This window comes from Bacteroides bouchesdurhonensis (genome assembly GCF_900155865.1).
GTDB classification, from domain to species: domain Bacteria; phylum Bacteroidota; class Bacteroidia; order Bacteroidales; family Bacteroidaceae; genus Bacteroides; species Bacteroides bouchesdurhonensis.
In genome coordinates, this window is sequence record NZ_LT707006.1 from 173,014 (window position 1) to 288,356 (window position 115,343).

Below are 115,343 nucleotides of genomic sequence, written 5' to 3' on the forward strand. Positions count from 1 at the left end.
GTGATACAGTGAAGTTTACCAGCAAGAATCCATATAAATTTATCATCACAGGACGAACTAAACATTTTATCAACGCTTTTGGAGAAGAATTGATCGTTGATAATGCTGAAAAAGGGTTAGCGAAGGCTTGTGCTGCAACAGGAGCGCAAGTAAGCGAATATTCAGCAGCACCGGTTTTTATGGATGAGAATGCTAAATGTCGTCATCAATGGTTGATTGAATTTGCTAAAATGCCCGATTCGGTAGAAAAATTCGCTGCTGTTTTGGATGCAACATTGAAAGAAGTAAACTCTGACTATGAGGCAAAACGCTGGAAAGATATTGCTTTGCAACCTTTAGAGGTAATCACGGCTCGTCCGGGACTGTTTCATGATTGGTTGGCACAAAAAGGGAAATTGGGTGGACAGCACAAAGTGCCCCGGTTAAGTAATACACGAGAATATATCGAGCAAATGTTACTTCTCAACAACGAATAGCAACTAATAACAAGATATATCATAAGAGTCACTGTGCTTATTAAGACAAACCACTACTAATATTCACAGTTAAAGTAAGTTCCAATAGATGATACTTTCAGTTTCAAGCCTTGAAACTAAAGGTTTCAACTATTGGAACTATTTGTTTCATGGCTTGAAACTAAGTGTTTCGCCTAATGAAACCAAAGGTTTCAAGCACTTGAAACTTTTAGTTTCATAGGCTGAAACAAAATGGTTACTATGAAGTGCAAGATAAAAGGTCTTACACACATCTGCAACAGTATCTTACACACCATCAATACATTGTATATCAACAACATATAAGCAAACTTGTGTAGGTTGCAGATAAATTTAATAAAAACAAACTTTATAGTGGTATCAACGAGAAGATACAATGATTCCTCCTCCCAATAACAATCCATCTTTATAGAATGCAGCAGCTTGTCCGGGCGCAACAGCCGTTAGCGGTTCGTGAAGACGTATATACAATAAGTTATCAGAAGTAATGGTTACCGTACAATGGTTTTCTTGTTTACGATATCGTATTTTCACAATAACGTCAGGGTTGTTCAACAAACGTTCCTCCTTTACGATATTCCAATCCTTTAAAAACATTTCTGTTTTTTCCAGAGACTGAAGAGAGGAAAGAACCACTTCATTCGTTGCCGGAAGAATCTCTTTCACAAAGACAGGACGGTTCAGATGAATTCCCAACCCCCTACGTTGTCCAATGGTATAAAAAGGATAACCTTCGTGCCATGCAATAAAATTCCCCTTTTCATCGATAAACTTTCCACGTTTTAAACTTTGAAACCGGGAATGATCCTTTCTAGCCTGCGATTGACTACCATCTCTTCTTAACCATTCTTTTAAGAAACTCCTATAATCCATCGGGCAAAAACAAACACCTATACTGTCCCTTTTCATCGCTACTTTCCGGAATCCATGTTCAGCTGCAAAAGCCCTTGCCTCCACCTTGGTAATATCTCCCATAGGCAACAACATTCTCTGAAGGATATCCTGTTTTAATCCCCATAAAAAGAAAGTCTGATCCTTATCCGAGTCGGCAGCATAGGTTATAAAATAGGTATCTTCCTTCTTAACCTTACGAACATAATGTCCGGTAGCAATATGAAAAATCCCCATTTCATCGGCAATTTTAGCAAGTAATGGCCATTTCAGCAGATTGTTACATAGTGTACAGGGGACAGGTGTATGCCCCGACATATATTCCTGAACAAAATATTCAATAATTTGCTGGTGGAATATCTCCCGCACGTCATAAGTGATATGTTGTATTCCCAAGCGTTCCGCTAAACTACGGGCATCCTCCAAATATTCGGTAGAATCATTGAGTTCATAAAAACGAAAGGTCACACCAGTCACCTCATATCCGGCTTCCAGCAGTCGCATTGCAGCGACAGAACTGTCTGTTCCGCCACTCATACCCAACAATACACGTTTGTTTTCCTCCATCATGCTGCAAAATTAAGTATTTTTCCATATCTTTGTTGATTCAAGCCTAAAGAGAATGAAACAGAAAACAACCATCGGACAAGTTATTATCGTCTTAGCAGAACATCCCGTACTCGGTGCTTTATTGATACCGTATATCGCAGAGAGGCAGGACGATGAAACAGTCTGCCTGATAGAACAAGCATTCCATGCTTCTCCTGAAGCAGTTTCCCGTATGTCCGATGCTGAACGTGAGGCTATTGACATCGCCTCACATTATACAGAAAAATACCTAATGGGGGTTTACTCACGAGAAGAAACAGTACCGCGTTTTCTTCAAAAGTTATCCGAAGATACGGATCGATTCAAGAACAATATCCGCCCATTCATCGAAAAGAAACTCCAGGAAATGCTGGAACTAATCAGAAAAGGCAGTCTTCCTTTTTATCAAAAGCCACCCGGAAGTAAGATATTATATGCCCACCATGCTTACCATGTTCACCCACATGATGTCGATAACCGTTTCACTTTCCATATTGACGAAAAGACTTTCCGATATGAATTGCAATGCTTTTACGAAGGACAATCCTTCTCTTTAACTGAGCAAAAACCTGTGATTGTGCTGACTTCCTCACCTTCGGCCTTACTATTAGGTATGGAACTATACTTTTTCCCTCATATGGAAAGCACAAGGATTTTACCTTTTACCAAAAAGAGATCAATTAGTGCAGATATATCGCAGATTGAAAAGTATATTGACAATATTGTAATACCAATAGCACGTTATCACGATATCGCCACATACGGTCTGGATATCATTGAAGAGAAGCGTAACTGTAAAGCAGTACTAACTTTGGAAGATACAGTTTACAATGAACAATTGCTAAAACTCGCTTTCCATTACGGCAATCAATCATTTACGCCTGATTTTGCCCATGAAATGAAGAAAATCGTTTACCGTAAAGAATCCGGTGAAATCGCTTTTTTTCAACGGCATGGTGCTTCTGAGAAGAGAGCAATACGGTTACTAACCCAAGCTGGTTTGCAACAAATCAGTGATGTCCATTTCAAGCTATCACCCGAAAGTCCCTCAAAAACAATCACCGAATGGATTCATCAAAACAGAGAGATGTTGAAACATTCTTTCCTACTAGCCAGTAATAAGAAGAATGCTCATTATTGTCTGGATGAAATCCAAATTGAACAAAATTGCGACGATGGCCCGGATTGGTTCGAATTAAATATCACTGTGGTCATCGGTTCAATGCGCATCCCTTTTTCACGTTTCCGTAAACACATTCTGGAAGAAAGAAAAGAATTCCTATTACCTAACGGACAGATGTTTCTTTTACCCGATGAATGGTTCAGCAAATATGGCAATCTGTTGGAAATGGGTGATCAAACAGAAAAAGGAATCCGGTTAAAGCATACATTCATCGGTGCTGTGCAGTCTGCCTTAGACGAAAATGGATTAAAAAGGTTTCCTAATAAGATTCAGGTCAAAGATATCCAAGTGCCGGAGGGACTCAAAGCACAACTACGCCCTTACCAGCAAAAAGGGTTTTCGTGGATGGTACTGCTCAACGAACAAGGATTCGGAGGATGCCTTGCAGATGATATGGGACTCGGCAAGACGCTCCAGACTCTAACCTTATTACAGTATATTTATAAGCCACTGGCTTCGGATACAATTCATCAGGAAATAGCCGCCATCTCATCCACATCGATTGAGAAACAGCAACCAACGAGTGATCCGACAGGACAGTTCTCGCTATTTGGCTTCGATAGCGAAGATGAATTGTTACCGGATGTACGCGAAATAAGAGAAAAGAATATAGTCGTGGCGGATCCCCGTCCGAAAAAGAAACAGGTGCCCCGAAAGCCTGCAACCCTCATTGTGGTACCAACCTCTTTACTCCACAACTGGCACAGGGAAGCGAAACGCTTCACTACGCTTTCAATGACTGAATACAACAGTACAACAGTCATTTCTAAAGAGCATCCGGAACGTTTTTTCGGGCGTTTTCACCTGATATTTACGACGTATGGAATGATGCGAAACAACATAGAAACACTCCGTTCCTACTGTTTTGAATATATTGTGCTTGATGAAAGCCAAAATATTAAAAACAGTGATTCGCTTACTTTCCGGGCGACCATACAGCTGCAAAGCAAACATCGGCTAGTACTTACGGGTACTCCTATCGAAAACTCACTCAAAGATTTATGGGCGCAATTCCGTTTCCTCCAACCGGATTTATTAGGAGAAGAAAACGTTTTCCAAAAACAATTCATTACTCCGATCCGTCAAGGAAATGCACGCTTAAAAGGACGATTACAACAATTAATTGCCCCCTTTATCCTAAGAAGGAGCAAAAAAGAAGTGGCTCCCGAACTGCCTCCTCTAACAGAAGAAATCATTTTCTGTGATATGACTGGAGAGCAACATAATTATTACGAACAAGAAAAGAATAGTTTGCGTAACATATTGTTGCAACAGCCTCAACATAAAGACAGATTCAACTCCTTTAGTATACTGAACGGAATCTTGCGTCTCCGCCAGTTATCTTGCCACCCTCAACTCGTTTTTCCCGATTTCACCGGAGTATCGGGGAAAGTGGAACAAATCATAGAAACCTTCGACACCTTGCAAATGGAAGGACATAAAGTACTGATTTTCTCTTCCTTTGTCAGACATCTGGAAATCATAGCCGAAGCTTTCCAAGAACGGAACTGGAAATACGCCCTATTGACAGGTTCCACCAACAACCGTCCTTCAGAAATTGCCCATTTCACCGACCAAAAGGACGTGCAAGCGTTTCTCATTTCATTGAAAGCCGGCGGAGTCGGACTTAATCTTACCCAAGCTGATTATGTATTCATCATTGACCCTTGGTGGAACCCGGCTGCCGAAGCGCAAGCCATTGCCCGCGCCCACCGCATTGGTCAGGACAAACAAGTAATTGCATACCGTTTCATCACTCAAGACAGCATCGAAGAAAAGATTCTCCACCTGCAAGATGAAAAACGAGAACTAGCAGAAACATTTATTGCAGATAGTGATACATTACCTGCATTTACTAATGAACAATGGGCAGATTTACTGGATTAATAATTTTGTGTCGGAACAGACAACTTCCTAAACACACCCTTGCAACAATGCTTTTTTACTTTATCTTTGCACCCCAAAAAACACTGCATGGAATACAAACTTATCGTACTCGACCTTGACGGAACGCTCACCAATTCCCAAAAAGAAATTACTCCCCGTAACCGGGAAACATTGATTCGCATCCAGCAACAAGGCATCCGGCTTGTCTTGGCTTCGGGACGGCCCACCTATGGCATTGTACCATTGGCAAATGAACTACGTATGGACGAATACGGAGGATTTATCTTATCCTACAACGGAGGAGAAATTATCAACTGGGAAACTAAAGAAATGATATACGAAAATGTATTGCCGAACGAGGTCGTTCCAGTGCTTTATGAATGTGCCCGCACTCATCATCTCAGTATATTGACGTATGATGGTGCAGAAATCGTAACCGAAAACTCCCAAGATACGTACGTACAAAAAGAAGCTTTCCTCAATAAAATGTCTATACGCGAAACCAATGATTTCCTTACGGACATCACCCTTCCCGTAGCCAAATGCCTGATTGTTGGAGATGCAGACCAGCTGATTCCTCTAGAGTCGGAGTTGTGTATCCGGCTGCAAGGCAAAATCAACGTTTTCCGTTCAGAACCCTATTTCCTCGAGTTAGTGCCACAAGGTATCGATAAAGCATTGTCCCTTGCCGTATTATTGGAGCAAACAGGTATTAAACGGGAGGAAATCATAGCAATAGGTGATGGATATAATGATCTTTCCATGATAAAGTTTGCAGGACTAGGCATTGCAATGGGTAATGCACAAGAACCGGTGAAAAAAGCAGCCAATTACATCACCCTGACCAATGAGGAAGACGGAGTAGCCGAAGCCATAGATCGCTTCATTCAATAAGAGAAAATAGTTTGTTTCAATAAAAGAAAAAACTACTTCTGATAAATAAACGATTAAAGAACGATAAACAATCATCTTTAAGATACGTTACATATCCAGATTTTATTCTAACTTTGCAAATCCAATTGAATAAATATCAAAATGTTATGGAACATCAATTAACCATTTACAACACGTTAGATAGAAAAAAAGAACTGTTTGTACCTCTTCATGCTCCACACGTTGGAATGTATGTATGCGGACCGACTGTTTACGGCGATGCCCATTTGGGACATGCACGCCCTGCTATTACATTCGACGTACTCTTCCGTTACTTGACTCATATAGGATATAAAGTTCGCTATGTACGCAATATTACTGACGTTGGTCACCTGGAACATGACGCCGATGAGGGAGAAGATAAAATCGCCAAGAAAGCGCGTCTGGAAGAATTGGAACCGATGGAAGTCGTTCAGTATTACCTGAACCGCTATCATAAAGCTATGGAAGAGCTTAACGTACTTTCTCCAAGCATTGAACCACACGCTTCGGGCCATATCATCGAACAGATTCAGCTTGTACAAAAGATCCTGGATGCTGGTTACGCTTATGAAAGTGAAGGTTCTGTTTACTTTGATGTAGCCAAATACAATAAAGATTACCATTACGGAAAATTATCCGGACGTAATCTGGATGACGTACTGAATACTACCCGTGACCTCGACGGACAAAGTGAAAAACGTAACCCTGCCGACTTCGCTCTTTGGAAGAAAGCGCAACCGGAACATATCATGCGCTGGCCTTCTCCATGGAGTGACGGTTTTCCCGGATGGCATGCCGAATGTACGGCTATGGGACGTAAGTATCTGGGCGAGCATTTCGATATCCACGGAGGAGGTATGGACCTGATCTTCCCACACCATGAATGTGAGATTGCACAGTCTGTAGCTTCGCAAGGGGATGACATGGTTCACTACTGGATGCATAACAATATGATTACCATCAACGGAACGAAGATGGGCAAATCCCTTGGTAACTTTATCACGCTAGATGAATTCTTCAACGGTACTCATAAGTTATTGACACAGGCTTATACGCCAATGACCATCCGTTTCTTCATTCTGCAAGCTCACTATCGTAGTACGGTCGATTTCAGCAACGAAGCATTACAAGCTTCGGAAAAAGGTTTATTACGTTTGATGGAAGCAATCGAAGGATTGGAAAAAATAACTCCTGCTGCAAATACTTCAGAAAGTATTAATGTAAAAGACATCCGTGAGAAATGTTATGAAGCCATGAATGATGACTTAAATACTCCTATCGTTATCGCACAACTATTTGAAGGGGCACGCATCATCAATAACATTATCGCCGGAAATGCAACAATCTCCGCCGAAGACCTGAAAGAGCTAAAAGATACTTTCCATCTATTCTGCTTCGACATTATGGGATTGAAAGAAGAGAAAGGTTCTTCTGACGGCCGTGAAGCTGCTTATGGAAAAGTAGTGGATATGTTACTGGAACAACGCATGAAAGCAAAAGCAAATAAAGACTGGGCTACTTCTGACGAAATCCGTAATACCTTAACCGCACTTGGTTTTGAAGTGAAAGATACAAAGGATGGCTTCGAATGGAGACTGAATAAATAAGAGACTTACTATTTATAACAACATAAAAATCCCCTTCATTTCACTTCTGATAGCAGAGTAGAATGAAGGGAATTTTACATCAAATTGAGATGAAAAGCAATTACCTCTTTAAGTATGGTTTACCTTTCTTCCAGAATACCTCTTCATTGGTGATATACCATGTCTTGCCATTATCATTGTTACCTTGATAAAACAAATAAGTCCGTCCGTCCAAGTCATGAAATATATGAGGATGACCGGATTCACTTGAGTTCCACTCCCCAGGCTTTCCGTTAGCAACGAAAGGTTCAGTAAACACTCGTTTCCAATGAATTCCATCTTTACTTTCGGCAACGCCGATCTGTTGAGGTGCATTATTATAAGCTCCGGCATAAAACATAAATAGCTTCTTTCCTTTTTTTACAATAGAAGCACCTTCGATACAATCCTTTTCCCAACCCAACTCCGGATAAAGGATGGGAGCATCACACGCCTGTTTCCAATCCTCACGATTAAAATTTGAATTTCTGGGAGCTACAGCAACTCCTTGAAACTGTACCTTAAAATCTTTATCACGTGACGCAAAATATAGATAATATTTCCCTTTGAATTCACATACTTCAGCATCAATTGCACGACCACAGTTCCAATCACCAGTTGGATGAAAAATAGGATTGGTCGGATTCCTCTTGAAATTAATACCATCTTCGGAAGTAGCGTGGCAAATTGCATCCTTTTCTCTATTGCCATAGGTCTGATAAAACAAATGCACTACTCCATCTCTAACCAATGCGCCAGGAGCACACAGTCCTTTCTTTTCATATTCGGCACCGGCAGCCGGAGTAATCTCTCCTACTTTTGTCCAATTTATAAGATCATGACTCTCAGCAATACCGATATTCCAACCGGATTGCGGATCGTTCTTGAAAGGTGGAATTGAATAATACATCAAGTACCTTCCTTTAAAATTTACTACATGAGGATCTTTAGAATGAGGAATGCCAATTCGCGAAGTATCACCGTACATCATACGACCGACCTGTGCCTGTACCATCATTGTCATTCCCAAAAGCAGCATAACCACGAGTTTTCTTTTCATATTCGATATATTTAAAACAGGTGGAAAGATATAACAAAAATATAGGACTAGCAAATCAGGGAACGGAAAGATAGATAAAAAAGAATTGAGAGACTTCCAATTTTCTAAGAACTAACGAATTATGCAATACTTTTCTTAATTTATTATCAGTATATCAACTCCTTTTTCAGCACATTTTTTATGCTTAACCATTCGTTTTGACAACATTTCAATGACCTATTGAATACTTTTGAACCAGCTGAGCCGGTTCTATTGTTTAACTTTTAAAATCTCGGTGAAAGTTTACCGAAGTATTGACAGATATTAAACTAATTAAAATACATTTCCTTCATTTTATTTATATAACATTTATTCAATTCTTGAAAATCATCATCAGGAAAAAAAATATTAGAAATTACACCCTTAGAGCATACACAGAAATAAGGAGTTCTAATTTCACCATCAATCATTTCTTCACAATTATAAACATGATTATTAATTCCATTCGAACGCTTAAAAAATCCAAGATTCCTTTTATTTGAATAGTCAGCTATGATCATATATTTTATCTGGCTTTCATTAAAAATCTCTTTTAGGAGCCTTATTTGACTTATCACACAATCAGAACAATCAACCTTAGAGAATCGAAAAATTAAAATAGGTTTTTCAAACTCAAAAAAGAATGGACGTAGTTTCTGACCATCTTCATCAGATATACGATCTATATTCAATGTTTTTCTTTCAAAACTCCAACTATCAATAATATTATATTTCAACGTTTCTATATTGTTAGATAATTTATCGTTTTTATTATTTATCAAATCAACAGTTATAGATTGTTTCTTAATTAAAATCGTAATATAACCCCCAATCAACAACATCAATAATAGTAAGCAGATTAATAAAATCTTATTCATATAAAGCCTTAGTTATAATTATTGAAGTAAAATTTTAACAATAACAATATTATCACTTATATTGATATTTTTTAGATTAAAAGCAGAATCAAAACATGTGTTTAATTCGCTTTCATTAAATTTATTCTCTATCAATGTGTATGGTTCATAATATCCATATAAAAAGATACCATCTGTAAAGAAAAAGCGCGGACTCCTATTATAATCCCAAAGACCAAATTTTATTTCTTCAGTCTTTTTATTAATAAGCCCTTCGTACGTTCTAGTATCAGGGCCAATACATTTGAAGTATATATGATCTTTTGTTTCCAGAACATTTGAAATCGATTTATAATAATTACTTTTTAAAAAAGCATTTCGTTCTTTACTTTTGCGAAGTTCATCTATCTTCTCCGACGATATTGCATATTCTCCAAAATCAATAGCAAAAGAAGCAAAAATGGAATCTTTCGTTAGTTTATAAATTATATCTTCTCCATCAATTGGTTTTATGTAACAATAAGCTCCATTAAAATAGAAGCGAGGGTCGTCAGATGTGCGATACTCATATTTAAAATACTCCTTATCAATACTTCTTCCTTTTATTTTTCTTAAACGATAATATTCTCCTTTGGCCTTATTCCAAGTATCCGGATTGCTACACCATAAAAAATAATCATTTTTATCGAACACGAACAATTGTGACGGATTAAAAGCATTGTTACCATCTATACTCCACGACTCTACAAACTCTCTTGTACTCCTATTAAAACAATGTATCTTTTTATAATCCAATAGGTAAATATAATCTCCAGCAACACAGAAATCTCTTAATTCCACATATTCCCCCGGACCGTTTCCTCTCGTACCAACTAATCCTTTGTATTTTCCTGTTGCGCTAAAATTAACAACTTTTCCTAATCTCAGATCAAATATATAGATATTTTCTTCATCTATTATCCCTTGAGTAGAACTAGCGATTAATGCGTCATCAACGCTTTCTAATTGAATAGGGAATACATCGCTAACTAATCCATTCCATTGAAAAAAATCACTATTATATTCTATCTTATATTTTTTTAAGCTATCTGAATTGATTGTTCCTTTTCTATTACAACTTATTAAAAGTACAATCATGGTTATTATACAAATATATATTCTTGACATAATTATGAGATTGAAAATTAATATATTTTAAGCTATCTGAACCCTAAAATAATAAAAGATAGAGTTCAGATAACTCTAAAATCACTCACTTACAACAAGGGCAAGAAGGAGAGCAATCCACAGAGCCCCGCATACACATTACACATTCACAAGTCTTTCCTTCACCACAATCTTGAATAAAGCATTGATCTTTTTCATCATCATCTTTACCATCCTCACCTGAGGAGGCAAGAGCTTCGACTTCATACAAATTTAATAATGAATGACTACCATTAGTAGAACTAAGATATACATTATAAATACTAATAGAAACGACAAGGGCGACAAACCCATACAAAATTTTTGATCTCATAATATAAAAATTAATTAGTAATGTGAATCACCAGTTGATAATCATCTGCCTTTTCGCTTGTTAAAATATTATTATTCAGCCAATTATCTCATTTACCAATTTTCTAATCTCATATTTATATCGAAATAACTTCCTCTCTGTTTATTCAATCATACAAAACATTATAATCGGTTGGTCATTAATTTACATCCGTTGCTACAATTGTTTTAGTAGTCTCATCTACCCAAATACCAGACACAAAATGATCAAATCTATATTTAGATAACGGTTTTCCTTTCAGTTCTATCTCTTGCAGAAAACTCGAATACGGAAACACATTGTCTGCATATTCCTTATATTTATTATCACAAGAGATAAAAAATAAAAAGAACAGAAAGGTAATATTACTCTTCAAGGCTGTATCCAGAAAAAACATATTTCACTTTAACCTTTGTAACCGGACAGTCCACAGAACCACTACCAACACAATTAGTAGGTGTATCGTGTTCATCATCTGCTAACGCTTCAATATTATCTAATAATAATGAATTTACCTGGGATTCTTTTAATGAGTACTTTACAAAAAGAACTGCTACTATTAAAATAGAAAAGAATAATTGTTTTTTCATCTATATTATTTTATTGATTAATTAATGGGAGTAAAAGTAAACAGTTGGATTACAACCTCCAACAAATCAATCTATCCATTTCTATCTAACCAAATCTATCCACACGATATACTATCCCAGATATAAGGCATTCATTCAAAAAATCACCCATTTCATCGAAGATTATGACCTTTTATAGTTCATTTCTTCTGATTTGTAACTGGTAACCATTATTTTCAAGCCTTAAAACCTCAATAGACGAAACAGTCTTAAAAACTCTTCGCAGACGACTTATTGCATTATGAAGTCTCGGTTCATTATTTGATTTGTCCGACCAAAAGATTTTTTTGATTTCTTCATCTTTCAATATGTAATCTGGAGCATTCAAAAAATATCTTAACAAAATAGTTGTTTGTGGCAACATCGAAATTTTATTTTTATAAACCACAAGCATTCTTTGGTCTGCATCAAATATAATATCCTGATCCAGTTGATAGGTATGAACAGTCGTTTGAGCAATAATATCTTTATATTCTTTCTTTCTGAAAAACAGCGCAATATCAACAATGATTACAATAAGCCAATAAAATAAGCCATACATTAAGCTATTACCTATAACATTGAAAAACGAAAGATTAAAAAATCCCTTAATTTCAAGCTCGCAACGATAACCTGCCGTAATATCAAACTCCGGCATACAATCTTTGAGTGAAAAAGTATCTGGATATATGCAACTCGTGATATTCTCGTTTTTATCGGATACCCAAAGCTGCAATGCAAAAGTGGCAGACAGATTTTGCTGTTTCAAATGCTGCTGATACTTTTCATACAAAGAATCCAACGACAAAGGGTGTTCATACAAATAAGTGGAATGTAAAAAACGTAACCGTATATCAGAAGTTATATTTTTACGACTTTTTTCCTTATCCAAACGATATCCATGTTTCCCATTTTCATCTGTTATATAAACCGTATCAGGATATTCCACCATTTGCTGCTTCTTTTCACTAGAGTAAATGTAACCTTCAAAAGAATCTTCTTGCAATTGTTGCAACAAAACTTCTTTGAAAACGCTTTCCGCTCTTTGACTGAACGCTTCTTTTCTATCTTCATAATATAATTTCCCTAAAATGAAAAATAATAGTATCTCCCCCAAAAGCACTATTAATAAAAGATGTATTTTTTGTTTGGCTATAAATACAATTATACCTCTTTGTTTCGTTATTATATTTTTCAATTTCATAAATCTTAGTCAATTTTAAGAGCCTATTAAACATGTCTATTTTTTTCCAACAAAGTTTCCGTATCAGTCTGATAGTTGCTTTCTTTGAAGTGACCAAACTTAAAAAAAGATTTATCAAACTGATTTAACGGGAACAAAGTGGCAATGTATAGCAAAAGTTTTGAATCCGCAAGCAAGAAAGCGAAAATATGATTTACGAATGATTTGGAATGCCATATTTTATTTAGTGAAGACCGGTTGTCAATGGTGTATGCTTCCTCTTGACTTTCCTAAATGGCAACAGGTTTATTACTACTATCGTAAATGGACATCCTTGCTGATGGAGGATATAGGGGAGAACTGATTGATAACATAAAAAAGAAGTTCGGATATGTTATTCAATTAGTAATAAGCGCATATAAGGAACAAGGATTTAGGTCCATTCAAAAAAGATGGATTGTGGAAAGGTCATTCTCGTGGATGGATTACAATAGAAGACTCTGCCGAAATTATGAACTAACATTCGATTCGGCAGAGGAAATGATCAAATTGGCAACTATAAGATTATTATTGAGGAAAATTTAAACAGGCTCTAAAAAACGAACCTTTAATTAAGGAATATCTATTATATAATTTCTCCCTTTCTTTTCTAAAAGAACATATTTTAAAACGTGGCATTCAGCGCAGGAAACGGAGTAAATCGCAAAAAAGTAGATAAAATAGCATTTTTTTGATTATAAACAATCTACATTTTTTAGCCATTTATTTTCATTATAATGCTGATTATAAGATATTTATATAATTATATCATCTACATAATCTCATTCACAAAAAATAAAGTGTCTATGTTTCCATTATTTTTGTAATGCAAACCTATAAAAGTTATCACGGCTTTTGGAGCAATTATAATAAGGAACTTAAAATCATATCATAGAAAAATATCAAAATTATGGGAACTACACGGATTAGAGTTGGGCTTATAGGCTTTGGCAGAATGGGAGGCTTCTACCTGCAGGAAATGCAGAAGAGTGGAAGATGGGATGTAGCTTACATCTGTGACGTAGATCCAGAAGCAAGGAAACTTGCAAAGAAACTTTCTCCTGAATCACAAGTAGTAGCCGACGAGTTATTAGTATTTAAAGATGAGAGCGTACAAGCAGTAGCACTTTGCACGTTGGCAAACTTTCGAAAAGAACAAATAGAAAAAGCTATTCAATATGGGAAACATATCATATCTGAAAAGCCGATTGCTGATACTGTAGAAAGAGAGTGGGACGTCGTAAGAATGACTGAACAGTCCAACGTGCTTTCTACCGTTAATTTATATCTTCATAATTCATGGTATCACCACCAGATGAAACAGTTTATTGAAGAAGGTGAACTGGGTGAATTGGCTATTATCAGAATCTGCCACATGACTCCAGGACTTGCCCCGGGAGAAGGACATGAATATGAAGGTCCTTCATTCCATGATTGTGGAATGCATTATGTTGATATAGCACATTGGTATGCCGGCAGTAACTACAAAACCTGGCATGCACAGGCCATTGATATGTGGAGCTACAAAGAGCCATGGTGGGTACAATGCCACGGAACCTTTGAGAATGGCATCGTTTTCGATATTACACAAGGATTCGTATATGGCCAGCTCTCAAAAGATCAGACACATAATTCTTATGTCGATCTTATCGGAACGAAAGGTATCGTTCGAATGACTCATGATTTTAAAACTGCCGTCGTTGATTTACATGGAGTTAATAAAACACTCCGCATAGAAAAGCCATTCGGTGGAAAAAACATAGATGTGATGTGTGACTTGTTTGCCGACAGTATCGAACAAGGTAAACTATCACCTCAACTTCCTACTTTACGCGATTCTGCTATCGCATCCGAATATGCATGGAAATTCTTACGGGATGCTAAATCACATGAATTACCTGCGATCGGTACTCTAGATACACTCGAACAGATCCGCGAAAGAAGACGCACAATGAAAAACGGTTATGGACTACTAAGAAACAATCGCTAATTTATATTTTATAAACAACTTTAAATGTAGAAAATCATGTCAAACATTTCAAGAAGAGACTTTCTGAAGACAGGAGCTGCTGCACTTGCAGGTATAACAATTGCTCCAAGTACTATTTTGGGTAAGAGTCATGGATACACTTCCCCATCCGACAAAATGAATCTTGTTGCCGTTGGTATCGGTGGTATGGGACACGCTAACATCAATGCAGTAAAAGGCACAGAAAACATTATCGGACTCTGTGACGTAGACTGGAAATATGCTAAAGGCGTATTTGATGAGTTCCCAAAAGCTAAAAAATACTATGACTATCGTAAGATGTACGATGAAATGGGCAAATCTATCGATGGTGTTATCATCGCTACTGCTGACCATACTCATGCTATCATTACAGCTGACGCAATGACAATGGGCAAACACGTATATTGCCAAAAGCCATTGACACACTCTGTATATGAATCTCGTTTGCTTACTAAGTTGGCTGCTTCTACAGGAGTAGTTACTCAGATGGGTAACCAAGGTTCATCTTCTAAAGACACTGACCTTGTGTGCGAATGGATCTGGAATGGTGAAATTGGTGACGTTACAAAAGTAGAATGTGCTACTGACCGTCCTATTTGGCCTCAAGGATTAAATGCTCCTGAAAAAGAAGACAAAATTCCTAGCACATTGAACTGGGATCTGTTTACCGGACCTGCTAAACTGAACCCGTATAATGCAGTTTATCACCCATGGAACTGGCGTGGATGGTGGGATTATGGAACAGGTGCATTAGGTGATATGGCTTGTCACATTTTACACCAACCATTCAAAGCTTTGAAACTTAATTATCCGACTCGTGTTGAAGGTTCATCTACTTTATTGTTGAATGCATGTGCACCACAAGCACAACACGTAAAAATGATTTTCCCTGCACGCGACAACATGGCTAAAGTAGCAATGCCGGAAGTAGAAGTTCATTGGTATGATGGTGGTATGATGCCTGATCGTCCGAAAGGTTTCCCTCAAGGAAAAGAATTGATGGGTCCTGGCGGTGGCTTAACGATCTTCCACGGAACTAAAGATACATTAATTTGCGGTTGCTATGGTCAAAAACCATTCTTACTTTCAGGTCGTGTACCTAAAGCTCCGGAAGTTTGCCGTCGTGTTACGACTTCTCACGAAATGGACTGGGTACGTGCTTGTAAAGAAAGTCCGGCTAACCGTGTGATGACTAAATCAGACTTCTCTGAAGCTGGTCCATTCAACGAAATGATTGCTATGGGTGTATTGGCTATCCGTTTGCAAGCCCTGAACAAAACATTGGAATGGGACGGAGAAAATATGCGTTTCACTAACATCGGTGAAAATGAAACAATCAAGACTTGTACGAAAGACGGTTTCACTATTCATGACGGTCATCCTTCATTTAACAAGAGCTGGACTGAACCAATGAACGCACAACAGCTTGCTGCTGAACTGATCAAGCATACATATCGTGATGGCTGGAAATTGCCTGATATGCCTAAAATTTAATCAATAACTATTAAAGTTTAACGAAACAATGTAACTACTCAGGTAAACGATTGACATTCTGTCTATCTGAGTAGTTATGAAATAATATCACAAGATATAATTATATTATGAAAAAGTATTTTTATACAGTAGCTTGCCTGGCACTTGCAGGAACATTCGCAGCATGTGGAGGCGGTAATAAAAAGACAGCTGAAACTGCACAAACTGAAGAACCTGCAACATCTGTACCTGTTTCTTATTCAAAAGCTTTACAGGCTGCTGAAACAGATACATTGACTCTTCCTATCGACAAAGACGGTTACATAACGATCTTTGATGGAAAGACATTCAATGGATGGCGTGGATATGGCAAAGATAAAGTTCCAGGAAAATGGGTGATTGAAGACGGATGCATCAAATTCAATGGTACTGGTGGCGGTGAAGCCCAAGATACTGACGGTGGTGACTTAATGTTTGCTCATAAGTTTAAAAACTTTGAATTGGAACTTGAATGGAAGATTTCTAAAGGAGGAAATTCCGGTATCCTTTATATGGCACAGGAAATTACTTCAAAAGATGAAAACGGTAACGATGTACTTGAACCGATTTACATTTCAGCTCCTGAATATCAGGTATTAGACAATGCCAACCATCCGGACGCAAAATTGGGAAAAGACAACAATCGTCAATCAGCATCTTTGTACGATATGATTCCGGCAGTTCCTCAGAACTCTAAACCTTACGGAGAATGGAACACTGCTAAAATCATGGTTTATAAAGGTACTGTTATTCATGGACAGAATGGTGAAAATGTAGTGGAATACCACTTATGGACTCCACAATGGACTGAAATGCTTCAGAACAGTAAATTCAGCAAAGAAAAATGGCCTTTGGCATTCGATCTGTTGAACAATTGCGGTGGTCAGAACAGAGAAGGCTTTATTGCTCTTCAAGATCATGGAGACGACGTTTGGTATCGTAACATCCGCGTGAAAGTTCTGGACTAAGAGACCAATTTTACTAAACAAAAATTCGTTATGAAAAATAAAATTGTTGCTATAATTGGTTTAGCAGTACTTGGATGTAACTATGCTTCTGCTCAAGAAAGAATGAAACCGGGAATGTCTGAGTTTTACTCACCAGTTCCTCCGGTTGTCACTCCGGGAGAAGAAATGCGCGGAGGTGGTTTCACTGCACCATCAGATGCTATTATATTATTTGATGGTAAAGACCTTTCTGCTTGGGAAAACTCAAAAGGAGAACCTGCAGGATGGAAAGTGAAAGACGGAGTTATCACTGTAGATAAAAGCAAAGGGGATATTCGGACTAAAGAAAAGTTTGGAAGTTTCCAGTTGCATTTGGAATGGAGAGTTCCTAAAACAATCCAAGGAGAAAGCCAAGGACGTGGAAATAGTGGCGTTTTTCTTCAGGGAATGTATGAAGTACAGATACTGGACAACTACAACAATCCGACATACGTAAACGGACAAGCTGGGAGTATTTATAAACAGACTGCTCCGTTGGCAAATGCAATGCGTAAACCGGGTGAATGGAATGTATATGATATCATTTATACTGCTCCTGTATTTAAGGAAGATGGTTCGTACAGAGTACGTCCTCAGGTTACTGTTATACAGAATGGTGTAGTATTGCAAAATAATACAACCATTTTGGGTACAACAGAATACATTGGATTTCCGAAAGTTGTGAAACATGGAGATGGTCCGATCTTGTTGCAGAGTCATGGTGATCCTAGCGAGCCTATCAGTTTCCGCAATATTTGGATTCGTAAAATGTAAAATGTTACAATAAAAGATCTATAATCTAGTTCTTAAGAGGAGTTTTCCTTTTAAGAACTAGATTAAGATTTAAAGGTTAAGATGGCATATAAGCTTCAGATCCTATTTTCAAGATTTCGTTTTCAAAGTCTTCTTTATCACCCATCGCTTTATTCCTCATTTTAGTACGGTAGTTATAAACTGTACTTGTTGAACAACGCAAAAAGTTAGATATTTTTGCCCCGTCGTTAATACCGATACGAATTAAAGCATAAATACGCAGTTCTTTATTTAACAATGTTCCGGCTTTGGGTACTATTCGTTCATCTTCCTTCAACAAAGCATTAAAATCTGTAACAAACGTAGGATATAGATTTAGGAAAATGCTATCAAAATGACTGTATAAAGCATTCAATTCTTCATCAATATTTGTGGTTGACTTCAGTTTTTTGATCAGCATCTCATAATTTCGGTTAATTGCCAATTTATATAATGAATTCTGGTATCCTTCCATTCTAGTAATATAATTAGAACATAGATCAAAGAATTGAGCGATAAACTGTTCTTTCACATTGTTTGTTTCCAGCAGTTCATGGTTCTTACAATAAAGTTGATCATTCACTTTGTTCAAAGTATTATTAAGTTCCTTCAATTTTGTATTACTGATAGAAAGTGCTTCTTTTATTTGTTTCATCTTTTTAATCTGACGATATGTATAAATAACCAATGCAACTAAAAAGACAAAAAGAGCGGTAATTAGCGTAAGAAATATTATAAGGTTTGACTTAGCCTTGGCTTCTTTTTCCTGATAGGCCGCACTGATAACAGAATAGAATTCGTTAATTTGTGTAGCACGGAACTGTATACCGGAAGCTCTAGCCTGGTCAATAGCAGCTTGTGTATATTTGAAAGCTTTTGCAAAATCATTGTCATTATAATAAATGACAGCTAAATGCTGCAATGAGAAATTCTCACGAGTAACATTCATTATATCAGCTATAGCAGATTGCATATAATACTTCTTTTCCAAATCCGGACGGTTATTTTGCCCACTCAAGGTAGCAAGCGCGCAAGTAATGATAGCATAATCAGGACTGCCCTCCTCTTCCGCTGCCATGAGTTCCAGCAACCGTTTTTCCGCTTCTTTCGGATCTTTGACAGAGCGATTGATAACCCCAACCTTATAATTGATAGAAGACTGATCTGCATTACTCAAGAACAAGTTACGGTACATTTCCCTCTGATAACGATACTGGTTACTACGTGTTGTCGAAATAGCATAGTACTCCCAAAAACGATAATAAGCGTCATAATAGGCAGATAACAATTCTTTGGACAATTGCGTAGGATCGATATCTTTCAAAAGGAGTTCTGCTTCCCGATACATACCGCCCATAGAATATAACAAAGACAATTTCAAACTGGAATCAATTCCCCACTCTTTTTCTCCCAATGTGATAGCGATACTAATGTTACGTTTGATATAATGGACAGCAGAATCAATATTAAATTTCCTGTATTCATCGTGCAATTGCAAGTTGACTTTATATTCTTCCAATAGACTGACATCTTTCAGTTTCCGTTTAATCTTTTTAATTTTTTCTTCTTTCCGATTTATAAATTCTTGCTCATGATCAATTAGATTATTCAGTGAATCAGATAATATTTTTAATTCATTTTCGCTATAACCCAATAAACTAAAACTGCAAAATAATAATAGCAAGAGACCTTTCAGGATGTTTATATTTGTATTCATATCTATTTAGTTTTGACCGAAAAACAAAGCCATAGTAGCAAATAATCTGCCGAATATACATATTATTTCTTTTATTTGCGTCATTTTATTAGGTATTTATTGTAAGTTAGGTTATCTTTGCTATTCGTCAAAAACAATATTTATTGGATAATTTAAATATCCATAACTCAAAATCAACACATCAAATTATTAAATTAATCATGACACCACAAGAATTCTTCAGGAATGATTTATTCGCAAAAAATGCGGGCGTAGTATTGCTTGAAGTCCGCGAAGGATATAGTAAAACAAAAATGGAAATAAAAGCAGAACACCTCAATGCAGGTGCGCGTACACAAGGAGGTGCCATTTTTACCTTGGCAGATCTGGCACTTGCAGCAGCAGCCAACTCACACGGAACACTTGCTTTCTCCCTCTCGTCGAACATAACATTCCTACGTGCCAGCGGTCCGGGTGATACCCTTTATGCCGAAGCACGCGAACGTTATATCGGTCGAAGTACGGGGTGCTATCAAGTAGATGTCACTAACCAACATGGAGAGCTGATAGCAACTTTTGAATCAAGCGTATTCCGAAAAGATCAAAAGGTTCCTTTCGAAGTCTGAGCCCGGCTTATTTAACGATTGAAGTCATCGGATAACGATTACCGGTAACATCATTCAAGAATGCTTTTGCTGAGCCAAAATTCAAGAACAAGTCTAAACGGACAGGAAGGTGGTTCTTATCATCTGATACAAAGAAAGTAATCACCTCCTTCTCTTTTCCCTTCTTATCATATTCCACCAATGAAAAGATCAGACAGCGATATTTAATACCATTCTCTGCTTTCACATTTTCTTTTCCACGATAGATAAGTGTTTGTTCCTCCACCTTACGTCCTGTAGCCATCGGAAATTTAATCTTATCACCGACTTTATAATCAGCAGGATCATAGGAACGAGCCTGAGCCAAAATAGTCAGCATATCATAAATACAACGGCTATCACTAGTTTCGTCTTCATAAACTTCTCCTGTACGTGGGAAAGAACGTTTCTGATTAGCAAAACAAAGTCCGTCTTTATAAGAAAACCAAGCTTCATCAACGGTATAACGTTTACCTTCTTCAGCCCCTTTGCGGAAATAACGGGGTTCCAGTTTCTCTCCCATCACACAAGTCAATGTGTCACGCATCTTAAAAAAGAAGTCGGCACGTTTACTGCCTAAGGCTAACAAGTTAATACGAAATGCAGGTTTCGAATGATAAGTAGTTGCATAGGTTGTCAAACTGGCAATTCCAGCCTTTACCCAAACAAATTTCCAATTAAAATACAAGTCATACATCACATGTTCTCCTGACTGGAACGCATCATTCTTCGCTTCACATTGAGCCTTAGCAGGAAGTGCTATACTTCCTAACAATAACAGAATAAATCCGGCGGTGAAAACACGTCGCAAATTATCGGCGACGCCGCTCATCATTATTATTATTTTTCTTTTTGTCTTCATCTGGTTTTTGTTTTTTAAGTTCGTCGAGTTTTTGTTTATCAAGAGGAGTAGCATGGATATCCCACGACTGCTTGTTCAGGTCCCAGTTTGCTTTTGGTTCCAGAATCATATTATAATAATAGACCTCCTCAGGTTGCAATCCCTTTTCAAAATTTCCTGTATCCCATTCGCCATTTCCATTCCTATCGTTAATCAAACGAGCGGAGTATTTCCCCGGATTCAAGAAATAGAAATCAGCAATACCATTCACTACTCTCCGCCGACGTACCACTTTATCTTGTGCGTCTAATAGTTCGACAAAAGCCGAAGGATCTGCCCCTGTTATATTGAATGTAATGCTGGCATATTCATCTTCACTACGTACCTTAAATCCTTGTTTTATTTTATCGGTAAACAAGCCATATATCCCATGAAATGCTGTAGAATCTACCGTAAATTCATATTCGGACGTCGGTTCCCAATCATAGTACAGATTAAATTTCTTTATATCAATCGAATCATGTTCAAATTCAAAAGGCACGTCTTTCCAAAGAGTATCAACTTTCTGTCGAAGGTGAATAGCTGCACTGTCAAAATAGGCAATTGGCTCTTCAAAAACCAAAGAAATAGAACCATATACGTCCATTGATGAAGGAGCATCTACTTTTACAGATAAGAACTTTGTCGGTTCTACTTCTTCCTCATCGTCTTTCTTTTTCTTCTTTTTCTTCTTTTCAGGTTCTTCTTTCACTAGTTTCTGTTTCGACACAAGTCTCAACGTATCTGTACGAGGAACTAACTGATTCAATGTATCCGTATAAAGATAAGTCAGGCTAAGAGCAAGCGTATCTTGTTTATACAAAACAGAATCTTTCACCCAATAATGAATGGTATCATTACGCTGAGTCTTTTCTATAACAAAAGCCTCCTTTTCATCGAAATTTAATCCTTTCAACACAGGTAACGTATCCGCCTTATTTGCAAAGTAAAAAGTAAATTTCTTCGGAACAAGACGCTCCGATTTTACCAGGTACTGAGAGTTATTGAGCTCCTTAAAAGCACGAAGTATGAGATTATCCGGCAAATAATGAGTATACTTCTTTTCAATGATTGTGTCATAAGTCAATGAATCCACCCATGCTGTATCCATGCGCACACGCTCTTCCATCGTAGGTATAACCAAAGAATCATTAAAAGCAATCATTTCGCTCTTCTGATTAAAAGTAAAGTTCTGGTCGGCATCCATCAACCCATAGATACGATATTTGCCAGGAGCAATTCCACGAATTGAAAAATGCCCGCGACTGTCAGTACGTGCCACACGGTCAAATGGTAGCTTAGTGAAAGCTGAATCATTGAGATTAGAATGTAATCCCACTAACATCCCTTTAATAGGTTCGAGGTTAGAAGCATCAAGCAATGTTCCGGCTACTTCCATTGTATCGATCTGTGCACCGGTGGAAAAAGTAAATGCAAAGTTACCCAGCGGATTACCCTCATTATTATCCACAATAGCATCAGAGAAATCGATTGTATAAGTAGTATTCTCTTTCAAAGAGTCAAGCAGGTTCACTTGTATTCTCTTTCCGGCAGCCTTAATCTCAGGTTGTTGTATCTGAGGAGGTGAAACAACCACTTTTTCTGTTGCTTTCTCTATCTTGATGAATTCATCAAAAACAAGAGATATCTTATTCTTTTTGGCGTTTGTAGCACCCGCTACCGGTGTACTACCTACAAAACGAGGAGGAGTCGTATCTTTATCTCCACCCATCGGTTGTCCGATGCTTGCACAGGAATAGATCATAGCTACCAGTGCCAACACCGGTAAAACTCTGCGAACTATATACTTTATCTTTTGATTCTCAAATTGTAACATGTTGCAAAAATAAAGGTTCTTCATCAATAAACACTAACTTTCTAGCTAATTTATTAAAAATCTCAAATTCTTCAGGAACTAGCTACCTATAACGGGAGTGTTATCCCTCATTTTTAAGCTATTCAAAGTGTATTCAATATCTGTTTGGGTTAAATACACTTTGATAGATAACAAAACAGAGAGAAAGTATGTTTCTCCTCTCATTACTTAAAATCTCTTATAAACTATTTCAGATTGGCCGTTTATTCTATATTTCCAACTAATTTATTCAATTGTGGTCTTAATTGAATAATTATTTGTCTTTTACTTTTCAAGAATTGCCTATCTTTGACTCCGTAAATTCAAACCTAATACAAAAACCCATGAAGAAACAACTACTTTTCTGCTTTTTGGCTGCACTGGGACTGACAGCTATTCAAGCACAAAACTTCAGTGAGTGGAAAGATCCGGAAATAAATGCCGTGAACCGCTCCGCCATGCATACTAATTACTTTGCCTACGCATCAGCTGATGAAGCACAAGCCGGCATCAAAGAAAACTCAAAGAATTTTATGACACTCAACGGTCTTTGGAAATTCAATTGGGTAAAAGACGCAGAAGCACGCCCGACAGATTTTTATCAGACAAATTTCAATGATAAAGGCTGGGATGAACTGAAAGTACCCGGTGTTTGGGAACTAAACGGATATGGTGATCCGATTTATGTAAACGTCGGATATGCCTGGAGAAGTCAGTTTAATAATAATCCTCCCGAAGTTCCTACCACCAATAACCACGTAGGATCTTACCGCAAAGAAATCATCCTTCCAGACGATTGGAAAGGAAAAGAAATATATGCTCATTTCGGCTCTGTAACTTCCAATATGTATCTTTGGGTAAACGGACGTTACGTAGGTTATAGTGAGGATAGTAAACTGGAAGCAGAATTCGACCTTACCAATTACCTCAAACCAGGCAAGAACCTGATAGCATTTCAAGTATTCCGTTGGTGTGACGGTAGCTATCTGGAAGATCAGGACTTTTTCCGTTACTCCGGTGTAGGACGTGATTGTTACTTGTATGCACGTGATAAAAAACATATTCAAGACATTCGTATCACTCCTGACCTGGATAGCCAGTATAAAGATGGTACGTTAGACGTAGCCATTGACTTAAAAGGGAGCGGAACAGTAGCCATTAACTTATCAGATGTACAGGGAAACAGCGTAGCGACAGCTGATCTGAAAGGATCCGGCAAACTTAATACGACCCTTTCCATTTCAAACCCGGCTAAATGGACCGCCGAAACTCCGAATCTTTACACATTGACTGCCACCTTAAAAGATGGGAACAAAGTGACTGAAGTCATTCCTATAAAAATAGGTTTCCGCAAAATTGAATTAAAAGGCGGACAAATTCTTGTTAATGGCCAGCCGGTACTCTTTAAAGGAGCCGACCGTCATGAAATGGATCCGGACGGTGGTTATGTCGTTTCTCTTGAACGTATGCTACAAGATATCCAAGTAATGAAAAAGCTCAATATTAACGCGGTACGTACTTGCCATTATCCGGATGACAACCGTTGGTATGATCTTTGCGACCAATATGGATTATATGTAGTAGCCGAAGCCAACATCGAATCTCACGGAATGGGATACGGAGACAAGACTCTTGCCAAAAATCCTGCTTATGCAAAAGCACACATGGAGCGCAACCAACGTAACATTCAACGTGGATACAACCATCCTTCTATCATTTTCTGGTCATTAGGTAATGAGGCAGGTATGGGACCGAATTTCGAAGCATGCTATAATTGGATTAAGAATGAAGACAAGACTCGTGCCGTACAATATGAGCAAGCTGGTACCAGTGAGTTTACAGATATTTATTGCCCGATGTATTTAGACTATAATAATTGCATCAAATATTCGGAAGGAGACACACAGAAACCCCTGATTCAATGTGAATATGCACACGCTATGGGTAATTCTGAAGGCGGATTCAAAGAATACTGGGATATTATTCGCAAATATCCAAAATATCAGGGTGGATTCATTTGGGACTTCGTTGATCAATCCTGCCATTGGAAAAACAAAGATGGCGTAGATATTTATGGCTATGGAGGTGATTTCAACAAATATGACGCTTCCGACAATAACTTTTGCGACAATGGTTTGATTAGCCCTGACCGTGTACCCAACCCACATGCTTATGAAGTGGGATATTTCTATCAGAATATCTGGACAACTCCGGCTGATCTTTCAAAAGGTGAAATTAACGTCTATAATGAGAATTTCTTCCGTGACTTGTCTGACTGTTATATGGAGTGGAGCTTATTAGCAAATGGAGAAATAGTTCAAACCGGTATTGTAAACGACTTAAAGGTAGCACCTCAACAAACGGTCAAGATACAATTGCCATTCAACACAGAAAAAATATGTCCTTGCAAAGAACTGCTTCTTAATGTAAACTATAAACTTAAAAAAGCAGAGACTTTACTTCCGGCGGGAGAAGTGATAGCTTATGATCAATTAAGCATCCGTGATTATAAAGCTCCCGAACTCAAATTAGAGAATAAACAAGCTTCTAATATTGCTGTTACCGTACCAAACATCCGGAACAATGATCGCAACTACCTGATCGTTACCGGTCAAGAATTTACTTTGGAATTCAACAAACACGACGGATATCTTTGCCGTTACGATGTAGACGGAATACAGTTAATGGAACGAGGCAGCAGCCTGACTCCCAACTTCTGGAGAGCACCCACGGATAATGATTTTGGGGCTAACCTGCAACATAAATATGCTATTTGGAAAAATCCGGAGTTGAAATTAACCTCATTGAAACATGCTATCGAAAATGACCAAGCGGTGGTTCGTGCAGAATATGACATGAAGCCGATGGGAGGTAAGTTATTCCTTACCTATATTATTAATAATGAAGGAGCAGTAAAAGTGACACAGAAAATGATTGCAGACCAAAATCAGAAGGTCTCTGAAATGTTCCGTTTTGGTATGCAACTTCGTATGCCACTTGCCTTTAATGAGATAGAGTATTATGGTAGAGGACCGATAGAAAATTATTCTGACCGCAACCATGCCACTAGACTTGGTATATACCGTCAAACAGTAGAAGAACAATTCTATCCTTATATCCGCCCGCAAGAGACCGGCACCAAAACAGATATCCGCTGGTGGAACCTACTGAATATCGGTGGTAATGGTTTACAGTTTGTCGCTGAAGCTCCATTCTCTGCATCTGCATTAAACTATACCATCGAATCATTGGATGATGGCAGTAACAAAGACCAACGCCATTCACCCGAAATAAAGAAAGCCAACTTTACAAACTTCTGCATCGATAAGGTACAAACTGGGTTGGCATGCGTTAATAGTTGGGGGGCAATACCATTAGATAAATATCGTCTCCCATACCAAGATTATGAGTTTAGTTTTATTATGAGCCCGGTATTTCATCAACTGAAGTAAAAAACATAGTTAAAAAACAAGGTATCAGAGTACAAGAATACCGAATTTAAAGTACTTTTGCAGCCGGAAACTGGTTTTTCCCAATCAGTTTCCGACTGTTTTTCTTTAAATCACCTACCTTACTCATTGAACAACACGTCGGCAACAAACGCATAATCATTAAAAAAACAGATAAATAGTTAAGTATGAAAAGTAGAATTATTTTATTTGCATTTTGCGTAGCCCTATTGTCCAGTTGTGGCAATAAGGGAAACGATACGGGAAAAGTCCCTGAATTTGCAGTCCAAGAAGTACAAAAGAGCACTGTATCTTTAATGTCTTCTCATCCTGCTGCAACAATTGAAGGAAAACAAGATGTAGAAATCCGTCCGCAAGTATCAGGATTTATCACGAAATTGTGTGTAGACGAAGGAGCTACTGTTCGCAAAGGACAAGTATTATTTATCATTGATCCCGTTCAATATGCAGCTGCGGTACGTACTGCAGAAGCTGCTATTAAGACAGCAGAAGCTGCTGTAAATACTCAGCAAATAACTGTTGATAACAAGCGTGAATTAAACAAGAAGCAGATTATCAGTGACTATGATTTGTCAATGGCAGAAAATTCTTTGGCGCAAGCACAAGCACAATTGGCACAAGCACAAGCACAACTGACTACTGCTAAACAGAACTTATCTTTCACTCAAGTAAAAAGTCCGACAGACGGTATTATTAGCAAGATTCCTTATCGTTTAGGAGCATTGGTAAGCCCTTCAATGGCAACACCAATGACTACAGTATCTGAATTGGGAGAAGTTAATGTATATTTCAACATGACAGAGAAAGAATTGCTGGCCATGGCAAAAAGCGGTAACATTAAAGAAGAACTCAACAAAATGCCGGCTGTAAAACTACAACTGATAGATGGAACAATGTATGATGCAGAAGGTAAAATTGAAATAGTAACCGGAGTTATCGAAAACGGTTCTGTACTTATGCGTGCTAAGTTCCCTAATGACAACCACATACTGCACAGTGGTGGTAGTGCCAATATTCAGATTCCTTATATTATGGAAAATGCGATCAACATTCCGCAGTCAGCAACGATTGAAATCCAAGACAAGAAATTTGTTTATATATTACAACCGGATAACACCGTAAAATACACAGAAATCACAATTTTCAATCTGGATAACGGAAAAGATTACTTAGTTACTTCCGGTTTGAATTCCGGAGACAAGATCGTTATAGAAGGCGTGCAAACACTGAAAGACGGAATGAAAATACAACCTATCACTCCGGCACAAAAAGAAGCGAACTATCAACAAGCTTTGAAAGATCAACACGATGGCAACCTAGCCACTGCTTTCAATTAATAATTCAGATAACCGTATGAAATTAGATAATTTTATTAACCGTCCGGTACTATCAACAGTTATTTCCATTTTGATAGTAATCCTGGGTGCCATTGGATTGGTAACATTACCTATCACCCAATATCCGGACATCGCCCCTCCTACCGTATCGGTAAGAGCCACTTATACGGGTGCAAGTGCATCAACCGTATTAAACTCTGTGATCGCTCCGCTGGAAGAGCAGATCAACGGTGTAGAAAACATGATGTACATGACTTCCAGCGCATCCAACACAGGTTCCGGTGATATTTCTATATATTTCAAACAAGGAACTGACCCGGATATGGCGGCTGTCAATGTACAAAACCGTGTTGCTATGGCACAGGGATTGCTACCGGCCGAAGTTACCAAAGTCGGTGTAACCACTCAAAAACGCCAGACTTCTATGTTGGTCGTATTTTCACTTTTCGATGAAAGTGATACTTATTCCAACTCATTTATTGAGAACTACGCCAAGATCAACTTAATTCCGCAGGTTCAGCGTGTGCAAGGTGTAGGTGATGCCAATGTAATGGGCCAGGATTACTCTATGCGTATTTGGTTACGTCCGGACGTAATGGCCCAGTATAAACTAATTCCAAGTGATGTTGCTGCCGCATTGGCAGAACAAAATATCGAAGCTGCTCCCGGTCAGTTTGGTGAACGCAGTAATCAGACTTTTCAATACACCATCCGTTACAAAGGGCGTTTGCAACAACCGGAAGAGTTTGAGAATATCGTGATCAAGTCACAACCGGGTGGTGAAGTTCTTCGTCTGAAAGATATTGCAGAGATAGAGTTGGACCGTTTGGGATATAACTTTACCAACCGCGTAAACGGACACAAGGCTGTAACTTGTATCGTTTACCAGATGGCAGGAACTAACGCGACCCAGACTATCACCGATATAGAAAAACTTTTGGATGAAGCGTCTAAAACGCTGCCTACAGGATTGAGGTTAAACGTATCCATGAATGCGAACGATTTCTTATTTGCTTCTATTCATGAAGTATTGAAGACTTTGATCGAAGCATTTATATTGGTATTTATCGTAGTATATATCTTCTTGCAGGATTTACGTTCTACATTAATTCCGACTATTGCTATTCCGGTAGCTTTGATCGGTACCTTCTTTATCCTGTCGTTGATCGGATTTAGTTTGAACTTGCTGACCTTATGTGCTCTAGTTCTCGCCATTGCCATTGTGGTCGATGATGCGATTGTGGTCGTCGAGGGTGTGCATGCCAAGCTAGACCAGGGTTATACATCCGCCCGCCAAGCCTCTATCGATGCAATGCGTGAACTGGGAGGTGCTATCGTATCTATCACATTAGTCATGATGGCGGTGTTTGTTCCCGTAAGTTTCATGGGTGGTACGGCAGGTACGTTCTACCGTCAGTTCGGTTTGACCATGGCAATCGCTATCGGTTTGTCCGCATTGAACGCTTTGACTTTGAGTCCTGCCCTTTGTGCTATCTTCCTGAAACCACATACCAGTGATGGACATGAGAACAAGAAAAAATCGTTCGTAGATCGTTTCCATGCCTCTTTCAATGCGGCATACGATTCTATCTTAAAACGATATAAGAAACGTGTCCTGTTCTTCATTCAGAAAAAATGGTTGTCTCTAGGATTGGTTGCTATTTCTATCGTATTGCTTATATTCTTTATGGGAACTACACCGACAGGTATGGTGCCTAATGAAGATACCGGTACATTGATGGGTGCAGTAACATTGCCTCCGGGAACATCACAAGACCGTTCTGAACAAATATTGGCACGTGTGGATAGCTTGATCGCTTCCGACCCTGCCGTAGCATCACGTACATTGATTTCAGGATTCAGCTTTATCGGTGGCCAGGGACCTTCCTATGGTTCTTTCATCATTAAATTGAAAGACTGGGAAGATCGTTCTGTAACGCAAAACTCCGAGCTAATTGTTGCTACTTTATATATGCGTGCGCAGAAGATAATTAAAGAAGCACAGGTATTGTTCTTCGCACCTCCGATGATCCCGGGTTATTCAGCATCTACAGATATTGAAGTAAACATGCAGGATAAAACCGGTGGTGATCTGAATAAATTCTTTGATGTAGTCAATGACTATACAGCAGCATTGGAAAAACGTCCGGAAATCAATTCGGCAAAGACCTCTTTCAATCCGAATTTCCCGCAATATATGATCGATATTGACGCAGCAGTTTGTAAGAAGGCAGGTATCAGCCCGAACGACATCCTTACTACTATGCAAGGATATTACGGAGGTTTGTATGCTTCCAACTTCAACCGTTTCGGTAAGATGTATCGTGTAATGATCCAGTCGGATCCATTATCACGTAAGAATCTGGAATCTCTGAAAAATATCAAGGTTCGAAACAACAGTGGTGAAATGGCACCAATCAGTCAGTTTATATCTGTGAAGAAAGTATACGGACCGGATATTATCAGCCGTTTCAATATGTACACTTCAATGAAAGTAATGGTTGCCCCTGCTCCCGGTTATACTTCCGGTCAGGCTTTGCAGGCACTTTCTGAAGTAGCACAACAGAATCTTCCGACAGGATATACTTACGAATTAGGAGGTATGGCACGTGAAGAGGCACAAAGTAGCGGCAGCACGACAGGTTTGATTTTTGTTCTCTGTTTCGTATTCGTTTACCTATTGTTAAGTGCACAATACGAGAGCTACATTCTTCCGTTGGCTGTATTACTTTCGATTCCATTCGGTTTGCTGGGTAGTTTCTTATTCGTTAATGGAATGAGTGCTATCGGTAGTATATCGTCATTGAAGATGATTTTGGGAACGATGTCCAACAACATTTATATGCAGATTGCATTGATCATGTTGATGGGTCTGTTAGCGAAGAATGCTATCCTGATTGTAGAGTTCGCTCTCGACCGTCGTAAGATGGGTATGAGTATTACTTGGGCAGCCGTTCTGGGTGCCGGTGCTCGTCTCCGTCCTATTTTGATGACATCACTCGCTATGGTCGTAGGTTTGCTTCCGTTGATGTTTGCATTCGGTGTAGGTGCTCATGGTAACCGTACATTGGGTACAGCTTCCATCGGTGGTATGTTAATCGGTATGATTTGCCAGATTTTCATTGTTCCAGCTTTATTCGTTGTCTTCCAATATCTGCAAGAAAAAGTAAAACCGATGGAATGGGAAGATATCGACAATGCAGATGCTGAAACTGAGATTGAACAATACGCTAAATAATGAAATTCGATATGAAGAAACAAATTATATATATGTTGTGTGCAACTGCTCTGCTGAGCAGCTGCCACATCTATAAGTCATACGACAGACCCGAAGACATCAATACCTCCGGCCTGTATCGTGACCCGGTAGCGGAAAATGATACATTGGTTTCGGATACAACTAACTTCGGTAATCTGCCATGGAAGACTGTATTTACCGACCCACAACTTCAATCACTCATTGAATTGGGACTGAAACAAAATACAGATTTACAATCCGCTATTTTAAAAGTAAAAGAAGCGCAAGCTCCTTTGCTGGCAGCTAAATTGGCCTACGCTCCTTCACTGGCTTTATCACCGCAAGGTACTATCAGCAGCTTCAATCATAAAGCAGCTTCAAAGACCTACTCTCTTCCGGTGGCAGCCAGTTGGGAAATAAGTTTGTTCGGTGGAATATTGAACACAAAAAGAGGTGCTGAAGTTAATGTTAAACAAATGCAAGCTTACCGCCAAGCTGTTCAAACTCAAATCATAGCCAATGTTGCCAATATGTATTATACACTGATGATGTTGGACAAACAGCTGGAGATCAGTCGTGAGACAGCAGAAATTCTGAAACGGAATACAGAAGCGATGGAAGCGATGAAAGAGGGTGCAATGTATAACATCAACAGTGCAGGGGTGGAACAAAGCAGAGCTGCTTATGCTCAAGTACTGGCTTCATTGCCAGATATCGAACAGAGTATTCGTGAAGTAGAAAACTCTTTATCAGTTTTACTTGGCCAGGCTCCGCAAAGTATCAAACGCAGTACATTAGATGCACAATCGTTGCCAAGCGAATTCTCAGTAGGCGTTCCTTTACAGTTGCTTTCAAACCGTCCGGATATCAAAGCTGCAGAAATGGCTTTAGCAGCTTCTTACTACAATACCAATGTGGCGCGTTCCAATTTCTATCCTAAGATTACATTGAGTGGTTCAGCAGGATGGACCAATAGTGCAGGTTCGACAATTATCAATCCGGGCAAATTTCTAGCAACTGCTATCGGTTCTTTAACTCAACCATTGTTCTATAATGGTTCCAACATTGCCAAACTGAAGATTGCCAAAGCACAGGAAGCAGAAGCTAAATTAGCCTTCCAACAAGCGTTATTGAATGCCGGAAGTGAAGTCAGCAATGCTTTGAGTTTATATCAAACAACCAGTGAAAAGGCAGAATCCAGAAAAATACAGGTAGAAGCTGCACAAAAAGCTGCTAACGATACCAAGGAATTGTTTAACTTAGGGACCTCCACTTACCTGGAAGTTCTGTCGGCTCAACAATCTTACCTGAGTGCACAAATTTCTCAGGTTTCCGATACATTCGACCGGATGCAAGCAGTAGTAAACCTCTATCAGGCATTAGGTGGTGGAAGAGAAGATTAACTTTAAACATATACTATTATGATTAGTCCGTTAGCTTATGTAGACCCTGAAGCAAAAATAGGAAAGAATGTAACCATTCAGCCTTTTGCTTATATCGAAAAAGGAGTGGAAATAGGAGATGATTGTATCATCATGTCTTATGCTAGTATCCTGAAAGGAACAAAAATAGGGAAAGAAAATAAAATACATCAGAATGCAGTCCTGGGAGCAGAACCGCAAGATTTTCATTTTACCGGTGAAGAAAGTAGTCTGATCATCGGAGACAACAACGATATCCGCGAAAATGTAGTCATTAGTCGTGCCACTTTTGCCGGGAATGCTACAAAGATCGGAAACGGAAATTACCTGATGGATAAAGTACATCTTTGTCATGATGTCCAAATAGGAAATAATTGTGTAGTTGGTATTGGAACAACCATTGCCGGAGAATGTGTATTGGATGATTGTGTCATCCTGAGTGGAAACGTTACCCTCCATCAATATTGCCATATAGGAAGCTGGACACTCGTACAAAGTGGTTGCCGTATTTCAAAAGACGTACCTCCATACGTGATTATGTCCGGAAATCCGGTTGCTTATCACGGAGTAAATGCCGTAGTCTTGTCACAGCATCACAATACGTCAGAGAGAATTCTCCGCCACATTGCTAATGCCTATCGTCTGATTTACCAAGGTAACTTCAGCGTACAAGATGCAGTGCAGAAAATCGTTGATCAGGTGCCAATGAGTGAAGAGATTGAAAACATTGTAAACTTTGTCAAGAGCTCGGAACGAGGAATTGTAAAATAACAGATAGTTACTTTTCAATAAAAGCAAAGGTGGTGTTCATATCAAAAAGGCACCACCTTTTTATTTGATTATAGTTTATTTCAACATTTCCGGCTACTATTTCCATTTTAATTCATCTTTCCTTCATCTTCATATTTTGGACTATTCTTCTGTAAATCTGGCAATTGTATTGCGTCATCCATTCCTAAGATGAAGCAATCAGTGTAATCGTCTCTTAGTCTAAACTTCATACTAATGTAGTTCAACAATTCACTTATATAAACGTTTCCCCCCTTTACTTATCACGAGGCAAAACTAAAAGGCACTTACCATTCAGTAGAATTATAGATTTAGTATAATGGATATATATAACTATCTCGATACAAATGGGATAAAAAAGATGACGCAATGCAATTATCAGATTTACAGAAGAATAGTCCAAAATATGAAGATGAAGGAAAGATGGTTTGCATTAATAAAACACTGCGAAAACACTATAGAATTTCAGAAAAAGACTGTTATATTTGTTTCCAATCTTCCTTATCTTTAAAAAAAAGACTGAAGAGTTTGCAAACAAACTTCCCAGTATTTGTGGAACAAAAAACATACGGTTAATCGGATACAGTCAAGTACTTCTTTTATGTAAACTAACCGCTTCTTTCACTTCAATCAACCGCATGACTCTGTCGGATCATGCGGTTGATTGAAGTAAAAGATATACTTGTTTTCCCCAATTTCAGTGCATCTTTTTATTTATGAAGAGAATTATTCAAATTCCAACATACCAAAGAAATCCGAACGATGGAAATCCGGTTGTTCTATCACAATCGGATTCCATGAAAGGAAATGGGGCGTTTGTAAATCATCACCACATTTATAAAAATTAGCTTTAATCTCTTTTCCGTCCAATGAATGTATCTGATGTTTAAAAAAGACTGCATAAGGAATGATCAATGCAACTTCCCAAGTAATATCTCCATCTCCTATGCGTTCTTCAAACGGTTCTTTTCCTAAACTAGCCCAACGCTGTACAAGGGATGTTATTTCCTCCGGAGCATGTTCACGTCCATTACGGGTAGCTCCGGCACCAATCAATATTGTTCCAATACAGTTGCACTCTACATTATAATATACTCCGTCTCCCGCCGGAATAGAGAAGAACTCAACACAAGAATCGGTCCATACAGCACCATTATCTTCTCCATATTTTGCGCGAACACTCGCCTCTTTTACCTTAAAATGCAATAAAACAGCATCTTTTGTATGAGCAATCCGAAAACTCACTTTAGGTTTGTAAGGATATGCAGCCCAATTAACGCATTGAATTGGTTGAAAATCGATTTTTTCTTCATCGAATAATTTAGGAAGTGCAGAAGCCTCAACATTAGCAGCACTAATTTTCTTTACCTTCATATTTATTTCATTTGAAATGTATACAAATGTAGTTATTTTCTATCAATAAGCCTATCGAAAATGGAATAAAAACTATATATATCCAAATAATGAACATTCAAATACAGAGTAACAATCAGACTTTAATCAATTTAACACCAGAAAAAGAGGAACTGTGAGGTCCCTATCTTTTACTTTCCGTATCTTTGCGACAAAAATAAAGCAATGCAAGAGATTCTTCCTATCCATTTTGCTCCATTACAAGGCTATACTGAAGCCATTTACCGTAATGCACATGCCACCTGTTTTGGAGGTGTAGATATTTATTATACTCCATTTGTACGACTGGAAAAAGGTAATTTCCGCAAAAGAGATATACGTGATATCGAGCCGGACAACAATCATGTGCCACACCTGGTTCCTCAACTGTTAGCCTCTTCACCGGAAAAGGCAGAAACGATTTTATCACTTTTCATCGAGAAAGGTTATAAGGAGGCAGATATTAATTTAGGCTGTCCGTTTCCACTATTGGCTAAACGACATAATGGTTCCGGCATCCTTCCCTATCCGGAAGAAGTAAAAGCGTTACTAAGTATAGTCACGAAATATCCTCAAATCAGTTTTTCTATTAAGATGAGATTGGGATGGGAGAATCCGGACGAATGCATTCAATTAGCACCTATTCTGAATGAGTTGCCTTTACGTCAGATAACGATGCATCCCCGATTAGGTAAACAACAATACAAAGGAGAGGTAAACCTTGAAAGTTTTGCTACGTTCCGGAATATATGTAAACACCCGTTAATCTATAATGGTGATATCAAAAGCATAGAAGAAATTCAAGCCATCAAAGAACAATTTCCTACATTAGCCGGAATTATGATAGGTCGCGGATTATTGGCTAACCCTGCATTAGCTTTGGAATACCAATCAGGAAAAAAGTTATCTCCTGATGAAATGGCTAAAAAGATACGGGAAATGCATACTATCGTTTACCAACAATACGAACAACAACTCAACGGTGGAGACACACAGCTTGTGAATAAAATGAAGTCTTTCTGGGAATATCTTCTTCCTGAAGCAGATAAGAAGTTATTAAAGGCTATACATAAGAGCAATCGAATTGATAAATATCAGCAAGCAGTTAGTAATCTTATAAACAGGCTATAGAGTAAAAATATGTTTATTGTAGACAAAAAGTAACACAAAACATTATTTAACTTATCAATATACATACAATGCTTTGTTTTACTTATCTTTGCTTATATTTAATAAAACAAAACATTATGAAAAAGTACTTATTTATGATTGCCTTATTGGCAAGTATGTTTAGTTTCTCCGCTTGCTCGGATGATGATGACGAGATCGATGTAAAACAATTGGAGGGGACATGGGGATTAATTCGTGATGAAGGTTACGAATATGACGAAGATGGAAAAGACAGTTGGAATGACCCTTATGATCCCGCTAATCCTAGTGATGACAGCGAAAAACTTATAATCTCTAAGATTTCAGACAACACATATTCAGTTGTTCATTATGAATATTATAATGGAACTTGGCACAGCTATGCTACTGAAAAATTTACTTTGAATGGGAATAAACTAATACCAGTAGATGGCGATAGTGAAGGATTCAACGTCAAATTACTCTCGGCCAATTCAAAACAATTAGTTATCGAAATTAAAGGAAAAGATGAATACGGTGACATGTATAACAAAATGACCTACAAACGCATGTAGGTAGTTTGTACACTAATAAAACAATGGGAAAGTCGTCTATAAAGGAAATAAATTTCTATTATAGACGACTTTCCCATTTTCAGTGAGATCATTACACCCACACTAATCTACGAATATCCTCCTACTAAAGTCTGAAAAGCGAATAGATTTTTGTAATTTTGCACCCGTTTATAAACAAGCACATTATGAAAAAATACTATTTTATCGCATTAAGTATCCTGATTACCTCAGGTGTCTTCGCACAAAAGAAAAACTTTAGTTACAAATTCTACGGACAAGTCCGTACTGATCTTTTCTATAACAGCCGCGCAAACGAAGAGACTGTGGACGGATTATTTTATATGTACCCAAAGGATAAAATACGTGATGATGACGGTAATGATTTGAATGGAACAGCAAATGGTAGTTTCTATATTCTTTATTCCCGTTTAGGAATTGATGTTGCCGGACCGAAATTAGGGACAGCAAAAACTTCTGCTAAAGTGGAAGTAGATTTACGCGGTTCAGGTAGTTCATACTCAACTGTCCGTATTCGCCACGCTTATTTTAATCTGGATTGGGGTACTTCAGCTTTATTAGTCGGACAAACTTGGCATCCTTTGTTTGGTGATGTTTCCCCACAAATACTCAATCTAGCCACAGGAGCTCCTTTCCAACCTTTTAATCGTTCACCTCAGATTCGTTACCGCTATACAGATAGGAACTTACAATTGACAGGAGCATTGCTCTGGCAATCTCAATATCTGTCACAAGGTCCTGCGGGTAAAAGTCAAGCATATATAAAAAATAGCTGTATACCTGAAGTCTATGTAGGTGCAGATTATAAATCAGAAAATTTGTTAGCAGGTGCGGGTATTGAACTGCTCTCATTAAAACCACGTACACAAGCTACCGGAGAAAACGGTCATACTTATAAAGTAAATGAACGAATCACAACGCTGTCTTATGAAGCGCATGTAAAATACATTAATAAAGATTGGTTTTTAGGTGCCAAGACCGTTTTAGGTTCCAATCTGACTCAGGCTTCCGGATTGGGAGGTTTTGGAATTAAATCGACCGATGATCGTACAGGAGAACAAAAGTATACTCCGATAACAGTATCAAGTACTTGGGTGAATGCTGTCTACGGTCAGAAGTGGAAACCGGGTATATTCATCGGTTATGCCAAGAATCTTGGAACAAGTAATGAACTGGAAGCCGGTAGCAAACTTTATGGCACAGGTACTAATCTTGATCAACTCGTTACGGCAGGTGCCGAATTGTCTTATAATGTATCGAATTGGAAATTCGGATTAGAATATACGCTCAGCACTGCTTGGTATGGCTCTGTGGAATATTCAAGCGGAAAGATCGTAGATACACATGCTGTTTGTAACAATCGTATTGTAGCTGTCGCTATGTTTCAGTTCTAGATGTTCCCAAAACCGTTTGCCATTCCCGGTTCACATCATGGAGCCATAGCACATATTAGTGAAAAAGAATATAAACGAATCATATTAGCTTTTAAACATTTAAACCTATGAAACACATTTTTTTTCTTTTATTTCTATGCCTCTCTAGCCTATTCACTCAAGTAGCTCAGGCAGAAAATCGCTGGAGGATCAATCCAAACGGAAGTATCACATGGAATCCTCAAAAAGGAGAAACTCATCAAGATCATATTGAAATGAGTGGTTTGAAGGTTTCCTCCGTTATCCGCTATGGAGTTGACGAAAAAGGAGCATTTATGGTAAACAGAAGCATTGTTTGGCCTATGTTGCGTACTATTCCTAACAATACACACGCTTCTCTCACCCGTAGATTTGCTTGGAATATTCCTGATATGATTTCTGTAAACGGCCAGAGCCTACAAAGTGAAAAGGTAGAAAATATTACTTTGAATGGTATTATCACAGTAAACAGTATGTTCAAAGTCAATAGAGGAAACGTTGCACTTACACGAATATTATTTCCATCCACTGATAAACCTGCTTTCTGCGAGAAATATGTGTTGCGTAATTGCAATGATCAGGAAATCAAAGTAGAAATACCTCAGTCACGTTCTGTCATTCAGACTCAGCCGGAACAGGGAGTCGATGGTAGTTATCGCTTGGTAGCAGAAATCCAAGGAGGAAAAACGGTAGTACTAAAACCGAATGAAGAGGTTACTTTCAGCGTCTTCTTCACCGGATATAAGCCCAATGAGGATGAACTGGTGATGGATGTGGATAAAGAACTGAAAGCACGCGAAGCATTGGTTGCCACTTTGTGGGACAACCTGATATTGGATACACCGGATCCTGTTATTAACACGATGTTTGCTTTTGCCAAAATCCGTGGTGCGGAAAGTATCTATGATACGAAAGGCGGCTTGATGCATGGTCCCGGTGGAGAGTCTTACTATGCAGCTATCTGGGCTAACGATCAGGCTGAGTACATCAATCCTTTCTTCCCTTATCTGGGTTATGAGACAGGAAATCAGTCGGCATTGTGTTCATTCCAACATTTCGCACGTTTCATGAACCCAGAGTACAAGAAGCTGCCAAGTTCGATCATTGCCGAGGGGTTAAGCACTTGGGGCGGAGCGGGTGATCGTGGCGACGCTGCCATGATAGCGTATGGAGCTGCCCGATATGCATTGGCTAGAGGAAATCAAGAGGAAGCTAAAAAGCTATGGCCACTTATCGAGTGGTGCCTTGAATACAATAAAAGACAATTGAATCCGGAAGGAGTAGTGGCATCAGACGCCGATGAATTGGAAGGACGTTTCCCGGCAGGAAAAGCAAATCTGTGTACTTCTTCTTTGTATTATGACGCACTTTTATCTGCCTGTTATTTAGGGAAAGAAATCGGTGTTAGTTCTACACAGTTGGCTCAATATAAGAAACAAGCCGGACAATTGAAAGAAAACATGGATCGCTACTTCGGAGGTGAAGTGGAAGGTTTCAATACTTACCGTTACTACAAAGGGAACGATAAACTCCGTTCATGGATTTGTATTCCATTGACAGTAGGAATCTATGATCGCAAAGACGAAACAATTAAAGCATTGTTCTCCCCTAGCCTATGGACCAAAGACGGTTTACTGACCGAATCAGGAAGTAAAACGTTTTGGGACCGTTCCACTTTATATGCTTTGCGCGGTGTCTATGCCTGTGGAGAGGCTGAGAAAGCGACTGAATACTTAAAATTTTATTCCAATGAGCGTTTGTTGGGTGATCATGTTCCTTATGCTATCGAAGCATGGCCCGAAGGTAATCAACGCCATTTATCCGCCGAAAGTGGATTGTATGCACGTATTATAACGGAAGGTATGTTTGGTATCCGTCCTACAGGACTCCGTTCATTTACACTGACGCCTCATCTGCCGGAAAGTTGGGATCACATGAATTTGAGAAGTGTACGAGCCTTTGAAAAGGAATTCGATGTGGAAGTGAAACAGTCGGAAAACGGAAAGAATGAGGTATCTGTCCTTGTAGCCGGAAAACCGATATTCAAACAGACGGTCAGAAACGGAAAAACTATTCAAATTCATCTACCTAAGTAGATATCAGATAAAGAGATTCGAAAGTCAGCGATTATCAGAACGGACGTTATGTATTTTCATATTACCAATAATCTTTAGTAAGATATGATACTTTCGAATCACGTAAAACGCCCGTTCCTCATTCTTTACATTAAGGATTTAATTTATAATAAACGTAATTCGAGTTTATAATAAATTCTGTCCACGTTTATTATAAACGGTATTCAAGTTTATTATAAACTATTTCGTAGACATATCGGCAAATAATCAAGTGATTCACGATAAAAATCGAGTAGGAGGTAAACACTAATCATAGATGTTTATCTCCTATTTTCATGTCTACCGACCTCTCACACCACCGTACGTGCCGTTCGACATACGGCGGTTCCTATTTTGGGTGCCATTCGAGATACGAACCCATTAAAGTAACGATATCCTGCCTTGCGCAGGATATCGTTATTCATCGCCCTTTTCAAAATGGGGCTATCAGCAATACGCCAATACCCTTTGCGAGTATTACCCCATTCGTATGCCTTATATTTATCTATACCACATCTGATGAGTTTGCCACTTTTGTCTTACACTTCTTCCAAGCTTTCCATATACACATGCGTATTCTCCGTCTTCTGCTGACTTCTCACGGCAAGCTTTACTCCATACATTTCGTAAAAAAAACTATTCTGTACGTCCGTGAGACCTCCTCGGATAGGGGTATTAACTTTCCATCTTATGTCTACTTCATTTACATTGACCGTTCCGAATAGCTATAGGGCTTTAAATACTCATGCCGAGCATACTGTAAAAAAATGCAGCAAAAGTCCTTTACTTTTGACTACATTTAACCAAGTGATCATTATTACTTTTAAACTAAATTGCAAAAATCCATTTATATCAGGGTAAAACAAATAAAATCACCCCGACAGAAATTGCTTATATAAAGGCAATCACTACCAGGATGATATAAAGTTACAAGATATGATAATTACGTAAATTACCGTTCTCTTGGCACAAATCCGATTTATTCCATAAGATTAATATGTCTCATATCCTTTTCATTGAGTCCTAATTCTTTTTTGGTTTTTTCGTACTCCTTTTCTGATAATGGACCTGTAGTTTTGCATGGTATAGCTTTTTTTGCTGGTGGGAATATTTTTATCACATAATATCCTATCAATGTATCGGCATATGGGTGCCACATTTTTGCTAAAATATAGTTTTTATTCCAATATACATCGGTTACACCACCACCCACTACTCCTATCCTACTACCAGTACCATCCGGAAAATCATAATATACTGTTGTCGTTTGAGGCATATCTATCCAACCTACACTATAGTCTGTTCCTTTCAGTTTTTTGAAATATGAATCGCAGGACACTAATAATAAAGCTAATAAGAATATAAAAGGACATAATTTCATTTTCATTATTCTATCATTTTTAAAGTTTTCCAAATATAAAATTGGTAAGTATTACTCATCGGTTTCTGAGAACTTCTTCGTTGATTCCAACTACTTGACCACATATGGTATAAAAAAGAAGACATACTTTTACTATCACTTATTACATTGTTCAAAGACTTTCCATCCTTGCTAGTAAAGGCATCAAAACGATAACTTCCGATAAATTGTTTAGCGACTGAAGTTGTAGTTAAAGCATCCCATAAGGTCCAGTCGCCAGGCCATTCTGTGATCTGTCCTGGAATATCTGTAATTCCATCAACAATTCTTTGGTGTGCCTCTAAAACCGACTTATCATTCATCATAGCCATGGTATAAGGATGGTCACTTAAAAAAATAGAAAATTCAGGTCCTACGCCATTAGCAAATTCATCGAGAAAATCCCAGTCTCTTTCTTTTGAACCTAATAAAGCTCCTTTATCATTTTCTACTATATCAAATGTGAACCCATCACTGTATAAACTTCCAACGTCAAAACCGTCAGTTAATAGTTTATCAATAATTGATTCAAACTCACCTAATACAGAGCCTTTTCCACCTATATAAGTATATCGCTCTTCATTCTTCATCCTCCTCATCGTCAAACCATGTATAATACTTAGTTTTTTTGTTTTTATACCACCATTCTCATAGATCGCATTGCCACAGTAATCGGTTGTTAGATTAGTACTACCGGTTTTATGAACTGTACGAAGTTTCGTTCCGTCCGCTCCGTATTCATAATCTATACTATTACTACCCGCAAGAATCACCTGACTAGGCAAATTTAAAAGATTATATTGAATATTACTAAGATTCTTGTTCAAATCTTTAATCAGATTACCGTTTTTGTCATAAGTATATTCAGTTGTCTGGTTTGTACCGTCTTTAAACTCGATACCATTGCCGTAGACAGCACTGGTTGCAATATCTTTCACAGCTTGCAATTGATTGCCGTTATAAGTCAGATTTAGGTTATCAATCAATCCGTAGCCTGTAGAGGAAGTCTGCCTGCAACGTGAAAAGGTCGTCGCCATAAGGAGAGAAGCCATGCTGGACCTTGACGGTAGGATTACCGAAGCGATCATAATACTGTATCTCGTGCCGCACTTCATCAGCTCCCAAAGTGAGAACATTGTCGCTTGCTACCGTAGGGATATAAGAAACCACATGAGGCCGGTCCATTGTCGTGGAAAGCGTTCCACAAACTCCACGCCCTTCAATATTAGTCGTGATAAATCCGTCCTGAGTGTTGCCTTCGGATACTATGTAATACGTTCCTGCGACTAACTTGTTAATCTTTATCAGCGCATTTCCCGTACTGCCGCATTGCTCCGCTCCGGTATAGTTGTCATTGGAGTAGAGGACGGTTCCCGACGAATTCAGGATGCCCAGATACGTATCGGTGATAACAGAACCGCAATGGCTGACCTTCAGGTCTACAGGATGTTTCAACGTCAGTTTATAGAAAACGTCATGGGTCGATTTGCCACTAAGATATACGAATTAAACAAATGGGATCTATATAATCTACTTGAAACTTCGTGAGAATCTTCTTACCATTTCACTCTGTCAATTGTTCAATACATTATGTAAATGTAAAAAATGCAGCCTCCCTGTGCTCTTGACTGCATTTAACCATGTAATCAAAATTACTTTTAAACTAAATTGTAAAAATCAACTTATATCAGAGTAAGACAAATAAAATCATTCCGATAAAAGTTGCTTATATAAAGGCAATTATTATCAGGATGATATTTAGTTACAAAGTATAATAGTTACGCAAATTACCGTTTTTCCATTCTTGTATAGTCATCTTAGCATCAAGAGAGCCTAACACTTTCATTTTCGCAATTTCATCTAATACTTTTATACTTCTTTCTTCATCTACAGGCAATAAATATGCAGCTGCAAATAACCGTACAGAAACATTAGAATGTTCATAAAACACTGACAATTCCTTTATACATTTATTGGCTCGCAAGAATTTAGCAACTTCTGCTATTTTATCATAGTTGCGATTAGCTGCTTTACTATTTCCTTCATCTATAGCCTCACCTTGTTTAATTGCCGCTTCTTCAAACAGCCCCAATGCATCTTTTACATCTTTAATTTTTCTCATGGTTCCCATCCAAATTCTTTTAATTTTTCTATTCCATATTTTAATTGCTCCTGATAACTTTTCGTACTTAACCATTCTCTGACAGTTAATCCATCAGTAAATGGCTGTTTCGATGAGTAATGTCCAGATATTTTCGCATGTAAACTACCTTTTCCACTTGGCAATTTTATTAAATTATCAACATTATGAATCAATTGTTTCCCAAAGTTAGAAATGTTTTTTTGGTGTTTGTTCTACTAAATGATGCCAATCCATGCCATCTCCTGCTTTTCCAAAGAATTGCTTAAATGATTTAAAGCTGTTAAATCCAAGACCTTTCAAACTTTTACCAGACTCAAATAATACTTTTAAAGATTTAAGCGAGATAGGACCCGTTCCAGGTAAAAAAGGGAGTGTCCCTGTCATAGGTTCTCGTAAAACATATATCTCTTTTATTTCCTTATAATTAGGCACTATAAGAGTAGCTCCTGTAACACCATCAACTTCTTCATCATCCGATGGGGGAATATCATTATAAGGAACCTCCTCAATGCCATATTCCTCTTTTACACTTTCAAATGAAACTTCATTTCCATCTTCATCCTCATATCTGTTTTTTTCCCAATTATAACGGGACTTCATTCCTGTAGGGTCTACTCGAGTACATGGATTATTCAAACAATATGCATAAGGATTAACAAAGTATGAGTCTTCCAAAAGAGGATCAATTGTTGTAAAACGTCCTATAGCCGCATCATAATGCCTTGCTCCATAATCGTACCAAATTAATCCATTTTTCTCATCCAGTTCCTTACCGTTATATTTGTAAGGCTGAGTATTAGCTGCGGATGTGAAATTACCACCAAAAGGATAATAAGCATTCGTCTCTTCCACATTCCCATCCTTATCCGCCACTACCCGGGTATTACCCTGATGATCCTTCAAATAGAAATGGAACTTCTTATCAGGGAAACTAACATAGCCCGCTTCATTCAGCAGCATCTTCAATACACCATTCTCATAGATCGCATTGCCACAGTAATCCGTTGTTAGAGTAGTACTACCGGTTTTATGAACCGTACGAAGTTTCGTTCCGTCCGCTCCGTATTCATAATCTATACTATTGCTACCCGCAAGAATCACCTGACTAGGCAAATTTAAAAGATTATATTGAATATTACTAATATTCTTGTTTAAATCTTTAATCAGACCGTTTTTGTCATAAGTGTATTCAGTTCTCTGGTGTGTACCGTCTTTAAACTCGGTTCCATTGCCGTAGACAGCACTGGTTGCAATATCTTTCACTGATTGCAATTGGTTGCCGTTATAAGTCAGATTTAGGTTATCAATCAGTCCGTAGCCTGTAGAGGAAGTCTGTCCGTAGCGTTTCAAGCCAAGGATATTTCCCATCTTGTCATAACCAGTGATCTGTTCGTTGAAGCGGTTAGGATTAATAGCAAGTGAAATGCCTTCTCCATAGATCGCATCCTTCAATCTGGAAAGACCGTCATATGTAAAGTGGTATCCGCGTTCGCTTGTTTCCGCTCCTGACTTCCAGGACATACTGCTGATATTACCATTGTAGCAAGGAGTATTTCCAGCTGTTTCTTCCTAGTAATTCAGCGTTTGATTGAATAAAAGACCCGTGATATGCTTGGTCCACGAACGTACATTATACGTATAGTCCGTTTTCAGTTTAACATTGCCGTTGTGACGCTCAGTTTTAAGACGACCCACTTCGTCATACACGTTATCGACTAAAACAACGGGAGTTTCGCTGTTGAGTTGGTAAGTCGTCTTTAACAACCTGTCGGCATTGTCGTACGTATGTGTACGCAGTTCCGTCATGGTCTCTTTATCCGGAACTGTACGTACTTGCTTTACCTTCGTCGGCTGACTGTTAAAGTTGTAAGCAGTAAACAACTGGTCCGTCCCGCCAAGTTCGTTATTGCCTTTCTGCTGGATAACGTGGTAACGCTTTTCAGTTACTTACAGTTGAAATAAAGAAGATGCACGAGTTAGACAAATGGGTTCTATTATAATTTAGTTGAAACTTCGTGAGAATTTTCTTACACTTCACTCTGCCAATTGGTCAATACATCATGTAAATATTAAAAAATGCAACACTCCATGTGCTCTTGACTGCATTTAACCATGTAATCTAAATTACTCTTAAACTAAATTGTAAAAATCAACTCATATCAGGGTAAGACACATAATATTACTCTAAATCCAATTTATCTTTGTATTTTTTTATCATATTAGTAATGAGTGAGATTTCCGACTTATACTGCGGAAGCATTCTTCCATGTTCTTTAAAAATTAAAAATTCCTTATCTTCATTTATATTATTATAATAAAAGGACCTAATAATGCTTTCGACAAAACCTATTCTGACCTTTTCACTTACGTGAGTTATATGTTGATAAAAAAATCCCGGATAATTAGTAAATAGTTCAAAACAAATCTCAGATTCATATTCCCCAATATATCCATCTCTTTTGTCATTTTTTAATATTTCAGACAATATATGAATGTAAAATGATATTAATTCTTTATTTGCCTTACTGGAAAAATTACAAGCAGCCATCACTTCAACAATAGAATCAACATTGTCAATCGTCGAATATTCACCATAATAGCGAAGAAGTACTTTGCCTATTTCTTCTCTATGAATTTCAATAAATTGTAGTGCTGAGTCTTGAGGCAATTCATTGAATATATATGGAGATATGTCATAATCTACTTTAACTTCAGAATCAGATAAAACTCCATCAATTTTTTGATTGGTATCTTCTGATACTTTTTCTATGTCACAACTCGCATCCTTTGCATTGCTACTTTTTCTACAAGTAGGAATGAGAATGAGTACTATAAAAAAAAGATTAATTAAAAATAGTTTATTCATAATTCATATCAATAGTTCGTTAAGTTTTGAATTAACAACTAAAAAGTAGGTCAAGTCCTACCAATTCATTATATTAAGGGTTCCTACATCCTGAAAAAAATGAATCTGAACGAACTTGACCAATATCTTGAGATAATAAATAATTTACTGAGTCAGTCAGCTGCAAAGATAAACAAATGGCGTGAGAAATTTATGCTTGAAGTACTACTTTTATATCTGATTATCTCCGGTAGGATTAATTTCCTTCAACTGGGTCGTTATGGTCGCTTTTGCGAACAACGCTATCGTCAGCAGTTTGGTCGCAAGTTTGACTGGCTCTGCTTCAATGCGACTTTGGCTGAATCTCAGATAAGTAGCCGTGTTGCTATCGCTTTCGATCCGAGTTATATCAGCAAGTCAGGGAAATGCACTCCCTATCTGGGCCGTTTTTGGTCCGGTTGTGCAAAAATGGCTAAGCATGGTCTTGAAATCTCCGGTATAGGTATTATTGATATGGATCTTCATACCTGCTTCCATTTGGAGGCCGTTCAAACGCCGCCTGTGAAAACCTTGGAACAAGCTAAATGGACATTGATAGATTGGTATTTGCATGTACTTCGTACCCGTAAGGGAACTCTTCAGCGGCTGACCAAGTATGTAGTTGCCGATGCTTATTTCTCTAAATCCACTTTTGTGGATGGTGCCCTGGATATGGGATTCCATGTAATCAGTCGTTTTCGGGATGACGCTTATTTCCGGTATCTGACGATGGAACAACCTACGGGTAAAAAGGGCCGACCTAAATTGTATGATGGTAAAATTGATATGAAACACTTGGAAGAGGAACGTTTTGAAATTATTCAGTTGGAAAAGGGAGAGGGACGAATACTTTCAGCAATCGTCCACTCCCGTTCCTTAGGGAGAAATATTCGATTGTGTATTTGGGAAAGTGATGACAAGAAGGTGCGTAAGTTATATTTCTCTACGGACACGCAGATGAAAGCGATGGATATACTGGATTATTACAGGACTCGTTTTCAAATTGAATTTTGCTACCGGGATAGCAAGCAATTCACAGGGCTGACCGACTGCCAAAGTCGCGACTTGGACAAACTGCATTTCCACTTTAACGCTTCATTGACCAGTGTAAATCTGGCAAAAGTGAAAGCCTTGGAGAAGGGAACTGTTCTATCAATGGCATCTGTAAAGGTGCTGTGCCACAATCTTTTTCTTATGCAACGATTTATTTCCGTGTTAGGGATTAATCCTAACGAGGAAATAAATCGAAGACTATGGGAAGAGGGAGTGAAATTTGCAGCAATTGCTGCGTAAATGTTAATTAAATATTTAACGAACTATTGTAATATGATAATTTAAAAAAAATCACGTCTAAAGTATTGCAAAATATATATCTATAGACGTGATTGTTATTGTTTACATTTTAATAAATTCTGCTACTCGAAATATTCGGAAGAATATATTATCAAAATAATTTTCTTCTTCATCCTTTGGTCTTGCATAATCAAAAGGACGTGGTTCAGGTCCATCTTCAATTCGTTCTAAATCATCTGTCACGATAAAAGAATTTCCAGACTCCTCTGAATCATTCATCTCTAAAAGATCAGTTCTAATTTTCATTTCTTTTATATCTTCGTCATATATTCTTAAACAACCCTGTGCTACTTTTAAGGTTGCTCCTTTCCCTTTTCCTCCCGTTCCTTCCTGTCTGCCTCCATGCAAATGAATTCCATTACGCTTACCAGCAGCTTCTCCAGATTTATAATCTAATTCTAATACATCATTAGGTCCATAGGACTCTTTCTTCAAGTTAAAAAGTCGTTTAGACCAACCTCGAATTTCATATACACCTGTAGGAGTATCAGCATATGTTTTACTACGATTACGTTTATTGTATCCATTTTCTTTTGAATTCGAACCCTCTACTCTAACTGTTGTATTATAAATAGTATTTCCTGATTTATCCGTTACAACTAAAAAACCGTATCCAAAAACTTCTCTATTCCTATGAACATGAACTTTAACATCCCACTTCCCATCTGTATCTAATCTATTTATTGGGTTATTTCGACAATATTTATATTGACTCAAACTATATAGTTTCTCACTCATTGGATCTATTGCATGCCATCTTCCTATCGCAGCATCATAATGCCTTGCTCCATAATCATACCAATTCAATCCATTTTTCGTATCCAACTCCTTACCGTTATACTTGTAAGGCTGAATATTAGCTATAGATGTGAAATTACCACCAAAAGGATAATACGCATTCGTCTCCTCCACATTGCCATCCTTATCAGCCACCACACGGGTATTACCCTGATGATCCTTCAAATAGAAATGGAACTTCTTATCAGGGAAACTAACATAGCCGGCTTCATTCAGCAGCATCTTCAATACACCATTCTCATAGATCGCATTGCCACAGTAATCGGTTGTTAGAGTAGTACTACCGGTTTTATGAACCGTACGAAGTTTCGTTCCGTCCGCTCCGTATTCATAATCTATACTATTGCTACCCGCAAGAACCACCTGACTAGGCAAATTTAAAAGATTATATTGAATATTACTAAGATTCTTGTTTAAATCTTTAATCAGATTACCGTTTTTGTCATAAGTATACTCTATCGTCTGATTAGTGCTGTCCTTTAAACTCTCTGATAACTAATATTGAGTTCATGTATCAACGATTGTAGTAGCCATTAAGGTACATGAAAGAAAAATACCCTGACATCAATATCTATTGGATAATTAATATCAGGGTAATGTTACATGCATGTGAATTTACTCAATTTCAAGTTTTCTCCCATTCATTTTCGTTAAATTTATCTGGTATTTTTAATAATGGCTGAAAATCAACTTTCCACATATCAAGTTCAAATAAGCGATCATTTTCATCAAGATAAAGTGAAGCAATAACAAGGACACCATCTGAATCAAGAAAATTACATGTACTAACTTCCCTTCCAAAACTATGATTTTCGTTGTCATATGGTGGCAGGGATAAAGATAAACTCCCCATACCTCCATCATCCATCGGAGAGACCACTAAAATATCTTTCCAATTTTCTGGAACTTCCAAAGAAGATTTTTCTATTAAAAATTCTAGAAGTCTCCCTTCGTCTTTTGTTATTCGCCTATTTCTTTCCATGAATTCTACCAACATTAAATGTTCCATCTTTTAATTTATATACTGTATATTGCAACTCTTTTCCATTTACTGAGATTATACGATTGACAGGTTGCCCCTCTTTTATACTAGAAGTAATTTTTTTAAAGTCTGAAAGAATTACATTATTTACAGCTTCTCTAGATAATCCCATTTTTTCAATATGCCTATATGTATGATATTTAGCATTAGGGGATCTTCCAAAAGTTGGCTTAGAGGAAGAACTTGCAGAAATCCCTCCTATTCCTATAGCTAAGCCATTAACAACTCTTACAGGGTCAGTATATTGCCCTACTACTTCTAAACTACAAAATTTCAACCAATTCTTTAGAGTTGGATTTTTGTGATATTCCTTGGCTGCTACTCTTGATGAAGATGTACTTAGTTGTGCATATGCTGCTTCTAAGTCTTCTTTTTGTTTCTCTTCATTCTGGTTGATTACAGCAGTATGCAAAGTAAGTTCACCATCATCTCCCTCAAACTGTTGAAATAATATAGAACGCTCTCCATTAGTGAATAGCATATTTGACCCAATGTTTATCCAAACGTTACCATTATCATCTGTATATTCTTTATCTTTGCTTTTCCGCCATTTTATATCCCCATTTTCTGAACGATACCAATCTGTACCTATGGGATCAATCATATTCACCGAATTATTACCACAATAGACATAGGAAGTCCATTCGTAGTATTTCTCACTCATCGGATCCACCACATGCCATCTTCCTATAGCCGCATCATAATGCCTTGCACCATAATCGTACCAAATTAATCCATTTTTCTCATCCAGTTCCTTACCGTTATATTTGTAAGGCTGAGTATTAGCTGCGGATGTGAAATTACCACCAAAAGGATAATAAGCATTCGTCTCTTCCACATTCCCATCCTTATCCGCCACTACCCGGGTATTACCCTGATGATCCTTCAAATAGAAATGGAACTTCCTGTCCGGGAAACTCACATACCCCGCCTCATCGAGCAGCATCCTCAATACACCCCGTTCTCATAGACCGCATTCCCACAGTAATCCGTTGTCAAGGTAGTAGCACCCGTCTTATGCACCGTACGAAGCTTCGTCCCGTCAGCAGCATACTCATACCGGATGCTGTTACCGTTGGCAAAGGTTACCTCATCAGGCAAATTTAAAAGATTATATCCGATTTTACTAATATCCTTGTTTAAATCTTTAGTCAGATTGCCATTTTTATCATAAGTGTATTCCGTTCTCTGGTGTGTACCGTCTTTAAACTCGGTTCCATTGCCATAAGCAGAACTAGTGGCATTGTCATTGACAGCCTGCAATTGGTTACCGTTATAGGTCAGATTTAGGTTATCAATCAATCCGTAGCTACTTGCCGATGTCTGTCCGTAGCGTTTCAAGCCAAGGATATTTCCCATCTTGTCATAACCAGTGATCTGTTCGTTGAAACGGTTAGGATTAACGGCAAGTGAAGTGCCTTCTCCATAAATCGCATCCTTCAATCTGGAAAGACCGTCATAAGTGAAGTGGTATCCGCGTTCGCTTGTTTCCGCTCCTGACTTCCAGGACATACTGCTGATATTACCATTATAGCAAGGAGTATTTCCAGCTGTTTCTTCCTGGTAATTCAGCGTTTGATTGAATAACAGACCTGTGATATGCTTGGTCCATGAACGTACATTATACGTATAGTCCGTTTTCAGTTTAACATTGCCGTTGTGACGCTCAGTTTTAAGACGACCCACTTCGTCATACACGTTATCGACAAGAATAACGGGAGTCTCGCCGTTGAGTTGGTAAGTCGTTTTTAACAACCTGTCGGCATTGTCGTACGTATGTGTACGCAGTTCCGTCATGGTATCTTTACCGGGAACGGTACGTACCTGCTTTACCTTCGTTGGCTGACCGTTAAAGTTGTAAGCAGTAAACAACTGGTCCGTCCCGCCAAGTTCGTTATTGCCTTTCTGCTGGATAACGCGGTAACGTTCATCATAGTACATCACGGTGTATAATGGGGTACCGGTTACTCCGCCCTTGGATAGGCGTGCCGTCCAGGCTCCGGTCTGTTGTCCCCTGCAGCCACCGGAGTATTGTTTGCCGTATCCCGTTTCCGCCGAGTAGATAGTGGAAGCGTTATTAAGGATTCCGTTATAACCCAGAAAAGTGTAATCATCGTAATAATTGGCGGATAATACTATAGTGGTAGTCAGTGTGTAACCGGACACACATAATTTCTATATGTTGTTTCTATTCAACCCAATAAATATTCTTAGAATAAGATGGCTCTATTTCAACTAATTCCCACTTTTGCTGCTCACAAGAATAGCGGAATCTATAATTCACAGAATAGTCTGGACAATCCAAATGAAGCTTTTTCCATCTTTTAGTAAGATGTATATCCACAATCGAGATTAAAAGTTCATCTTTATAGATACGGATAGGAAGTAGACCTATAATATCAACTCCTTTCCTAAGAGCTTTATGGCTATATTGTTTCATATTAAGCCATCTTACATTGTATTTTTTCATAATAGAATCAGTCAGTTCAAAATACCGAGGCAAGTTGTCTCCTGCTAGAATAAGAGGTTTAGAACCTTCTAAGACATTTTGATCTTTGAGTGCCTTTACCCTTAATGATAAATTTAATTCTAAACTTGTAGTGATCATATCATTCAGTTCGTTCGTTTCCTTTGATTGTGAGAAACAGTAACTCACAATGCAACTTAAAAGTATAGTTAAATAAAATCTATCCATAATATCTATTTTTCAATTGTGAGACTTATAATATATTTCTGTGGGGTAATAGTCATGACTCCAGCTCTTTAAATAGACGTAAACTCGTTCTTCTTTTCCCAAAATACATTCTGACAAAAAAGCTAGAGAGTGCCTTTATTGGCACTCTCTATGTGCTATTATTATTCAACCAATGTAAACTCGTCAGAACAGCATCTTGGTCTTATTCCAACCAGTTTCCATTCTTTCGTTTCACAAAAATAACGAAACTTATAAGTCGCAAAACCACTTTCCTTATCACGGGCAATAAAGATCTCTTTTCCTTTTTTAGTCAGATACACATTTGAAATATCTATTAGAAGTTCGTTTTGATTTATACATATAGTACCTAACTCTAAAACACCTATCCCCTCTTTAAGTCTTTTGCGACTAAAGTTTGAAACTTCAAAAAAACTCACATTATATTTCCGAACTATTGAATCATTGAATTTAAAATCAGTAGGAAACTTCTCCTTCTCAAAAAAAAATTGATCACCATATTGTTCTTTTTGTATTTTTTTTTCTTTTATCCATTCTAGTTCTGACAATATATGCTTTTCCACACTTATATTAATCATATCTTTAAGTTGATCTGATTCCTTTGTTTGTGAGAAACAATGACTCACAATACAAGCAAAAAACATAGCTAAATAAAGTCTATTCATAATTTCTATTTATTTTTAATATTTACAAACGATTTATGTGGCATGGTAGCTACGACTCCTGATTTATTGTAAATATAAACCTTACCTGATCCCCGAGCAAATACATACTCGTTTCCTGAAGCATTATTTATATCCTCCAAAGAAGGTTCTTGCCCCCATTGACCAGTCTTGGTTGTTTTCATGGCATCCGTCCGCGCTCCAGTTTCTGTATTTATACTACTGACTCTTCCACTTGGATGACTATGAAATACAACATCACCAGGCCGTATATCCGGATGAGCTATATCCGTATGATCCTGTTTCAAAGGATCGCTTACAGGTCCTTTAGGGGACTCTTTCACTTCATTGTCACGCACTACACCGCCATATTCTCTATTATTCTCATCAGATGTTCCACCGGTACCTGAATCTTGATTGACAATGTCTACCATCTGTTTACGTATAGCTTTATCACTAATTATTTCCACACTATTACTATAAGCTATCAAATTTTTACTAAAAGCCTCAGAGTTACCGGAATTCTCTTTTATAAAATTAGTCGTTGCCTTCGCTTCTTTTGAAGATATACCGGCAGAAGGAGCATCATTGTCAAAATGTTTTTTTATTGTTTTTATAAGATACAGTTTGCCATCATCATTACCATCATTACCTATATATCGGCCTTTTTCATCTATAAAGTCCCCTTTTCCATCAGGATCTATAAATTTCATCGGATTATTCATGCAATAAACATAAGGACTAACGAAACCATATTTTTCACTTAAAGGATCCACCACATGCCACCTTCCTATAGCCGCATCATAATGCCTAGCACCATAATCATACCAATTCAAACCATTCTTCGTATCCAACTCCTTACCGTTATACTTGTAAGGCTGAATATTCACTGTAGATGTGAAATTACCACCAAAAGGATAATAAGCATTCGTCTCTTCCACATTGCCATCCTTATCCGCCACCACACGGGTATTACCCTGATGATCCTTCAAATAGAAATGGAACTTCTTATCAGGAAAACTAACATAGCCGGCTTCATTCAGCAGCATCTTCAATACACCATTCTCATAGATCGCATTGCCACAGTAATCGGTTGTTAGAGTAGTACTACCGGTTTTATGAACCGTACGAAGTTTCGTTCCGTCCGCTCCGTATTCATAATCTATACTATTGCTACCCGCAAGAACCACCTGACCAGGCAAATTTAAAAGATTATATTGAATATTACTAAGATTCTTGTTTAAATCTTTAATCAGATTACCGTTTTTGTCATAAGTGTATTCAGTTCTCTGATTTGTACCGTCTTTAAACTCGGTTCCATTGCCGTAGACAGCACCGGTTGCAATATCTTTCACTGATTGCAATTGATTGCCGTTATAAGTCAGATTTAGGTTATCAATCAATCCGTAGCTACTTGCCGATGTCTGTCCGTAGCGTTTCAAGCCAAGGATATTTCCCATCTTGTCATAACCAGTGATCTGTTCGTTGAAACGGTTAGGATTAACGGCAAGTGAAATGCCTTCTCCATAAATCGCATCCTTCAATCTGGAAAGACCGTCATAAGTGAAGTGGTATCCGCGTTCGCTTGTTTCCGCTCCTGACTTCCAGGACATACTGCTGATATTACCATTATAGCAAGGAGTATTTCCAGCTGTTTCTTCCTGGTAATTCAGCGTTTGATTGAATAACAGACCTGTGATATGCTTGGTCCATGAACGTACATTATACGTATAGTCCGTTTTCAGTTTAACATTGCCGTTGTGACGCTCAGTTTTAAGACGACCCACTTCGTCATACACGTTATCGACAAGAATAACGGGAGTCTCGCCGTTGAGTTGGTAAGTCGTTTTTAACAACCTGTCGGCATTGTCGTACGTATGTGTACGCAGTTCCGTCATGGTATCTTTACCGGGAACGGTACGTACCTGCTTTACCTTCGTTGGCTGACCGTTAAAGTTGTAAGCAGTAAACAACTGGTCCGTCCCGCCAAGTTCGTTATTGCCTTTCTGCTGGATAACGCGGTAACGTTCATCATAGTACATCACGGTGTATAATGGGGTACCGGTTACTCCGCCCTTGGAGAGGCGTGCCGTCCAGGCTCCGGTCTGTTGTCCTCTGCAGCCACCGGAGTATTGTTTGCCGTATCCCGTTTCAGGTGAATAGGTGGTGGAAGCATTATTAAGGATTCCGTTATAACCCAGAAAAGTGTAATCATCGTAATAATTAGCGGATAATACCGTAGGGGTAGTCAGTGTATAACCGGATACACGATACCCTTTGAAAGTATTATTCTCTTTAACACGGGTGGCTTTCACGAGCTTGTTCTTCAAGGGATCGGCTGTGTAGCTCAAGGTGTTCTTACAAGTTCCCGTCAAGGCTACACGTCCCAAAACATCCACAATACAGAAGGACCATTCTCCCTTATCACGCTGATTGCCATCCTGAGTAAAGACGGGGCGGTCGGAAGCATCATAAATGGTGTATACAGGTTCACAGCCGGGAAGTTTCTTGTAGATACAACGGTTGTATTTATCGTAATGATAAATATAGGCATATTTTTTCAACGTCTCGTTCGTTTCAGCCCAGGAAGAATTACCTGTCAAACCATCGGCTGCCAGCGGGGGAAGAACCATACGTACATTGTCGTAGTTATCATAAACCATATAGGTATCGTGCATATTATCCCCTTCGAGTTGCCGGGTCAGAATGGTATTACCGGATTTATCCTTGAATTCATAACTGATGTGGCCATCCTCATCGGTAGCCTTCGTCACATCCAGCGTGCCGGTCGGATACGTTCCAGGACTGGAGATGCCGGTATCAGTCACCTCATAGATACGGGCAATCAGATGTTCCGCAGGCACATCAATTGATGAAGTGGTTTCCGCATCTTCCGAGCTCAATTAGTTCCACCTTTTGTTACCGGAAGCCAGAGATTGGATTCACGACCGATACCGTCATACTCCTATAACGTGAAAAGGTCGTTTCCATAAGGAGAGGAACCATGTCGAACCTTGACTAAGTATGGGAATAAATAATACAAAAGGTCGTTTGTCAGGTGTTACATGAAAAAGTGATTATGCCTTCTATAGAAACAGTTTGCTAAATATTGTTATTCCACTACCATTCTGTTTATATTTCCTGTTGAAGAAATTTCATTAGACAGAAAATACTTTGATAGAAATTGTCTATAATTAGACAATTTCTATCAAAGTAATACAATAAGATAACTTCTATATGTTGTTTCTATTCAACCCAATAAATATTCTTAGAATAAGATGGTTCTACGTCAACCAGTTTCCATTTTTGTTGTTCACAAAAATAACGGAATCTATAAATCACAGAAAAGTCTGGACAATCTGGATGGAGTTTTTTCCATCTTTTAGTAAGATGTATATCTACAATCGATATTAAAAGTTCATCTTTATAGATACGGATAGGAAGTAAACCTATGATATCAATTCCTTTTCTAAGAGTTTTACGGTTATATTGTTTCATATTAATGAATCTTACCTTGTATTTTTTCATAATAGAATCAGTCAGTTCAAAACTACGTGGAAAGTTTTCTCCTGTTAGAATAAAAGGCTTAGAACTTTCTAAAACATTTTGATCTTTGAATGCTTTAATTCTTAATGATAAATTCAATTCTAAACTTGTAGTGATCATATCATTTAGTTCGTTCGTTTCCTTTGATTGTGAGAAACAATAATTCAAAAGAAAACTAAAGAGGATTGTTAAATAGAGTCTATTCATAATATATTTTTTTAATTTTTAAAATCACAATATATTTATGTAATAAAATTACTACGACTAAAATTTCCAAATAGAGATAAGCTCGTCTATCTTTTCCAAGAATACATTCTGATAAAAAGTTACATGGAGGTGTGTCAAAACTCAGGCACATCTCCTTTTTTTGATCTAAAACATTCATTTTCCTTTTTTGTCTATGCGGCTATTTTTTGCCTCATTAAACGATAAGTCGTTACATTCCCCGCATTTTGAGCCACACATGGTCTGAGAGCGATAAATATAGCGTGTACATTCTTTCCCTTTCTCGCTTTTAGCAGTTTTGCACACATTTTTTTGATATTAAATGCTATAGCAAAGAAGGCAAAGTCCATTGTAACCTTGTCTTGTCCCACATGCCGGAACCTTCTGTATGCCATGTTGTGTTTCATTTGTCCAAAAACTGCTTCCGGTTCTATACATCGCCTTCCCCTATGCCTGATGCCTTCTTCCGAGAGCAACCTTTCCCGTGCCTGCCGTTTGTATTGGTTTAACCGGTGGTTTACTTCTATAATACGGTTCCCCCGGGCTTTAAAGCAACTGCCACGCAAAGGGCACCCTTCACATCTTTGTGCTTTATACCGGGCACTTTCGGTGATGTATCCGCTCGCAGTCTTGTCACATCTGGTTCCTATACGGTTCATGTGCTGCCCCATAGGACAAACGTAATAATCCTCTTCCGCATTGTAATGGAGACTCTCCGTATGGAATGGATTGGGGGTATAACGGGGACGCCGTTCTTTATGGAAGTAGTTGTACTTGACAAAGGCTTCTATCCCATTATCTTGCATGAACCGGTAATTTTCTTCCGAGCCGTAACCGGAGTCTGCCACACCGACAGTTGGTAAGCGGTTATAGCGTTGCTCAAAGGAGTGGAAGAAAGGTATGAGGGTCAGTGTATCGGTTGGGTTTGGAAACAGTCGGAAGTCTATGAGGAATTGGTTCTCGGTACCTATTTGCAGATTATATCCGGGCTTTGTCTGCCCGTTTCTCATGGCGTCTTCTTTCATGCGCATGAAGGTGGCATCAGGATCGGTCTTGGAATAGGAGTTGCGTTCTCCAAGAGTATCAAGATGGTTGTCGTATTCCATCAACTTGTCACGGTACTCCTCAAGTTCCCGGACCTGTTTCTTCTTTTCCCGGATGACTTTCTTTTGTTCCTTGTCCTTTGTTACAGGTTGGTGTTCCAGTACCTCTTTAAGTTCATCCACTATATCTGAGAGCATGGCGGGAGTGAACTCTACGGGGGTGTCTTTGACGGAGTTCTCTTGGGCTATGGCTTCATCCACCTGCTCCAGGAGAATGCGGATCTTATCCATCAGCTTTGTACGGTTCTTTTCGACTGTCTTGCGCCAGACAAAAGTATATTTGTTGGCCCTGGACTCAATCTTGGTACCGTCGATATACTCTACGTCAAGGCTGATGAAACCTTTGTCGGCAAGGACAAGGACCAACTGCGTGAAGACGTTGTTGATTTCCTCCTTGACACGGTTACGGAAACGGTTGATGGTAATAAAATCCGGATGTTCATTACCGGAAAGCCAGATATAATGAATGTCACGTAGGAGAAGCTTCTCTATTTTGCGGCACGAATAGATATTGTTCATGTAGGCGTAAATAATCACCTTGAGCATCATTTTAGGATGATAAGGACAACGACCGGTTGCTTTATAAAGCTTCTTGAAATTGTCAAGATTGAGATTATCAACAACAGTATTAACTATGCGAACCGGATCGTTCGCTGCTATGTTTTCATCAATTCTTTGGGGAAAAAGAACTGTTTGGTTGGGAATGTAAGGACGAAAATGTAACTTTGCCATAACGAAAAACTTTATGCCTAAAGATACAAAAACTTTGGGTAATAACAAAGCCCGGGCTTGGGAAAGTCTGGGCTTTGTGCATAAAAAAAGGTTGGGCCAGCGTTTTGACACAACCTCATATTCTATTTTTATTCAACCAATATAAAATTTTCAGAATAACTTGGTCTTATTCCAACCAGTTTCCATTCTTGTTTTTCACAAGAATAACAAAACCTATAAATTACAAAATCACCTTCTGGAGAACGACTAATACTGAGGTCTCTTCCTATTTTAATCAAAGTTATACTAGAAATACCTATAAAGATTTCATTTCTGTTAATACATATAGGATGAAACTCAAACATAAGTATCCCCTCTTTAAGTTTTTTACGACCAAATTTTGCAACATTATCCAGAATACCCACATTATATTTTCTAACTATAGAATCATTGAATTTAAAATCAGTAGGAAGATTCGTTCTTTCAAAGAGAAACTGATCACCATAACGTTCTTTTGGAATATTTTTTTCCTTTATCCATTCTAGTTCTGACAATATATACTTCTCTGCACTTATATTAATCATATCTTTTAGTTGATCCGAATCCCTGGATTGTGAGAAACAATGACTCACAATACAAGCAAAAAACATAGCTAAATAAAGTCTATTCATAATTTCTATTTATTTTTAATATTTACAAAAGATTTATGTGGCATGGTAGCTACGACTCCTGATTTATTGTAAATATAAACCTTACCTGATCCACGAGCAAATACATACTCGTTCCCTGAAGCATTATTTACATCCTCCTTAGAAGGTGCTTGATCCCATCGACCAGTCTTGGTTGTTTTCATGGCATCCGTCCGCGCTCCAGTTTCTGTATTTATACTACCGACTCTTCCACTTGGATGACTATGAAATACAATATCACCAGGACGTACATCAGGATGAGCTATATCCGTATGATCCTGTTTTAGAGGATCGCCTACAGGCCCTTCTGGTGATTCCATCACTTCATTGTCACGCACTACACCGCCATATTCTCTATTATTCTCATCAGATGTTCCACCGGTACCTGAATCTTGATTGACAATGTCTACCATCTGTTTACGTATAGCTTTATCACTAATTATTTCCACACTGTTACTATAAGCTATCAAATTTTTACTAAAAGCCTCAGAGTTACCGGAATTCTCTTTTATAAAATTAGTCGTTGCCTTCGCTTCTTTTGAAGATATACCGGCAGAAGGAGCATCATTGTCAAAATGTTTTTTATTGTTTTTATAAGATACAGTTTGCCATCATCATTACCATCATTACCTATATATCGGCCTTTTTCATCTATAAAGTCCCCTTTTCCATCAGGATCTATAAATTTCATCGGATTATTCATGCAATAAACATAAGGACTAACAAAACTATATTTCTCACTTAAAGGATCCACCACATGCCATCTTCCTATCGCAGCATCATAATGCCTAGCACCATAATCATACCAATTCAAACCATTCCTCGTATCCAACTCCTTACCGTTATACTTGTAAGGCTGGATGTTCGCTGTAGATGTGAAATTACCACCAAAAGGATAATAAGCATTCGTCTCTTCCACATTGCCATCCTTATCAGCTACAACACGAGTATTACCCTGATGATCCTTCAAATTGAAATGGAACTTCTTATCAGGGAAACTAACATAGCCGGCTTCATTCAGCAGCATCTTCAATACACCATTCTCATAGATCGCATTGCCACAGTAATCGGTTGTTAGAGTAGTACTACCGGTTTTATGAACCGTACGAAGTTTCGTTCCATCCGCTCCGTATTCATAATCTATACTATTGCTACCCGCAAGACTCACCTGACTAGGCAAATTTAAAAGATTATATTGAATATTACTAATATTCTTGTTTAAATCTTTAGTCAGATTACCGTTTTTGTCATAAGTGTATTCAGTTCTCTGGTTTGTACCGTCTTTAAACTCGGTTCCATTGCCGTAGACAACACCGGTTGCAATATCTTTCACTGATTGCAATTGATTGCTGTTATAAGTCAGATTTAGGTTATCAATCAATCCGTAGCCTGTAGAGGAAGTCTGTCCGTAGCGTTTCAAGCCAAGGATATTTCCCATCTTGTCATAACCAGTGATCTGTTCGTTGAAGCGGTTAGGATTAACGGCAAGTGAAATGCCTTCTCCATAGATCGCATCCTTCAATCTGGAAAGACCGTCATATGTAAAGTGGTATCCGCGTTCGCTTGTTTCCGCTCCTGACTTCCAGGACATACTGCTGATATTACCATTATAGCAAGGAGTATTACCCGCTGTTTCTTCCTGGTAATTCAGCGTTTGATTGAATAACAGACCCGTGATATGCTTGGTCCATGAACGTACATTATACGCATAGTCCGTTTTCAGTTTAACATTGCCGTTGTGACGCTCAGTTTTAAGACGACCCACTTCGTCATACACGTTATCGACTAATACAACGGGAGTCTCGCTGTTGAGTTGGTAAGTCGTTTTTAACAACCTGTCGGCAGTGTCGTACGTATGTGTACACAGTTCCGTCATGGTATCTTTACCGGGAACGGTACGTACCTGCTTTACCTTCGTTGGCTGACCGTTAAAGTTGTAAGCAGTAAACAACTGGTCCGTCCCGCCAAGTTCGTTATTGCCTTTCTGCTGGATAACGCGGTAACGTTCATCATAGTACATCACGGTGTATAATGGGGTACCGGTTACTCCGCCCTTGGATAGGCGTGCCGTCCAGGCTCCGGTCTGTTGTCCCCTGCAGCCACCGGAGTATTGTTTGCCGTATCCCGTTTCAGGTGAGTAGGTAGTGGAAGCATTATTAAGGATTCCGTTATACCCCAGAAAAGTGTAATCATCGTAATAATTGGCGGATAATACCGTAGGGGTAGTCAGTGTATAACCCGATACACTATACCCTTTCAAAGTATTATTCTCTTTAACACGGGTAGCTTTCACGAGCTTGTTCTTCAAGGGATCGGCAGTGTAGCTCAAGGTATTCTTACAAGTTCCCGTCAAGGCTACACGTCCTAAGCCATCCACAATACAGAAGGACCATTCTCCCTTATCACGCTGATTGCCATCCTGAGTAAAAACGGGGCGGTCGGCAGCATCATAAATGGTGTATACAGGTTCACAGCCGGGAAGCTTTTTGTAGATACAACGGTTGTATTTATCGTAATGATAAATATAGGCATATTTTTTCAACGTCTCGTTCGTTTCAGCCCAGGAAGAATTACCTGTCAAACCATCGGCTGCCAGCGGGGGAAGAACCATACGCACATTGTCGTAGTTATCATAAACCATATAGGTATCGTGCTTAGTATCCCCTTCGAGTTGCCGGGTCAGAATGCTCTTACCGGATTTATCCTTGAATTCATAACTGATGTGGCCATCCTCATCCGTAGTCTTCGTCACATCCAGCGTGGCAGTCGGATACGTTCCAGGACTGGAGATGCCGGTATCAGTCACCTCATAGATACGGGCAATCAGATGTTCCGCAGGCACATCAATTGATGAAGTGGTTTCCGCATCTTCCGCGCTCAGGTTCGTCATACGGTCGGTGCGTACCGGACGCACGCCGGAATGCCAGTCCGAGCCGGGACCGTATTGCTCGACAACTTCATTCAATGGCGAGTTATCGTAAATAGTACGGCTGTAAGGATGCGCATCCTTACCATAAGGCGAGAATTCTTCAGCAGTGGATTTCAACGCAGCTGGATCGACATAAGAACCATTGGTGCCGCCTTTGGTCACCGGAAGCCAGAGGTTGGACTCACGACCGATGCCGTCATATTCCTGCAACGTGAAAAGGTCGTCGCCATAAGCAGAGAAGCCATGCTGGACCTTGACCGTAGGATTACCGAAGCGATCATAATACTGGATCTCGTGCCGCACTTCATCAGCTCCCAAAGTGAGAACATTGTCGCTTGCTACCGTAGGGATATAAGAGATCACATGAGGCCGGTCCATTGTCGTGGAAAGCGCTCCACAAACTCCACGCCCTTCAATATTAGTCGTGATAAATCCGTCCTGAGTGTTGCCTTCGGATACTATGTAATACGTCCCTGCGGCTAACTTGTTAATCTTTATCTGCGCATTTCCCGTACTGCCGCATTGCTCCGCTCCGGTATAGTTGTCATTGGAGTAGAGGACGGTTCCCGACGAATTCAGGATGCTCAGATACGTATCGGTAATAACAGAACCGCAATGGCTGACCTTCAGGTCTACAGGATGTTTCAACGTCAGTTTATAGAAAACGTCATGGGTCGATTTGCCACTAAACTGATTGGTGTAGCCCGAAGAAGTGTTACGCGTGTCAGAATAGATAAAGCCTCCATTATGACTTCCGGCATCTATTGCGGTAACCAGCTTGTCACCAATCTCTCCCAGAGAATGTCCCTGAATGCTTGTAGTCACATTACCATTGGTAGAACCGTCCGTCACCACATAATAGGTTCCGGGCATCAGAACGGGAATATGAAGGTAGGCACGCAGGGAATTGCTACAGCCACCCGTACCACTGTAATTGTCATTGTAATACAAGCATTTTTGTCCGGCAGAATAGACACTCAGGTAAGTATCGGCCACCGCAGATCCGCAGTTATTGATAGTCAGCTCCATGGGAGAGTTCAGCACCAGACGATAGAAAGCCTCGTTGCCCGCCTTGTTAGTGAGTTTGCTACCGGGATTCCGACTGGTATTATAGGTGTCGGTATAGCTGAAGTCGGAATCGTAGCTTCCCGCATCCAACGGACGTTTGAATCCCGATCCCAGAGGGAGTAATTTTCCTTCCAGGTTAATGGCAAGGTTACTCGGGTTACTATGAATTTCAGCCCATGAGTAGATGTAATAAGTCCCCGGATCGAGCATATAGCGATATTTCCAATAACCACCGGAGACTAAACTCTTGGAGATGACACTGACAGAATCCGTCGGTGAGGACATCAGTGCGGAATGGAAATAGTTATATGCAGGTCCCTGACCCGAACCCGAATTATCCATGGTGAGTTCCATTGGCTGAGTGATCGTAAACTGGTGGACCATGTCGGAACGGGAATCGTCGATGTCCGGATCGCCAGTCAAACGATAATCCATGACGTAGTCCATCGGATACTGTACTCCAGGAGAGAGGGTGAAACCTGTATCAAAAGTACCCACAAACAAGGGACAGGAGAAATCCTCGCCCGCCTGGCGGTACTCGCCTTCGATATGGACGGGCAGGATGCCATCGGTAAACCCACCGCTCATATTCTCGGAGGTAGGTTCGTAAACCAGGTAGTAGACTCCCGGAAGAAGAGCGGCAGTTTCTGCATAATGGATATTCGCATTCAAATGCTTCACTTCATTACCCAAGTGATCGAGGATATGAATATTAACATAAGAGAACGGACCACCTTGATGGGTGAAAAAGAGGTTCATCGAGCGTTCAAGCGTGAGCTTGTAGAATATGTCATTGGCTGGAACGGACGGATAACTGCTTTCAGGGCAAGAATAGTCGTTCGTATAATCGGCCGTGTTACAAGTATCGGCATACTCGAAAGGATCGAAATGGCTACCGATATCTATCGCGGTGCGCATGCGGTCGCGATAACTTTGTGCGAACGCATTGCTCGAACAAAGTAGGATTAGTATGAAAGATATTAAAATACGTATCATGTTTCTGTTTTTTTATAAATTTTACAATAATGATGTCCGGCTGTTAAGTGGGCATGACATAGCTATGTCCGTCTTACTTTCCGAAATTATAGATATACTTCTGCAACATTACTTTCCGGGATTCCGGATCGAGATAATAGCCCTCGGTCAGCCGGCTGTAACTGTCGTAATCGTATTTGGTCACCACACGGTTCGGGTCGGTGATGGACACGACTCCCTTCAGGGGCACATACGTATAAGAGGTCACACGTGCATTCGGCAGTTGGTCGCGCAGGAGATTGATATGTTCCAGCACCCAAGCACTCGGTGCTTCGCTGCCCGCACAGGTTTCAAGGTCGGAAACACCCATTGCCGAGTAGACCTGATCGATGGTGGCGTTCTCAATACGTGCGATAGGGAAACGGTTGCGGTAGCTCCAGATAAAGCTGACGGGTATACTATCCTTACCCGCAATTTCCACCGGATTGTCATAGCCGTCGTAATGTCGATACTCCACTTCGTCCCGGTATTCTGCCATTTGGTCGGTACGCGACTGCACCTTCTCGGGACGACAGCTCTGGGATTTGAACAGGATACGGCTTTCGCGGCTTTTGCCTCCTTTCGTATGTTTATGATAAGACAGGATACCGGGGTAACCACTCAGATAATCATAAGTATCCGTGGCAAGGGTGTTGTCGCTTTCGGTGGTTTCCACACTGCGCGGTTTCAATGAAAAACTCGGATCAGCAAAGTTAAACTCATAATTATATTTCTTTTCCGTAGTAAAGACATCTCGACGGCCATTGACGGTATGATACCTCTTACTGATCTGCTTATCCAGCAGACGGTACGTAGTGAAATCGATAATATAGCTGTGATCGGTATATGCAGGCAAGCTCTCCCAAAGCCCTGATACGTAGTCTTCCGGACTTATGATCACTTTCCGTTCGGGCACGTTGATTTCCTGTGCCCAGTTCCAGAAATTCTTTTCCGAGTATACATTCTCTGTGCTAGCCACCAGTTCGGCATTCTTGAAATACTCCGTACGAAGCAGTGAACCATACAACTGGTTGCTTGCTCCTTGGTTAAAATCGTCCGGAAGTTCATGTCCGATGTATGGTGTCATGCGAACAAGACTTCGGTTGCTTTCGGAGATGGAGTCCATCAGGAAAGTCTTCACCGAACCGGACGGGTCGTTGTTGTTCCATCTCAGCCGATCCTCGAAATCGTGCATTTTCACTTTGTAGTAGTACATTGTACGCTGGAAGTTCGCATCCTGACCGGACACTTCCTCACTGACTACGTTATACATCACGGGACTGCCATTATCAAAAGCAATGTTGGATACGGGCATGGAGTTGTAGAACGTGAGGTATTCGTACCAATAACCTGCCGCACCTTGGGCTGCCAGAATGGTGCTCGAATAATAATCGCGTTGTGTCACGATGTGCTTGATGGCACCGCCGCCCCAGACCGGTTTGAAAGTCGGCTGTTTGGGATTGGTAAGACCATATCGGTATTCCTTCTTTATCTTTTTACCAGTCTGCTGATCGTAAGCTTCGATGCGAGCAATGCGTAGTCCACCTACCGGATGAAGGTAATCACAGGTTTCGTCCTCTTTGCTGTTATCGCGGAAAGCTCCGGAATTTCCTTCGTAGAAGAAGCTGGTCTGTAGTCCGTCAGGATTGGTTATCCTGTCCAATACTCCCTTTTGAGTCCATGAAACACTCGGCTCACGGTTGATTCCCTGATAGTGGAGCGTATACTCGGTACCATTATCCGGACCGAGAAGGATGTTCTCACGTATGCTTGGTACAGTGGTTTGCACCGTTCCTCTATCGCTGCCGTTACAGAATCCCCAATGGTCTACGGCTGTCGTGTAAATTGAAGGCACACTTTCGGTATCTGTATAATGGAACAAATAGGTGTGGTCTTCCACTCCGGGGGCGGAGATGCGTACAGAATCCAATTTCGTCAATGAGGTTTCTTCGTTGTAAGGAGTGATAAAAAATTTGATGGTGCGTACCAGAACGTTATTCTCATCTTTCACCTCTATTTTGTCGAACACATCGGTGTTGTTCGGACTCGCACCTACACTTTTATAGGACACCGACAACTTGTTTCCCTTGAAAGAGACTTCTTGCAACTGTGTGACAGAGATATCACCGGAGGTATAGGAGAAGGTGGGAGTGTAATTGATAGAGGTCTCCGACGGTAAGATCATTTCACGAATGGGTTCCTTCGATCCGGATGTAGGATCGTTGGATAACAGACGATAATAATGGTTATTGTTCTGTTCTATCATTATTACTTCATGAGTGTTTCCCTCACCTTTACTGTCAAATATCAATTTGTCATTCAAGTTATAAAACGTGTTAGGGTGTATATAATGCGGGATGGTGCGATAGGAAAAATTGACCAGTTCCTGTCCGGGATTGCGGGCGGAGTAGATGGAGCCGCATAACCAGCGGGTGATATATTCGCCGGTTTTTTCATATGCACCGTTAAAGGAATAAAAGATGCCGTTTTCATCAGTAATCTCTATGCCGTTAGCATTGTGGTATTCCACTTTGTCATTGTTGCGCGGAACTGTCCAAAGAGGATCGTACGCATTAAAGAAATAGCCGCTTCCACCACTGCGGGCAAGTTTGTAACTGAATTTGTCGGGCTGGGTATCATACTCATTATCCACCTGTTTGCCATAAAACTCCTGTGCTCCCTGCACGTCAGTCGGAGGAGTATTCCATGAATATTGCCGGTTGAACCAGCCATGAATGTCGTCGTCCGCCACTCCATTGACCTGGCGACTGACGGAAGGCGCCAGGTTCAGCGTCCAGCCCGTACCCGCGTAACCACTGCGTTCTTTGGGTTTGAGCCCTGAGGCGTGGTAGGACAAGGTGACGGGAATGCTGACTTCACCTGCCACGATCTCATACAGAGGGATAGTAATGTCGGGAATACCCGTACAATGGTCCACCGGATACGACTGATATTTTTCCATTGCTGTCGCTTCCGGCGATACAGGGACGATACGTGGAACGTCAAGGCTGATTTTTTGGGGCTGCTGACCGTATATTCCTAATAGAGGAAGACAGGCGAGTAAAAGAATCCAGGATATCCTTCGTGTTATCCGGATTTCGTTATGTGTTGTATATAAATTGTCCATAATTGAATTAGTTTAAATTGAATAGTTTAGTTTTTAATATAAAATAAGCAAACAATCCCTCTGATCGAACAGAATTTTTATCCCCAGAGGGATTGCACCAGTGTTTATGTTTCCATTAGTTCACAAGATTCATTTACAGAGTCTGCGAACTGAATCTGTTTACAAATCCTATAAGTTCATCGCATTACCGCCCACAGCTCCCAGCACTGCCGAAGCCACTGCAATAATCACTTTCAGGATCATGTCCCATGTTGATTTTCAAATAACTCTAATCACATGTTTGTGAAAGCAACTCTTTTGCTTCGAAGCACGGACACGTTTTGATCCATTCTTCCGGCTCTATCTCACCGTTACGGTTCAAGTCGGGACTCAGATCCCGATGTCCGCACACCCGGCAACCGGGAAACCGTTCACGCAACTGGTGAACCAACAGCCGGAGCGAAGCCTTCTGTTCCGGCGTCCGGGTATCTGCCGGGTGTCCCCGGCAGTCCAGACCACCTTCATAGCAAATTCCGATACTGTTGGCATTGAAACCTTTTGCATGTGCTCCGACGCGTTCGAGAGGTCGGGCGGGATGGACCGAACCATCCTTGCGGATGTAGTAGTGATAGCCTGTCCCGTTGAACCCACGGCGACGGTGGATCAGGTCCAGATCCTCTGGCGAGAGCGTACAATCCTCCCTCGTGGCAGAACAGTGCACCACGATTAAATTAATAATTCGCATGTTTGTAGATGATTATAGGTAAATAAATACCTGGTTACATTCGTTTAGTTAAGTTCTCTAGTTTCTTGTTTAGCTAAGTTCCTATATTCCAGTCTTCAGTTAAGTCATTACCGCTATTGTGTTCTGTGTTTTTGGTCGTTGGAAGTTACAGAGTCGGATCCGGTGATTCTCCACTGTCGTCTCCTTCATCCGGCTTATTTGATTCTCCACCACCGGAGGCTGTGTTTTCGGCACGATCAAAACGGACACATCGAGCTCCCGTCACCATTGAACGAGTCGCCATGGTACCATCAAGATTCTTTGTACATGCAGGGAGAAAGCGGACTGTGAGTGAAGCTTGCGAAGCGGATACCTCGCCGGAAGTTTCAACTCCGTTACCACCGGATTTCATCACCATGCGAAAAGTTCCAAAGCCATCCAGAGTTACACTTTCGGATGCTTGCAGATGTTGGGCTACTACCGTCACCAGATTGTCCAGTGTGTTTTTTACGTCACCCGGAGAGAGAGACGAGTAGGCAGCTATCTCTTTCGAGATTTGTGAAGTACTGACATTTCCTGCGCGCAATACACGCGGATAAAATAGTTTTTTGCCGTCCTTATTCTTCAGAATAGACTGAAACGGCCCGTATAAAATTGGCATAATAGTAATTATTTATTTAGTTAATTAATAGTTTGTTTTTGTCTTTAAGCTTATTGACATTACAAAGATACAAATCTCTTTTTTATTATTGGGGAAATAGAAAAAAACATTCTCAATTAAATTCTCAAATCGTTTTTGCAACTCACAAATTAAATTATAAGTTCTGATTATCAACACTTTATCATAACAGACATACAATTTACTTCTAAGAATGAAGATCTATCTGAATCAAAATTTTCACTTATAAGACCTTTCAATCCACATAAGCAAAAAGAATAAGAGCTGCATTGTACCCCAAAACAATCATGTAAATAATATAAGTATTATTCATGTAGTCGACTTCTTCTTATTCACAAGACTCAGCAAGTAATGTCCCGGCAGCTTGATCCTTCCGTTACTATCTCGTAATACACAGATACCTCTCCATATTGCTCCACCGATAGCTCCATAGTTGCTTTTCCGGATGAGAGCGTATTGCTCCGCTGGGGGAATACCAAGAAGTCTGAGATTAACCAGTAGACCTTCATAATTACGGTCTGTCCCGTCGATAGGAGGACGAAGTTGGTCAATGTCTTCTTGTGTCCACTCTTTACGTTTACCAGAATTCTCACCCACCTTTGTTGTTTCCACTTCCTCCCCCGCATTTTCAGGGGGAGGATTAAGGAGGGGATATTCTGTACTTTGCTGTGCTACGCTATATTGTTCTATGCTATGTTGTAGTATGCTATTCTGTGCTATGCTATGTGTACCCGACGTTACATTTTGAGGGATTAATGTTACATTTTCACTTGTTAAACGTACCTTTTCATCGGTATTTTCTTTAATCTTACAGATCGCTTTCCCCTTGGTTTCATCTTGAGGTTCAGAGAGTTCCGCAGCTTCCAGAAGGCAGTAGTCAGGTTCCAGCTGAGACACATTCCGACGACGGGTACTGAAAAGATATTGCCGCTGTATCTCAGCTGAAGTCAGAATACAATGCTTTTCGAACATTCCGGCGTCAAACAGTTCGTAGCCTACCGCCAGACGGACGATACGCTCCACGTCGGAAGCATTTCTTTCGTAAAGCCCTGCCGAAAGGTCTTCGTAGAAAAGACTGTCGGCACGGACATAATATCCTTCGTCCGAATAGATATAGGAAAATACTTCTAACAGAATGCCTAGCACCGCATCGCCTTCACGCTTCATCAGCCGGCGAACTGCACGGTCGTAAATAAAGTCCACGCTGATGGGAAAATAATCTAATCCCCGTTTTTTTATTCTTGCCATAATTAATTTGCTTTAGTATAATGATTACTTTGTTTCGATGTTATATCGTTATTGATTTTTTATAAAAATATCATTCGTTATATATAACAACGTTATTGTTTACGCACAATAACGTTATTATTTAAACGTAATCCGTCCGGTTGGCTTCCTCTTCGAGAATTTTCATTCTTTTGTGCTCAACGCTCTGCCGCACTACTTTTAATGCGTGCAAAATGAGTTCCATTCGTACTAACGGATCTTCTACTTGTGTAATGACGAGATGAGAGTATCTGTTCCGTTGTTCTTTTCTGATCCAATTTCCGCTGTTGTATCGGCGACGGCTAATTTCTTTCCGACATCCTTTGCAATAAATATCCAGACACTGTGTTTGTCTGTTCACGTAGAAAAATTCTTGTGGGAGTTCACGTCCGCATTGTTTGCAGATAGAAGAATTAGACGTATTTTGTGTTGAAAGTTTCGTTTCTATTTTCATATCATTAATTATTAATTTAATAAATTGTGTTATTTGAAAAAGTGATATCCGTATACATCCGAATTGACGGGTATATATATCCAGCATAATGAATATATATATTCAGCACAACAGGCATATATATACAGCAGGGTGGCTATATATACCCACCACAGAAAGTAAATACACTCATCAAGGAGAGCGTGAACAAGGTTTTTCACAAATGACCGTGAACTTTTTAGAGTTTTTCATGGTTATTCCATTTTTTGTTTTATACTTTTGAAATAAATTAGCAATTCTCGTATTACAAAGATAGGGCAATTTTAATTTAAGAAATCAACTGTTTTAGAAATTAATTCTCAATTATTTTATAACAACCTATCAATGAGAGACTAATAGGTTCTTAATTATTTACATCATTTTAAACACTAGAAAATGGATACATTTTTAGACGTTACAGCCATCGTGAAGCGTGGCAAACAAGTTCTAAATCTTAAAAGAGACAGTGAATTAGCTGAATATCTGGGAGTTTACAGAGCTACAGTATCAAACTGGCGTGTTCGAAACCGAATTGATTTTCCTTTACTACTAGACAAAATGGGCAGGGACGTAGATTACAACTGGCTACTCGTTGGAAAGGGTGATCCTAAACATCATCCGATCTTCTGCAACAGCGGACTGGCACAGGGAGAAGTGGAAATTATTCACAACACAAAAACAAGAGAAACAATCAATGATCGCAGTGTAACGATGTGCAACGGAGCAATTTATGTGAGTGGAGATAGCATGTACCCGATTCTTAAATCAGGTGATATTGTGGGATACAACTTCCTTTAAGGATGCAACTCCTTAAAAGCCGCATTCTCTTCCTGAACATGCTGAATAGTCTGTTTCAACTCATCAATAGGCAAATCATAACCATACCAGCCCGTATAGCAATCTACCACATACCACTTTCCATCTGTTTTCAATTCAAACTCAACACGTAAGTCTACCTCCGATTCTTCATAACCGGCTTCGAAAACTTTATGCTTAGGTTCGTTTAACGTGAATTTCGAGACATACACTCCACCTTCATCTTGCGTAATGCGTTCTTCTTTCAACATTTCGCTATCCAACAACGGCCATTTTTCCTTAGTAAAAGGAAAAGTTTTCTCCGTTTCCCCGTCATCTGCCAACAAAGTAATCGGAGTTTTCAATGGAAACTTGATACGCGTATACTGAAAAACGGCACTGGAGGTAAATTTATTCAGGAATGAGTTGAAATCCTCCCCCTCTTGCGTCATAACGCTTGTACCGTCAGCCTTCTGATTGGAACAAATACCATAAGAATGCAATGACACACCTGTCAGTAACACTGTGATAAACAGACAAAATACAAACCTTTTAGTACTCATAGATTAATAGATAAATGAATAAACATCAGTGGTATTTCAATTCACGGCACAAAGATAATGACAAGTTCAATATTTCAATCATTTCTTGCGTAAATACTCATAGCCGAAACGACAATATAAGCATTTCCTTTTATCGCAATATTCTTTTTGGAGTTGGATTAACGCTTGACTGTCTGCAGCAGTAGTAACAGGAAGTCCCGCATCACTCCATGATCGGACTATATGATTATTTTCTGCTTTCAGTTCTTCAAGAAAATGTCCGGCACGGTTACACATTCCCTCTTCAGCTTTATGTAAGCCATAAGTATACAAAAAAGGAACTACCGTATTAATGATAATTAAATCCAAAGACCGCACTCCCATCGTTTTTTCTTTATGGGAAGAAGTACGCCCAAAAACAAAATGATCTTCCCAATAAGAGGAAGTACGGGTAGCCAATAATTTACGGACTTCATCCAAGGTTGTAGCTTCCAGAAGCCGAGAAAACAGTTTGTCTGCTTTATGATAAAGATAACCCAACTGAGCCAAACGAATATATGGAAAATTCTCCGGACGCAGGCGTAAGAAACGCCATAAAGAAGCATCCATCATCTTTGTAAGCTCAAACTTATGTTGCATGTAACGAAACTCTTTTCGTAATCGAAGGCTATACTCATCTTCCTGTTCCTTTTCCAGAAATGTCTCTTCCAATAAGCCTGCCTGTCCAAAGAAAAAAGCCTCCACCTGAAACAGATCATCCCGATGTTTATCTATTGCACGAAACGGAAGCATACACGCCCAAGTTTCAAAAGCATCACCATTCAAACCAAAACCGTAATTACGAGCAAGGGTAATGAAAAATGCATCTTCCCAATGATTATTGCAAAGTTTCAAACGATGAGTGATCAACTCTGCTTTTTGTTCTAAACGTTCTGTTTGCAAAGCAGTTAGCCAAGAATGTACAATCAGCTTCGGCAATGAACCGAGAATGGAAAGACAAGCCGGATATTGCTCAGCCTCACAGAGTTCCTGATAATGAACACGTACATATTCGGGACACTCTAACTGTAACTGAGGAATTGATTCACCATTCGAACGGATCACTTCCGTATCGATATCAGAAGCTATATGCAAAATGACAGAATCATAAGCCTTATCGTGGTCGTGTCCATGACGATACCAATCGGAAGAGTGTGTATGAATCTCGACGTTACCGGCCCATAGTGTGCCATTTATTTTTAGCTTTACGTTAAAAAAGTCTGGTCCTGAATCAGAATTATGTAGTCCCGGATCAATGACTTCAACTGGCAAGCCTGTAGTTGTTTGCAGCACTTTGAGAGGGAATAATTTGTGTTTCCACACATAGTGGAGAAGGTGTTCCATGTTAAGAAGACGTTAATATAGAGCACAAATGTAATAAAAACCTTATATTTGCGACTATTATTTTGAATATAAGTCAGAAAACGATGAAAATAGCATTAATCGGTTACGGAAAAATGGGCAAAGAGATCGAAAAAGTCGCCCTCAGTCGCGGACATGAGATTGTCTGCATTATCGATATCAACAATCAGGAAGACTTCGAGTCGGAAGCATTCAAATCGGCTGATGTAGCCATTGAGTTTACTAATCCGATGGTTGCTTACAATAACTATATACGTACTTTCAAAGCCGGAGTAAAATTAGTATCGGGCAGCACCGGATGGATGGCTGAACATGGTGAAGAGATTAAGAGACTTTGCATGGAAGAAGGAAAAACTCTTTTCTGGTCGTCCAATTTCAGTCTGGGAGTTACTATCTTCTCTGCAGTAAACAAATACTTGGCAAAAATCATGAACCAGTTTCCGGCTTATGATGTCACGATGAGTGAAACTCACCATATTCATAAACTGGATGCTCCGAGTGGTACTGCTATCACATTGGCTGAAGGTATTCTGGAAAACTTAGACCGCAAAAGCGAATGGACAAAAGGTACATTTTTAGCACCGGATGGTACTGTTAGCGGCACCAATACCTGTGCTTCTAACGAACTTCCTATCAGTTCTATTCGTGAAGGGGAAGTATTCGGTATCCACACCATCCGCTATGAATCGGATATTGACAGTATAACTATCACTCACGATGCCAAAAATCGCGGTGGTTTTGTTTTAGGCGCAGTTCTCGCAGCAGAATATACAGCCCAACACGAAGGTTATTTGGGTATGAGTGATTTATTTCCATTTTTAAACGATTGAGCTTTCTATTCAAATTCTATATAAACTAGTTAGTTATGAGACAAGCCACACGCGCACAATGGATCAAATGTGCCATTGCTATCATTCTTTATCTCGTCTTCCTCATCTGGGTACGAAGTTGGTGGGGATTGATTGTTGTTCCTTTCATTTTCGATATTTATATCACTAAAAAAGTACCTTGGTCATTCTGGAAAAAATCCAAGAATCCGACAGTACGTGGTATTATGAGCTGGGTAGATGCCATTGTATTCGCATTGGTTGCCGTTTATTTTGTGAATATCTATATCTTCCAAAATTATCAGATTCCATCTTCTTCTTTAGAGAAATCATTGTTGGTAGGAGACTTTCTGTATGTCAGCAAGATGAGCTACGGACCACGCGTACCGAACACTCCGCTCTCTATGCCACTGGCACAGCATACATTACCTATTTTCAACACCAAATCTTATATCGAATGGCCGCAATGGAAATATAAACGAGTCCCCGGCTTTGGAAAAGTCAAACTGAACGATATCGTTGTATTCAACTTCCCCGCAGGAGACACTGTTGCAACAAACTTTCAGCAAACAGAGGATTTCTATTCGTTGGCTTACAGAGTAGGAAAAGGTATCTATTCCAAACCCATAAATATGGATAGCCTGAATCGTGAGCAACAACGATCTATCTATGATTTATATTATGCAGGCGGACGTAAACAGATACTGGCAAATCCACGCGTTTACGGAGATGTAATAGCCCGTCCCGTAGACCGTCGCGAGAATTATGTAAAACGTTGTGTAGGCTTACCGGGAGATACCCTTCAAATTGTAAACGGACAAGTAATGATTGATGGTAAAGCTATTGAGAATCCGGAAAATCTTCAATTCAATTATTTCGTTCAGACAACCGGACCTCTCATTACTGACGAAATGTTCCGCGAACTGGGCATCAGCAATGACGACAAATGGTTGTTGGATGATAGCAATTATGAAGGTACTCTATTGAGTATGGGATTGAATGGACGTAACGAACAAGGAACTTTAAATCCTGTCTATCATCTTCCTTTAACAAAAAAGATGTACGATACTCTGTCTGGTAACAAAAAGCTTATAAGCAAAATCATCATGGAACCGGAAGATGAAATGTTTGCCGGTCAAATGTATCCGCTGAATCTGTATACCAAATGGAACCGTAATAATTACGGTCCGATCTGGATACCTGCCAAAGGAGCTACTATCACATTAACAGAAGACAACTTACCTATCTATGAGCGTTGCATCGTAGCATACGAAGGTAACAAATTGGAAGTGAAGCCGGATGGCATCTACATCAATGGTGAGAAGACCAATCAATATACCTTCAAAATGGACTATTATTGGATGATGGGCGACAATCGCCACAATTCTGCCGATTCACGTTATTGGGGCTTCGTTCCCGAAGATCATGTGGTAGGTAAACCAATTGTTGTCTGGTTATCACTCGACAAAGATCGCGAATGGTTTGACGGTAAGATTCGTTGGAATCGTATTTTTAAATGGGTAGACTAAAACATTTCAAATGGATATTGGCATTCGCCGGAGCAATAGTTATCGTGCTTCTGCTCCGGGGATTTGCTTTTACGTCCTGCCTCATTCCCTCCACCGGCATGGAGAATTCTCTTTTGGAAGGCGAACGCATCATCGTCAATCGATGGAGTTATGGCTTGCGGATCCCTTTCATGTCTGTGTTCTCTTATCATCGTTGGTGTGAACGTCCTGTGAAAAAACAGGATATTGTAGTTTTCAATAATCCCGCAGCTATCCAACAACCGATGATCGATCGCCGGGAAATCTATATCAGCCGGTGTATCGGTACACCCGGTGATACATTACTGATAGATTCTCTTTTTACTGTAGTCTCTCCTGAAGTTCAATTCAATCCGGACAAAAAAAGACTCTACTCATATCCTGCCGGTAAAGAGAAACTGATGACTTCACTTATGAATACCCTTTCCATCACTGACGACGGGCTAATGGGTAACAATGACAGCACGCATGTACGCAGTTTCAGCCGTTACGAGTTTTATTTGCTCAAACAAGCAATCAACCATCAAAACTGGCTTCAGCCTCTAACTGAAAATAAAGATAATGATCCGAAGCCACTTATCATTCCCGGTAAAGGAAAAGTCCTGCGAGTATATCCCTGGAATATCACTTTATTACGGAACACCCTTGTACTGCATGAAGGAAAACAAGCAGAAATAAAAAACGACACACTCTACGTAGACGAAAAACCTACACAACATTGCTATTTTACAAAAGACTATTACTGGATGGGAGCTAATAACTCTGTCAATCTCTCCGATTCACGTCTGTTCGGATTCGTTCCGCAAGATCATATCATTGGAAAAGCATCACTTATCTGGTTTTCTAAAGAAAAAGGGACAGGTATAACAGACGGATATCGGTGGAACCGTTTTTTTAGAACGATAAAATAATACAAGTCGACTCTAATACAAAACACATAAAGATTATGAAAAAGGTAAAGACTATTCTGTTATTCATACAGGTATTGCTGTTCTCACAGTCACTTTTTGCCGCTCCGATAGATGATAAGGCCGCTCTCGAAATAGCAAACAAATTTTTGTTTGATAACAATAAAAAGGTCCTACGTAATTATGAACATCATATTCTCACTTCCAGCCAGCTTTATGTAATCAATTACTCGTTTAAAGGTGAACCAAAAGGATTCATCGTTATAGCCAATGAGGATAGTATGCCCTCGCCTGTATTAGCATTCTCCAAAGAAGGCGGAATAGATCCTAATAATAGTACCATGCAATCCATCCTGAAACAATATAGCAAAGAGATATCAGAATGGCGAAAAGGAAAAACTCAATCTGCAAAAGAAGAGACTATTTATTATCAAAAGAAAAATTCTTCCTGCCCTCCCCTGCTGAAAAGTAGCGTTCTCTGGAATCAGTACTTTCCTTACAACCTGCTGATGCCAAGAGATGCCGACGGAATAAGATCACTTGTAGGATGTACGGCTGTTTCTATGGCGCAAATCATGAAATATTATGAGTATCCAAACCATGGAACAGGGACTTTCACTTATACGAAACCTACAAAAAAAGGAAAAGCATTCTCGGCAACCGTTTGTTATGATTCGTTGTCTATCAACTGGAAAGCGATAGCAGATAACTATAATCCTGAAGATTCCGTAGCTGCCTCCGCCACTATTTGCCCCCTACTTTACCATTGCGCCGTTGGGGCGGAAATGATTTTCGGATCTGAGGCTTCGACAGGTTTCAGTGCACCGGCTTCCAATGCTTTTGTCAGGTATTTCAACTATCATCCGGGAATATATCATTTGGCAAAGAACATATTAACCGACAGCCAACTTCAACAGCTCCTCTACCGGGAAATGGAGGCCGGACGCCCGGTGATGTGTTGCGGACACCAGCATTTTTTTGTCTGTGACGGATTCATCGACGACTTTTTCCACTTCGACTGGGGATGGAAAGGATCAATGAATGGCTATTACAAACTTTCTGCTTTAAATCCAAACACAGAGAATTTCCAAATGATGACTCATCTCACTGTAAAGATACGCCCGAGAAACTTTGAAGAACATCATAAAGTTGTCAGTCTAGTCCAACCGGGAACCCTAAACCGACTTCTCTCAGATAACGAAGCACAAACTCTAACTTCACTTACCATCACTGGTAAACTAAATGCGAAAGACTTCCGACTATTACGAAAGATGGCAGGAGGAAGCGACTCCGTTTGGGAAAACCCTGGAGAATTACGCATATTAGATCTGTCAAAAGCAGAAATAGTAACCGATTATGAAAACTACTATTTTAGGAAAGATCTCCGGAAAGCAAACTGGACAAGATGGTTCAATGGCAAAGGCACTCCTGATGGAAATCCCAAAGAATTTAAGTTTGCAACCATGGACGAAAAAGAATGGGAACTCTTTTGCAAACTTGGAGGAAATATCGACAAGGAAGGATTCTGGAAATTTGTAAAAGAAGGGAACGATTACTTTTTGCAATATCATACCGTTTCAAATAGTATCAGTGAAAACATATTCAAGGATTGTACCAACTTGCAAAAGGTCTTATTGCCTAAACAAATTATCAATATTAAGCCATTCGCATTCGATAACTGCATTTCCCTACAATCGATACGAATTCCATCTCAAACAGAAGATATAAGTTCAAAGGTATGGATGAACTGTGTTTCCTTGGAATCTATCTCAGTAGACCCTGCTAATCCTTATTTTTCATCTAAGGACGGAGTTTTATATTGCAAGGATTTCATAACATTGTTATATTATCCACCTCATAAAAAAGATTCTACTTATGTATTACCACAAAGTGTACAAAGATTATATACTTATGCTTTCAATGAGAACCAATTCTTACGGAAAATAAGTTTATCGAAAGGAATCAAGAGAATCCTTCCATATACCTTTTCATTCTGTCCCTTGCTCCGTTCGGTCAAGCTTCCGGACGGGTTAGAACAGATTGAGCCTAACGCTTTTTTCATGTGTTCAAAGTTGTCTGAAGTCAATCTTCCGGCAAAGTTTCAGAATGCAAAAGGATCAATATTTGTCCAATGTAACCAGTTAAAATAGAATGAAAACAGCTTATTTATCATCCGCCTATTTGGCCCCAGTAGAGTATTACACAAAATTAGCGACCTACGATAAAATCTATATAGAACAGTATGACCACTATATGAAACAGACTTATCGTAACCGTTGTACCATTTCCGGTCCTGATGGCGAGTTGGCTCTCTCCATCCCTACCGTTAAGCCCGATACATTAAAGTGTCCAATGAAGGATATCCGTATCTCCGATCATGGTAACTGGAGACATCTTCATTGGAATGCTATCGAATCGGCCTACAACAACACTCCCTTTTTTGAATATTACAAAGATGATTTCCGTCCTTTTTACGAAAGGAAATATGAGTATCTAATTGATTTCAACGAAGAATTGTGTAATTTGATCTGTAACCTGATAGATATTCATCCAAATATAGAACGCACTTTGGAATATAAAATGGATTTCTGTCCTGAAGAAACTGATTTTCGTGAACTTATTCACCCCAAAAAAGACTTTCGCACTGTGGACCCTGAGTTTATCCCACATCCTTATTATCAGGTATTTGAGACTAAACTAGGTTTCCTACCTAATTTAAGTGTCATAGATTTGCTTTTCAACATGGGTCCGGAGGGGCTGTTAATTCTACAATAGAAGAGGGTCCGCTCTTCAACACGCTACAATAAAGTTTATTAATGGCAATTATCTTACATCTTGCACTCCAATACCTGTAATAGACTGACTAACAGAAAGAAAATGGTGTGCAAGATGCATGTTGCAGATATGTGTAAGAAACTTTATCTTGCACACTTATCAAACTTAACCTTTAGAATCTTACTAAGATGAGGCTTATATTTCTGTAACATTCTGTCAAATCCCAGATCATTTGGATGGACTCCGTCGGTGCTTCCTTCATGATCTGTTCCCAAAAAATGATCTTCTTTTATAAAATACAAATTCTTCACATCATTCTTTCGCAATATTTCTATTTGCCTGGCAATAGCTTCATTCTGTTGTTTCACCCTTTTTTTCACTTTCTGATCAAAGTTTCCTTTTTCCCGTATCAAAGTTTGTATTACAATAATGGGAGTATCCGGATGTTTACTGCGTAATGTCATCACGAACTCTGCTGCCCGTCCAGTTATCTCAGTAGGAGAAGGATTAGGAATACAATCCAGAATAAATGCATCCGCATCAATATCGGCAACCATATCAGCTACCTCTTTTTCCATTTTACCATTACCACTTAATCCCAAGTTAATAAAATTATACCCGCTACTACGGGACAATCGCGATGAATAAGCCATACCGGGACGACTAGCAGAAGCCCCTTGCAAAATACTGGACCCATAAATCACGATTTTGTTTTTAAACGGATTTTGTCCTGCACGAATGTACGAATCAGAGGTTGTTCCTATCTCCAAGCTTTTCAGTTCATCATATAAAGGAAGGTACAACAGACATTCTTTTTCTTCAGTGCCCATGTTATCCACTAGCACACCTTCCGAACTAACGCCACTGGGCGAGCCAACTCCTGCAAATTGCCATTTTCCATCACGCTTAATATATAAGTCCAATCCTTTTTGAGCAATTCCTGTCATATTGCCCATCCGACCGCTATTAGTTACTGTCCATTTTGCTTTGATCACCGGACTGTTCGTTGTAAAGCAAATAGCTAGTCCTGCCGAATTTGTGAACAATCTCTTCACAGCAGGAGGCATCTGATTATATTTCGCGGTATCTACCCGATGAAAATATTCACCTCCCGGCATCGCCTTACCCACTAATAAAAGTTCTTTTGCTGAGGTATAATTAAAATCAGACTTTTGTTGCTGCCCCAAAATCGAAAAGGGAAGCAACAAGAATAAATAAAGACAGAAATTTCGTGTTAAGTTTTTCATGGGGGATATAAATTTAAGTAATTAATAAAATCAGTTTTAATAACTCATAAGATCTATCATCCGATAATAGTACCAAGAGGTTATCGATAAATTAACGTAGATAAATAATCTTCAGCAAACATTTCATTAGCAACTTCTAGTAATTGTTCCGAAGTCAGTGATTCAATACGTTTGAAAACAAGCTCTGAAGATTCATATTTATGATAATGCAAGAATGTCTTCGCCATACCCAACGCATTATTTTCAAAATTGTCCGAAGCCACACCGATCTGTCCAATCAATTGTTTTTTGGCAGCTGCCAACTGTGAAGAGGTCATCTTCACATCACGCATTCGTTTCAATTCTTTATAGGTTAGTTTCAGACAAGTATCCATATCCTCCATATCTGTTCCGAAATAAATGCAAAAAGCACCCGTATCAGTATAAGAAGTTAGGTTGGACTCCACATTATACACCAGTCCCCGACGTTCACGAAGAGACACATTCAACCGGCTGTTCATCCCAGGACCTCCCAGAATATTATTCAGCAAATATAAAGCCGACCTCTTATCGTCGTAGGCATTATATCCACGACTTCCAATCATCACATGTGCCTGATGCGTATCCTTTGGAACTACCAAATGCTCCGGTACATAAGGAGGAGGAGCAATCCGTTGATTATTCATTGGCATTGCAGGAATATCAGACAAGTACTTTTCTGCCAAGCGAATGATCTTCTTGAAATCATATTGTCCCTGTACAAAAAAGACCATATTACCAGGTCGATAAAACCGACGGGTAAATGAAAGGACATCCTCCGTACGGAAACTGCGAAGCAAGTCCGGCTTACCCAAAATATTCCTTCCCAAAGGATGATTACGGAAAATCATATCCTCGAAATCATCAAAAATGAGCTCCGACGGATTATCTTCATACGACTGAATCTCGTCAATGATCACCTCCGTTTCTTTCTCGATTTCATGCTGCGGGAAAGTCGAATGGAACACAATATCTCCCAGCAACTCAAGTGCCCGCTCCAGATGTTCGGTCAGGAAAGCAGTATAAACCACCGTTTCTTCCTTATTGGTATAAGCATTTAAATCACCTCCCACATTCTCCATACGGTTTAGGATATGCCATGCTTTCCGTTTCTCGGTCCCCTTAAAAATCAGATGTTCCACAAAATGCGCCATTCCTTGCTCATTCTCAGCCTCATCACGTGTTCCTGCATCGATAGCGAAACCACAATAAGATACTTTTGAAAGGGTCGGTTCATGTATAATGCGCAGACCATTTTGCAACGTATATTCGTTATATTGCATTGTTTTCTACTTCCTTATTGAATTAATACCGCAAAAATACAATAAAACTTATTGTCGTTTATAGAAAATTGCAGATATTTGTAGACTATAATAGTAACAACGTGTATGAAAAAGATAGGAATTTTCTGCTCAGCCTCCGAAAACATTGACAAAATGTATTTCGAAAGCACCCGCCAAATAGGGAAATGGATGGGAGAATCTAATAAAACGTTGATTTATGGAGGAGCAAACCTCGGGCTGATGGAATGCATTGCCGGTGCGGTAAAAGAATACGGAGGAACGGTGATTGGTGTCGTACCTTCGAAATTGGAAGAGAATGGAAAGGTAAGCAAATACCTGGATCAGATAATCCATACACAAAACCTAAGTGACCGCAAAGACATCATAACCGAAAAATCGGATATATTGGTCGCCTTACCCGGAGGAGTAGGAACACTCGATGAGGTTTTTCATGTAATTGCCGCTGCTTCTATCGGATACCATCAGAAAAAAGTAATCTTCTACAATGAATATGGATTTTATAACGAGCTATTGAAAACGCTTAGCACATTAGAAGAGAAAGGTTTTGCCCGGCAACCCTTCTCGAGCTATTATGAAGTTGCCGAGACATTGGACGAATTAAAAGAAAAAATAAAATAACGTGCCCAGACAACAAACGGACACAATCAAGCACCCAACAAGTTATGATAGATTCTATAAAACAACTTTTGCAGCAGGAAGCACAAGCCGTATTGAATATCCCAGTTACGGACGCTTATGAAAAAGCTGTAAACCTGATAGTTGAACAGATCCACCAAAAAAAGGGAAAGTTAGTCACTTCCGGTATGGGGAAAGCCGGTCAGATTGCGATGAATATCGCTACGACTTTTTGTTCCACAGGGATTCCTTCTGTCTTTCTGCATCCTAGCGAAGCACAACATGGTGATCTAGGTATTTTACAGGAAAATGATTTGCTATTGTTGATCTCCAATTCGGGTAAGACAAGAGAGATTGTCGAACTGACCCGCTTGGCTCACAATCTGAATCCTGATTTGAAATTTATCGTCATCACAGGAAACCCCGATAGTCCACTTGCAGATGAATCCGATGTTTGCTTGAGCACAGGACACCCGTCAGAGGTTTGTACACTTGGGATGACGCCTACTACATCGACCACAGCTATGACTGTTATCGGTGATATATTGGTAGTACAGACCATGAAAATGACAAAATTCACCATTGAAGAATATTCTAAACGTCATCATGGCGGCTATTTGGGAGAAAAATCAAGGTCATTATGCGAAAAGTAGTCGGTATCGGAGAAACAATCCTCGATATCATCTTTCGGGGTGAACAGCCTTCTGCAGCCGTACCAGGAGGCTCTGTATTTAACGGCATCGTATCTTTAGGGCGAATGGGAGTCAATGTTTCTTTCATTAGCGAGACGGGCAATGACCATGTAGGTAATATCATCCTGCAATTCATGCGCGAAAACCATATACCGACGGATTATGTCAATGTGTTTCCGGATGGAAAATCACCGGTATCCCTTGCTTTTCTCAACGAGCAAAGCGATGCTGAATATATCTTTTACAAAGATTATCCCAAACAACGTCTGGATGTCTTATTTCCCAAGTTACAAGAGGATGATATCGTGGTAGTCGGCTCTTATTATGCGTTAAACCCCGTATTACGGGATAAAATCCTGGAACTGCTCGACCAGGCACGTGAAAAGAAAGCAATTGTCTATTACGACCCCAACTTCCGCTCTTCACACAAGAATGAAGCGATGAAGTTGGCTCCTACCATCATCGAGAATCTGGAATATGCAGATATTGTACGCGGTTCAACGGAAGATTTCCTCTATATGTACGGCATGCAAGATGTGGACAAGATATACAAAGATAAAATCAGATTCTATTGTCCTCAGTTTATTTGCACCGCAGGAGCCGAAAAAGTGGCTTTGCGTACAGGAATTGTTAGCAAAGATTATGCAATAGAACCATTGGAAGCTGTGAGCACCATCGGAGCGGGAGATAATTTTAATGCCGGATTAATCTATGGATTGCTTAAATACGATGTACGATATCGTGACCTGAATAATCTGAATGAGGAAATTTGGGACAAAGTGATTCAATGTGGAAAAGACTTTGCCGCAGAAGTTTGCCGCAGTTTCAATAACTCGATATCTGTAGAATTCGCAGAGAATTACAAATAAGACAGGGAATTAATTCTCACAGATATTCCTACGGATCAAAACTGTATAGAAGTTCCTATCAAATTATCACAGAAACCTCAATTTGATAGGAACTGCTTTTATCATTACGACTAAGCTATAATCGTTTGCCGGAGAGAATTTCATCTTCACAGATCAACAGAAGTATCTGTTTGTATACGATAAACCCGGTTATTTACATCTTTTCAATGAACAGACAGATCCATTCCAATCTGTCCTCTTCCATCAGTCAAATCTCATTCCTTATCCGAATATATTCAGCATTTAGTTTGAATCTTGAATATAATTATAATATATATAAGAAACTTTTCATTATCTTTGTATAGTCTGAATTCCTTTGGATCGGAAGGAAATTTCTCCCTTCAAGTAATAAAATGTTTTTTTATAGCAAAGAATCTATAACCGCAAGCTCTGATTATGAAACCGCAACTTTTGATTATGTAATCGCAAGTTGCAGTTATATAACCGGAGCTTGCGGTTATAGTTTTGTATGAAAGAAAAACAAGTTTTCTCCTAATAGAAAGCAAGTTTTCCATTAATAGAGAAGAAGTTTTCTATTAATGCCCCATCCCCTGAATAATAAGCTTGATTCAACTGACGAAGTTTGTCGGCACCTCCCCCCTTGGCGAATAAGCAGATACTCCATATCTTTATACAAATAAAACTGCAACCAATATCTGCGATTATATTTCTCGCGAACTGTTGAAGGCTGTATCCATTTGGCATACCACAAAAGATTTACCCCCCTAATGCTATACAGTTGTATAAACTTCTCTTAAATTACTATTAACTTTGACTAATTATCGCAAAGGAATCATCATATTTACGGGTAATTTCTATCTTTGCATAATAGATCTAAGACAAAAAAACTATGTATAAAAACCTGTTAAGCTGGCTCACAATTCTGTTAGTGTTTCCATCATGCACTGATAGCCGTCCTAATATATTAGTAGCATGTGAAGAAAACAATATAGGAAACTGTATTATTAAGTGGGAAACAAATCCAGCAATCGAAGGACAGGTAAAAGTATACGCTTCCACCTCACCCGACCTGATTCCGGAAAACTCTCCTGTAGCTATGGCTAATATTTCCGATGGTAAGATGACTATTATTACCGAAGACCCGACACAGCGTTATTATTACTTAATGGTATTCAATAACAAATACAGGACTGAGGTAGCAACCCGTAACATCAATATTACCGGCATTCAAAACTTTCGTGACCTGGGAGGGTACAAATCCCCCGGAACGGGAAAAGAAACACGTTGGGGCATGATTTACCGATCTGCACAAATTGACAACATCCCGCCTTGTGCACGCCAGGAACTGGCTAACATAGGAATCCGTACGATCATAGATCTTCGTTCCGAAAGGGAATATCGTAATAATCCACCATTAAATGACAAGAGATTCAAGATCCTACATATCCCCATCTTCGCTGGTAATATAGAAAACATTCTTATAGGAATCCAACAGAAAAAAATAAAAACTGATACTATCAATCGGTTAATACAACAAATCAACCGAGAATTAGTAACCAATTACAAGTCACAATTCAAACAAATATTCACCTACCTGCTTAATCCTGATCATTATCCAGTGGTAATTCACTGTACATCAGGCAAGGGACGTACAGGTGTTGTTTCTGCACTGTTATTAGCATCTTTAGGAATTAATGAAGAGTATATCATGAATGATTACCGTCTGAGCAATTATTATTTTGACATCGTGAAAGCCTCTAAATTTGCCTACAATCTGCCCACTAATTCACAAGAAGCTATCACAACTATTTATTCCGCCAAAGAAGATTTCCTGAATGCCGCCAAAGAACAAATTGAAATGGAATATGGTAACGTACAAACTTACCTCAAGAAAGGAATAGGACTTTCTAATGAAGAAATAAAGCAACTACGAAGCATTTTATTAACTAATATTAGATACTAACTAACAATAATGTGAAATCACCCTGCACAATTATCCATTATCCTATGTCTAATATCCATTAAATTGACTATCTTTGCAACCGAAATAAAAGATATACAGAGATTTAATGAAGACATTTGAAGAGCTTGGCGTTTCTCCGGAGATACGTAAAGCAATTGAAGAAATGGGATATGAGAATCCCATGCCGGTACAAGAGGAAGTGATTCCGTACCTTTTAGGAGATAATAATGATGTAGTAGCTCTCGCACAAACGGGGACAGGTAAAACAGCCGCATTCGGTTTGCCCTTGCTCCAACAGGTTGACGTAAATAAAAGAATTCCACAATCGCTTATCCTTTGCCCTACCCGCGAGCTTTGCCTCCAAATAGCGGGCGACCTGAACGATTATTCCAAATACATTGACGGATTGAAAGTGCTGCCTGTATACGGTGGTTCTTCTATCGATAGCCAGATACGCAGTTTGAAACGTGGCGTGCATATTATCGTTGCCACCCCCGGACGTTTGCTCGACCTAATGGAACGGAAGACCGTTTCACTGTCTACCATCCGTAACGTAGTGATGGACGAAGCGGACGAAATGCTGAACATGGGATTCACAGACAGCATCAACGCAATTCTTGCGGACGTTCCGCAAGAACGTAACACGCTGTTATTCTCAGCTACCATGAGTCCGGAGATCGCTCGCATCTCGAAGAACTATCTACGTAATGCAAAAGAGATCACTATCGGACGCAAGAATGAAAGTACCAGCAATGTAAAACATGTCGTTTACACCGTACATGCTAAAGACAAATACGAAGCACTGAAGCGCATCGTCGATTATTACCCGCAAATTTATGGCATCATCTTTTGCCGTACCCGCAAGGAAACACAGGAGATTGCAGATAAATTGATGCAGGAAGGTTATAATGCCGATTCACTGCACGGAGAACTGTCACAAGCGCAACGGGATGCAGTAATGCAGAAGTTCCGGATCCGTAACCTGCAATTATTGGTTGCTACCGATGTAGCTGCTCGCGGATTGGATGTAGACGATCTGACACATGTTATCAACTATGGCCTGCCGGACGATACGGAAAGCTATACTCACCGTAGCGGGCGTACAGGCCGCGCCGGTAAAACAGGAACCTCCATCGCTATCATCAACCTCCGCGAGAAAGGAAAAATGCGGGAAATAGAACGTATCATCGGCAAAAAATTCATCGCTGGAGAAATGCCGACTGCTTCGGGTATTTGCCAGAAACAATTGATTAAGGTGATCGATGACTTGGAAAAGGTAAAGGTAAACGAAGATGATATTGCGGATTTCATGCCGGAGATTTACCGTAAGCTGGAATGGTTGAGCAAAGAGGATTTGATCAAACGAATGGTGTCACACGAGTTTAACCGCTTCTCTGAGTATTATCGTGGACGTGCAGAAATAGAACAACCTTCTGACAGCCGTGAACGCAGAGATAGGGATGGCAGAGAAGGGAATGCTGAAAAGAGGAACCGAAAAGGTGCTCCCGGTTTCACTCGTTTATTCATCAACATGGGTAAAACTGATAATTTCTTCCCCAACGAACTTATCAGCCTGCTAAACAGCAACACACGTGGACGTATCGAACTGGGACGTATTGACTTGATGCAGAATTTTTCTTTCTTTGAAGTCCCGGAAAAAGAAGCAAACAACGTTTTGAAAGCACTGAATGGTGTGAAACGAAACGGACGTAAGGTTGTTGTAGAAGTAGCAGGTGATGAGAATGGAAAAGGACGGGAAAGTAACGGCCGTTCCAGCGATCATAAGGGAGCTAAACGATATGGCAAAGGTGAGGAACGTACTTCTTCACGCAATGGGAATAGAGATAGAAAAGCCAAAGATTCCTCATCTGCCAAAGGTGGTGCAAAGAAAGAAAAACCAAGTCGTGAAGATCGTGGTTATTCCGATGCACGTGGACCTCTAAAGAAAGATGACTGGAAACAGTTTTTCAAAGACGAAGAGCCTGACTTCAGTGAAGAGGGATGGGCACGTAGAAAACCTAAAAAATAAAATATCGGTGGGCAACCGGAAAATCCGGTATTAGAAAAATAGAAAGAACTTTCTGTCTTTACAGTTTATCAACGAATATAACTAAGTAAAGCTACAGAAAGTTCTTTTTTTATGTCCTACTGAAGAAAGCTAAAACTTGATACACAAACTATGCTTTTGTCTCTAATAAACCTTAAAAGCCCCTTTCATTGATAAGGTTTATTTTACCTAACAAAATTGGCTACCGCCGCACTACAAATTTGCAATCTCCAATTTGGATATATTATGCGTTTACCGACTCCTCTTCTGAAATAGCCTGAATATCTTTCTTTTTCTTATTTCTATATTGTTTAGGGGTCATCTCAAACTTCTGAGCAAACACCTTATAAAATGTTCCTCTATTTGTGAATCCGGTTTTATTCATAATTTCTTCAATAGAAAGCTGTGTAGTAAGCAACAGACGCTCTACAATAGTCAGACGGTATTCCCGGATAATATCAGCAGGAGTCTTGTCGGTGATATTCTTTAATCGCCGATAGAATTGCCGCGTACTATATCCCAAAGAGTTACTAAGTAGTTCTACCGATAATTCCGAGTCTTGGATATGGCTATCGATATTCTGCATCATCTTTTCAAAGAAAGCCTTATCTTCTTTATGCAAGAAATGGCCATCATTCAATTCAAAAGCACTTAATACCGAACTATAATATTCTTTCAGATCTTCTTCACGCTGCATAAGCCTTTTCACTACCTTCTCTAGGTATTCTACATTAAAAGGTTTTGTAATATAAGCCTCAGCACCAGATTCGATACCGCGCGTCTGCTCGTCGATATTATTAAGTGCCGACAACAGAATCAAAGGAATACGACTCAGCTGTTTATCGGATTTTAATTTCTTAGCAAACGACATTCCATCCATTCCGGGCATCATTACATCGGAAATAATTAAGTCCGGCAACTGGAGAGTCAATTGTTTCAAGGCCTCATCTGCACTATACAAAGGAACAACATTGTATTTTCCGACGAAAATCTCTGTTACAAACCACAACATAGAAGGATCATCATCTATAATCATAATGGTTTGTTTGTTCTTATCATATTCAGTTGACGTGTTCTGAAGCTCTATTATCTGTTCGTCGGAAGGAAGAACGGGTTCTTCTGCCAGTTTTTCTTCCTCAACTTCGGCAGTTACTTCCAACATAGGTAATATGACCTCAAAAGTTGTTACTTCATTCGGTATACTGGATACATGAATCTGCCCGTTGAGCAAAGTCACCATACTATGACAGATTGCCAATCCTAAGCCATTTCTCGGAGAAATGCCATTCTTATTCTGCACCTCAAAGTTATCCAGGATCTTATAACGGTCGAAAATCTTAGTAAGATCAGCCTTTTCTATACCTTTCCCGGTATTGGAAATTCGAAAATAAAGTTGTTCTTCGTTTGCAAATAATTCAATCGCGATAGAACCACGCTCCGGAGTATATTTGAATGCATTAGAAATCAAATTACTCACAATCTTACTCAAGCAACTAATATCAGTATTCCAATTTACGCCTTCTTCTAGTTGTAAACGATAGTTGATACTCCGACTTTCAACCAATTCCCCAAACGATTCGGCAATGGTACGCACCTGTTCCGTAACGGGAATATGCTTAATATTAAGTTGCTTATGACCCGTCTCCAAACGCCGGAACTCGATCAATTCTAATATCAGTGCATTCAACTTCAATGCATTTTGCTGAATCATGGAAGCATATTTATGAATGTAACCGTCTACTTTGTTATATGAAAGGATTTTCTCACAAGGTCCGCTAATCAATGTCAGTGGAGTACAGAACTCGTGAGTGATATTAGTAAAGAATCGTAATTTCGACTCATACAGCTCTTCACGTTGTTGCCGGTTCATTTGTTCAATCATCACATTACGCTTCATGCGATAACGATTTACTACAAGCCAAATACAACCGGCGGCAAAAGCACTAAACAGAATGAAATAAACAACATAAGCATAGATAGTCATATACCAAGGAGGAGTAATCCGAATGATCAGTGAATATGGCCGGCTCTCTTTTCCTGTAATATTGCTCCGATATTTCACCAACAAGGTATACTCTCCCGGAGATAAATTAGAGAAAACAGCCCTGGTTGAAAGTCCATTATCAATCCAGCTATCACTTAACTCATCTATTTTATAGGAATATGTATAGTTATTCCCATTAATATGATCGACAGCAAGGAAGGAAAGATTAAAGAAGTTCTGGCTATAATCCAGTACCAATGTCTCCTGTTTATCTCCTTTCAAGAAGTCGTATATGTTATATTCTTTACCAAAAATAGACAAGCGGTTGAAATGTAATGCAGGCATATATTCTTCAGAAGTATGCTCGTTCTCACTAATTGTGATAAATCCATTGGTCCCACCAAAGAATAAGGTACCTGTATATTGATCTTTAAAGAAAGCCCCGTCACTAAACTCTGTCACCTCCAGGCCACTTTGTTGACGATATGTCTGTACGGTATTATCTCGTACCTTGAACCTCACCATTCCTTGATTGGTACTTAACCAAAGATTATTATCTCTACCCTCCAAAATACCATGAATCGTATTATTCGGGAAACCATCCATCTGGTTATATACCCGATATTCTCCCTGATGTAACCGTGCCAGGCCAAAACTCGTACCGAACCAATATCCTTGATCATTTTTATAAATAGCAAAAATATCATTTACCATCTGGTTCTCCACTACATCGTCAATGCGGCAAGGTGTCAACTGGCAGGTATGCGTATTCATTTTATAAGCACCATATCCCCGGTTCCCAAACCAAATAGTCGAATCGTTTTCCTGAAATGAAACAAAGAAATAGTTCGAAGCCCTTTTTCCACCATCCAAAACAAAACGCTTGGCAGATTTCACTTTAAGCCCGTAGCTGGAAGGATCCAATATTATTTTAACGATTCCTTCTCCTACTGTAGCAACCCACAATGTACTGTCATTAGTCTCCAAAATGGAATGGACATATTTCACTGTCTTATCATCTGCCAAAACCGGGAATTCCTTTATTTTCTTTTCCGGATACGAGTAATAATTAAGTCCGTTCTCCGTACCAATCCACAAACGATCCCACCGGCTTGTTGCAAAACTATAAATAGAATTATGCGCTAAAGAGCTATTAGCAGTTGAAAACCTCTCTACTTGCGAAGTTATCTTTCCATCCTGATTGAAATTCTTCATTTTTAGAATTCCATCACCTTTTGTTCCAACCCACAAAGACTTCTCCTGATCCAGAAACAAAGAACGTACCGGATTATTTACCCTATATTCAGGCGCATTCAGAAGCACATTTTGAATGGAAAATTCATTGGTGAAACACATATAAATTCCTTGTCCGTCGGTTCCTACCCAGATAATATCCTGAAACCGGTCCTTCATCAGGCAAAATATACCCGACTGAATATTGATAGGATGTATCGCATACTTTGACTTCGAATTCGATAAATATTCCAATCGAATCAATCCACTATTTTTAAAGCCGATGAAGAAATCATTTTTTTGTTTAATGATAGAGGAGACTTCTCCCCGGTGATGTATTTCTTCTTCTAAGTCTGCCACATAATACATCCTGCGATTACGCAGTTCACATTCATAAAGCGAATAAGTATTATCTATAAAATAAAGCATTCCATCCTCCACAAACGCCCATAATACAGGCTCAGGATGATTAAAATAGTTGCAAGGTATCAAGGAAACCTGATCTCCATTTTTCTCTATCATATAACTCCGGTTATCATTGCCCGAAGAGAACACCCAAAGAATGCCGAAGCTATCAATTTTCAACTGTTGGACCTTCTCAAAATCGATCTTCTCAACATTAAGCCTCTGAAAATCTTTGGCTCCCGGATAATAATAGTAGATATAGCCATCATCTTTAATAATAAAATAATCACCATCCGGACTTTTATCCATAAAGTTAATGTCCTTGAACTGTTTAAAACTCTGTATCGTTTGATGACGGATGTCAAAACGGTCCAGACCATAATTGGTCTGTATCCACATTACATCTTCTTCGCCTTCCATCACTCTATCTATCAGATTGCCGGAAAGACGATTGTTTAAGTTAGCAGATTTATATAATCCCAGATAATTACCGTCATAAACGTTCAATCCATCACAAGAACCAATCCATATCACTCCATGGCTATCTTGACACATGGAAAGAATGGCACTGTTAGACAACCCGTTTTTACTTGAGAATTGTCGTAACGTATATGAAGCATCTGCCTTCGGAGCGATCAAAAGGAGAGAAATAATTAGTAATAAAGTACTATTTAAAAAGAATCTCTTTTTTATCCAATAGTTGTGTTTCTTCATGAAGTAGTTTCCTAATTTTAAAACGTGATGTCCAATTTGTCGGAAAGATATGTAAAATAAGGAAAAGCTCCAAAGCCTATGCAGAAAAATCATCTGTAATGTCTCCTTTTTAATTGAACAGAAGTACGTATTTAGGACACATATATATATTCTGACGCCATTTAAGCAGCAACAGACATAAATGTCACAAGTTCATATATGTTTTTTATTAATTTGCGATAACTTTGTATCGTTATCCGGTATTAAACTTTGAATTTAATTAATCATTAGAATAATATGAAATCACTACGCCTTTTATTAAACATTGTATGTGTAGCATTACTCGCCAGTTGTGCCTCAACCAAACAAGCAGAACCTAATTCAAATTTGGAGAGAGCTCAGCAAACACTGGATTCTCTTTATCAAAATTATAGTGCACCCAATACTTGCTTACTTCGTGAAAACTATCCTTTCAACAAGAATCATAAAGTGACCTACTTAGCGTCGGAAGAGCAAGCAAATATACCTAACCAATATTCTTATTTATGGCCTTACTCGGGTACGTTTTCAGCAGTTAATGCTTTGTTGGAGACCACCCAAGACAAGAAATACTTAAAGTTATTGGAGAAACAGGTATTACCGGGATTAGAAGAATATTTTGATACCAAACGGACTCCAAATGCATACGCATCTTATATACGGACTGCTCCTACTTCAGATCGCTTTTACGATGATAATATCTGGCTAGGCATTGATTTTACTGATACTTATCAAGTTACAAAAGATCCCAAATATCTGGATAAAGCCAAATTAATATGGGAATTCATTGAAAGTGGAACAGATAGTTTACTGGGTGGAGGTATCTATTGGTGCGAGCAAAAGAAGGGATCTAAAAATACTTGTTCTAATGCCCCCGGATCTGTTTATGCATTAAAACTATTCAAAGCAACTAATGACAGTGCCTATTTTAAGAAAGGTAAAGAGTTATACGAATGGACACAAAAGAATCTGCAAGATTCAACAGATTATCTTTATTATGATAATGTACGCCTTGACGGAAAAATAGGAAAAGCTAAGTTTGCTTACAACAGCGGTCAAATGATGCAATCAGCTGCTTTATTATATCAATTAACCCAAAATCCCGCTTATTTAAAAGATGCTCAAAACATAGCTAAAGCGTGTCATAACTATTTCTTCACAGACTTTATACCTTCTACAGGAACACCTTTTAAAATGATAAAGAAAGGAGATATATGGTTTACTGCTGTTATGCTTAGAGGATTTATCGAACTATACAATACAGATCATAATAAAACCTATATCGACGATTTCAACAAAAGCTTGTCTTATGCTTGGGAGAATGCCCGGGACGAGAAAGGCTTATTCAACACAGACTTAAGCGGTAATAACAAAGACAACAAAAAATGGTTATTGACACAAGCAGCCATAGTAGAAATGTACGGACGTCTTGCCGCTATCAAATAAGAAATTTGATTATGAGAATAAAGTAGGGATGTTATACAAAAGATGATTGTCTATTATCAACCAATAATTTATATAGAAAAAACAGAGGATAACATATTAAAAAAATAGATTATGATTACGTATAAGGTATTAAGATTGTTTTTCTTATTTATGAGTATTATCTGCTACTCCAACTTATGGAGTAGCGAACTTCAACCTCGGCAACAACACAATCACTACATAAATAATCGCTACCCTCTACAACGTAAGGCTTTTATTGAACTTCCATTGGGAAGCATTAGAGCCAAAGGATGGTTACAAGAAATGCTAATACGCCAAAAGAATGGGGCGACAGGGCATATGGATGAACTTTATCCGCAAGTGATGGGGAGCCGCAATGGATGGCTGGGAGGAGACGGAGACCAATGGGAAAGGGGACCTTATTGGATTGACGGACTTCTCCCATTAGCCTACATCCTGAATGATCAGGAACTAAAAAACAAAGTACAGCCTTGGGTAGAATGGGCACTGAAAAGCCAACGTGAAGATGGATTTTTCGGACCGGAGAAGGATTATCCCGGAGAACAGGGTCTCCAACGTGACAATTCTCACGACTGGTGGCCTAGAATGGTAGTTCTGAAGATTCTGCAACAATATTATTCTGCTACCAATGACCAACGGATACTCTCATTCATGAGCCGTTATTTCCAATATCAATTAAAGACATTGCCAGAAAAACGCTTGGGACACTGGAGTTTCTGGGCAGAATTTCGTGCTTGTGATAATCTACAAGCTGTATATTGGTTATATAATCTCACAGGAGAACCATTCTTATTAGATTTAGGCAAGTTAATCCACAGCCAAAGTTTCAGCTTTGTAGATATGGTGCAACGGGGGGATTTGAAGAGAATCAATACGATTCACTGCGTGAACCTGGCTCAGGGAATTAAAGAACCGATTATCTACTACCAGCAAGAACCGGACAAGAAATATATTCATACTGTAAAAGAAGCTTTTAAAGATATCCGTCAATTCCATGGACAACCACAAGGGATGTACGGTGGAGATGAAGCACTGCATGGTAATTGCCCTACTCAGGGTTCTGAATTATGTTCTGCTGTTGAGTTGATGTATTCTTTGGAGAAGATGATGGAAATTACCGGTGATATTGACTTTGCAGACCATCTGGAAAGAATTGCTTTTAACGCTCTGCCCACACAGATATCAGACGATTTCATGACTAAGCAATACTTCCAACAAGCTAACCAAGTAATGATAAGCCGCCACCGAAGAAACTTCGATCAGGAACATGGAGGAACTGACTTGACTTTCGGAATATTGACCGGATATCCCTGTTGCGCTTCTAATATGCACCAAGGATGGCCCAAGTTTACACAGAACTTATGGTATGCAACTCCAGATAATGGACTTGCAGTGATGGCTTATTCTCCTTCTGAAGTAACCGCTAAAGTGGGCGATGATTGTGTAGTGACTATCAGTGAAGATACTTATTATCCAATGGATGATAAAATAAGTTTTACCATCCAGGAGATAAAAAACAAGAAAAAAGAAACTACTTTTCCTCTCTATTTGCGTATACCCAAATGGTGTAAAAAGGCAGAGATATGTATCAATGGAAAACCGGATCAATCTGCTGAAGGAGGAAAGATGGTAATCATCAATCGCACATGGGCCAAAGAAGACCGAATCGACCTACATCTCCCAATGGATATTTCAACTAGTACCTGGTATGAAAATGCTGTAGCAATAGAAAGAGGTCCATTGGTATATGCGCTTAAGATGGAGGAAAAATGGGAGAAAAAGGAATTTAACGAGCCTTGGTATGGTCCTTATTATTATCAGGTAACCTCATCAGAACCTTGGAATTATGGACTTATTAGCTTTGACCGTAATAAAGTGAATGAGGTTGCAAAGATAAATATAGATCCGGCTAAACAGAAATCAGAATTTCCCTGGAATACAGAGAATGCACCTATTGAAATTAAAATGAAAGCGAGAATTATACCGACCTGGCAACTTTATAATGAAATGGCTGGTCCTCAACCTTTCTCATTCTGTAGTGGTGCCGAAGGGACTGAAAAGGAGATTACATTGATTCCTTATGGATGTACAACACTTAGAATTTCAGAGTTTCCTATCGTAGGAAAATAAAAATGATATAGAAGAGTGTTCCGGATGAGTTTTCATCCGGAACTTTTCTGAGTTGTTACTCTATTCATTAATAGAAATGGGGGAGATTTTATAGCCACAACGCTGACGAAGTTACTAACTTGACACAAAATATTTCCGATATCTTTTTGCCTGCATAAATAGAGAACCTTCTCATATACCAATTAAAATGTAAATACAATCATGGTAAGAGGTTTTGGTATAGGATTCTTTGAAGGAATGTCATTTGTAGAAGAATAAACTCTTTTTCGAGAAGTGGGATATAATGAGTAATGCTGAAAATTCTAAGTGATGAATTTTATTACTTCAAGAGTTATTTTTTAGGAATGGAGAATAATATGCAAAATTAAAATACTTATATTTGCAAATGTTGCAACACTAAACATCAAACATTGAATATTACACCATAACAATCTAACAAAAATGAAAAAGTATTTCCTTTTATCCTTATTCGCCTGTTACTTATCATTAAGTGCACAGGCACAAAAAAATTTGGAACTGGTTTCTCCCAATGGAGATATTAAAGTATCCGTTCGTCTTGCCGATAAAATCTATTATGATGTATCTTGTAATAATGAGGTTTTATTGAAAGACAACTCACTACAGCTTAAGCTGAAAAACCAAACTTTAGGAGAGCAACCTAAGCTAGCAGGACAGAAACGAGCTAGTATTAAAGAAGAATTGACTCCTATAGTACCGTTAAAGTATTCATCTGTAAACAACGAATACAACCAACTTCTGCTTAATCTCAAAGGTAACTATTCCGTAGAATTCCGCGCATTCAACGACGGAATCGCTTATCGTTTCATCACTCGGCAGAAGGGAGATATCGAAGTATTCGGAGAAGATTTTTCATTGCAATTCCCTGCAGATTATTTGTTACACTTACAACAACCGGGAGGATACAAGACTGCTTATGAAGAGCCTTACACACACGTTACAAGCCAATCATGGCAACCTTCAGACAAAAGATCTGTGCTCCCAATACTCATTGATACAAGGAAATCTTATAAAATTCTGATCAGTGAATCCGATTTATCAGATTATCCTTGTATGTTCTTGCAAGGTACAGGGAAAAACGGTGTAACTTCTACTTTCCCTAAAGTCCCCCTTGAATTCGGTGATGATGGGGACCGTAGTCTCAAAATCCTGAAAGAAGCAGATTATATTGCAAAGACTAAAGGTCAACGAAATTTTCCATGGCGTTATTTTGTGATTACAAAGGATGATAAGCAGATATTAGAAAATACAATGACCTATAAATTGGCTACCAAAAACCAGTTGCAGGATGTATCATGGATCAAACCGGGACAAGTAAGCTGGGAATGGTGGAACGGAGCTACTCCTTATGGACAGGATGTGACATTTAAAGCAGGCTGTAACCTGGAAACATACAAATACTTTATTGACTTTGCCTCTAAGTTCGGTATTCCTTATATTATAATGGATGAAGGTTGGGCAAAAAGTACTCGTGACCCTTATACTCCTAATCCGGATGTAGACCTTCATGAATTGATCCGTTACGGAAAAGAAAAGAATGTAGGTATTGTTTTATGGCTGACATGGTTAGTAGTAGAGAATAATTTCGATCTATTTAAAACATTCAATGAATGGGGAGTAAAAGGAGTGAAAATCGACTTTATGGACCGTAGCGACCAATGGATGGTGAACTTTTATGAACGAGTTGCTCAAGAGGCAGCCAAACATCATTTATTTGTTGATTTCCATGGCTCATTTAAACCGGCAGGTTTGGAATATAAATATCCGAACGTGTTATCTTACGAAGGAGTGAGAGGTATGGAACAAATGGGTGGTTGTGTACCCGATAATAGTGTTTATCTTCCTTTCATGAGAAATGCAGTAGGTCCCATGGACTATACTCCGGGAGCTATGATCAGCATGCAACCAAATATTTACCGTTCTGAACGTCCAAACTCAGCAAGTATCGGTACACGTGCTTACCAGATGGCTCTGTTTGTTATCTTCGAAAGTGGATTGCAGATGTTGGCAGATAACCCTACTTTATACTATCGTAATGAAGATTGTACACGCTTCATTACTCAGGTTCCTGTTACTTGGGATGAAACAGTTGCTCTGGATGCAAAAGTAGGTGAATACGTAATTGTAGCCAAACGTAAAGGAGAAAAATGGTACATCGGTGGAATGACCAATAATAAAGAGAATGAAAGACAGTTTGAAATTAACCTTGACTTCCTGAAAGATAATAAAACTTATCGTCTTACTTCATTTGAGGACGGTGTCAATGCAGGACGTCAGGCAATGGATTACCGGATTAATTCTTCAAACGTTAAGAAAGGGCAGAGAATTTCTGTTAAGATGGCTAGAAACGGAGGATTTGCAGCTGTTTTGGAATAAGTCATTTGGTATTTGATCACAATAGATTATAAAAAAACTACGGCAACATATATTCCCGTAGTTTTTTTATTTTGCATTAGAAGTATTATTCCAAAGTGTATGGTTTACGATAATCATAATGAAGCTTCTTTGTCGCTTCCGGATCGTTTACAAATTTCTGTACGATAGGATTCCATTGTAGAGGTCTATTAAGCTCATAGGCAATGTTACCCAATGTACATACTGTACAAGAGCTATGTCCTACTTCAACAGGAACATTCGGATCACGACGTGAACGGATGCAATCAATGAAGATTTGATAATGCGGTACATTCGTTTCATAAACAGCCTTTTCATCGACCTTTTTAGGCATAAATTCAGGAGAAGAAGCAAGGAACTCACCACGACAAACTTGAATCCAACCATTTTCACCGATAATCTTGATTCCTTGTTTACCACCATCAAACTTTTGTTGTGTCATTTCGATACCGTTATCATAACGGAAAGTAAGACAGTCATAAGGACTTGCTGACGGTGGAAGAATCTCCACTGGGCCAGAGCCATCTTTTCCAATAGCCCATTGACCGATATCGAACATATGCGCTCCCCAGTCAGTCGTGTAACCACCACCCATTCCTTGATACCAACGCCATGCTCCCCAGCATTCATCACTTCCATTTTCGTTGAGCAATGGATTTAATTCATGATTGTAATGCCATTTTGTATCCAAAGGACCGAGCCATAGGTCCCAGTCAAGTCCTTTCGGAACTTCTTGCTTCGGTAAATCATATGGTTTTGGTCCATCTCCCACATGAGCTTTCATAAGTGATATTTTACCCAACATACCTTCGCGGGCAACATTGGCGGCATGGATGAATTCATTCATGGAACGTTGCATGCTACCAACCTGCAAAATTCGGGCATTCTCACGAACAGCTTTAACAAGTTGTTGTCCTTCATAAATGGTGAACGTAAGCGGTTTTTCGATATATATATCTTTTCCTGCACGACAAGCGGCAATTGCCATTAATGCATGTTGATGGTCGGGACTTGCAATAACTACAGCGTCAATGTCCTTGCGGGCAAGAAGTTCCTCGTAGTGGATATACATATCCAGCTTGTTCTTGATACCTTTATCTGCATAATACTTATTCACGCGGTTTTGGAAACGGTCACGTTTGATGTCATAAACATCACAACCGGCCACAATACGTACATCAGGGATAGTAATGAAACCTGCCATGAGATGAATTGCCTGTTGTCCCAGACCGATGAAACCGACATTAATTTTATCGTTTGCCTCAGTTTTTTTAGATTTTCCGGAAACCGGAGCTGGGTTAGCAGAAGCTGACCAGGGTGCAATTAAAGAAGAAAGTCCAACTGCTGATAATCGCAAGAAGTCTTTTCGAGTCATTTTATAGCTCATGTTATCTACTAGTTTTTTAAGGTTAAAAATAAGAGTAATTAGAAATTGGTCTAAAGTTATATGTTTTTTTTAGAATACGTATAAATAGATGTCTTTTTATGAGATAACCGAAGAGAATTAATTGTTTTCACTGCTATTGGATTGTGTATAACACTCAACCAAAACGATTGTTAGCACATCAATAATCCAAACTCATGCATCTGCCTACCCTCCGGATGATAGAATTCGTTGAATTATTAGCATGAAAGAGATAAAATTATTACTTTTGAACATTTTCCGGCTATAAAGTAATAAAACACCTGACTAATATAAACAATATAACTTAGACAAATAAAGATGAGAAAGGTTAACAAATTCGCAATCTGGGCATTTGCTCTGTCAAGCTTACTGCTTTCTTCTTGCGTGACGAAGGTAAAAGAAAATCAATCCCAACCGACAGTATCCATAAATCCGCTACCGGTAAAGTTTGGAGATCCTTATGTATTATTGGCTTCAGACGGTATGTATTATATGTATGGAACCGGCGGTGGAGCTGTAGATGGATTTAGTGTATATTCCTCGCCTGATTTGGTGAACTGGAAGGATGAAGGACAGGTTTACCGGGGTAACATCGAAGGTTCATGGGCAGTAGCCAACTTTTGGGCACCGGAAGTATATGAACGAAATGGTAAGTTTTACATGCTGTTCAGTGCAGACTGGAAAGTAAACCCAACAAAAGAATTGGAGAATTTCCGTATTGGGGTGGCTGTAGCCGATAAACCGACCGGTCCCTTTAAAGAACTTTCTTCAGCTCCTCTGTTCGACCCTGGCTATCCTGTAATAGATGGTAATCTGATAGATACCGAAGACGGGCGTACCTTCCTGTATTATTCCCGTTGCTGCTATAAGAACCCAGTAGAAAGTGAGATTGCAGAACAGGCAAAAAAAGAAGGTAAATTTGATGAAATAGAAGAAAGCTGGATTTATGGTATTGAGGTAAAACCTGATTTAACAGGGGTAATTGGTGAACCGATCCTGTTGCTCCGTCCACCGGTAAAATTGGATGATAAGCAATCTGAATGGGAAAGCCGTTCCGTAACTACCGGAGAGGTGAACCGCCGCTGGTCGGAAGGTCCTTATACCTTTAAGAAAGGGGACACTTATTATATGATGTATTCGGCTAATTATTTCGGGGGAAAGAACTATGCAGTAGGTTATGCTACTTCCAAGAACCCGCTCGGTCCATTTATCAAATCGCCTGATAACCCAGTGTTGGAAAAGAACATAGAAAAAGGCGGTATTGTGACAGGTACCGGACACAACAGTGCTACCTGGTCGAAAGATGGTAAACAGATGTATTGCGTTTATCATGGCCGCACGGAAAAAACAGGAAATGAGCGCGTGGTATTTATCGACAAAATGGGTGTGGATGAAGATGGACGACTGTATGTAGAGGGTCCTACCACTGCACCAGAATAAAACACGTAATCCTGTTTTAACCCAACAATAGAATTCCCCGGAATTGCTTCAACTCTATCAAACTTTATTTTGAGAAGGTCACTTTTTGATGGCAATATCCTTCTATCATATGAAGATAAACCATCTCTCATATATTGAAAGAGATAATATTTATGATGCAATTTCGGGGAAATCATTTAAATAACGTGAGTTCAATATAAACTCAAAAAATAGTAGATTATCCATCATAGACAAAATTAAGTTCAATGGTGGGTTTCTTTTCAAAGAAACAATATGTTGCTATAGCCTCCAATGAATTGGCAATGAAGTTATTGAACAAACGATGTCTGAAATATTCAATCTGTACAATATTCTTCAAATTGTCATTGACCGTCTCAATCAAGTTTTTTTCTAAGCAGTATTTTAAGGCTAGGAAGGGTTCTGTGACACATTTGAAATGAATTTATAAATTTGGAAGTTACAAACTAGATTTTAGTCGTCTTTTCTCTGATATAAACTACACATTCTTTTTCTCTTGTAGCAATTCTTCTATAGTTTTTTTATAGTCTTCTCCCATACTTTTACGGTATTCAATAATAAATATGGAGTAGACCTTAGAAAGGTTTGCAAAATCATTCAATTTCTTGTAAGAACGCATGCAATATGACAAAGCCTGTTCATTGAGAGGATCTCTTTGCAACATAATGAAACAAATTCGCAACACATAAGAAAACTCATTCCGTTGATAATATATAGGCAGATCCTTAGGTAACAAAGAGAAAATGATATCTTCCGAATATTGTTTGTATTTGTCATACAGAGAATACTCCTCGTTTTCCAGCAACTGCCCTCTTTCCCAGATATTCAGGAAAGACTCACAAGACTGTGGATGTGTAGCCAAATGATCATGTAAACTGAAGTAATCACAGTAACAGATATTTGTATCTATTGAGATTTTAAAAATACCTCTCTCATAGACAAGTTTGATACCATCTAACTCCGACAATGCCTTACGAAGATTACTAATAGTCACACCTTTCAGATTCTTTGCCTTATCTTCCGGCTTATCAGGCCAAAAAATCTCATTTAACGAAGAAGAATTAACACCTGCTCCTTTTCCTGCACTATCTAACAAGATATATAAAAAGATGTATTTCAATTTTTTACTAAATAGATAAGTAATGTCACGTCCGGTCCTACCATAAATCGTGAATCGACCATACACATAGATCTTATTACATTCTGCCTGCTGCTTAACTGCCGGACTTATACTTGTCGAACCAGAAACTTCTTCTTCATCTCTCTTTATACTATTAGTAAGATAAATATATGATGAAACATCAGTGGCAGTTTTATTATTGCCGTTCCCAGTTCCTTTCTTTTTTTGGAGGACATATATAAATACTACCCCTCCAAGAATTAGCACCAACAATGCTAAGAAGGAGAAAAGCCATTTCAGAGACCCCATATCTCCTTTTTCCATTGAATAATATTCCATCTCGGCATTACCGACAGGAGGAGCCGCCAACGTATAAACTACTGCTTTTACCTGCTTAGCGTATTCATCTACTTCCTGAGTCACACAATAGAACTCATTTAGTACCGGATTATGAAACAATGAAACGGTAGACTTAATGGAACCAGAAATGAAAGGGATAGAGTCGCCCAATTGTTCCATATCACCATTTTCTACTGACATCCGGTACAGCTCCAAATAAGTAGATTTAATATATTCAGCATAACGAATGGTATACAATGATTTCTCGTCTTCTGATAAAATCATTTGTTCGGACGGCACTCTTTTTTCTTCGATCGGATGACTCCAATATTTCTTAATAGTCCGTCGCTCCAGATCTACTCCATACAAATCATTATAATAATCATGACCGATACTCTGATCACCGGACTCATTTCCAACTCCTCCATAAATATATAGATAGTTCCCTTTTCCGGAGGATACCATTGAGGAGTAAAAACGAGGTGCTATATTATCTCCTTCAAAGTGAAGCGTATCCCATCTGTCCTCCGATGCATTATAAGTCAGGAATCTATTGTTATACAATCTGTTACCGAACCCACCAAATACCAAATAACGATTATTTTGTTTATCCCAGAAGCCATTATGATGATGTAACTGAACCTTGGTAAATGCTTTGCCTAATGGTTGCCACATAAGAGTTGATTGATCTAAAGAAGCCATCGTAATACTTCCTATCGGCAAGTTATTGATTTCATAAGCACAGATATTTCCGGTTGCTCCATTGATATAGTTCGTACCCAACTGCATTTTTACCGGCATTTCATTGGCATAAGGTCTTTTCAAAGATTTCTTTGTATCTACCTGGTAAGTGAAGAAAGAGTCCGGAGTGATAAACTGTATTTCTTGTGCTTCAAGATTAAATTTGGCCCCCATAGATATGGACGAATTAAATGTTGCCACCCGTTTCCAATGATAAGAATCATTAATTAACCAATAGGGATTTATCACCGTTCCTCTTATTTTACCTCTACTGTCATGCACAAGATTCCCTTTACTTTCATTCAACAGAAAGCTATAATTCTCCGCTTTATCCGACACTCTCAATTTCCTGATCGAAAAAGCCGGAACATCTACCAGATGTTCCCTTCGTCCGAAAATAAGCATAGGTTGTACATGCTGCAACTGTGTCACAAGTCCGATATCGCCATCAGTACTTTGACTGCCTATCGCCATCCTGCTTCTTCCTGACAAAAAATCGATATGCAGTTTCACCCTCAACCAGTGCGATATAATCGAATCACTAGCCATGGTAATAGCAATATGGTTCTTTTTTCCTTCTGTATTGAATTTAAAAATACTTGTCTCATTATTCACAGAAGTATAGGTCAGACTATATGCATCATGGTTTTCAGGATCAATCAAATGAAGCAAGTAACCGAAGGTATCGCTCTGAGATATTTTCAGATCAAATTCAATATCAACATAATCGGAAAAGACTGGCAGTTTATCCTTATCAAAAAGAGTGTAAGAAGTCCGTTGCTCAATAGGTAACTTATTTCCATAGAACATTAAACCCTGAGCGTTTAAATGAGGAATTGCAATTAGTAGTATTATCAGTTGAATAAATAAAAACTTATATTTTGTGTTGACGACCATAATATTAGGACTTACTTTGAGACAAAGATAGAATTTATAATGATAGAATTAAAGAAAATCCGCAATTAATTAACCCGAATTTAATCCCCCTATTAATAGTAGTTACGTTTCTTTGCCACGAATTAATCTAAAAAATCATTGCAATGAAAAGAAACCACTTACTCATTTTTTTACCAGTACTTTTCTTATTGATATTTATTTGTAAAAACAGCAACGCTCAAACTACAGAGCAGAAACAACAGAGTACAAACTATGCACATTTAGTAGACACTCGTATCGGGAGTGAAGGCAACGGACTAAGTTGTGGATATACTTATATTGGTGCCAGTTATCCCTTCGGAATGATACAATTCACCCCTTCATTCTTTTCACCCCAGAAAGGAATTGTTGTCAATCAAATGTCCGGGTCCGGATGTGCACATATGGGCAATTTCCCTATACTCCCCATCAGTGGACAAGTAACAAAATCTCCTAAAGATATGAATGACTACCCACCTTATAAATCCGTCAAAGAATCCACAGCAGGTTGCCTTTCCCTTTTAATGAAAGACGGAGTCGTCTGTAACATTACTACCTCCAAACGCAGCGGAGTCGCTCAGTTCGTTTTTCCTACCGACAATGAAGAAGGTACTGTATTAGTCGGCTCCGGAGTCAGTTCTACAGAACTTTCCAACGCTTTTATAAAAATCACATCCCCTTCTTCTTGTGAAGGGTATGCCGAAGGAGGTGATTTTTGTGGATACAAGACTGATTATCGTATATTTTTTGCCGCTGAATTTGACCATGAAGCGAAAGATTTTGGGACTTGGAAAGGAGATAATTTAAAAAAAGACCGAAATCAAATCGGTGGAGCTAAATCCGGAGGGTATTTTACTTTTGACACCACAAAAGGGAATATAATAGAATACAAAGTAGCCATTTCTTACGTATCCATCGAAAACGCCAAAGAAAATCTACGGTTGGATAATAATAAACGCAACTATCAACAGGTATTGGCTGATACGCGTAATGAATGGAACAAACATTTGAGCAAAATAGAAGTGAATTCGGACAATAAAGATAAACTAACCCAGTTTTATACACATTGGTATCATACATTGATCCATCCCAATATATTCAATGATGTGAACGGTGAATATATCGGTGCCGATTTTGCGGTTCATAAGGTACAACCCGGAAGAGAATACTACACTACTTTTAGCGGTTGGGATACCTATCGTACACAATGCCAACTTTTAGCAATGTTTTATCCTAAAGAGACCTCCGACATGATGCAATCTGCCATAGATTTCGCCGAACAAGCAGGAGGTTACGGACGATGGATTACTGCCAATATAGAAACCGGGGTGATGCACGGTGACCCCATGCCTATTATCATTGCTAATACCTATGCTTTCGGAGGACAGAATTTCGATACTCAAACAGCTTTCAAACACATGAAACGTGGTGCCTGCATACCCGGTACCTATTCACAAAATGTAGAAGTACGCCCAGGATTATCTAATTACTTAACTAAAGGGATAGAAAATGCTTCCTTATGTCTTGAATATACATCAGCAGATTATGCCATCGGTCAATTTGCTTTGCAAGCAATGAGAAACGATCATGAGGCCTCCTTTTTCATGAGACGTTCATTAAATTGGAAAAATCTATACGACCCTTCTACCAAATGGTTACGCTCACGACATAATCATGATTTGAGTTGGAAGAATCCCGACCACGATTGGCGTGAAGCAACCAAAGAGAATTATTTCTGGATGGTACCTTATGATTTGGAAACATTGATTGATACAATCGGAGGCAAAAAAGCAGCGTCTCAGCGTCTGGATAGTTTGTTTGTACGTTTGGATGCCGGCTATGACGACCATTATTATGCAGCCGGCAACGAACCGGATTTCCAAGTTCCCTGGATATATAACTGGACAGAGCGTCCCTACAAAACATCCGAAACGGTACACAGAATCCTAAATGAAATGTACACTTCACTACCGAATGGCTTACCCGGCAATGATGATTGTGGATCAATGGGGTCATGGTATGTATTCGCCTCTATCGGACTATATCCGATGATACCTGGAGTGGCAGGGTTCAGTGTCAGTACACCTTATTTCAAGAACATCACTTTACACCTTCCCAAAGGAAAACTGAAAATAGAAGGAGGAAGTATGTCCAAACCGTATATCCACAGTATGGAAATCAATGGAAAGAAAGCAAAAAAGACATGGATCGACTGGACTGAAATACAGAATGGAGCCTTCATCAAATACAAAACAAGTGAAAAAGCGAATATTAAATGGGGATTATAAATAGTAACTTTAAAATCAGATCCAATGAAAAAGTATTTATTTTATTTGATTCTCCTAATGGTATATTCCGGTTGTAAAGACTCTAAAATAGAGGGACATACAGGAAGAGATTCCATAAAAACAAAATCCGATTATTTTACACAAGTAGATAAGTCAAATAATTGCGGACAATTCTGGTCGTTGGAATCTAAGGTTATTCCAAAAGGGTATTATGTTTGTCCAATGGGTAATACAGAAACCGATAAGAATTATCCGAAACTAAGAAAAGGACTGCCTTATACAAATATGTGCCAATCTTTAGCCGGCATTGTGAACCGAGCAGTTGAAAACAAAGAGGCGGATGATGCTATTTGGCTTGAAGACCCTAATAATCGATATTCTTATACCCTATGCAAAGAAAATTTAAAGAAGCAAGGCTCCAAGGAAATATCAAAACTTGACGGGATCGCTTTGCTGAAATCCGGTGTTTTCTCCCGATTAATAAAAGGATATGTATTGACAGACGTAACGAAGAATCCCGAAAGTTCACCTGTTGCAGCTGTTGCTTCTCATGTACATAGTGCTATCATAGTGGATATTCGTGATAAAGCTGTGTATGATGAGTTAGGATTAAAAATGGTTTATGACGCAAGGGAAAAAACAACCAAAGATGCCTGGAAGGAATTTAAAGACAAGTGTAACAACAAATCTTTGGTACTGATGGGATCTTTAACCAATGACATGAAAGATTTTGCCATTGTAAACAGACTATTCGTTCTAAACATCAGAAATGACAAAGGACATAATTGGGAACTATTAAACGATGTATTGGATTGGTTGGCACCCTGTTCACCAATATATGGTTGGGAAGATTTGGATGAACACTCATTTGTTCAGAAAATCAGTGAGAAAGGACATTTAATGATCCCTTGTAATTACTACATGAATATGTCCCTTACCTCACTCAATTATTCTCAAAATCAAAAGGACCTGCTTGTTAATGTGATGAATCCTGCCAATAGAATTTATCCAGAAAATGATACTAATAAATATATTAGTTATTATCTGTCGGATGGGGATAATGTACAATGGATTTTCCACATTTGGTATAACGATTGGTTCAAGCACGGTCAGGCAAAAGATGTAAAGTTGTCATTTGGAATACCTTCAACTAACTTAAGTATGATTGCTCCTCCCGTTTACAAAAACATCGTCGATCATCAAAGTGTTGAAAATACTTTAGTAGAAAACTGTGGTGGCGGATACATCTATATAGATGACTTTGCCAGTGCCAACGGAAAAGATACTCAAAAAGAACTGAATATTTTAGCAAATAAAGTATCGGCACATATGCGCCAACATCGTGTCAAAGTACTTGGATTATTCACCAATGATGCAAAATCAGAAAAAGCTCAAAATGCTTATAAAACTTTCATTAAAGCAAATAATTGGCTGGAAGGAATTATTGTGGTGCAGTATGCACCTTATAATGGAGGTCATGGTGAAACTTATTGGTATACCAATAATGATGGGATAGAGATTCCCGTAATTACAGTCAGGTATACAATCTGGAATTTCGGAAAGAATAACTCAGGCGGACAAGGAACTCCTGCTTATGTAGCGAATTTACTCAAAAAAGAGCAACCAAATTTCAGTCTGATAGATATTCATGCCTGGAGCTCATTTGCAGATATAGGTAACTCGGATGATGAGGTAGGAGAAACTGCTAAAGGAAATGTCTCAGGTGCAGGTGCAGCTGCCATGTGTCAACGAAGATTGCCAGCCAACTTTAAATGTGTCAGCTTGCAAGAATTTATTTGGAGAATGAGAATGAAACATAATAAAGAGCAAACAACCAAATTGTTGGAGATGTATAAATAGCTTCGTGTGCGAGAACAATAGATTGTATACAAAAAATAGAAAATTGGATTAATCGGGCTGAAAAGTAAAAGGATTAATAAGTTTATCCGATTAATTAACCCAAGATTAATCATTCTATTAATAGAGTTTAGTTTAATTCGTCGCTAAATAAATTCGATAAAACCTTATAGTATTTAAATATGAAAAACAGTATCAAATCACCTCCGAGAAAAGCATCATAGCATTTTTAAGATAGATGCTATTAGTTAATGAGATATTAATCTTACTAATAATCACAATCTAAAAATTATGGAAAATTTTAAATTAAACAGTGGTAAAGTAAAAGCAGCACTTCCGATATACATGGTGCTGCTCTCTTTCTTCGTTATTTGCTGTGACAATAATGAAATAAAGAGTAATTCAGAATTTTTTTACCCGCCTAAAGCGGATGTAGAATCAACCTTTGAAACTTTCTATCCGGACAGTGGAGGATTAGGCACTAAGCTAATCATCAAAGGGAGCAATTTTGGTACGGACACCAACTATGTACGAGTGACAGTAAATCAATTAAAAGCAAAGGTTGTAAGAGTCAATGATAATATTTTGTATGCTGTAGTACCTGCCCGGGCTGATACGGGATATGTTCGCTTATATATTAGAAAAGGAGAAGAAGAAGTGGAATACACTTCCGATAGAGAATTCAAATATATGTTCAAGAGTAATGTATCCACATTGATTGGTACACCCGGAAAACAAGCAGCTGACGAGCGTCTTGATGGAGCGTACACAGTAGCCCTTTTACGCCGCCCGTGGCAAATAATTACTGATAAAGACGGTACGATTTATTGGTCGGATGAAGGGCGTGGACAAAGTAAAAACGGAGCACTTCGAAAAGCATCTAACGGAGAAGTGGAAACGCTCGTATATAATAGTTCCGGTCCTTACCAATCTTGTAATGGTTTTGCGTTCAATAGCACTCAAGATACGTTATTTATGGCGAACCGTTGGAATTCGGGTGATGTAAGAAATGATGTGTCTGTGATGTATTCTACCCGGGAAGCAAACTTTGTCAATGTTAAAGCATTGATCAATTTTCCTAAATCTGGTACTGCTTCAGTTGCTATACATCCTAAAACAGGAGAATTATTCTTTGACCATAACGATGAAGGAGCCGTTTATAAGTACAACAAAAACGCTCCAAACGGATACGAAAAAATGTTTAATGTAAGAGGTAGCTATAACGCTATGGATATGCGCTTATTATTTAATAAGGAAGGAGATATCCTTTATTTAGTGTTACGTGGCAAACATTGTATCTACAAAGTATCTTACGACGTAGCTACTCATACATTCGGCACTCCGGAACCTTTCGCAGGTGAATGGTCTACATCAGGCTACGAAAATGGTGAAGGTCTGGCAGCTCGCTTCAATTCGCCAAGTAGTCCATGTCTGGACCCAGAAGGTAACCTGCTAATACCCGATAAGTTTAATCATTGTATACGCAAAATAACTCCGAAAGGAACTGTGTCCCTGTATGCCGGAAAGCCCCGTGAAAGCGGACATGCTGACGGACTGCCGGATAAGGCCAAATTCTTCGAACCGGAAGCTCTGACATTCCACAGAAATACCTTATATGTGGCCGACCGCGGAAATCATTGTATTAGAAAGGTCGTAATCGAATAACATGAAACTCAAAATCAAAGAATTATGAACAATTATATAAAACAACTATGTATGTTGTTTCTTCTTGTGGCTACATTGTGGAACATACCGACAGAACTACAAGCACAACAACTACGGAAAGAGAATTCTTCACAAGAAATAGAAGGAATCGTAAAGGATGAAACAGGGAATCCAGTTATCGGGGCTACTATCGTTGCTAAAAATCAACCGGGACTAGGTATAACTACTAACTTGGATGGAAAGTTCAAAATCAAAGTTGGAGAATATGATGTATTGATTATTTCTTATATTGGTTATACAACTCAAGAATTACCGGTTACACGTATAAAAAATAAAAAAGAAGTAATTGTCATCCTGAAAGAAGATAATCAAACCATCGACGAAGTAGTAGTTACCGCAAGTGGTAGCCAGCAGAAGAAAACACTGACCGGGGCATATACGACGATTGATGTAGCACAGTTAAAATCACCGGGTTCCAATATCACCAACTCACTGGCAGGTGTTGTCCCAGGTATTATCGCTGTACAAAGCAGCGGTGAACCCGGAGCCGATATGTCTGAGTTCTGGATTCGTGGTATCAGTACGTTCGGTGCCAATCAAGGTGCTTTAGTACTGGTAGATGGAGTGGAAAGAAGTTTTAATGAGATCCCGGTAGAAGATATCGAAACCTTTTCTGTATTAAAAGATGCTTCGGCTACCGCCATTTACGGACAACGCGGTGCAAACGGTGTTGTATTAGTTACTACCAAGCAGGGTATGGCCGGTAAAGTGAAAATCAGTGCAAAAGTACAAGGTGGTATAGACTTCAGAGGAAAGATGCCCGACTATGTTGACGCATTAACTTATGCCAACCTGGCAAATGAAGCAACGGTCGGAAGATACGAACTGCCTCGTTACACAAGGGAGGAATTAGATATTATCGCCAATAACATGGACCCGGATCTATATCCGAACGTAAACTGGAGAGATCTGATGCTGAAAAAAACATCACCCAGATACATGGCCAATATTAATATGAGTGGTGGTGGTACCAATGTAACCTACTTCGTTTCATTAGGATATACTAATCAAGCAGGTATCTACAAAAGTAAAAGTACCGAGAATAAGTATAATACAAACACCACGTACGAGCGCTTCAATTACCGAGCCAACGTGAATATGAATGTTACAAAATCGACACTTGTAAAAATTGGAATTGGTGGCTATTTAATTAATCGTACGCAACCGGGAAGTAAAGGTGAAAATATATGGGAAGCTTTTTCCAGTTTATCCGCACTTACTATTCCCAGACGTTATTCTACCGGGCAAGAGCCATCTATAGGTGGTACTCAGACACCGGAATACTATATGACTAAAACCGGATATAAAACTATCTGGCAGAATAAAATGGAGACTAATATCAGCTTGGAACAGGATCTGGACTTTATCACAAAAGGATTAAAATTTAAGGGAACATTTGCATTTGATACATTTAATGGGAATGAAGTTAATCGTGTCAAAACCCCTGAATTATGGGAGGCGGACAGAACGCGTGATGCCAGTGGAAATCTTGTTCTACGAAAAGTAAGAGATCTTTCGCTGATGACACAAAACTCTTCGACATCGGGTAATAAGCGTTATTACACGGAAGCATATTTGAATTATTCCCGTTTGTTTAATGAGCAACACCGTTTTGGTGCATTTGCAATGGTATATATGCAAGAACTATCGGATACGAATCTTGGTGAGGATATTATTGCTTCAATTCCAAAACGTAACTTGGCTTATTCAGGACGCTTTACCTATGCCTATCTGGATCGTTATTTGGTAGAAACCAACTGGGGATATACCGGATCTGAGAACTTTGAAAAGGGAAAACAATTTGGTTTCTTTCCGGCATTCTCTGCTGGATGGGTTATTTCGGAAGAGCCTTTTGTGAAAAAGATTGCTCCCTGGATAGAGATGCTAAAAATCCGGGCTTCCTATGGGGAAGTGGGTAATGATGTAATTGGTGGACGTCGTTTTCCATATATAGGATTAGTGAATGTAAATGGTGGTTATAATTTCGGAGAATTTGGAACAAACTTCGTAACAGGCTATCGTAATGGTACTATCGGTACACCTAATCTAACTTGGGAAGTGGCCAAAAAATACAATCTAGGAATTGATATGAATTTATTCAATGGTAAATTCCAAGGATCGATTGATTTTTACAAGGATAAACGAGACGATATCTTTATGACACGTAACCATATGCCGGAAACCACAGGTTTAGCAGATAAAGTTCCAATGGCCAACGTAGGTAAAATGCAGTCTAAAGGTTTTGACTGGAACGCGTCATTGACAGAGAAAATAGGTCAGGTGAAATTCACCATACGTGGTAATATGACTTACCAGAATACTGAGATTATTGATAAAGACGAAGCGGCCAATGAATTGTGGTATAAAATGGATAGAGGATTCAGGTCCAACCAAACACGTGGCTATATAGCATTGGGACTTTTCAAAGATGTAGAAGATATTCGTAGTAGCCCCGTTCAAGAATTTGGAGGCAAAGAGGTATTGCCTGGTGATATCAAATACAAAGATGTAAATGGTGATGGCAAAATTAACGGTGACGACAAAGTTCCATTGGGGTATAAAACATATCCCGGCATTCAATATGGAGCAGGAATCAGTGCTAATTGGAAGAATTTCGACATAAGCATATTATTTCAAGGAAGCGGTAAATCCGATTTCTACATGACAGGTAATGGAATTCATCCATTCAATGATGGTACAAAAGGAAATGTTTTACAATTAGTAGCAGATGCTAACCGCTGGATATCCAGAGATGTTTCAGGAGATCCCGCCACAGAAAACCCTAATGCCTCTTGGCCGCGTCTGACTTATGGAGCAAACGAAAACAATAAACAAAACTCGACATTCTGGTTGCAGGACGGACGTTATATTCGTTTGAAGAACATTGAGATCAGTTATACTGTACCTCCTGTTTTTACACGTAAGTTTTTTATAAGCAATATGCAAGTTGGTTTTATCGGTGAAAACTTGTACACATGGAGCCCATTCAAATTATGGGATCCAGAAACAGAAAGTAAAGCTCAAGAACGTAATGGTTCCGCTTATCCGATCAATAGGAACTTCACATGTTATGTTAAATTTGATTTCTAAAAGACACGTTTTTATGAGAAAAATAATACTATTTATAAGCATTGCTTGTGCAACGTTATCGTTTCACTCATGCGCAGATTTTCTTGATGTAGATAAATACTTCTATGACATGCTATCAGTCGATTCCGCTTTTTCGAAGAAAGTATATGTAGAAGGATGGTTGGCTAATAACTATGATTATTTATGTGAAGCTGACCTATCCCCTTACGGCTCCATGTTTCAATGGGCAAGCGATGATTTGGTGCATCCTGATGGAAAGAGTTTACAGCAATGTAATTACTCTGCCAATAAATTTCCTCATGGGGATTTTGATAAACATCTTAGAAGATGTTATGAGTGTATCCGTAAAGCATCTACTTTTATAGAGAAAGTACCGGAATGTAAAGAACTGACACTCGAAGAAATTTCGGATATGCAGGGACAAGCCCGTTTCTTGCGTGCTTTTGCTTATTTTAGCTTAATTCAAACCTACGGTCCGGTGCCTTTAATACCTGAATCAGGTTTGGATGTGAGTCTTTCCTATGAAGAGCTTTCGTTACCTCGTGCTAAATTTGATGAAGTGGTCGACTTTATAGATCGTGATCTGGCGATGGCCGCACGCACTTTACTATCGTCACGCGCGCAGAATAATTTTGGACGCCCCACCAAAGGAGCAGCTTTAGCATTGCGTGCAAGAGTCTTATTATTTGCCGCCAGTCCCATGTCGAATGGTAATAAGGACTTCTATAATATTCGGAATCTGGATGGTACTGTACTGTACAATCAAGAATATGACGAATCTAAATGGGCACGTGCTGCCGCTGCTGCTGAGGATGTGATCAATTTGAATAAATACGAATTACATGTGGTAGCCCCTGACCCCAAAAATCCATATAGCGTTACTCCTCCTGAACACCCGGAGTATTCACACCTCGATTTCCCCAATGGCTGGCAAAATGTAGATCCTTATTCTTCATATAAATATATCTTCGACGGAACAATCCGTGGTTCTAAAAATCCGGAATTGATCTTTACTAGAACAGGAGTTTATAGTGGCTATGGAATACAAGAGCGTTGGAACAAAAAAAGTATGCCGAGAACTTCCGGAGGAGATAATAGATTGGCCGTGACTCAAAAGATGGTGGACACTTATTATATGGATAATGGAAAAACGATAGACGAAGCTGGCGATTATTATATAAAAGAAGGATTTACTGTTACTGCCAAAGAACCGGAAATGGGAGTCGGTGCTCTTTTCATGGGACCTAATGTATCTAAAATGTATGGTAGACGCGAACCGCGTTTTTATGCTAGCGTAGCCTTTAACGGAGCTATCTGGGATTGTGAAAGTACCTCAAAAATAGCGGAGAAAAATTATCAATGCTGGTATTACCAGGATGAATTTAATGGCAAAGAAGGCTATAAGACACACCTTCCACTAACGGGTATCGGATTGAAAAAATACACGAATAAAGAAGATTCGTGGTCCGAAGGCGGTTACTGTACCTCTAAGACTGAACCTACAATACGTTATGCTGAGATTTTGCTGATTCATGCAGAAGCTCTGAATGAATTGACTAGTGGAAAAACATATACCATCACAACTTATAATGATCAGGAAGTACAAATTACTCGCGACGTGACTAAAATAAGGAATTCGATGAAACCAATCAGAATGCGTGCAGGATTGCCTGATTTTGACGACGCTACATATAATGATCCTGCTAATTTCAGAGTTGCTTTGAAAAGAGAACGTCACATCGAGTTGTTCACTGAAAACAGTTTCCGCTACTTCGATCTTCGGAGATGGAAAGATGCGGAGGTGGAAGAAG

The 115,343-nt window shown here is 39.0% G+C and carries 81 protein-coding genes and 5 pseudogenes (2 of these 86 only partly in view); 40 read left to right on the plus strand and 46 right to left on the minus strand.

What is annotated here, in order from left to right; genetic code table 11:
* Positions 1-476: the final stretch of a GH3 auxin-responsive promoter family protein gene (locus CZ225_RS00685; RefSeq protein WP_077152619.1), read on the plus strand. It extends 1,036 nt beyond the left edge of the window; only the last 476 of its 1,512 coding nucleotides appear in the window; its start codon lies off the left edge, out of view; the stop codon is at positions 474-476.
* A gap of 378 nt (positions 477-854) precedes the next feature.
* Here CZ225_RS00685 and mnmA read toward each other — a convergent pair whose 3' ends face one another.
* Entirely contained in the window at positions 855-1,955 is a 1,101-nt protein-coding gene (gene mnmA, locus CZ225_RS00690; RefSeq protein ID WP_077152620.1) for a tRNA 2-thiouridine(34) synthase MnmA, read from the minus strand.
* Positions 1,956-2,007: 52 nt separating this feature from the next.
* On the opposite strand from mnmA, the gene CZ225_RS00695 reads away from it, so the two are divergent.
* From CZ225_RS00695 to cysS, 3 genes are all read left to right on the plus strand, one after another.
* On the plus strand, positions 2,008-5,043 hold the full coding sequence (locus tag CZ225_RS00695; protein WP_077152621.1) for a DEAD/DEAH box helicase: 3,036 nt from the start codon (positions 2,008-2,010) through the stop codon (positions 5,041-5,043).
* A gap of 87 nt (positions 5,044-5,130) precedes the next feature.
* Complete coding sequence (locus CZ225_RS00700; RefSeq protein ID WP_077152622.1) at positions 5,131-5,937, plus strand: Cof-type HAD-IIB family hydrolase; 807 nt, start codon at positions 5,131-5,133, stop codon at positions 5,935-5,937.
* A gap of 146 nt (positions 5,938-6,083) precedes the next feature.
* Positions 6,084-7,565 carry a cysteine--tRNA ligase gene (cysS, locus tag CZ225_RS00705; RefSeq protein WP_077152623.1) on the plus strand — a complete coding sequence of 494 codons (1,482 nt, stop codon included), beginning with the start codon at positions 6,084-6,086 and terminating at the stop codon, positions 7,563-7,565.
* Positions 7,566-7,665: 100 nt separating this feature from the next.
* Here cysS and CZ225_RS00710 read toward each other — a convergent pair whose 3' ends face one another.
* The 6 genes from CZ225_RS00710 to CZ225_RS00730 all read right to left on the minus strand — a co-directional run bounded on the left by CZ225_RS00710 (position 7,666) and on the right by CZ225_RS00730 (position 12,867).
* Positions 7,666-8,643, minus strand: coding sequence for a family 43 glycosylhydrolase (locus tag CZ225_RS00710; protein ID WP_077152624.1), 978 nt, complete (start codon positions 8,641-8,643; stop codon positions 7,666-7,668).
* Between the two features lie 308 nt (positions 8,644-8,951).
* Positions 8,952-9,539: a hypothetical protein gene (locus tag CZ225_RS00715; protein ID WP_129585714.1), complete on the minus strand. Its 588-nt coding sequence runs from the start codon at positions 9,537-9,539 to the stop codon at positions 8,952-8,954.
* An 18-nt stretch (positions 9,540-9,557) separates the two neighbouring features.
* Positions 9,558-10,685 carry a 6-bladed beta-propeller gene (locus tag CZ225_RS00720; RefSeq protein WP_083714534.1) on the minus strand — a complete coding sequence of 376 codons (1,128 nt, stop codon included), beginning with the start codon at positions 10,683-10,685 and terminating at the stop codon, positions 9,558-9,560.
* Positions 10,686-10,770: 85 nt separating this feature from the next.
* Positions 10,771-11,037, minus strand: coding sequence for a hypothetical protein (locus CZ225_RS23090; protein WP_129585715.1), 267 nt, complete (start codon positions 11,035-11,037; stop codon positions 10,771-10,773).
* Between the two features lie 383 nt (positions 11,038-11,420).
* The gene (locus tag CZ225_RS00725) at positions 11,421-11,645 is read right to left on the minus strand and encodes an NVEALA domain-containing protein (RefSeq protein WP_077152627.1); all 225 of its coding nucleotides are present in this window, start codon (positions 11,643-11,645) and stop codon (positions 11,421-11,423) included.
* Positions 11,646-11,817: 172 nt separating this feature from the next.
* Positions 11,818-12,867, minus strand: coding sequence for a winged helix-turn-helix domain-containing protein (locus CZ225_RS00730; protein ID WP_077152628.1), 1,050 nt, complete (start codon positions 12,865-12,867; stop codon positions 11,818-11,820).
* A 160-nt stretch (positions 12,868-13,027) separates the two neighbouring features.
* Between CZ225_RS00730 and CZ225_RS24010 the strand changes: the two genes are divergently transcribed.
* The 5 genes from CZ225_RS24010 to CZ225_RS00755 all read left to right on the plus strand — a co-directional run bounded on the left by CZ225_RS24010 (position 13,028) and on the right by CZ225_RS00755 (position 18,168).
* Positions 13,028-13,210, plus strand: a complete 183-nt coding sequence (locus CZ225_RS24010) for a transposase (RefSeq protein WP_234982968.1) — start codon at positions 13,028-13,030, stop codon at positions 13,208-13,210.
* Positions 13,211-13,795: 585 nt separating this feature from the next.
* Complete coding sequence (locus tag CZ225_RS00740) at positions 13,796-14,875, plus strand: Gfo/Idh/MocA family protein (protein ID WP_077152629.1); 1,080 nt, start codon at positions 13,796-13,798, stop codon at positions 14,873-14,875.
* Positions 14,876-14,911: 36 nt separating this feature from the next.
* Entirely contained in the window at positions 14,912-16,390 is a 1,479-nt protein-coding gene (locus CZ225_RS00745; protein ID WP_025074661.1) for a Gfo/Idh/MocA family oxidoreductase, read from the plus strand.
* 107 nt (positions 16,391-16,497) lie between these two features.
* Positions 16,498-17,376 carry a 3-keto-disaccharide hydrolase gene (locus tag CZ225_RS00750; protein WP_077152630.1) on the plus strand — a complete coding sequence of 293 codons (879 nt, stop codon included), beginning with the start codon at positions 16,498-16,500 and terminating at the stop codon, positions 17,374-17,376.
* Between the two features lie 30 nt (positions 17,377-17,406).
* On the plus strand, positions 17,407-18,168 hold the full coding sequence (locus CZ225_RS00755) for a 3-keto-disaccharide hydrolase (protein WP_083714536.1): 762 nt from the start codon (positions 17,407-17,409) through the stop codon (positions 18,166-18,168).
* Between the two features lie 76 nt (positions 18,169-18,244).
* On the opposite strand, the gene CZ225_RS00760 is transcribed toward CZ225_RS00755, so the two are convergent.
* A complete protein-coding gene (locus tag CZ225_RS00760) occupies positions 18,245-19,903 on the minus strand; it encodes a DUF6377 domain-containing protein (protein WP_077152631.1) in 1,659 nt (552 codons plus the stop codon).
* A gap of 200 nt (positions 19,904-20,103) precedes the next feature.
* Here CZ225_RS00760 and CZ225_RS00765 point away from each other — a divergent pair, with 200 nt between their 5' ends.
* Entirely contained in the window at positions 20,104-20,508 is a 405-nt protein-coding gene (locus tag CZ225_RS00765; protein WP_077152632.1) for a PaaI family thioesterase, read from the plus strand.
* A 7-nt stretch (positions 20,509-20,515) separates the two neighbouring features.
* Here CZ225_RS00765 and CZ225_RS00770 read toward each other — a convergent pair whose 3' ends face one another.
* Positions 20,516-21,388, minus strand: a complete 873-nt coding sequence (locus CZ225_RS00770) for a DUF3108 domain-containing protein (RefSeq protein WP_077152633.1) — start codon at positions 21,386-21,388, stop codon at positions 20,516-20,518.
* Complete coding sequence (locus CZ225_RS00775; RefSeq protein WP_077152634.1) at positions 21,339-23,243, minus strand: Ig-like domain-containing protein; 1,905 nt, start codon at positions 23,241-23,243, stop codon at positions 21,339-21,341. The genes CZ225_RS00770 and CZ225_RS00775 overlap by 50 nt, the downstream gene beginning before the upstream one ends.
* 362 nt (positions 23,244-23,605) lie before the next feature.
* Between CZ225_RS00775 and CZ225_RS00780 the strand changes: the two genes are divergently transcribed.
* The 5 genes from CZ225_RS00780 to lpxA all read left to right on the plus strand — a co-directional run bounded on the left by CZ225_RS00780 (position 23,606) and on the right by lpxA (position 33,498).
* Complete coding sequence (locus CZ225_RS00780) at positions 23,606-26,713, plus strand: beta-galactosidase, LacZ type (RefSeq protein WP_077152635.1); 3,108 nt, start codon at positions 23,606-23,608, stop codon at positions 26,711-26,713.
* 185 nt (positions 26,714-26,898) lie between these two features.
* The gene (locus CZ225_RS00785; protein WP_077152636.1) at positions 26,899-28,068 is read left to right on the plus strand and encodes an efflux RND transporter periplasmic adaptor subunit; all 1,170 of its coding nucleotides are present in this window, start codon (positions 26,899-26,901) and stop codon (positions 28,066-28,068) included.
* 16 nt (positions 28,069-28,084) lie between these two features.
* A complete protein-coding gene (locus CZ225_RS00790; protein ID WP_077152637.1) occupies positions 28,085-31,306 on the plus strand; it encodes an efflux RND transporter permease subunit in 3,222 nt (1,073 codons plus the stop codon).
* 11 nt (positions 31,307-31,317) lie between these two features.
* A complete protein-coding gene (locus CZ225_RS00795; protein WP_077155629.1) occupies positions 31,318-32,709 on the plus strand; it encodes a TolC family protein in 1,392 nt (463 codons plus the stop codon).
* 18 nt (positions 32,710-32,727) lie between these two features.
* On the plus strand, positions 32,728-33,498 hold the full coding sequence (gene lpxA / locus CZ225_RS00800) for an acyl-ACP--UDP-N-acetylglucosamine O-acyltransferase (protein WP_077152638.1): 771 nt from the start codon (positions 32,728-32,730) through the stop codon (positions 33,496-33,498).
* A 744-nt stretch (positions 33,499-34,242) separates the two neighbouring features.
* Here lpxA and CZ225_RS00810 read toward each other — a convergent pair.
* Complete coding sequence (locus tag CZ225_RS00810) at positions 34,243-34,890, minus strand: carbohydrate-binding family 9-like protein (protein ID WP_077152640.1); 648 nt, start codon at positions 34,888-34,890, stop codon at positions 34,243-34,245.
* Positions 34,891-35,094: 204 nt separating this feature from the next.
* Between CZ225_RS00810 and CZ225_RS00815 the strand changes: the two genes are divergently transcribed.
* The 4 genes from CZ225_RS00815 to CZ225_RS00830 all read left to right on the plus strand — a co-directional run bounded on the left by CZ225_RS00815 (position 35,095) and on the right by CZ225_RS00830 (position 40,137).
* Positions 35,095-36,039, plus strand: a complete 945-nt coding sequence (locus CZ225_RS00815) for a tRNA-dihydrouridine synthase family protein (RefSeq protein ID WP_077152641.1) — start codon at positions 35,095-35,097, stop codon at positions 36,037-36,039.
* A gap of 116 nt (positions 36,040-36,155) precedes the next feature.
* A complete protein-coding gene (locus tag CZ225_RS00820; RefSeq protein ID WP_077152642.1) occupies positions 36,156-36,611 on the plus strand; it encodes a lipocalin family protein in 456 nt (151 codons plus the stop codon).
* A 185-nt stretch (positions 36,612-36,796) separates the two neighbouring features.
* Positions 36,797-38,023 carry a hypothetical protein gene (locus CZ225_RS00825; protein ID WP_077152643.1) on the plus strand — a complete coding sequence of 409 codons (1,227 nt, stop codon included), beginning with the start codon at positions 36,797-36,799 and terminating at the stop codon, positions 38,021-38,023.
* A 107-nt stretch (positions 38,024-38,130) separates the two neighbouring features.
* Entirely contained in the window at positions 38,131-40,137 is a 2,007-nt protein-coding gene (locus tag CZ225_RS00830; RefSeq protein ID WP_077152644.1) for a hypothetical protein, read from the plus strand.
* 367 nt (positions 40,138-40,504) lie between these two features.
* Here CZ225_RS00830 and CZ225_RS00835 read toward each other — a convergent pair.
* The 8 genes and pseudogenes from CZ225_RS00835 to CZ225_RS00875 form a co-directional block, all read right to left on the minus strand.
* Positions 40,505-40,741: pseudogene (locus CZ225_RS00835) on the minus strand (group II intron reverse transcriptase/maturase); the annotation flags it as partial.
* A 393-nt stretch (positions 40,742-41,134) separates the two neighbouring features.
* The gene (locus tag CZ225_RS00840) at positions 41,135-41,542 is read right to left on the minus strand and encodes a hypothetical protein (protein ID WP_077152645.1); all 408 of its coding nucleotides are present in this window, start codon (positions 41,540-41,542) and stop codon (positions 41,135-41,137) included.
* Entirely contained in the window at positions 41,542-42,591 is a 1,050-nt protein-coding gene (locus tag CZ225_RS24630) for a hypothetical protein (RefSeq protein ID WP_129585716.1), read from the minus strand. Before CZ225_RS24630 ends, CZ225_RS00840 begins: the two co-directional genes overlap by 1 nt.
* Entirely contained in the window at positions 42,533-43,009 is a 477-nt protein-coding gene (locus tag CZ225_RS00850; protein ID WP_077152647.1) for a hypothetical protein, read from the minus strand. The genes CZ225_RS24630 and CZ225_RS00850 overlap by 59 nt, the downstream gene beginning before the upstream one ends.
* A gap of 307 nt (positions 43,010-43,316) precedes the next feature.
* A complete protein-coding gene (locus tag CZ225_RS00855; RefSeq protein ID WP_083714537.1) occupies positions 43,317-43,751 on the minus strand; it encodes a DUF2019 domain-containing protein in 435 nt (144 codons plus the stop codon).
* Between the two features lie 132 nt (positions 43,752-43,883).
* On the minus strand, positions 43,884-45,218 hold the full coding sequence (locus CZ225_RS00865; RefSeq protein ID WP_077152650.1) for an RHS repeat domain-containing protein: 1,335 nt from the start codon (positions 45,216-45,218) through the stop codon (positions 43,884-43,886).
* A gap of 48 nt (positions 45,219-45,266) precedes the next feature.
* Positions 45,267-45,578, minus strand: coding sequence for a hypothetical protein (locus tag CZ225_RS24025; RefSeq protein ID WP_077152651.1), 312 nt, complete (start codon positions 45,576-45,578; stop codon positions 45,267-45,269).
* 298 nt (positions 45,579-45,876) lie between these two features.
* Complete coding sequence (locus CZ225_RS00875) at positions 45,877-46,563, minus strand: hypothetical protein (protein ID WP_077152652.1); 687 nt, start codon at positions 46,561-46,563, stop codon at positions 45,877-45,879.
* 99 nt (positions 46,564-46,662) lie between these two features.
* Between CZ225_RS00875 and CZ225_RS00880 the strand changes: the two genes are divergently transcribed.
* The gene (locus CZ225_RS00880; protein WP_077152653.1) at positions 46,663-47,874 is read left to right on the plus strand and encodes a transposase; all 1,212 of its coding nucleotides are present in this window, start codon (positions 46,663-46,665) and stop codon (positions 47,872-47,874) included.
* A 699-nt stretch (positions 47,875-48,573) separates the two neighbouring features.
* Here CZ225_RS00880 and CZ225_RS24930 read toward each other — a convergent pair.
* The 18 genes and pseudogenes from CZ225_RS24930 to CZ225_RS00970 all read right to left on the minus strand — a co-directional run.
* Positions 48,574-49,212: pseudogene (locus tag CZ225_RS24930) on the minus strand (RHS repeat domain-containing protein); the annotation flags it as partial.
* A 145-nt stretch (positions 49,213-49,357) separates the two neighbouring features.
* The gene (locus CZ225_RS00890) at positions 49,358-49,741 is read right to left on the minus strand and encodes a DUF6984 family protein (RefSeq protein WP_234982970.1); all 384 of its coding nucleotides are present in this window, start codon (positions 49,739-49,741) and stop codon (positions 49,358-49,360) included.
* On the minus strand, positions 49,701-50,720 hold the full coding sequence (locus CZ225_RS24635; protein ID WP_077152655.1) for an RHS repeat domain-containing protein: 1,020 nt from the start codon (positions 50,718-50,720) through the stop codon (positions 49,701-49,703). The genes CZ225_RS00890 and CZ225_RS24635 overlap by 41 nt, the downstream gene beginning before the upstream one ends.
* A gap of 2 nt (positions 50,721-50,722) precedes the next feature.
* Complete coding sequence (locus tag CZ225_RS24640; protein WP_077152656.1) at positions 50,723-51,940, minus strand: RHS repeat domain-containing protein; 1,218 nt, start codon at positions 51,938-51,940, stop codon at positions 50,723-50,725.
* Between the two features lie 22 nt (positions 51,941-51,962).
* A complete protein-coding gene (locus CZ225_RS00905) occupies positions 51,963-52,469 on the minus strand; it encodes a hypothetical protein (protein ID WP_077152657.1) in 507 nt (168 codons plus the stop codon).
* Positions 52,470-52,630: 161 nt separating this feature from the next.
* Positions 52,631-53,152, minus strand: coding sequence for a hypothetical protein (locus tag CZ225_RS00910; protein ID WP_077152658.1), 522 nt, complete (start codon positions 53,150-53,152; stop codon positions 52,631-52,633).
* A gap of 5 nt (positions 53,153-53,157) precedes the next feature.
* Complete coding sequence (locus tag CZ225_RS24040) at positions 53,158-56,052, minus strand: RHS repeat domain-containing protein (protein WP_077152659.1); 2,895 nt, start codon at positions 56,050-56,052, stop codon at positions 53,158-53,160.
* A 343-nt stretch (positions 56,053-56,395) separates the two neighbouring features.
* Positions 56,396-56,902 carry a hypothetical protein gene (locus CZ225_RS00920; RefSeq protein ID WP_077152660.1) on the minus strand — a complete coding sequence of 169 codons (507 nt, stop codon included), beginning with the start codon at positions 56,900-56,902 and terminating at the stop codon, positions 56,396-56,398.
* A gap of 191 nt (positions 56,903-57,093) precedes the next feature.
* Positions 57,094-58,755: an IS1182 family transposase gene (locus CZ225_RS00930; protein ID WP_077152662.1), complete on the minus strand. Its 1,662-nt coding sequence runs from the start codon at positions 58,753-58,755 to the stop codon at positions 57,094-57,096.
* 128 nt (positions 58,756-58,883) lie between these two features.
* Positions 58,884-59,405: a hypothetical protein gene (locus tag CZ225_RS00935; protein ID WP_077152663.1), complete on the minus strand. Its 522-nt coding sequence runs from the start codon at positions 59,403-59,405 to the stop codon at positions 58,884-58,886.
* Between the two features lie 5 nt (positions 59,406-59,410).
* On the minus strand, positions 59,411-59,893 hold the full coding sequence (locus CZ225_RS00940) for a hypothetical protein (RefSeq protein WP_077152664.1): 483 nt from the start codon (positions 59,891-59,893) through the stop codon (positions 59,411-59,413).
* Positions 59,894-59,931: 38 nt separating this feature from the next.
* On the minus strand, positions 59,932-64,416 hold the full coding sequence (locus CZ225_RS24045; protein WP_234982971.1) for an RHS repeat domain-containing protein: 4,485 nt from the start codon (positions 64,414-64,416) through the stop codon (positions 59,932-59,934).
* 73 nt (positions 64,417-64,489) lie between these two features.
* Positions 64,490-67,561, minus strand: a complete 3,072-nt coding sequence (locus CZ225_RS00950) for a hypothetical protein (protein ID WP_077152666.1) — start codon at positions 67,559-67,561, stop codon at positions 64,490-64,492.
* A 168-nt stretch (positions 67,562-67,729) separates the two neighbouring features.
* A pseudogene (locus CZ225_RS23560) lies at positions 67,730-67,819 on the minus strand (smalltalk protein); the annotation flags it as partial.
* A 10-nt stretch (positions 67,820-67,829) separates the two neighbouring features.
* Positions 67,830-68,285: an N-acetylmuramoyl-L-alanine amidase gene (locus CZ225_RS00955; protein WP_077152667.1), complete on the minus strand. Its 456-nt coding sequence runs from the start codon at positions 68,283-68,285 to the stop codon at positions 67,830-67,832.
* Positions 68,286-68,430: 145 nt separating this feature from the next.
* Positions 68,431-68,925 (minus strand): HU family DNA-binding protein, encoded by a 495-nt coding sequence (locus CZ225_RS00960; protein ID WP_077152668.1) that lies wholly within the window; start codon positions 68,923-68,925, stop codon positions 68,431-68,433.
* Positions 68,926-69,252: 327 nt separating this feature from the next.
* Entirely contained in the window at positions 69,253-70,191 is a 939-nt protein-coding gene (locus CZ225_RS00965; RefSeq protein ID WP_077152669.1) for a DUF4373 domain-containing protein, read from the minus strand.
* 121 nt (positions 70,192-70,312) lie between these two features.
* Positions 70,313-70,663: a hypothetical protein gene (locus CZ225_RS00970; protein WP_077152670.1), complete on the minus strand. Its 351-nt coding sequence runs from the start codon at positions 70,661-70,663 to the stop codon at positions 70,313-70,315.
* Positions 70,664-71,077: 414 nt separating this feature from the next.
* Here CZ225_RS00970 and CZ225_RS00975 point away from each other — a divergent pair.
* Positions 71,078-71,467 (plus strand): annotated as a pseudogene (locus CZ225_RS00975) (helix-turn-helix domain-containing protein); the annotation flags it as partial.
* Positions 71,468-71,475: 8 nt separating this feature from the next.
* Here the strand turns inward: CZ225_RS00975 and CZ225_RS00980 are convergent.
* Positions 71,476-72,039 (minus strand): DUF4348 domain-containing protein, encoded by a 564-nt coding sequence (locus tag CZ225_RS00980; RefSeq protein ID WP_077152672.1) that lies wholly within the window; start codon positions 72,037-72,039, stop codon positions 71,476-71,478.
* A 78-nt stretch (positions 72,040-72,117) separates the two neighbouring features.
* Positions 72,118-73,401 carry a DUF2851 family protein gene (locus CZ225_RS00985; RefSeq protein ID WP_077152673.1) on the minus strand — a complete coding sequence of 428 codons (1,284 nt, stop codon included), beginning with the start codon at positions 73,399-73,401 and terminating at the stop codon, positions 72,118-72,120.
* 83 nt (positions 73,402-73,484) lie between these two features.
* Here CZ225_RS00985 and dapB point away from each other — a divergent pair, with 83 nt between their 5' ends.
* The 5 genes from dapB to CZ225_RS01010 are packed head-to-tail and all read left to right on the plus strand — an operon-like array spanning position 73,485 to position 79,476.
* Entirely contained in the window at positions 73,485-74,249 is a 765-nt protein-coding gene (dapB, locus tag CZ225_RS00990) for a 4-hydroxy-tetrahydrodipicolinate reductase (RefSeq protein WP_077152674.1), read from the plus strand.
* A gap of 35 nt (positions 74,250-74,284) precedes the next feature.
* The gene (gene lepB, locus CZ225_RS00995; protein ID WP_077152675.1) at positions 74,285-75,775 is read left to right on the plus strand and encodes a signal peptidase I; all 1,491 of its coding nucleotides are present in this window, start codon (positions 74,285-74,287) and stop codon (positions 75,773-75,775) included.
* A complete protein-coding gene (gene lepB / locus CZ225_RS01000; protein WP_077155631.1) occupies positions 75,763-76,704 on the plus strand; it encodes a signal peptidase I in 942 nt (313 codons plus the stop codon). The genes lepB (CZ225_RS00995) and lepB (CZ225_RS01000) overlap by 13 nt, the downstream gene beginning before the upstream one ends.
* 35 nt (positions 76,705-76,739) lie before the next feature.
* On the plus strand, positions 76,740-78,851 hold the full coding sequence (locus tag CZ225_RS01005) for a C10 family peptidase (RefSeq protein WP_077152676.1): 2,112 nt from the start codon (positions 76,740-76,742) through the stop codon (positions 78,849-78,851).
* A gap of 1 nt (position 78,852) precedes the next feature.
* Positions 78,853-79,476: a WbqC family protein gene (locus CZ225_RS01010; protein ID WP_077152677.1), complete on the plus strand. Its 624-nt coding sequence runs from the start codon at positions 78,853-78,855 to the stop codon at positions 79,474-79,476.
* A 143-nt stretch (positions 79,477-79,619) separates the two neighbouring features.
* Here the strand turns inward: CZ225_RS01010 and CZ225_RS01015 are convergent, their stop codons facing one another.
* Both CZ225_RS01015 and CZ225_RS01020 read right to left on the minus strand, forming a co-directional pair.
* Positions 79,620-80,723, minus strand: coding sequence for an SGNH/GDSL hydrolase family protein (locus CZ225_RS01015; protein WP_077152678.1), 1,104 nt, complete (start codon positions 80,721-80,723; stop codon positions 79,620-79,622).
* Between the two features lie 80 nt (positions 80,724-80,803).
* Entirely contained in the window at positions 80,804-82,024 is a 1,221-nt protein-coding gene (locus CZ225_RS01020; RefSeq protein ID WP_077152679.1) for a M16 family metallopeptidase, read from the minus strand.
* 105 nt (positions 82,025-82,129) lie between these two features.
* Between CZ225_RS01020 and CZ225_RS01025 the strand changes: the two genes are divergently transcribed.
* The 3 genes from CZ225_RS01025 to CZ225_RS01035 are packed head-to-tail and all read left to right on the plus strand — an operon-like array spanning position 82,130 to position 84,221.
* Positions 82,130-82,663, plus strand: a complete 534-nt coding sequence (locus CZ225_RS01025) for an LOG family protein (protein WP_077152680.1) — start codon at positions 82,130-82,132, stop codon at positions 82,661-82,663.
* A 44-nt stretch (positions 82,664-82,707) separates the two neighbouring features.
* Positions 82,708-83,313, plus strand: a complete 606-nt coding sequence (locus CZ225_RS01030) for an SIS domain-containing protein (RefSeq protein ID WP_025075809.1) — start codon at positions 82,708-82,710, stop codon at positions 83,311-83,313.
* Positions 83,301-84,221 carry a carbohydrate kinase family protein gene (locus tag CZ225_RS01035; protein WP_077152681.1) on the plus strand — a complete coding sequence of 307 codons (921 nt, stop codon included), beginning with the start codon at positions 83,301-83,303 and terminating at the stop codon, positions 84,219-84,221. Before CZ225_RS01030 ends, CZ225_RS01035 begins: the two co-directional genes overlap by 13 nt.
* A 531-nt stretch (positions 84,222-84,752) precedes the next feature.
* On the opposite strand, the gene CZ225_RS01040 is transcribed toward CZ225_RS01035, so the two are convergent.
* Positions 84,753-84,965, minus strand: coding sequence for a hypothetical protein (locus tag CZ225_RS01040; protein ID WP_077152682.1), 213 nt, complete (start codon positions 84,963-84,965; stop codon positions 84,753-84,755).
* 145 nt (positions 84,966-85,110) lie between these two features.
* On the opposite strand from CZ225_RS01040, the gene CZ225_RS01045 reads away from it, so the two are divergent.
* On the plus strand, positions 85,111-86,184 hold the full coding sequence (locus CZ225_RS01045) for a tyrosine-protein phosphatase (protein ID WP_077152683.1): 1,074 nt from the start codon (positions 85,111-85,113) through the stop codon (positions 86,182-86,184).
* Positions 86,185-86,290: 106 nt separating this feature from the next.
* Entirely contained in the window at positions 86,291-88,213 is a 1,923-nt protein-coding gene (locus tag CZ225_RS01050; RefSeq protein ID WP_077152684.1) for a DEAD/DEAH box helicase, read from the plus strand.
* A gap of 262 nt (positions 88,214-88,475) precedes the next feature.
* Here the strand turns inward: CZ225_RS01050 and CZ225_RS01055 are convergent, their stop codons facing one another.
* Entirely contained in the window at positions 88,476-92,567 is a 4,092-nt protein-coding gene (locus tag CZ225_RS01055; RefSeq protein ID WP_077152685.1) for a hybrid sensor histidine kinase/response regulator transcription factor, read from the minus strand.
* A 276-nt stretch (positions 92,568-92,843) separates the two neighbouring features.
* Between CZ225_RS01055 and CZ225_RS01060 the strand changes: the two genes are divergently transcribed.
* From CZ225_RS01060 to CZ225_RS01070, 3 genes are all read left to right on the plus strand, one after another.
* Positions 92,844-94,031, plus strand: coding sequence for a glycoside hydrolase family 76 protein (locus tag CZ225_RS01060; protein WP_077152686.1), 1,188 nt, complete (start codon positions 92,844-92,846; stop codon positions 94,029-94,031).
* A gap of 111 nt (positions 94,032-94,142) precedes the next feature.
* Positions 94,143-96,182 (plus strand): beta-L-arabinofuranosidase domain-containing protein, encoded by a 2,040-nt coding sequence (locus CZ225_RS01065; RefSeq protein ID WP_077152687.1) that lies wholly within the window; start codon positions 94,143-94,145, stop codon positions 96,180-96,182.
* Between the two features lie 441 nt (positions 96,183-96,623).
* Entirely contained in the window at positions 96,624-98,576 is a 1,953-nt protein-coding gene (locus CZ225_RS01070; protein ID WP_077152688.1) for a glycoside hydrolase family 97 protein, read from the plus strand.
* 85 nt (positions 98,577-98,661) lie between these two features.
* Here the strand turns inward: CZ225_RS01070 and CZ225_RS01075 are convergent, their stop codons facing one another.
* Complete coding sequence (locus tag CZ225_RS01075; protein ID WP_077152689.1) at positions 98,662-99,981, minus strand: Gfo/Idh/MocA family protein; 1,320 nt, start codon at positions 99,979-99,981, stop codon at positions 98,662-98,664.
* A 336-nt stretch (positions 99,982-100,317) separates the two neighbouring features.
* Between CZ225_RS01075 and CZ225_RS01080 the strand changes: the two genes are divergently transcribed.
* On the plus strand, positions 100,318-101,439 hold the full coding sequence (locus CZ225_RS01080) for a glycoside hydrolase family 43 protein (protein WP_077152690.1): 1,122 nt from the start codon (positions 100,318-100,320) through the stop codon (positions 101,437-101,439).
* Positions 101,440-101,656: 217 nt separating this feature from the next.
* On the opposite strand, the pseudogene CZ225_RS01085 reads toward CZ225_RS01080, so the two are convergent.
* A pseudogene (locus CZ225_RS01085) lies at positions 101,657-101,843 on the minus strand (transposase); the annotation flags it as partial.
* A 92-nt stretch (positions 101,844-101,935) separates the two neighbouring features.
* Positions 101,936-104,467, minus strand: coding sequence for a Kelch repeat-containing protein (locus CZ225_RS01090; protein WP_077152691.1), 2,532 nt, complete (start codon positions 104,465-104,467; stop codon positions 101,936-101,938).
* 230 nt (positions 104,468-104,697) lie between these two features.
* Between CZ225_RS01090 and CZ225_RS01095 the strand changes: the two genes are divergently transcribed.
* The 5 genes from CZ225_RS01095 to CZ225_RS01115 form a co-directional block, all read left to right on the plus strand.
* Entirely contained in the window at positions 104,698-106,860 is a 2,163-nt protein-coding gene (locus CZ225_RS01095; RefSeq protein WP_077152692.1) for a GH92 family glycosyl hydrolase, read from the plus strand.
* Positions 106,861-106,884: 24 nt separating this feature from the next.
* Positions 106,885-108,720: a GxGYxYP domain-containing protein gene (locus tag CZ225_RS01100; protein ID WP_077152693.1), complete on the plus strand. Its 1,836-nt coding sequence runs from the start codon at positions 106,885-106,887 to the stop codon at positions 108,718-108,720.
* Between the two features lie 288 nt (positions 108,721-109,008).
* The gene (locus CZ225_RS01105) at positions 109,009-110,382 is read left to right on the plus strand and encodes an IPT/TIG domain-containing protein (RefSeq protein WP_077152694.1); all 1,374 of its coding nucleotides are present in this window, start codon (positions 109,009-109,011) and stop codon (positions 110,380-110,382) included.
* A 24-nt stretch (positions 110,383-110,406) separates the two neighbouring features.
* On the plus strand, positions 110,407-113,532 hold the full coding sequence (locus CZ225_RS01110) for a SusC/RagA family TonB-linked outer membrane protein (protein ID WP_077152695.1): 3,126 nt from the start codon (positions 110,407-110,409) through the stop codon (positions 113,530-113,532).
* Between the two features lie 13 nt (positions 113,533-113,545).
* On the plus strand, positions 113,546-115,343 hold the 5' portion of the coding sequence (locus CZ225_RS01115) for a RagB/SusD family nutrient uptake outer membrane protein (RefSeq protein WP_077152696.1). It continues 182 nt past the right edge of the window; only the first 1,798 of its 1,980 coding nucleotides appear in the window; it begins with the start codon at positions 113,546-113,548; its stop codon lies off the right edge, out of view.

Coding starts and splice junctions, on each gene's coding strand:
- CZ225_RS01050 (WP_077152684.1), top strand. CDS start 86,291: ATGAAGACATTTGAAGAGCTTGGCGTTTCTCCGGAGATACGTAAAGCA.
- CZ225_RS01095 (WP_077152692.1), top strand. CDS start 104,698: ATGAAAAGAAACCACTTACTCATTTTTTTACCAGTACTTTTCTTATTG.
- CZ225_RS00920 (WP_077152660.1), bottom strand. CDS start 56,902: ATGAATAGACTCTATTTAACAATCCTCTTTAGTTTTCTTTTGAATTAT.
- CZ225_RS00750 (WP_077152630.1), top strand. CDS start 16,498: ATGAAAAAGTATTTTTATACAGTAGCTTGCCTGGCACTTGCAGGAACA.
- CZ225_RS00980 (WP_077152672.1), bottom strand. CDS start 72,039: ATGAGTACTAAAAGGTTTGTATTTTGTCTGTTTATCACAGTGTTACTG.
- CZ225_RS01040 (WP_077152682.1), bottom strand. CDS start 84,965: ATGCCAAATGGATACAGCCTTCAACAGTTCGCGAGAAATATAATCGCA.
- CZ225_RS00910 (WP_077152658.1), bottom strand. CDS start 53,152: ATGAATAGACTTTATTTAGCTATGTTTTTTGCTTGTATTGTGAGTCAT.
- CZ225_RS00780 (WP_077152635.1), top strand. CDS start 23,606: ATGAAGAAACAACTACTTTTCTGCTTTTTGGCTGCACTGGGACTGACA.
- CZ225_RS00720 (WP_083714534.1), bottom strand. CDS start 10,685: ATGTCAAGAATATATATTTGTATAATAACCATGATTGTACTTTTAATA.
- CZ225_RS01065 (WP_077152687.1), top strand. CDS start 94,143: ATGATTACGTATAAGGTATTAAGATTGTTTTTCTTATTTATGAGTATT.
- CZ225_RS24630 (WP_129585716.1), bottom strand. CDS start 42,591: ATGGCGACGACCTTTTCACGTTGCAGGCAGACTTCCTCTACAGGCTAC.
- CZ225_RS01010 (WP_077152677.1), top strand. CDS start 78,853: ATGAAAACAGCTTATTTATCATCCGCCTATTTGGCCCCAGTAGAGTAT.
- CZ225_RS01055 (WP_077152685.1), bottom strand. CDS start 92,567: ATGAAGAAACACAACTATTGGATAAAAAAGAGATTCTTTTTAAATAGT.
- CZ225_RS00755 (WP_083714536.1), top strand. CDS start 17,407: ATGAAAAATAAAATTGTTGCTATAATTGGTTTAGCAGTACTTGGATGT.
- CZ225_RS00965 (WP_077152669.1), bottom strand. CDS start 70,191: ATGGCAAGAATAAAAAAACGGGGATTAGATTATTTTCCCATCAGCGTG.
- CZ225_RS00905 (WP_077152657.1), bottom strand. CDS start 52,469: ATGGATAGATTTTATTTAACTATACTTTTAAGTTGCATTGTGAGTTAC.
- CZ225_RS01015 (WP_077152678.1), bottom strand. CDS start 80,723: ATGAAAAACTTAACACGAAATTTCTGTCTTTATTTATTCTTGTTGCTT.
- CZ225_RS00815 (WP_077152641.1), top strand. CDS start 35,095: ATGCAAGAGATTCTTCCTATCCATTTTGCTCCATTACAAGGCTATACT.
- CZ225_RS00830 (WP_077152644.1), top strand. CDS start 38,131: ATGAAACACATTTTTTTTCTTTTATTTCTATGCCTCTCTAGCCTATTC.
- CZ225_RS01090 (WP_077152691.1), bottom strand. CDS start 104,467: ATGTTCTATGGAAATAAGTTACCTATTGAGCAACGGACTTCTTACACT.
- CZ225_RS00960 (WP_077152668.1), bottom strand. CDS start 68,925: ATGCCAATTTTATACGGGCCGTTTCAGTCTATTCTGAAGAATAAGGAC.
- CZ225_RS00740 (WP_077152629.1), top strand. CDS start 13,796: ATGGGAACTACACGGATTAGAGTTGGGCTTATAGGCTTTGGCAGAATG.
- CZ225_RS01110 (WP_077152695.1), top strand. CDS start 110,407: ATGAACAATTATATAAAACAACTATGTATGTTGTTTCTTCTTGTGGCT.
- CZ225_RS01020 (WP_077152679.1), bottom strand. CDS start 82,024: ATGCAATATAACGAATATACGTTGCAAAATGGTCTGCGCATTATACAT.
- CZ225_RS00880 (WP_077152653.1), top strand. CDS start 46,663: ATGAATCTGAACGAACTTGACCAATATCTTGAGATAATAAATAATTTA.
- CZ225_RS23090 (WP_129585715.1), bottom strand. CDS start 11,037: ATGAGATCAAAAATTTTGTATGGGTTTGTCGCCCTTGTCGTTTCTATT.
- CZ225_RS01045 (WP_077152683.1), top strand. CDS start 85,111: ATGTATAAAAACCTGTTAAGCTGGCTCACAATTCTGTTAGTGTTTCCA.
- CZ225_RS01080 (WP_077152690.1), top strand. CDS start 100,318: ATGAGAAAGGTTAACAAATTCGCAATCTGGGCATTTGCTCTGTCAAGC.
- lpxA (WP_077152638.1), top strand. CDS start 32,728: ATGATTAGTCCGTTAGCTTATGTAGACCCTGAAGCAAAAATAGGAAAG.
- CZ225_RS00715 (WP_129585714.1), bottom strand. CDS start 9,539: ATGAATAAGATTTTATTAATCTGCTTACTATTATTGATGTTGTTGATT.
- mnmA (WP_077152620.1), bottom strand. CDS start 1,955: ATGATGGAGGAAAACAAACGTGTATTGTTGGGTATGAGTGGCGGAACA.
- CZ225_RS00930 (WP_077152662.1), bottom strand. CDS start 58,755: ATGGCAAAGTTACATTTTCGTCCTTACATTCCCAACCAAACAGTTCTT.
- CZ225_RS00795 (WP_077155629.1), top strand. CDS start 31,318: ATGAAGAAACAAATTATATATATGTTGTGTGCAACTGCTCTGCTGAGC.
- CZ225_RS01005 (WP_077152676.1), top strand. CDS start 76,740: ATGAAAAAGGTAAAGACTATTCTGTTATTCATACAGGTATTGCTGTTC.
- CZ225_RS01025 (WP_077152680.1), top strand. CDS start 82,130: ATGAAAAAGATAGGAATTTTCTGCTCAGCCTCCGAAAACATTGACAAA.
- CZ225_RS01075 (WP_077152689.1), bottom strand. CDS start 99,981: ATGAGCTATAAAATGACTCGAAAAGACTTCTTGCGATTATCAGCAGTT.
- CZ225_RS00765 (WP_077152632.1), top strand. CDS start 20,104: ATGACACCACAAGAATTCTTCAGGAATGATTTATTCGCAAAAAATGCG.
- CZ225_RS00890 (WP_234982970.1), bottom strand. CDS start 49,741: ATGGAACATTTAATGTTGGTAGAATTCATGGAAAGAAATAGGCGAATA.
- CZ225_RS00810 (WP_077152640.1), bottom strand. CDS start 34,890: ATGAAGGTAAAGAAAATTAGTGCTGCTAATGTTGAGGCTTCTGCACTT.
- CZ225_RS01060 (WP_077152686.1), top strand. CDS start 92,844: ATGAAATCACTACGCCTTTTATTAAACATTGTATGTGTAGCATTACTC.
- CZ225_RS00840 (WP_077152645.1), bottom strand. CDS start 41,542: ATGAAAATGAAATTATGTCCTTTTATATTCTTATTAGCTTTATTATTA.
- cysS (WP_077152623.1), top strand. CDS start 6,084: ATGGAACATCAATTAACCATTTACAACACGTTAGATAGAAAAAAAGAA.
- CZ225_RS00825 (WP_077152643.1), top strand. CDS start 36,797: ATGAAAAAATACTATTTTATCGCATTAAGTATCCTGATTACCTCAGGT.
- CZ225_RS00745 (WP_025074661.1), top strand. CDS start 14,912: ATGTCAAACATTTCAAGAAGAGACTTTCTGAAGACAGGAGCTGCTGCA.
- dapB (WP_077152674.1), top strand. CDS start 73,485: ATGAAAATAGCATTAATCGGTTACGGAAAAATGGGCAAAGAGATCGAA.
- CZ225_RS01105 (WP_077152694.1), top strand. CDS start 109,009: ATGGAAAATTTTAAATTAAACAGTGGTAAAGTAAAAGCAGCACTTCCG.
- CZ225_RS00875 (WP_077152652.1), bottom strand. CDS start 46,563: ATGAATAAACTATTTTTAATTAATCTTTTTTTTATAGTACTCATTCTC.
- CZ225_RS00700 (WP_077152622.1), top strand. CDS start 5,131: ATGGAATACAAACTTATCGTACTCGACCTTGACGGAACGCTCACCAAT.
- CZ225_RS24635 (WP_077152655.1), bottom strand. CDS start 50,720: ATGCTGCTCGATGAGGCGGGGTATGTGAGTTTCCCGGACAGGAAGTTC.
- CZ225_RS01030 (WP_025075809.1), top strand. CDS start 82,708: ATGATAGATTCTATAAAACAACTTTTGCAGCAGGAAGCACAAGCCGTA.
- CZ225_RS00695 (WP_077152621.1), top strand. CDS start 2,008: ATGAAACAGAAAACAACCATCGGACAAGTTATTATCGTCTTAGCAGAA.
- CZ225_RS01035 (WP_077152681.1), top strand. CDS start 83,301: ATGCGAAAAGTAGTCGGTATCGGAGAAACAATCCTCGATATCATCTTT.
- CZ225_RS00855 (WP_083714537.1), bottom strand. CDS start 43,751: ATGGTTAAGTACGAAAAGTTATCAGGAGCAATTAAAATATGGAATAGA.
- lepB (WP_077152675.1), top strand. CDS start 74,285: ATGAGACAAGCCACACGCGCACAATGGATCAAATGTGCCATTGCTATC.
- CZ225_RS00955 (WP_077152667.1), bottom strand. CDS start 68,285: ATGCGAATTATTAATTTAATCGTGGTGCACTGTTCTGCCACGAGGGAG.
- CZ225_RS00770 (WP_077152633.1), bottom strand. CDS start 21,388: ATGAAGACAAAAAGAAAAATAATAATAATGATGAGCGGCGTCGCCGAT.
- CZ225_RS00785 (WP_077152636.1), top strand. CDS start 26,899: ATGAAAAGTAGAATTATTTTATTTGCATTTTGCGTAGCCCTATTGTCC.
- CZ225_RS00775 (WP_077152634.1), bottom strand. CDS start 23,243: ATGTTACAATTTGAGAATCAAAAGATAAAGTATATAGTTCGCAGAGTT.
- CZ225_RS00985 (WP_077152673.1), bottom strand. CDS start 73,401: ATGGAACACCTTCTCCACTATGTGTGGAAACACAAATTATTCCCTCTC.
- CZ225_RS00790 (WP_077152637.1), top strand. CDS start 28,085: ATGAAATTAGATAATTTTATTAACCGTCCGGTACTATCAACAGTTATT.
- CZ225_RS24045 (WP_234982971.1), bottom strand. CDS start 64,416: ATGATACGTATTTTAATATCTTTCATACTAATCCTACTTTGTTCGAGC.
- CZ225_RS00760 (WP_077152631.1), bottom strand. CDS start 19,903: ATGAATACAAATATAAACATCCTGAAAGGTCTCTTGCTATTATTATTT.
- CZ225_RS01070 (WP_077152688.1), top strand. CDS start 96,624: ATGAAAAAGTATTTCCTTTTATCCTTATTCGCCTGTTACTTATCATTA.
- CZ225_RS00710 (WP_077152624.1), bottom strand. CDS start 8,643: ATGAAAAGAAAACTCGTGGTTATGCTGCTTTTGGGAATGACAATGATG.
- CZ225_RS00865 (WP_077152650.1), bottom strand. CDS start 45,218: ATGTCCTGGAAGTCAGGAGCGGAAACAAGCGAACGCGGATACCACTTT.
- CZ225_RS00725 (WP_077152627.1), bottom strand. CDS start 11,645: ATGAAAAAACAATTATTCTTTTCTATTTTAATAGTAGCAGTTCTTTTT.
- CZ225_RS00820 (WP_077152642.1), top strand. CDS start 36,156: ATGAAAAAGTACTTATTTATGATTGCCTTATTGGCAAGTATGTTTAGT.
- CZ225_RS00730 (WP_077152628.1), bottom strand. CDS start 12,867: ATGAAATTGAAAAATATAATAACGAAACAAAGAGGTATAATTGTATTT.
- CZ225_RS00970 (WP_077152670.1), bottom strand. CDS start 70,663: ATGAAAATAGAAACGAAACTTTCAACACAAAATACGTCTAATTCTTCT.
- CZ225_RS01100 (WP_077152693.1), top strand. CDS start 106,885: ATGAAAAAGTATTTATTTTATTTGATTCTCCTAATGGTATATTCCGGT.
- lepB (WP_077155631.1), top strand. CDS start 75,763: ATGGGTAGACTAAAACATTTCAAATGGATATTGGCATTCGCCGGAGCA.
- CZ225_RS00950 (WP_077152666.1), bottom strand. CDS start 67,561: ATGGACAATTTATATACAACACATAACGAAATCCGGATAACACGAAGG.
- CZ225_RS00935 (WP_077152663.1), bottom strand. CDS start 59,405: ATGAATAGACTTTATTTAGCTATGTTTTTTGCTTGTATTGTGAGTCAT.